General features: G+C 59.9%; 85 protein-coding genes and 2 pseudogenes (1 of these 87 running past the window's edge). 36 read left to right on the forward strand and 51 right to left on the reverse strand.

Features of this window, described 5'->3' with window-relative positions; genetic code table 11:
* Nucleotides 1–1,060 carry the 3' portion of an ABC transporter ATP-binding protein gene (locus RID42_16630; GenBank protein ID MEQ8249308.1) on the forward strand. It extends 824 nt beyond the left edge of the window, so 1,060 of the gene's 1,884 nt are visible here — the last part of the coding sequence; its start codon lies beyond the left edge, outside the window; its stop codon occupies nt 1,058–1,060.
* A gap of 18 nt (nt 1,061–1,078) precedes the next feature.
* On the opposite strand, the gene RID42_16635 is transcribed toward RID42_16630, so the two are convergent.
* Genes RID42_16635 through RID42_16685 form a run of 11 tightly spaced genes read right to left on the reverse strand, consistent with a single transcriptional unit; the run spans nt 1,079 to nt 14,262 of the window.
* A complete protein-coding gene (locus tag RID42_16635; GenBank protein ID MEQ8249309.1) occupies nt 1,079–2,080 on the reverse strand; it encodes a 4Fe-4S dicluster domain-containing protein in 1,002 nt (333 codons plus the stop codon).
* Nucleotides 2,081–2,085: 5 nt separating this feature from the next.
* Nucleotides 2,086–3,654, reverse strand: coding sequence for an FAD-binding oxidoreductase (locus tag RID42_16640; protein ID MEQ8249310.1), 1,569 nt, complete (start codon nt 3,652–3,654; stop codon nt 2,086–2,088).
* A 4-nt stretch (nt 3,655–3,658) separates the two neighbouring features.
* Nucleotides 3,659–5,344, reverse strand: coding sequence for an alpha/beta fold hydrolase (locus RID42_16645; protein MEQ8249311.1), 1,686 nt, complete (start codon nt 5,342–5,344; stop codon nt 3,659–3,661).
* On the reverse strand, nt 5,341–6,906 hold the full coding sequence (locus RID42_16650) for an AMP-binding protein (GenBank protein MEQ8249312.1): 1,566 nt from the start codon (nt 6,904–6,906) through the stop codon (nt 5,341–5,343). The genes RID42_16645 and RID42_16650 overlap by 4 nt, the downstream gene beginning before the upstream one ends.
* 7 nt (nt 6,907–6,913) lie before the next feature.
* A complete protein-coding gene (locus RID42_16655; protein MEQ8249313.1) occupies nt 6,914–7,765 on the reverse strand; it encodes a cupin domain-containing protein in 852 nt (283 codons plus the stop codon).
* Nucleotides 7,765–8,700 carry an amidohydrolase family protein gene (locus RID42_16660; protein ID MEQ8249314.1) on the reverse strand — a complete coding sequence of 312 codons (936 nt, stop codon included), beginning with the start codon at nt 8,698–8,700 and terminating at the stop codon, nt 7,765–7,767. Before RID42_16660 ends, RID42_16655 begins: the two co-directional genes overlap by 1 nt.
* Nucleotides 8,697–9,719, reverse strand: coding sequence for an ABC transporter ATP-binding protein (locus RID42_16665; GenBank protein MEQ8249315.1), 1,023 nt, complete (start codon nt 9,717–9,719; stop codon nt 8,697–8,699). Before RID42_16665 ends, RID42_16660 begins: the two co-directional genes overlap by 4 nt.
* Nucleotides 9,720–9,732: 13 nt before the next feature.
* Nucleotides 9,733–10,737 (reverse strand): ABC transporter ATP-binding protein, encoded by a 1,005-nt coding sequence (locus tag RID42_16670; GenBank protein MEQ8249316.1) that lies wholly within the window; start codon nt 10,735–10,737, stop codon nt 9,733–9,735.
* Nucleotides 10,734–11,624 (reverse strand): ABC transporter permease, encoded by an 891-nt coding sequence (locus RID42_16675; GenBank protein ID MEQ8249317.1) that lies wholly within the window; start codon nt 11,622–11,624, stop codon nt 10,734–10,736. Before RID42_16675 ends, RID42_16670 begins: the two co-directional genes overlap by 4 nt.
* A complete protein-coding gene (locus tag RID42_16680) occupies nt 11,621–12,637 on the reverse strand; it encodes an ABC transporter permease (GenBank protein ID MEQ8249318.1) in 1,017 nt (338 codons plus the stop codon). The genes RID42_16675 and RID42_16680 overlap by 4 nt, the downstream gene beginning before the upstream one ends.
* Nucleotides 12,638–12,669: 32 nt before the next feature.
* Complete coding sequence (locus RID42_16685; GenBank protein ID MEQ8249319.1) at nt 12,670–14,262, reverse strand: ABC transporter substrate-binding protein; 1,593 nt, start codon at nt 14,260–14,262, stop codon at nt 12,670–12,672.
* A gap of 121 nt (nt 14,263–14,383) precedes the next feature.
* Here RID42_16685 and RID42_16690 point away from each other — a divergent pair, with 121 nt between their 5' ends.
* Nucleotides 14,384–15,313, forward strand: coding sequence for a LysR substrate-binding domain-containing protein (locus tag RID42_16690; GenBank protein MEQ8249320.1), 930 nt, complete (start codon nt 14,384–14,386; stop codon nt 15,311–15,313).
* Here the strand turns inward: RID42_16690 and RID42_16695 are convergent.
* The 12 genes from RID42_16695 to RID42_16750 all read right to left on the reverse strand — a co-directional run bounded on the left by RID42_16695 (nt 15,310) and on the right by RID42_16750 (nt 30,182).
* Complete coding sequence (locus tag RID42_16695) at nt 15,310–16,785, reverse strand: AMP-binding protein (protein MEQ8249321.1); 1,476 nt, start codon at nt 16,783–16,785, stop codon at nt 15,310–15,312. The two genes, RID42_16690 and RID42_16695, sit on opposite strands and share 4 nt — an antisense overlap.
* A gap of 2 nt (nt 16,786–16,787) precedes the next feature.
* Nucleotides 16,788–17,648, reverse strand: a complete 861-nt coding sequence (locus RID42_16700) for an amidohydrolase family protein (protein MEQ8249322.1) — start codon at nt 17,646–17,648, stop codon at nt 16,788–16,790.
* Nucleotides 17,649–17,668: 20 nt separating this feature from the next.
* Entirely contained in the window at nt 17,669–18,811 is a 1,143-nt protein-coding gene (locus RID42_16705) for an acyl-CoA dehydrogenase family protein (protein ID MEQ8249323.1), read from the reverse strand.
* A gap of 11 nt (nt 18,812–18,822) precedes the next feature.
* Nucleotides 18,823–21,135: a TRAP transporter fused permease subunit gene (locus RID42_16710; GenBank protein MEQ8249324.1), complete on the reverse strand. Its 2,313-nt coding sequence runs from the start codon at nt 21,133–21,135 to the stop codon at nt 18,823–18,825.
* Nucleotides 21,136–21,223: 88 nt separating this feature from the next.
* Complete coding sequence (locus RID42_16715) at nt 21,224–22,186, reverse strand: TAXI family TRAP transporter solute-binding subunit (GenBank protein ID MEQ8249325.1); 963 nt, start codon at nt 22,184–22,186, stop codon at nt 21,224–21,226.
* A gap of 201 nt (nt 22,187–22,387) precedes the next feature.
* Nucleotides 22,388–22,840, reverse strand: a complete 453-nt coding sequence (locus tag RID42_16720; protein MEQ8249326.1) for a hypothetical protein — start codon at nt 22,838–22,840, stop codon at nt 22,388–22,390.
* 127 nt (nt 22,841–22,967) lie between these two features.
* The gene (locus RID42_16725; GenBank protein MEQ8249327.1) at nt 22,968–24,359 is read right to left on the reverse strand and encodes an L-serine ammonia-lyase; all 1,392 of its coding nucleotides are present in this window, start codon (nt 24,357–24,359) and stop codon (nt 22,968–22,970) included.
* Nucleotide 24,360: 1 nt separating this feature from the next.
* Nucleotides 24,361–24,930: a sarcosine oxidase subunit gamma family protein gene (locus RID42_16730; protein ID MEQ8249328.1), complete on the reverse strand. Its 570-nt coding sequence runs from the start codon at nt 24,928–24,930 to the stop codon at nt 24,361–24,363.
* Entirely contained in the window at nt 24,923–27,889 is a 2,967-nt protein-coding gene (locus tag RID42_16735; GenBank protein MEQ8249329.1) for a sarcosine oxidase subunit alpha family protein, read from the reverse strand. The genes RID42_16730 and RID42_16735 overlap by 8 nt, the downstream gene beginning before the upstream one ends.
* Before the next feature lie 38 nt (nt 27,890–27,927).
* Complete coding sequence (locus tag RID42_16740) at nt 27,928–28,203, reverse strand: sarcosine oxidase subunit delta (protein MEQ8249330.1); 276 nt, start codon at nt 28,201–28,203, stop codon at nt 27,928–27,930.
* An 8-nt stretch (nt 28,204–28,211) separates the two neighbouring features.
* Nucleotides 28,212–29,462: a sarcosine oxidase subunit beta family protein gene (locus tag RID42_16745; GenBank protein ID MEQ8249331.1), complete on the reverse strand. Its 1,251-nt coding sequence runs from the start codon at nt 29,460–29,462 to the stop codon at nt 28,212–28,214.
* 15 nt (nt 29,463–29,477) lie between these two features.
* Complete coding sequence (locus RID42_16750) at nt 29,478–30,182, reverse strand: isochorismatase family protein (protein ID MEQ8249332.1); 705 nt, start codon at nt 30,180–30,182, stop codon at nt 29,478–29,480.
* A 113-nt stretch (nt 30,183–30,295) separates the two neighbouring features.
* On the opposite strand from RID42_16750, the gene RID42_16755 reads away from it, so the two are divergent.
* Nucleotides 30,296–31,183 (forward strand): LysR substrate-binding domain-containing protein, encoded by an 888-nt coding sequence (locus RID42_16755; protein MEQ8249333.1) that lies wholly within the window; start codon nt 30,296–30,298, stop codon nt 31,181–31,183.
* 23 nt (nt 31,184–31,206) lie between these two features.
* Here RID42_16755 and RID42_16760 read toward each other — a convergent pair whose 3' ends face one another.
* From RID42_16760 to yghU, 3 genes are all read right to left on the reverse strand, one after another.
* Complete coding sequence (locus RID42_16760) at nt 31,207–32,295, reverse strand: TauD/TfdA family dioxygenase (GenBank protein MEQ8249334.1); 1,089 nt, start codon at nt 32,293–32,295, stop codon at nt 31,207–31,209.
* A 38-nt stretch (nt 32,296–32,333) separates the two neighbouring features.
* Nucleotides 32,334–33,773 carry an FAD-dependent oxidoreductase gene (locus RID42_16765; protein ID MEQ8249335.1) on the reverse strand — a complete coding sequence of 480 codons (1,440 nt, stop codon included), beginning with the start codon at nt 33,771–33,773 and terminating at the stop codon, nt 32,334–32,336.
* A 132-nt stretch (nt 33,774–33,905) separates the two neighbouring features.
* Nucleotides 33,906–34,781 (reverse strand): glutathione-dependent disulfide-bond oxidoreductase, encoded by an 876-nt coding sequence (gene yghU / locus RID42_16770; protein MEQ8249336.1) that lies wholly within the window; start codon nt 34,779–34,781, stop codon nt 33,906–33,908.
* A gap of 194 nt (nt 34,782–34,975) precedes the next feature.
* Here yghU and RID42_16775 point away from each other — a divergent pair, with 194 nt between their 5' ends.
* Nucleotides 34,976–35,986 (forward strand): LLM class flavin-dependent oxidoreductase, encoded by a 1,011-nt coding sequence (locus RID42_16775; GenBank protein MEQ8249337.1) that lies wholly within the window; start codon nt 34,976–34,978, stop codon nt 35,984–35,986.
* Nucleotides 35,987–36,013: 27 nt separating this feature from the next.
* Here RID42_16775 and RID42_16780 read toward each other — a convergent pair whose 3' ends face one another.
* Nucleotides 36,014–36,751: an arylmalonate decarboxylase gene (locus RID42_16780; protein ID MEQ8249338.1), complete on the reverse strand. Its 738-nt coding sequence runs from the start codon at nt 36,749–36,751 to the stop codon at nt 36,014–36,016.
* A gap of 209 nt (nt 36,752–36,960) precedes the next feature.
* Between RID42_16780 and RID42_16785 the strand changes: the two genes are divergently transcribed.
* Entirely contained in the window at nt 36,961–37,908 is a 948-nt protein-coding gene (locus RID42_16785; protein MEQ8249339.1) for a hypothetical protein, read from the forward strand.
* A gap of 96 nt (nt 37,909–38,004) precedes the next feature.
* Here RID42_16785 and RID42_16790 read toward each other — a convergent pair whose 3' ends face one another.
* The 3 genes from RID42_16790 to RID42_16800 are packed head-to-tail and all read right to left on the reverse strand — an operon-like array spanning nt 38,005 to nt 41,751.
* Nucleotides 38,005–39,522 (reverse strand): ABC transporter substrate-binding protein, encoded by a 1,518-nt coding sequence (locus RID42_16790; protein MEQ8249340.1) that lies wholly within the window; start codon nt 39,520–39,522, stop codon nt 38,005–38,007.
* A 26-nt stretch (nt 39,523–39,548) separates the two neighbouring features.
* Nucleotides 39,549–40,976: an FAD-dependent oxidoreductase gene (locus RID42_16795; protein MEQ8249341.1), complete on the reverse strand. Its 1,428-nt coding sequence runs from the start codon at nt 40,974–40,976 to the stop codon at nt 39,549–39,551.
* A 4-nt stretch (nt 40,977–40,980) separates the two neighbouring features.
* A complete protein-coding gene (locus tag RID42_16800; GenBank protein MEQ8249342.1) occupies nt 40,981–41,751 on the reverse strand; it encodes a GntR family transcriptional regulator in 771 nt (256 codons plus the stop codon).
* Between the two features lie 127 nt (nt 41,752–41,878).
* On the opposite strand from RID42_16800, the gene RID42_16805 reads away from it, so the two are divergent.
* The 4 genes from RID42_16805 (at nt 41,879) to RID42_16820 (ending at nt 46,849) form a co-directional block, all read left to right on the forward strand.
* Complete coding sequence (locus tag RID42_16805; GenBank protein MEQ8249343.1) at nt 41,879–43,426, forward strand: ABC transporter substrate-binding protein; 1,548 nt, start codon at nt 41,879–41,881, stop codon at nt 43,424–43,426.
* Between the two features lie 74 nt (nt 43,427–43,500).
* Complete coding sequence (locus RID42_16810) at nt 43,501–44,169, forward strand: hypothetical protein (protein MEQ8249344.1); 669 nt, start codon at nt 43,501–43,503, stop codon at nt 44,167–44,169.
* Between the two features lie 8 nt (nt 44,170–44,177).
* Nucleotides 44,178–45,587: an FAD-dependent oxidoreductase gene (locus RID42_16815; GenBank protein MEQ8249345.1), complete on the forward strand. Its 1,410-nt coding sequence runs from the start codon at nt 44,178–44,180 to the stop codon at nt 45,585–45,587.
* A 194-nt stretch (nt 45,588–45,781) separates the two neighbouring features.
* Nucleotides 45,782–46,849 (forward strand): radical SAM protein, encoded by a 1,068-nt coding sequence (locus RID42_16820; GenBank protein MEQ8249346.1) that lies wholly within the window; start codon nt 45,782–45,784, stop codon nt 46,847–46,849.
* Nucleotides 46,850–46,865: 16 nt separating this feature from the next.
* Here RID42_16820 and hemN read toward each other — a convergent pair whose 3' ends face one another.
* On the reverse strand, nt 46,866–48,215 hold the full coding sequence (gene hemN, locus RID42_16825; GenBank protein MEQ8249347.1) for an oxygen-independent coproporphyrinogen III oxidase: 1,350 nt from the start codon (nt 48,213–48,215) through the stop codon (nt 46,866–46,868).
* A 278-nt stretch (nt 48,216–48,493) separates the two neighbouring features.
* Between hemN and RID42_16830 the strand changes: the two genes are divergently transcribed.
* Entirely contained in the window at nt 48,494–50,143 is a 1,650-nt protein-coding gene (locus RID42_16830) for a thiamine pyrophosphate-binding protein (protein ID MEQ8249348.1), read from the forward strand.
* A 185-nt stretch (nt 50,144–50,328) separates the two neighbouring features.
* On the opposite strand, the gene RID42_16835 is transcribed toward RID42_16830, so the two are convergent.
* From RID42_16835 to RID42_16845, 3 genes are all read right to left on the reverse strand, one after another.
* Nucleotides 50,329–52,500 (reverse strand): DEAD/DEAH box helicase, encoded by a 2,172-nt coding sequence (locus RID42_16835; protein ID MEQ8249349.1) that lies wholly within the window; start codon nt 52,498–52,500, stop codon nt 50,329–50,331.
* A 417-nt stretch (nt 52,501–52,917) separates the two neighbouring features.
* Nucleotides 52,918–53,721 (reverse strand): SDR family NAD(P)-dependent oxidoreductase, encoded by an 804-nt coding sequence (locus RID42_16840; GenBank protein ID MEQ8249350.1) that lies wholly within the window; start codon nt 53,719–53,721, stop codon nt 52,918–52,920.
* A 188-nt stretch (nt 53,722–53,909) separates the two neighbouring features.
* Entirely contained in the window at nt 53,910–54,557 is a 648-nt protein-coding gene (locus RID42_16845; GenBank protein ID MEQ8249351.1) for a flavin reductase family protein, read from the reverse strand.
* 78 nt (nt 54,558–54,635) lie between these two features.
* On the opposite strand from RID42_16845, the gene dctP reads away from it, so the two are divergent.
* From dctP to RID42_16860, 3 genes are read left to right on the forward strand one after another with little or no spacing between them, the layout of a single operon-like run.
* On the forward strand, nt 54,636–55,631 hold the full coding sequence (gene dctP / locus RID42_16850; GenBank protein MEQ8249352.1) for a TRAP transporter substrate-binding protein DctP: 996 nt from the start codon (nt 54,636–54,638) through the stop codon (nt 55,629–55,631).
* A gap of 5 nt (nt 55,632–55,636) precedes the next feature.
* Complete coding sequence (locus RID42_16855; GenBank protein ID MEQ8249353.1) at nt 55,637–56,146, forward strand: TRAP transporter small permease subunit; 510 nt, start codon at nt 55,637–55,639, stop codon at nt 56,144–56,146.
* Nucleotides 56,146–57,459, forward strand: coding sequence for a TRAP transporter large permease (locus tag RID42_16860; protein ID MEQ8249354.1), 1,314 nt, complete (start codon nt 56,146–56,148; stop codon nt 57,457–57,459). The genes RID42_16855 and RID42_16860 overlap by 1 nt, the downstream gene beginning before the upstream one ends.
* Nucleotides 57,460–57,577: 118 nt before the next feature.
* Here RID42_16860 and RID42_16865 read toward each other — a convergent pair whose 3' ends face one another.
* Nucleotides 57,578–58,750 carry an NAD(P)/FAD-dependent oxidoreductase gene (locus tag RID42_16865; protein ID MEQ8249355.1) on the reverse strand — a complete coding sequence of 391 codons (1,173 nt, stop codon included), beginning with the start codon at nt 58,748–58,750 and terminating at the stop codon, nt 57,578–57,580.
* Nucleotides 58,751–59,259: 509 nt separating this feature from the next.
* On the opposite strand from RID42_16865, the gene RID42_16870 reads away from it, so the two are divergent.
* Together RID42_16870 and RID42_16875 are read left to right on the forward strand one after the other, a co-directional pair.
* Complete coding sequence (locus tag RID42_16870) at nt 59,260–60,459, forward strand: aromatic ring-hydroxylating dioxygenase subunit alpha (GenBank protein ID MEQ8249356.1); 1,200 nt, start codon at nt 59,260–59,262, stop codon at nt 60,457–60,459.
* A complete protein-coding gene (locus RID42_16875; protein ID MEQ8249357.1) occupies nt 60,456–60,914 on the forward strand; it encodes a nuclear transport factor 2 family protein in 459 nt (152 codons plus the stop codon). Before RID42_16870 ends, RID42_16875 begins: the two co-directional genes overlap by 4 nt.
* Before the next feature lie 118 nt (nt 60,915–61,032).
* On the opposite strand, the gene RID42_16880 is transcribed toward RID42_16875, so the two are convergent.
* Nucleotides 61,033–63,015 (reverse strand): FAD-dependent oxidoreductase, encoded by a 1,983-nt coding sequence (locus RID42_16880; GenBank protein ID MEQ8249358.1) that lies wholly within the window; start codon nt 63,013–63,015, stop codon nt 61,033–61,035.
* Nucleotides 63,016–63,249: 234 nt separating this feature from the next.
* Between RID42_16880 and RID42_16885 the strand changes: the two genes are divergently transcribed.
* Nucleotides 63,250–63,876 carry a TetR/AcrR family transcriptional regulator gene (locus tag RID42_16885; GenBank protein MEQ8249359.1) on the forward strand — a complete coding sequence of 209 codons (627 nt, stop codon included), beginning with the start codon at nt 63,250–63,252 and terminating at the stop codon, nt 63,874–63,876.
* On the opposite strand, the gene RID42_16890 is transcribed toward RID42_16885, so the two are convergent.
* A complete protein-coding gene (locus tag RID42_16890; protein MEQ8249360.1) occupies nt 63,873–64,646 on the reverse strand; it encodes an SDR family oxidoreductase in 774 nt (257 codons plus the stop codon). The two genes, RID42_16885 and RID42_16890, sit on opposite strands and share 4 nt — an antisense overlap.
* A gap of 101 nt (nt 64,647–64,747) precedes the next feature.
* On the opposite strand from RID42_16890, the gene RID42_16895 reads away from it, so the two are divergent.
* Nucleotides 64,748–65,854 carry a class I SAM-dependent methyltransferase gene (locus RID42_16895; protein ID MEQ8249361.1) on the forward strand — a complete coding sequence of 369 codons (1,107 nt, stop codon included), beginning with the start codon at nt 64,748–64,750 and terminating at the stop codon, nt 65,852–65,854.
* 26 nt (nt 65,855–65,880) lie between these two features.
* On the opposite strand, the gene RID42_16900 is transcribed toward RID42_16895, so the two are convergent.
* The 4 genes from RID42_16900 to RID42_16915 form a co-directional block, all read right to left on the reverse strand.
* Nucleotides 65,881–67,017, reverse strand: coding sequence for an aromatic ring-hydroxylating dioxygenase subunit alpha (locus RID42_16900; protein MEQ8249362.1), 1,137 nt, complete (start codon nt 67,015–67,017; stop codon nt 65,881–65,883).
* 74 nt (nt 67,018–67,091) lie between these two features.
* Nucleotides 67,092–68,087, reverse strand: coding sequence for a DMT family transporter (locus RID42_16905; protein MEQ8249363.1), 996 nt, complete (start codon nt 68,085–68,087; stop codon nt 67,092–67,094).
* A gap of 109 nt (nt 68,088–68,196) precedes the next feature.
* Entirely contained in the window at nt 68,197–69,786 is a 1,590-nt protein-coding gene (locus RID42_16910) for an ABC transporter substrate-binding protein (GenBank protein MEQ8249364.1), read from the reverse strand.
* Nucleotides 69,787–70,038: 252 nt separating this feature from the next.
* Nucleotides 70,039–71,034, reverse strand: a complete 996-nt coding sequence (locus RID42_16915; protein ID MEQ8249365.1) for an ABC transporter ATP-binding protein — start codon at nt 71,032–71,034, stop codon at nt 70,039–70,041.
* A 98-nt stretch (nt 71,035–71,132) separates the two neighbouring features.
* Between RID42_16915 and RID42_16920 the strand changes: the two genes are divergently transcribed.
* From RID42_16920 to RID42_16930, 3 genes are read left to right on the forward strand one after another with little or no spacing between them, the layout of a single operon-like run.
* Nucleotides 71,133–72,146 carry an ABC transporter permease gene (locus RID42_16920; protein ID MEQ8249366.1) on the forward strand — a complete coding sequence of 338 codons (1,014 nt, stop codon included), beginning with the start codon at nt 71,133–71,135 and terminating at the stop codon, nt 72,144–72,146.
* A complete protein-coding gene (locus RID42_16925) occupies nt 72,146–73,039 on the forward strand; it encodes an ABC transporter permease (protein MEQ8249367.1) in 894 nt (297 codons plus the stop codon). Before RID42_16920 ends, RID42_16925 begins: the two co-directional genes overlap by 1 nt.
* Nucleotides 73,036–74,019 carry an ABC transporter ATP-binding protein gene (locus tag RID42_16930; protein ID MEQ8249368.1) on the forward strand — a complete coding sequence of 328 codons (984 nt, stop codon included), beginning with the start codon at nt 73,036–73,038 and terminating at the stop codon, nt 74,017–74,019. Before RID42_16925 ends, RID42_16930 begins: the two co-directional genes overlap by 4 nt.
* A 91-nt stretch (nt 74,020–74,110) precedes the next feature.
* Here the strand turns inward: RID42_16930 and RID42_16935 are convergent, their stop codons facing one another.
* Nucleotides 74,111–74,719, reverse strand: coding sequence for an isochorismatase family cysteine hydrolase (locus RID42_16935; protein MEQ8249369.1), 609 nt, complete (start codon nt 74,717–74,719; stop codon nt 74,111–74,113).
* 275 nt (nt 74,720–74,994) lie between these two features.
* Between RID42_16935 and RID42_16940 the strand changes: the two genes are divergently transcribed.
* The 3 genes from RID42_16940 to RID42_16950 all read left to right on the forward strand — a co-directional run bounded on the left by RID42_16940 (nt 74,995) and on the right by RID42_16950 (nt 78,764).
* Nucleotides 74,995–76,533 (forward strand): long-chain fatty acid--CoA ligase, encoded by a 1,539-nt coding sequence (locus RID42_16940; GenBank protein ID MEQ8249370.1) that lies wholly within the window; start codon nt 74,995–74,997, stop codon nt 76,531–76,533.
* Between the two features lie 255 nt (nt 76,534–76,788).
* Nucleotides 76,789–77,070: a chorismate mutase gene (locus RID42_16945; GenBank protein ID MEQ8249371.1), complete on the forward strand. Its 282-nt coding sequence runs from the start codon at nt 76,789–76,791 to the stop codon at nt 77,068–77,070.
* Nucleotides 77,071–77,156: 86 nt separating this feature from the next.
* Nucleotides 77,157–78,764, forward strand: a complete 1,608-nt coding sequence (locus RID42_16950; GenBank protein ID MEQ8249372.1) for a GMC family oxidoreductase N-terminal domain-containing protein — start codon at nt 77,157–77,159, stop codon at nt 78,762–78,764.
* Nucleotides 78,765–78,866: 102 nt separating this feature from the next.
* Here RID42_16950 and RID42_16955 read toward each other — a convergent pair whose 3' ends face one another.
* Complete coding sequence (locus RID42_16955) at nt 78,867–79,190, reverse strand: cytochrome c (GenBank protein ID MEQ8249373.1); 324 nt, start codon at nt 79,188–79,190, stop codon at nt 78,867–78,869.
* A gap of 652 nt (nt 79,191–79,842) precedes the next feature.
* On the opposite strand from RID42_16955, the gene RID42_16960 reads away from it, so the two are divergent.
* From RID42_16960 to RID42_17000, 9 genes and pseudogenes are all read left to right on the forward strand, one after another.
* Nucleotides 79,843–80,145, forward strand: a complete 303-nt coding sequence (locus tag RID42_16960; protein MEQ8249374.1) for a GTP cyclohydrolase I — start codon at nt 79,843–79,845, stop codon at nt 80,143–80,145.
* A 402-nt stretch (nt 80,146–80,547) separates the two neighbouring features.
* Nucleotides 80,548–80,991: a DUF393 domain-containing protein gene (locus tag RID42_16965; protein ID MEQ8249375.1), complete on the forward strand. Its 444-nt coding sequence runs from the start codon at nt 80,548–80,550 to the stop codon at nt 80,989–80,991.
* A gap of 37 nt (nt 80,992–81,028) precedes the next feature.
* Entirely contained in the window at nt 81,029–82,204 is a 1,176-nt protein-coding gene (locus RID42_16970; GenBank protein ID MEQ8249376.1) for an acyl-CoA dehydrogenase family protein, read from the forward strand.
* A 180-nt stretch (nt 82,205–82,384) separates the two neighbouring features.
* Nucleotides 82,385–82,687, forward strand: coding sequence for a hypothetical protein (locus tag RID42_16975; protein MEQ8249377.1), 303 nt, complete (start codon nt 82,385–82,387; stop codon nt 82,685–82,687).
* Nucleotides 82,688–82,892: 205 nt separating this feature from the next.
* Entirely contained in the window at nt 82,893–83,597 is a 705-nt protein-coding gene (locus RID42_16980; GenBank protein ID MEQ8249378.1) for an SDR family oxidoreductase, read from the forward strand.
* Nucleotides 83,598–84,069: 472 nt separating this feature from the next.
* Nucleotides 84,070–84,567 (forward strand): DUF427 domain-containing protein, encoded by a 498-nt coding sequence (locus RID42_16985; protein ID MEQ8249379.1) that lies wholly within the window; start codon nt 84,070–84,072, stop codon nt 84,565–84,567.
* A gap of 95 nt (nt 84,568–84,662) precedes the next feature.
* Nucleotides 84,663–85,631, forward strand: a complete 969-nt coding sequence (locus tag RID42_16990; protein MEQ8249380.1) for an FAD-dependent oxidoreductase — start codon at nt 84,663–84,665, stop codon at nt 85,629–85,631.
* Nucleotides 85,632–85,767: 136 nt separating this feature from the next.
* Nucleotides 85,768–86,111 (forward strand): annotated as a pseudogene (locus RID42_16995) (transposase).
* Between the two features lie 21 nt (nt 86,112–86,132).
* Nucleotides 86,133–86,605 (forward strand): annotated as a pseudogene (locus tag RID42_17000) (DDE-type integrase/transposase/recombinase).
* A gap of 112 nt (nt 86,606–86,717) precedes the next feature.
* Here the strand turns inward: RID42_17000 and RID42_17005 are convergent.
* Nucleotides 86,718–87,833 (reverse strand): bestrophin family ion channel, encoded by a 1,116-nt coding sequence (locus tag RID42_17005; protein MEQ8249381.1) that lies wholly within the window; start codon nt 87,831–87,833, stop codon nt 86,718–86,720.
* Between the two features lie 1,146 nt (nt 87,834–88,979).
* On the opposite strand from RID42_17005, the gene fliG reads away from it, so the two are divergent.
* The gene (gene fliG, locus RID42_17010; protein ID MEQ8249382.1) at nt 88,980–89,969 is read left to right on the forward strand and encodes a flagellar motor switch protein FliG; all 990 of its coding nucleotides are present in this window, start codon (nt 88,980–88,982) and stop codon (nt 89,967–89,969) included.
* 40 nt (nt 89,970–90,009) lie between these two features.
* On the opposite strand, the gene RID42_17015 is transcribed toward fliG, so the two are convergent.
* Complete coding sequence (locus tag RID42_17015) at nt 90,010–90,387, reverse strand: response regulator (protein MEQ8249383.1); 378 nt, start codon at nt 90,385–90,387, stop codon at nt 90,010–90,012.
* On the reverse strand, nt 90,384–92,399 hold the full coding sequence (locus RID42_17020) for an ATP-binding protein (protein ID MEQ8249384.1): 2,016 nt from the start codon (nt 92,397–92,399) through the stop codon (nt 90,384–90,386). Before RID42_17020 ends, RID42_17015 begins: the two co-directional genes overlap by 4 nt.
* A 733-nt stretch (nt 92,400–93,132) precedes the next feature.
* On the opposite strand from RID42_17020, the gene RID42_17025 reads away from it, so the two are divergent.
* Entirely contained in the window at nt 93,133–93,531 is a 399-nt protein-coding gene (locus RID42_17025; protein MEQ8249385.1) for a response regulator, read from the forward strand.
* A 359-nt stretch (nt 93,532–93,890) separates the two neighbouring features.
* On the opposite strand, the gene RID42_17030 is transcribed toward RID42_17025, so the two are convergent.
* From RID42_17030 to RID42_17040, 3 genes are all read right to left on the reverse strand, one after another.
* A complete protein-coding gene (locus tag RID42_17030; protein ID MEQ8249386.1) occupies nt 93,891–94,772 on the reverse strand; it encodes a flagellar motor protein MotB in 882 nt (293 codons plus the stop codon).
* Nucleotides 94,773–94,825: 53 nt separating this feature from the next.
* Nucleotides 94,826–95,674: a MotA/TolQ/ExbB proton channel family protein gene (locus tag RID42_17035; protein MEQ8249387.1), complete on the reverse strand. Its 849-nt coding sequence runs from the start codon at nt 95,672–95,674 to the stop codon at nt 94,826–94,828.
* A gap of 97 nt (nt 95,675–95,771) precedes the next feature.
* Nucleotides 95,772–96,143 carry a response regulator gene (locus tag RID42_17040; GenBank protein MEQ8249388.1) on the reverse strand — a complete coding sequence of 124 codons (372 nt, stop codon included), beginning with the start codon at nt 96,141–96,143 and terminating at the stop codon, nt 95,772–95,774.
* A gap of 546 nt (nt 96,144–96,689) precedes the next feature.
* On the opposite strand from RID42_17040, the gene RID42_17045 reads away from it, so the two are divergent.
* Both RID42_17045 and RID42_17050 read left to right on the forward strand, forming a co-directional pair.
* A complete protein-coding gene (locus tag RID42_17045; GenBank protein ID MEQ8249389.1) occupies nt 96,690–97,358 on the forward strand; it encodes a transglutaminase-like cysteine peptidase in 669 nt (222 codons plus the stop codon).
* A 389-nt stretch (nt 97,359–97,747) separates the two neighbouring features.
* Nucleotides 97,748–98,569 (forward strand): response regulator, encoded by an 822-nt coding sequence (locus RID42_17050; protein MEQ8249390.1) that lies wholly within the window; start codon nt 97,748–97,750, stop codon nt 98,567–98,569.
* Between the two features lie 321 nt (nt 98,570–98,890).
* On the opposite strand, the gene RID42_17055 is transcribed toward RID42_17050, so the two are convergent.
* Together RID42_17055 and RID42_17060 are read right to left on the reverse strand one after the other, a co-directional pair.
* Nucleotides 98,891–99,658, reverse strand: a complete 768-nt coding sequence (locus RID42_17055; GenBank protein ID MEQ8249391.1) for an OmpA family protein — start codon at nt 99,656–99,658, stop codon at nt 98,891–98,893.
* Nucleotides 99,651–100,451, reverse strand: a complete 801-nt coding sequence (locus RID42_17060) for a MotA/TolQ/ExbB proton channel family protein (GenBank protein MEQ8249392.1) — start codon at nt 100,449–100,451, stop codon at nt 99,651–99,653. The genes RID42_17055 and RID42_17060 overlap by 8 nt, the downstream gene beginning before the upstream one ends.
* Between the last annotated feature and the right edge of the window lie 1,193 nt (nt 100,452–101,644).

Here is a 101,644-nt window from a genome sequence, read left to right on the forward strand (position 1 = left end):
GACGATGGTGCCGATCGTCGACACGCTGACCGGTGTCGCGCTTGCCATTGTTATCGTTCTGGGTGGCACCATGGTGCTGCGCAGCGAGTTGGAAATCGGCGTGATCGTCGCGTTCGTGTTCTACGTCCAGCGATTCTTCGATCCAATCCGCTCGCTCACCATGCAATACAGCGTGATGCAACGCGCCATGGCGTCGGGTCAGCGCATCTTCGAGGTCTTGGACGTACCCTTGGCGATTTCCGACAAACCCGACGCGGTGTCTCCCGAAACGGTCGAGGGCGCCGTTGAATTTCGCAACGTAACCTTTGGCTACGACCGCAACCGCCCGGTACTGCACGACCTTAGTTTTGCCGTGAAGCCCGGCGAAACGGTCGCACTTGTCGGGCCGACGGGATCGGGGAAGACCAGCATCACCGCCCTGCTCCACCGGTTCTACGAGGTCTGGGAGGGATCGATCCTGATCGACGGGGTCGATGTTCGGGACTATGCCAAGGACGCGCTATCGCGGCACGTCAGCATGGTGCTCCAAGACCCGTTTCTGTTTACCGGGACGATTTTCGAGAACATCCGCTACAACAAGACCGACGCCACCCTGGCCGATGTGGAGAAGGCTGCGCGGATCGTCGGTGCGCACGACTTTATTGCCCGGCTGCCGGACGGTTACGACACGATGCTGGTCGAACTTGGGCGCAACCTGTCGCTCGGGCAGCGTCAACTTCTGAGTTTCGCCCGCGCATTGGTTGCCGATACCCGCATCCTTATTCTCGACGAGGCGACAGCCAGCATCGACAGCTATACCGAGCGCCAGATCCAAAAGGCGCTCGCGCGCTTGCTGGAGGGACGGACCGGCATCGTGATCGCCCACCGGCTGGCGACGATCCGGGGCGCGGACCGCATCATCGTGTTGCAAGACGGGCGGATCGTTGAGACCGGCCCGCACGATGCGTTGATCGCGCGCCAAGGGCTCTATGCCAACCTCTATGCGCTGAATTACGCCTCGTTCGACGATATGCCGAAAGCCTTGGCAGATAGCGCGGACAATCGCCCCGCCTCGACTTAACCGGCGCGCCGTCCGCCCTTAGGTGCTGTGCCGTTCGCGGCGACGGGTCAACTTAGCGGCGAGGCTAGGTGCGACGCCGGGTCGACTCCAGGGGCACACCGCGATGCAGATGCCGCAGCCGGTGGTGTCGTTGAAATACGGGACGCAACTGTCGAAATCGACGTACCACTTGGTCGTGCCGCGCACCATGTGCTTAACCGGGGTGAGCGCCTTCGGCGGGCAAGCTTTTTCGCACACCCGGCAGTTGGTACAGAAAACGTTGGCGCCGAAGTCCTGCGGCGGATCGGCCGTCAAAGGCACGTCGGTGAGGACGTATGCCAAGCGAAAGCTGGAGCCTAGTTCCCTATTGATGATCGATCCGTGCTTGCCGAGTTCGCCGAATCCGCAGGCCAACGCAGGGGGGATCATCAGAATCGGCCCGGCCTCGGGCCCGCCGTGGGGGAAGCCGTCCCAGCCTTGGGTGCGCAACCAACTGGCCAGCCGCTTGGCGACCTGGGTCCCGCGCCCGTACTGGCGCACCACTTCGGCGATCGCGCGTGGGTGGGGCGCGGTGCTGAGCTCGTCGTAGTCCATCGCGACACCCAACATCACCGCCCAGCGCTGTTCGATCTCGAACCCTTCGAAGACCCATTCGGGCCGCATCGGGGCGATACCGACGAGTTCGGCGCCAAGGTCGCGGGCGGTTGCCTTGATCGCGGCGGACCAGTCCGCCGGCGTCCGCTGCGCCTTCTCCGGTGCCAGCGGTGCAAGCGGTTCGGCCATGATTGGAATCCGGTCGTGGCGCGCCTTGCCGATCACCGGGTGCGAGGGCAGGCCGCGAAACCATGTCTGGAGGGCGGCGAAGCGGGTGCGTTCGGGGTCGTGGTGGTAGATCGGCTCGGGGCGACGGATCGCCGTTTCATCCAGACCGTTGACCGCGTTGCCCGAGACATCGGGCCATAGGTCGCGCTGAACCTGGGGGGTGACGTAGGGTTCGGCCGGCGGTTGCCAGAGATCGTCCGATTCCGGCGGCTGGGCCAAGGCCCCTACCGCCAGCCGAGGTTGCCGGGATTGAGGCGGCGATCCGGATCGAGAAGGTCTTTGATCGAGGTCAGCACGGCATAGGTTTCAGGTTCCAACGCGTCGGGCAGATTGTAGAATTTGCCGACTTGCGCGGTGACGGCGCCGAGACCGAAGAACAGGTCGCGCAGCTCTTCACGGACGCGCATAACCACGGCCCGGGTTTCGGGGTTGGCAGCAATTCCTTCGAACTTCGCGTAGCGCTTCCGATCGAGGTAGCGCATGTGGAAATCGCCGACCTCATCCTTCCAGTAGAACATCGGTTCCAGAAGCCAGAACTGCCCGTTGATAGAGGACAGGTAGGAATATTGGATGTCGTGGTCCGCCAATAGTTTGTCGCGCTCGGCGAAAAATCCATCGACCGCTTTGACGACGCCGAGGGCCTTCGACATCGGGAAGACGCCGTGCACCGGCACCCAGCGCTCGCCCTGCAGGCCAAGGAAGCCGCGGATGGAAAACGGCTTGGCGCGCATCGCGATCGGGATACTCGGTTCGATGTCGCGCCCGCCGTGGCTGGCGCAGGCTTGGCGGGCCGCTTCCATCGCGACGTCTGCCGCGCGTTGATCGAACCCTTCGACGGTGAGGTGGAGCGACCATTTGACGTCGTCATAGGCGTCGCGGCCGGCGGCAACGATGCGGGCGGCATCCTTCAGGCCGCGCACCAGCGAGCCCGAACCGCGCGCGATGTCGCGCAGGGTCTCCGCCCCCTCGCGCAGGCCAACCTTGGTCGCCGTCCGGTTTTTGAGCGGGTCCATCCCGAAGCTCTTGGCCGCCACTCCAAGGCGCGACACGTCGGTCATCGCCGTCGCCATATCGGCCAAGGTTTCGAACGCGAACGAACCAAAGGCGACGCCGGCGGGAATACGTTCGATGCGTAGTGTCAGGCGCGTCTTGACGCCGAAGGTGCCGGTATCGCCCAGGAAAAGGCCCGTCAGGTCGGGACCGTAGTAACGGTAGAACGGCGACGCCGCGCGGGTAATCGCGGAGGACCCGGTATGGACGATGCGACCGTCGGCAAGCACCACTTCAAGCCCAAGGATCGTATCCATGCTGCCCGGAATATTCTGCGAGGCCGCACCGCCGACGGTCGAATAGACGCCCGAGATCGGCCCGGTCAGAACGGTCCGTAGGCCACGCGGGCGCAACTCATCCATGACCTGTTGCCAGGTGACCGCCGGACCTAACGTGATGTAGCGGTCTTCCTCATTGACCTCGTGGATCGCGTTGAGGCGGGTTAAGTCGAGAATCATGGTGCCGGATTTTTCCGGTACGTAGCCCTTGGTGTAGGAAAGGCCGCCGCCGCGCGGGGCGACGGCAAGACCGAGTTCCGCAGCAGCGATCAGCAGCGCCGAAACATCGGCCGCCGATCCGGGGCGCGCGACAATGTCGGCGACCGGCGCGTCCCACTGTACGATGTCCTGGGAGAAGAACGCCCTCTCCGCTGCATCGGTCACGACATTGGCATCTCCAACAATCGGTGCAATCCGGGCCGCGAGGGCGGCGGGATCGATAACGGAGGAACTGCCGGCCGTCATCTGCTCACCCCAGCGATTTCAAGAAGGTGTCGATCGCAGTCGCGGTCGTGGTGGGCGACGGCGTTGCCCCAAGATCGTCGATTGGTCGACCGAGGAGACGTTCGGTTGCCGCGCGGCAGGGCGCGAAATTGTCCGCTTCGGCCACGCCGATCCACGTCGGCAGACGCACCTCCGCCAGACGCTCCCGGGCGGGATAGTCGAATGCCGCATCCCATGCCGGTTTGAACGACGTCGGATGTTTGATCATCTCGACGACCTGGCGATGGGTTTCGTCCGGCGCGATGCCCGGCTCGATAAAGCGACTGGCCGCCAAGGTTTTTTCGAACCAGGGGTAGTAGATCTGCTTATCCCTGGTCTGGTGCCAGATCGAGGTGAGGTGATGACCGTCCCACACCGGGTCCGTGGGCAGGGCCCAGTTCGCTCCGAAGCGCACGCGGTCGGCATGCGAGAACACCATCGGACCTTCCAGCATGAGGCTGGCAACCGTGGAGGGATGGTCGAGGGCGAGGGCCAGCGCTACCGAGGCGCCAGCATTATGGCCGTAGATGTGCGCCGGTGGGCATTTGAGTTGGGCCAAGGTCTGCGCAACAGCCGCGGCATAGGCGGCGATGCTGTGATCGGTTGTCGGATCGGAATCGCCGTGACCCGGCAGATCGATGGCAATGGCCCGCCGGGTCTTGCCAATCTCCAGGAGCAACGGTTCGAGGAGTTTTCCCGATCCCGGGAAGCGGTGCAGCAGAACCACCGGAGCGCCGGATTGGGTACCCGCCGTGCGCACGGCGATCTGACGGCTCCCAACGGCGACGTACCGAATGGTGGCCCGCCCCGGTAGGTCGGCGACGTCAGGCGCGGGCGGCGGTTCGCCTTTGGCCGGATACTGGCGAAAAATTTCGAGTTCTTGCATCGCCGCGTCGCGCTTGTCGCGCTCGAACTCTTTGACCCAGGACTTCGCCGGCATGCGCTTGAGCGCTGAAAAGACCGAATCACCGGGCCGCCCGCCGAAACACACCGGCACCGGCCCCTTGAGGATCGCTTCGACCGCCGCGATGCCCTCGTGCAGGAATGCCGCAGCATAGGGATTTTTGTAGGTGTTGCCGGCGACGAGGATTTCACGCGTCCCACGCTGTAAGAAATCCAGGTCGGGAACGTCTTGGTCGGCGCGGTTGGCGCCTTCGTGTTTATTCCATGGCCAGAAGACATGCTGCTCGCGGTAGCGGAACCACCACCACAGCAAATGGGACCCCGCCCAATCGGGCACGATATCGGCGAGATAGTTCTTCAAATAATCGTCACGGACCGCCGCGCTGAACAAGGGAAAGCCGTCGGTGACAACCGTCGCGGTCCGATCCGGGAAGCGACGCGCAAATTCTACGGCGATCGACGCACCGGTGTGGCGACCGTAAAGCGCGCAATGTTTGACGCCGAGTACGTCGAGCGTTTCTGCCAGCGCGTCGGCGAGGTCCTCGATCAGTTCCTGACGGCCGAGGTCGAGACGATCGGAAAACCCTTGGCCCGGCGTGTCGATGGCGATGACCGTGAAGTCCTTGGCGAAGATCGGGAAGTGCACCGCTTCGAAAACTTCGCTCGAAACCGGCGACGCGTGAAGCAACACAAGTGCCGGCCCCTTACCGGCCCGCCGGTAGTGGACCCGGCGCTTGCCCACCGTGACGTAGTGGCGGGTGACCATCATGTGTCGAACTCCCCCTTGTTCAACGAATCGCGCAGGTCGCGGTGTAGGATTTTACCGGTCGCGTTCTTGGGTAGCGCATCGACGAAGTGGAACTCCTTGGGCAGCTTGTAGCGGGCCAACACGTGGGCGCAACGCTCTTTGAGCTCGTCCGCAGTGGCCGACTGGCCGGGCCGAAGAACCACGAAAGCGGTGACCGATTCGCCCCAATAGTCGTCTTTCTTGCCGACTACCGCCGCCTCGCCGACGGCGGGGTGATGGTGGAGCACTTCTTCGATTTCGCGCGGGAAGATATTCTGGCCGCCTGATATAATGACGTTCTTCTTGCGGTCCACGAGATAAAGGAAGCCCTCGTCGTCCGTCTTGCCGAGATCGCCCACGGTGCACCAACCGTCGACTAGGGATTCGGCAGTCGCTTCGGGTTTGTTCCAATAGCCGTTGAACAGCCATGCGTTCTTGATCCAGACCTCGCCAACTTCGCCCGGCGCAAGGACGTCGCCCTGTTCGTTGCGGATTTCGAGCCACACGCTGGGACCGGGTTGGCCCACGCAACTGATCTTGCGCAACTGGTCTTCGGGCCGCAGGAAGGTGCAACCGCCGCATTCGGTCGAACCGTAGGTTTCGAACAGAATGCCCTCGCCGAAAAAGTCGACGATCTTTTCCTTGGTGGCCTGCGGCAGCGGCGCGGCGTTGGAATGGATCACGTCGAGCGAGCTTTTGTCGAAGCGATCGAGTTTTTCGCGACCGAGGTTGAACATGGCGTGGAAATGAGTCGGCACCATGAACATGCTGGTAATCCGGCGTTCTTCGAGCGCCCGCAGCATCAGTTCAGGTTCAAACCTGGGCAAAATATGCGTGGTGCCGCCAAAAAACGGTCCCGCTAGGGCATTGATGAAACCGGCGCCATTGTGGAACGGCGACGTCGCCAACGGCCGAGCTTCGGGCGTATAGCACCCGTAATTCGCCGCCATGGTGAACAGCATGTGGTTCACCCGCGAGCGGTGCGACAGGAGGACGCCCTTGGGGTTCCCTGTCGTGCCCGACGTATAGGGGATCGAAAACACATCCCACTCTTCCAAGGCCACCGAGGACTGCGAGCTGGAGGCAGCGGCAAGCAGTTTTTCGTAGTCGCTGTTGTCGTTACCCGGATCGATCACGACGATCCGTTCGACGCTTTGGAGGTCGGCAGCGAAGGCGGCATCTTGGTAGTCGACATGGACGAACAGAATGCGCGCGCCGGCGTCGTTGCAGATGTATGACGCTTCGTGGGCGGTTGACTTGGCGTTGATCATCGCCGGGGCCACGCCGATTTCCGACATGCCGCAGGTGACCTCGACGAACTCAATACAGTTGGCGCACATCAGGCCTACACGGTCGCCCGGTTTCAGGCCAAGGCCGAGACCGGCGTTGGAGACGCGGTTGATGCGACCGATCAATTGCGCGTGGGTGAGTTCCCTGCCCGCTTCGGTCAACGCCAGTTTATTGGGCGTCCGTCGGGCGCTCGTGCGCAAGCCCTCGGTGATCGTGACAGCCCGGTAGGAGGAAGGTCTTTCTGCAATCGACATAGTGAACCTAGTAGCGCGCGGGTGGCGGCAGCGGCTTGGACCCGGCCTCCGCCAGTTCGGGTGGTAGGACGGGGTTGTGCTCGGGTTCGTAGCTGTGCGGCACCGGGGGATCGAGTTCGGTGGTTAGCGGACCGCCAACGCTGCGCAGCAGGATCAAGGCCCCCGACGGACTGCCATAGGGCCCGTGGGTCACCATCGGGGGACGCCAACAGTAGGCGCCAGCCTGCATGAACCCTCCCTTGCCGGCGAGCGACCCACCGAGAATGTAGAACTCTTGCCCAACCGGGTGCCGCTCGGGCGAGGACTCCGGTTTGAACGGGACGACGCCGGTCAAATAGCTGATTTCGCCGGTGTCCGGATCGGTGAACAGCGACAACAAACGGGAACTTGTCGAGATGTCGCGCAACCCCATCGCATCGAGGTCCGCATTGCCCCAGTCGCCCTTTGCCGCCGATACGTACTCGACCAACCGGTCGGCGCGGAAAGCCGGCCCTGGCGCCGTGGCGGCCACGGCGTCAACCGGACCGTCGAGGAACGTGAGAACAACCGCGCCGCCCTTCGAGGACGCGGTCTTGCGCAGGTGGCCTGCCGGCAGGTGAGCATAAGTGTCGCGTGTGTAGTCGGTGCCGTTGATCGAAAGCGCGCCTTCGAGAACATAGAACTCTTCGTCGGTCGAGAGGTACTCGCCGTCGCGCCGTGTCCATCCGGCCGGATAGCGCACGACGCAGGTCGCCGCACCGGTCGTGTCGTCGATGCTGAGGGTCTTGCACTCGACGTCGGCCCGACCGGTGCCGGCAGGCAAGCCCTTGGCCCACTTCAACGCCTGGGATTGGATGAACTCGATGTGTGGCCGTCCCATTATTTGGCTCCCTTTTTTGCGGCGGGCGCGGTGAGCGCACTGCCCCAATGCGCCGGCGTCTTCTTAAGGCCGCCCTTGGGCAACTTGAAGATGCGGAGCGCGTTGTCGCGCATGATCTGCGCCTTCGAGGCGGGCTTGAAGTTGAGTTCCTCGACCTCGCGAACGGCGCGCTCCGGATCGATCACCATCCAGTCGGTCCCGAACATGAACTTATGCGACCCATAACTATTGGCATAATGCACCATTTGCGGCGGCCAATAGCGGGGCGCGTAGGCATCGCCACCGATATAGATGTTCTCGTGCTTCCAAGCCATCGAGATCATCTCGTCGGTCCACGGCACCCCAAGGTGGATACCGAGTAACTTGAGTTCGGGATAAAGAATGGCGATCCGATCGAGCGTGATGGGCTGCGCCATGCTGGGCAGACGACGGTCACGTTGGTAAATCAGGTTGTGACCGACCTGCATCATGATGGGGATGTCCAGTTCGATGCACTTGGCGTAGATCGGAAAGACATAGGGATCGTCCGGCGCCATGTTGAACCAGTGGGGATAGAAGTGGGCGCCGACAAAGCCGTACTTCTCCACCGCCTCTTCGAGATCGCGGAGTTGCTGCATTCCGCGCATCGGATCGACCCCGGCCAAGCCGGAGAAGCGGTCGGGATATTTGCGGCAAATGTCGTAGACGTATTTGTACGCGATCTCCTTCGAGCCTCGAACGTTCATGTCCCCTGCCCGCACGGCAATGAGCAACGAGCGTTCGATACCGGCGCGGTCCATCTTTTTTAGATAGTCGGCGATGCTGACCCCGCGCCGCGCCCCCTTGGGTTGGCGTACCTGGTCCTTGAAGGTGTCGTCGCTGGGCGACGAGCCTTTCTTGATCAAATCCGGTGTCGCCACGTTGACGACGATATCGATGGCCCCTTTGACGCTCATGTCGCTCTCCTCACGAACTGATCCTGGAACTTCTTATGGGTATCGGTATCGGTACGGGCCGAAGCCGATCGAATATCGTTGGTGCCGTCATCGACGCGCACACAGGCAGCATGATGATCCGCGCCGACGGTGACGGCAGCGGGCCGCGCCCGCGTACACTCGTCCCGGACCAGCGGACAGCGGGGGGCGAACGGACACCCCGGCGGCAAGTTGACCGGACCCGGCACCTCGCCTTGGAGGATTTGTCGGTCGAGCACGACATCGGGGTCGGGCGGCAGGTCGGCCGATAGAAGCGCCTGGGAGTAAGGATGCGCAGGTCTATCGAAGACGGAATCGGCGGGCCCGTCCTCGGCGACGAAGCCGAGGTATAGAACCAAAATGCGGTGGCTGACGAGTTGCACCGTTTCAAGATCGTGGGAGATGAATAGCATCGCCACGCCGGTCTCGCGCTGCAACTCGCCCAACAGTTCCAGAATGCCCGCCCGCACCGACAGATCGAGTGAACTTGTCGGTTCGTCGAGCACAATCACTTTAGGATCGGTCGCCAAGGCACGGGCAATACACACCCGCTGGAGTTGACCGCCCGAAAGTTCATTGGGAAACCGCGTCAACAGGTCGGCGTTGAGATGGACGCGGGCGGCAAGTGCGGTGACCTTCGCGCGCCGCGCGGCAGCATCCAAGCCGCTGTGCAACTTGACCATTTCGCCGATCAGGTTGCCGACACGCATGCGAGGGTTAAGCGCGCTGTAGGGGTCTTGGAAGACGATCTGGATTTCCTTGCGCAGCGGCCGCATCTCGCGCTCGTTGATCGTCGAAATGTCGCGCCCGCCGAAGTGGATCGTCCCCGACGTCGGACGCAGCAGGCGAACGACATTGCGACCGATGGTCGACTTGCCCGACCCACTCTCGCCGACGAGCCCGACGGTTTGGCCCGGCACCAGATCGAACGAGACACCGTTGACGGCATGGATGATTTCGCCCGGCCGATTGCCGGGGAAATGCTTGACCAAGTTCCGCACCTTTAGAATCGGCTCAACCATGGTGTGTGGCCGCCGATCCAGCGCCGATTTCATCGGCAAAATGGCACATCGCTTCGTGCCGCTCGCCGACAGGCCGTAACGAGGGTGCTACAGCGCAGGCGTCTGCCGCCCGCGAACACCTATCCCGGTAATGGCAGCCGGTCGGTAGCGCGTAGAGATTGGGCGGCGGCCCGCCGATTTGGGCGTAGCCCTTTTCCGCGATCCGCTTCGGCGTCGACGAAATGAGTGCCTGGGTATAGGGATGGCGCGGATCGTTGAAGACTGCGCGCACCGGACCGCTCTCCACGATCGAGCCCGCAAACATCACGCACATTCGGGTGCAATAGTGGGCGACGACACCGAGGTCGTGGGTGATGACCATAGCCGCCATGTCGCGATCGACGACAAGGCCGCGCAGGAGATCGAGAATTTGCGCCTGCACCGTGACGTCGAGCCCGGTGGTGGGTTCGTCGGCGATGAGCATCCGCGGACCGTTGATCAAAGCGAGAGCAATGAGAATGCGCTGTGCCATCCCACCAGAGAGTTCGTGCGGCCAGGCGCGCATCCGCCGTTCCGCGTCGGGGATCCCGACGGTCGCCAACATCTCGGCGCCGGCGCGCCAGGCGTCGTCCTTGGAGATTGCCCGGTGTTCCTGCTGGGCGCGCACCAGTTGCTTGCCGACCCGGGACAACGGATCGAGCGATGTCAACGGCGATTGCACGATCATGGTGAGCTGGGTGCCGCGTATCCGATTGAGATCTTCGACTGGGAGGCCGACCAGTTCCTTGCCATCGAACCGAACGGACCCTTCAACGATGCGGGCCGGCGGTTGCAACAAACCCATGATCGACATCGCGGTAAGCGATTTGCCGGCGCCGGTCTCGCCGACGATTCCGACGACCTCGCCCTTGTCGACGTCGAAGGAGACGCCGTTCAGACCTTTGGCGACCCGGCGGCGATTGTTGAGATCGTGCGAAATGAAATGGGTGTGGAGGTTGCGCACCTCAAGGAGGCTCATTTCCCGGTCGCTTTCCGCCGCGGATCGAGCAGATCCTGGAGCCCGTCGCCGAGAAGGTTGAAGCCTAGAACGACCCCAACGAGCGCGGCGCCGGGGAACAGCGCCACCCACCACTCGCCGCTGATGATGAATTCCGCGCCCTGCCGGATCATGGCACCCCACTCAGGCGTTGGCGCCTGGATACCGACGCCGATAAAGGCCAGAGTTGCGCTGATCCGAACCGCCCACGCCATACGTACCGCTATCATCGCGGTCGATCCGCGGATCGCATTGGGCATGAGGTGGACGAAAAGTATCCGCCACGTTGGGTTACCGGCCGCCACTGCCGATTCGACAAAGCCACTGGATCGCAGCGCAAGAACCTCGGAGCGAACCAGCCGCGCAAAAATCGGTGCGTCGAGAAAGCCGATCACCAGGACCACGTTGACCAGGGACTGCCCGGTCGCTGCAACGACCGCGAGCGCCAGAACGATCGACGGGAACGAGCGCAAGACGTCCATAATGCGCAGCACGATTTCGTCGATAACGCCGCCCTTGTAGCCTGCAATCAGGCCGAGCGGCACGCCGACCACGAGCATGATTGCCGCCGAAGGGATCGCGATCCCGAAGGCATACCGGGCGCCGTGCAGGACCCGGCTGAAAACGTCCATGCCGTTACCGTCGGTGCCGAAGAGATATGTTGTATCCGGCGGCAGCAGAACGTCCCGCGAGAACAATTCAATCGGACCGAATGGCGCGATGACGTCGGCCAGGGCGGCGATTACCGCGAACACGGCAACGATGGCAAAGCCGATAGCGAAGGTCGGGCTGCGCCGAGCGACGCCCAGCACTCGGCCATGCCACGTGAAACCCGGCAACGCGGTGCCCTCGGCGGTCGAGTCCGTCACGCGCGTAGGGTGGCGCGCGGTTCGAGCACCAGCACCAGCAAGTCGATGACGATAAAGACCGAGACGGAGAACACCGCCAGAACCAAGACGTAACCTTGTACGGCGGCAAAGTCGCCCAGCAGGATCGCATTGAGGCCCCACTGGCCCAATCCGCCCCAAGCGAAAATGAGTTCCAACAGAGAAACCGCCGCGAGCAGGCCGGTGATTTCGGTGCCGATGAACGTCAAGATTGGCGTGATCGCGTTGCGCAGCGCGATGCGCCGTACCGTTCGCGGCCGCAGACCCTGGGCGCGGGCGTAGCGGACGTAATCGCTCGCCAAAACCTCAAGAGAAATTGCCCGGGTGTGTTTGATGATGGGCGCGGCGACGATGATGGAGAAAAGGATGACGGGGAGTGTGAGCTGGCTTAACGCCGACCGCGCGGTCTCCCAATTGCCGGCGATGACACTGTCGACAAAGTAGCTGCCTGTGACGTTGGGTGGCGGAAAGGAGGCAATGTCCAGCCTGCCCATCGGCGGCGGCGAAACGCCCAGGAGAAAGAAAAACACAAAGATCGCCATGAGGGCGATCCAGTATGTCGGCACCGAAAAGCCGAACAGGGAGACGAAACGACTGATCTGATCGAACAGTTTGTTGGGCCGCTGCGCCGAGCGCAGGCCAACGGGAACGCCGACGAGAGCGCCGAGTAGAACGGAGAATATTAGAAGTTCGAGGCTGGCTGGCAGACGGTTCTTGATTTCGTCGGCAACCCGTTCGGTCGACTGCCAGGAGTCGCCAAGGTCGCCTTGCAAGAGCTTGCCTAAATAGAGCCCGTACTGGACGAAAAAGGGCTTATCGAGGCCAAGTTCCTGTTCGATCGCCGCGAAGGTCGCTTCGTCGGCCATCGGGCCACCGAGCATGGCAACGGGGCTTTGTTCCCCGATTCTTACCAGCATAAAGGTCAGGAAGGTGATGCCCAATAAAATGGGCACCACCAACACAAACCGCCGCAACAAGAATTGGCGGATCGCCATCCTGAACCGTTAGACCCTTATGCTCTGGAGGACTAGCCCTCGCAGCGCAGGTGCTTCCACACCACGCGGTCGTGCTGGTACCACAGCCAACCGGTGATGCAAGGAACCGTCACAGCGTAGGTCTTGGGAAAATCCGAGATGATGAAGGTTGCATCATCCGCGTGGATCTTCTGGGCTTCCTTCGCCATGGCAATCGCCTTCGTCTGATCCTGTTCGCCGATCATCGCATCGACCAACGCATCGAACTTGGGATTGTTGTAGTCGTTGACGTCCGACGACCCTTGGCTGTGCGCCGACAGGAAGAACGCGTAGCCCGGATCGAGGACGAACGCGTTCGCAAGATGCGGGAAGAACGGAATGTCACGCTTGCCGATAGCGCGGCGAGAGTTCATTTCGGTCTTCGGAATCCGCTTCAGGTTGACGGTGATCCCAGCCTTGGCCAACGCATCCTTGGTCTGGATCGCGAGGGGCTCTTCCCACCACCAGTTGTCGGTGTACTCAAGCTGGATTTCGAGACCGTTGCCGTGACCTGCCTCGGACAGGAGCGCGCGCGCTTTGCCCAAATCGGTCTTGTAGGTCTGCGCCGGCGTATAGAAAGCGCCGAACGCCGGAGCAAGGATCGAGTCCGAGCGTTCGCCTAGGCCGCGGAATACCGCTTCGCTGACGGCGTCGTAGTCGAACGCGTAGTTGATCGCCTGGCGCACCCGAATGTCGTCGAAGGGTTTGAAGTTCGGGTTCATCCGCAAGGTCGCGGCGCCCGTACCGGGGACGCTGTCGACTTTCACTTTGGGATCTTTAGCAAGGTCGACCAATTGCTGAATCGGCATTTGGTCGGCCCAGTGAATCTGGCCGCTTTTGACCAGCGCCGCACGGCTCGCGGGCGACGGAATTTCGCGGTAGATCACCCGGGTGAAGAACGGCTTTTCGTCGAAGTAATTCTCGTTGAGGGTGAACACGGCGCCTTCGCCGGGGCGCACCGAATCAACCTTGTAGGGGCCGAAGCCGGCGGTGTTCTTTTCCTGCCACTTGACCGCCCACTGATCGTCCGCCGTGGCGTTTTCCTTGAGGACCTTAGAGTCGGCCAGCGCCGGGAACACCGTTGTCAGGATACGCGGAAAGATGTTGTTCGCAGTACCCAGCGTGAATTTGACCTCTGAGTCCGAGATCGCTTCGACCGCTTCGATGCGGCCCACGCGGATCATGAAGTTGCCAACTCGCTTGCGATCCCTGGCCATAGCCCAGGAGAAAGCCACGTCGTGGGCGCTGAGTTCGTTGCCGGCCGGGCTCTTGACGCCCGGGCGGATCTTGAAGGTCACGACCTTGCCACCCTCGCTGAGGGTCCAGCTTTCGGCCATGTGCGGTTCCACCGTGGCCGCGTCGATCACCGTCCGGCCGGTCGCATCGGTCATGACGCCATGCTTGGTCAGGCCTTCGTAAACGTTGACCGCAGACTCGAGCGTACCGGTCAGCCATTGGTCGGTGTCAAACCCGGCCGGGGTGCCGACCGCACCGAAGATGAATGTCTTGTCTTGGGCCTGGCTGGGCGCCGCCGCCAAGCCGATGGCCCCGCCAAACGCCAAAGCCACCATGGCATGACGCGTGAACGTTGCTTTCGTGGTTTTCATAGATTCCTCCCTTGAGCCGGCTCCCAGCCGGTTTCGCGGGGATCAAACAGGTTCACCCACCGATTGACAACGAAGTAATCGTCGCGGCACAGTTTAGAAATATTGATGCATGGAGGGTCCCTTGCCCCGCGAATTACCGCCCCTAAATGCCGTCCGCGCGTTCGAAGCCGCCGGGCGGAATCTAAGCATTTCCAAGGCTGCGCGGGAACTCGGGGTGTCTTCCGGCGCGGTCAGCCACCAGGTGCGCTTACTTGAGGAATATTTCGGTCTGCCGCTGTTTCTTCGGGAGACCCGGAGAGTATCGCTCACCTCAGCCGGACAAGCATGCCTGCCAGCCCTAACCGCCGGTTTGGACCGCATCGAAGAAGCGGTCCACCGCATGAACCAAGCGCAAAAACCGGGGCGGGTCAGCGTCAGCGTCGAGATTTCCTTTGCCGAACGCTGGCTGGTGCCGCGGCTCGCGCGATTCCGTGCGACCTATCCCGAGGTCGTCGTGGAACTAATGGGCCGGCCCCTCGATCTCGAGGCCGCGGTCTACAAGTCCAATTTCGCCATTGCCTATGGGTCACGACGTTTCCAGGGGCTTATCGTCGAACGCATGATGAGCGAATACGTCTATCCGGTGTGCAGCCCGACGTTCGCGTCGGCGTACGGCCTGGAGCGTCCCTCCGATCTGCGCCGCGGCGCGCCCCTGCTGCACGACGACACCATGGCGCGCAATGCGTGGTACCCGGACTGGTCGACCTGGCTCAGCGGCCAAGGTCAGCACGATGTCGATACTGCTGCGGGCAATCGGTTCACGGCGTCGAGCATGGCCCTCCAGGCGGCCTGCGAAGGCGACGGGATTGCGCTGGGCCGCGGCGCTCTGGTTGCCAGCGATCTGCGGTCGGGCCGCCTAATTGCGCCATTCGGAATCGCCCATGCGCCGTCGTTCGACTATTTCGTGGTTGGGCTGCCCGCCGCATTGGAACAACCCCAGGTCGCCGTGTTCCGGGATTGGCTGCTGGACGAAGGGGCCAAGGAAGGCGCCGCGCTGCGCCCGACCGGTTAGCCTTGCGCGGGTAGCCGTTCGACGAGGTCGTTCTTGAGGACCTTGCCCTGGGCACTCTTGGGTAGATCGTCGATGAAGAACACCGCCTTGGGCACCTTGTAGGGTGCCAACGCGCTGCGGCAATAGGCGATGAGGTCGGCGTCGCCGATCTCACCCTTGGCGACCACAAAGGCCGCGACCTCTTCCCCAAGTTCGCGCGAGGGCCAGGCGACGACGGCGGCGTCGTGCACCGACTCGTGCTTGCATAACAGATCTTCGATCTCGGCCGGGTAGATGTTGATCCCGCCGCGAATGATCATGTCCTTCACGCGACCGACAACATAGAGGTAGCCTTGGTCGTCCACCTTGCCGAGATCGCCGGTGTAGTACCAACCGTCGATGAAGGATTTCTTGGTTTCTTCTTCGTTGCGGTAGAAGCCGTCGGGTAGCCACGGCGCCCGCTGGCGAATGCGACCGACCGTTTCAGTGGCGACCGGTTGGTCGTTCTCGTCGACAACTTGAAATTCGTTGCGGTAGGCCGCGCGTCCCACGGATGCCGCCTTCTCGGCCGGATCCCCCGGTGCCAGGACCGCCACACCGCCGCCTTCGGTGGAACTGAACAGATTGACGAAATGGGGACAAAGCTCACGCTTAATCGCCTCGCGTTCGTCGCCGTGGAGGATCGAGCCGCTCGAGATCAGGATGCGCAGGTTAGGAAATAGCAGGCCGGGTCCGCGCTCGATCGCCAGCATCCGACGAAACAACGTCGGGACCAGGAATAGCGAAGTAACGCCCAACCGGTTCACCGCATCAGCCAGTTCCTCGGCCTTGTAGGGCGGCGGATGCATGACCACGGTAGCACCGAAGTAAAGATTGGAGATCGTGAAGCCGCGGCCGCCGCCGAAATAGAGCGGCGTCGCCAAAATATTTCGGTCGTGCTCGTTGAACCCAAGGTCGACCGTTTGCGAGAAGAAACGCAAGACCATCTGCCGGTGCGTCACCAGCGGCCCCTTGGGAATTCCCGTCGTCCCCGACGAGAGCGACAGCCAAAGCGGATCGTCGATATTATTGGGGAACGACCCGTCGATCCCCTGCGCCGCCACCGCCGCGTGCCACGCGTCGTCAACACACAACGTGCGGATACCCTCCAGCGGCGCGTCGGAAATCGCCGCGACCGCCCCGAAAAATGTCGCGATCCGCTGCTTTTCTTCGGGCGTCCAGCGAACATCCATGGGAAGCAAGACCGCTCCCATCCGGAACAGACCGAACATCGCCACGAGATGAGCCACCGTGTCGGGCATCGACAGGCCAACGATATCGCCGGGTTTGACCCCCTGGGCCGATAGATGATTGGCGGTTTGCCGCATCAGGCGGTCCATCGCCGCATAGGTCGTGATGGTCCCGTCGCGTTCGATTAAGGCCGGATGGTGGGGTCGGCGTACCGCGTTGTGGCTGATTGCGTCGGCGATATGAAGGAAGGAATCCCGGGCCATGGTTAGAGCTTGTACAGGCGACGGGTGTTGTCGCGCAAAAAGAGTTTCAGCGAGTCTTCGCGCAGGCCGAGGTCTTCGATCTCTTTGCGCGTCCGCTCGAAATCGAGGACCGGAAAGTCGGTCCCGAAGAGGACTTTGTGCTTGCCGTAAGTGTTGATGTAATGGACGAACTGCGGCGGCCAGTATTTCGGGCCGTGGGCGTCCGAGCCGATGTAGACGTTCTCGTGCTTCCACGCCATCGCAATCATTTCGTCGGTCCACGGAATACCGACATGAATGCCGACGAGCTTGAGTTCGGGGAAGTCGCATGCAACATCGTCGAGCGTGATCGGCCGACCGACGCTGCGGAGGCGACGATCCGGCGTGTAGACGAGGGATTGCCCGACTTGCATCTGAATCGGGACATCGAGTTCGACGCACTTGGCATAGAACGGATAAACCCGCGCGTGGTTCGGCGGCATGTCGAACCAGTGGGGATAGAAATGCGCGCCAACAAAACCTAGATCGTTGATACCGCGTTCGAGTTCCTTGACACCGGTCATGCCTTGGGTCGGGTCGATCCCGGCCAGGCCCCGGAAGCGATCCGGGTGCGCCTTAACCGCATCGGCGACAACTTCGTAGGGAATGAAGGAGCTGGAGGGCAATCCCATCTGGCCGCTTTTGTTGGCGATCAAAAAGGACATTTCGATCCCGGCGGCATCCATCCGACGCAGCATTTCCTCGTGCGGAATACCGGTGTAGGTCCCCGACTCCACACCGATCTTGCCCACGAAAAAATCCCTGCTGGTCTTGGGCCGGTGGGCCATGGCTTCGTCCGTCCAAATATTGACGACGGCATCGATGGCCTTGAGGTCATAGCTCATGACGGTTCCTTCCTTGGCTTCTAGAGTCCGACTTCACGGGCGATAATGTCGCGCTGGATTTCGTTGGCGCCCTCGCCGAACGTGTAGAGCCGCGAATCGCGCCACATCCGCTGCATATCGCTTTCGATGGCATAACCCGTGCTAGCGAGAAGTTGCATGCCGTGATGGGTCACGTACTGCAAACATTCGGAGGCAACCATCTTGGCCTGGGCGGCTTCTTTGCGGCAGCGCGCGTCCTGGTCGATGAGCCATGCGAGGTGATAGAGAATGAAACGCGCCTGATCGACCCGCGTTTGCATGTCGGCGATGCGATGGGCGACGCTTTGGAACTTGCCGAGGGGGCGCCCGAACTGGACCCGTTCCTTCACATGGGCGACGGCGATATCGACGGCGCGTTGCGACTGACCGATTGCGTTTGCGGCCTGACCGGATCGGCTGAATTGCAAGGTTGACATCAAGTGTTTGAAGCCATCGCCCTCGTCGCCCAGGAGGCCGTCGTCCGCGACGAACACGTCCTCAAAAGCGATGTCCCACGAGGTCAGGCAGTTGTTGCCGATCTTTTCGAGGCGGGTCATGTGGATGCCCTTGGCACCGCGCGGCACCAGTAGCATCGAAATGCCGCGATTACCTTCGGAGCCCGCGGTCGTGCGGCAGGCCGTGACGATGTAATCTGCCTCGTTAGCGCCGCTGATCCACGTCTTGCGCCCGTTGACGATCCACCCGCCATCGCCGCGTCGGGCACGGGTGATGAGCGCGCCGGCATCCGTACCGGCACCGGGTTCGGTTAGACCGAGGGAAAAGCGCAGCTCGCCTGCGATAATTTTGGGGAGGAGAGCGGCGCGCTGCGCCTCAGACCCGTAGGTGTAAATGGACATGCCGCCGAACCCCAGGGTGGTGCCATACAGCGAGGCCGCCATGCCAGCGTGGTAGCCGAGGCGTTCATGGGCAACGGCGACAGTCTGCCAGGCCCCGTCGAGGCCGCCATACTTTTCGGGAAACGGAATCGCGAGCAACCCGAGGTCGGCGTAATGCTTCAGCAAGAAATCGGGGGGCTCGTGGGCTCGGTCCCGACGGCGGACCTCTTCGGGGGGCAGGTGCTGCGCCAGCATCCGATCGACCGATTCGAGCAGGGCGCGTTGTTCGTCGTTTAGGCCGAAGTCCATCGCCCTGCTCCCTAAGCTGCGCGCGCAGGCGTCGGACCGTTCTCCGACCGCGCGCAGGTCCGCCAAGTCCCGACGATCCCGACGACACCGCCCACCGAGAGCGCCGCCATAATGGCCAGCCACACCAGGGGGTCTGTGGCGTGTAGAACGACTTGTCCCATGGCCTCGAACACACCCGCCACGGCGATGACGACGGCCCAACCGATGTAGAGGCCGCGCGACGTTACTTCTTTGGGGCCGCCGCTGCCTTCTTTGTCCGACATCAGGGCGCGGGTGAGATCGTTGATGTCCTTAGGCGCATCCGCGATAGCCTCCTCGCCTTCTTTTTCGAGGCGTCGTTGCACCATGCGTTGGGCGTAGCGCCCGGCGGCCGTAGTCCGTTCGCCGGTAGCGCGTTCTTCCTGTCGGAGACGGCGATTTTCGTCGCTGATCCCGGTGGCGGGACGGCGGCTCCACCAGAAATTCAGGCCGCACCCTGCCGCGAAGAGGGCAATGCCCGCCATGTCGGTGCCGAACTCGGGGACGATCAAGAAACCGGTCGACGCCAGAAAGATCGCGCGTTGCCACAGGGGGACAAAGCCAAAGAAATACCCCGTGAAGGTGATTGCCAACGCGGTAAGGCCGAGAAAGGCGGTGCCGCTCACGGCAATTACTTCCCACCACTCCCCTTCCAACAGAAGGGCAGGTCCGTAGATGAAGAGGATCGGCAACAGGAACGATGCCGCGCCCAAGCGGGTCGCCTGAACGGCGGTCGCCATCGGTCCGGCCCCGGCGAGGGGTGCTGCGGCAAATGCCGTGAGCGCGATGGGGGGCGTGATGTTCGAAATAATGCCGTAATAGAAGGCAAAGAAGTGTGCGGCGATATCGGGGATACCGGCACGGGTGAGAATCGGGATCACCGTGGCGACCAACGTGATGTAGACCGCGGCAGCCGTCATCCCCATTCCCATGATCAGCGCCATCAACGCGGCGATGACGAGCAGAATCCATATTTGACCGCCCGAAAACTCGACCGCGGCTTGGCTAATCTGGAAACTGAGACCGGTCGCGAAGATCGCCCCGATGATGATCCCCGCGGCAGCAGCGGTTGCCGACAAACCGACCGTGGCCCGCGCGGTTTGTTCGATCGCGTCGGCTAGGCGCAGCGGCGTCATCCGATTGGTTCGTTGCAGGAGCGCCAGCCCGAACGTCGTCAGAATAATGACGATCGCGACGAAGACGATCGAGTAGCCCAGCATCAACGTCACGATGATTAGAACGAGAGGTAGCGCGAGGTATCCTTGCTTGCGGATAATCGGCCAGGGGCTGGGCAGATCGACCTTGTTCATCGTCGCCAGGCGCAGTTTCTTCGCTTCGAGGTGCACCGTGACGAAGATGACGGTGTAGTAGAGGATGGCCGGGATCGCCGCCGCCATGATGATTTCGAGATAAGGGCGGTCCAGGAACTCGGCCATGATGAAGGCGACCGCGCCCATAACCGGGGGCATGATGATGCCACCGTTCGACGCCGCCGCCTCGACCCCGCCGGCGAAGGCGCGGCGATAGCCGAGATGGCGCATCAGCGGGATGGTAAAGGCACCGGTCGTCATCACGTTGCCGATGGAGCTGCCGGAGAGGCTGCCCATCAGGGCCGACGAAACGACCGCCGCCTTCGCCGGACCACCAGTACGGTGGCCGAACAGGGCGAAGGCCAAGCGGGTGAAGAAGGTGCCGCCGCCGGTGATGTTTAAAAGCGTGCCGAACAGGATGAACAGCACGACGAACTGCGCCATGACCGCCACCGGAATGCCGAAGATCCCGTCGCTGCCGAGCAGCAGCGTTTCGGTCAGACGATTCCAGGAGGCCGGCGGCCCGTAAAACATCCCGGGAAACTTGTCCGCGAACCGTGCGTGGATCAAGAAAATCACACAGATCGCCACCAGCACGGGGCCGACGGCACGGCGCGCCGCTTCGAGAACCAGGACGGTGAGCAGCGCTGCGGTAAAGTATTCCTGGGGCCGTAGCGCGAAGCGCCGGAAGTCCCAAGTATCGAGTTCAACGACGAAATAGGCGACGATCCAAAACGCGCCCAGGATCAGCAGCAAATCGACGACCCGCGCCACCAGCCGAATCGGCCCCTGGCTGTAACGCAGCAGGGGAAAATAGAGAAAGACCAACGCCAGCGCGGTGCCGACGTGGAAAGCGCGGAACAGGATCGACTCCGGCGGTCCGTAGAACCCGGCATAGACGTGAATAAGGACGTAAAAGGTGCCGAGAAAAGCGATCGTCCACCCGCGCCAATGGCGCATGAAGGTGGCTTCGCCGTAAGCGATTTCGCGGATCATTGCCGGACGATCTCAGCAGGGGAGACCCCGGAGCCGATGGCTCCGGGGTCGCAACCCTAGTTCAAAGAACGGTGTAAGCGCCGCGCGCCTACATCATTCCTTTTTCGCGGTAGTACTTCTTGGCGCCTTCGCAGACCGGCACCGCGTTGTTCGAGAGCGGATCGTTGACGCCGATCTCCTCGGACCCACCGAACAGGCCATGGAACTCCTTAGCTTGCTCGTTCATGATCTTGGTCACTTTGTAGGTCAGATCGTCGGGCAGCTTGGAGGTGGTCACCAACTGATTGACGTACCAAGGAACCTGAACGTCCTTGTCCTGGCCCTTGTAGGTGCCCGCCGGGACCACGCCACGGAAAATGCCGGGGCGGATTTCGCTGAGCTTACTCAGTGCTGCGTCGTCCCAGTTGACGAGGTGGAAGCCCGGCGAATTCTCGAGCTGCAGCATCAAGCTGTAGGGGATGCCGCCCGAGAAGAACGACAGGTCGAGGCGACGGTCTTGAAAGGCCTGGACGGTATCGCCGTAACCGAAGGACTCGAGAATCGTTCCGTCTTTTTCGATCTGCTCGATATCGATGCCGTGCGCTTCGAGCGACGGTGAAATGAGATTGTAGAAAAAGCCGGTCTTCGATCCCGTCCACATCCGGTATTTGCCGTTGGCGAGTTCGCGTAGATCCTTGATCCCATCGGTCTTCGCGACCGCATAGAGGCCTGACCCATAGAGCGTCATGATGTGGCAGACGTCGGGGGTCTTGATCGGCACTGTCGATAGGCCGTCGGCAATGCGTTTGACGTCGTAGGTGTAACCGATCTTGTAGTGAACATCGCCGTTCTGCATATCGATCTGCGCCTTGACCGAATCGCCCGACACCGCAGCCGCTTTGTACTCCGGAATGTTCTTGTTGATGAGCTCCGTAAGTTTGGCGGCAAAGAGCGGGTAGGTGCCCGCCAAGCCGCCGTTGACGCGGAGCAATTCTTGCGCCTGGGCGCCACCGGCAAGCGACATCGCCAGCACGGTAGCTCCAACGAAACCAAGTAGTTTTGTCTTTTTCATCGTAAATTCCTCCCTTTAGGAGGGCGAAGCCTAATTCGATTGCTTGGGAATTGGAATAGCCGTCCGAACTCGGCCACGCACGCCACGCGGCTGCGACGCACTAGCGACATCGGGAGGACAGCCGCAGGCGTCGGTCGTGTAAAGGCCCGGCGAAGAGCGCTGGAGATCACCGCGACCCTGTCGGTCGTTGCCCGGTACGCTTTATCGCAGGAAGAGGCGGATCGCCACGAACGGGGCCGAAAAGAGAATGAGGTGCACAACAAAACCGGTGACCGCGACTTGCCCATTGAGCATTGCCCACAGCGTCAACCCCGCGACCACCGAGATCGTTCCAAAGATCGTGACGAGATTGACTGTCGGCGCGGCCCGCTCCCATTGGGTCGGTCTCGGCACGCTGCCGAGGAACGCCTCGAAGTCCGCTTCGTTGCCGGCCGCAAAGCGGCGGCGGCCGGCGTTTTTCTGCGGATACGTCGCCACCAGTCCGTCTTCATAAAGTAAGAGCGATGGCGGCGCGGCGCGGCGGCGCTTGCGCGACGGGTGATGAAGCGACAGCGCGGTCGCTACCTTCGAATAGCGGCGCTGCACGGCGTAGCCTGCCGCTTGAAGCTGATCAAGGCGGCGTAAGGCTGTCGCATTCGGTTGGCTCGACGTCAAACAGGCGGCCTTTTGTTACGTCGTCGGTTTTTGGCGCAGCGCAGTATTGCCCACGGCGGGGGCCAACGCCACCTGCCCCACCTCAGGCTGGAAGCGGCCCTCACCTCGCCGCCCCGTCAACCCGCGCTCAGCACGCGACGACGTTGACGGCGAGTCCGCCCTGGCTGGTTTCCTTGTACTTGGATTGCATATCGATTCCGGTTTGGCGCATCGTTTCGATCACCGTGTCGAGACTGACGACATGAAACCCATCGCCGTTCAGGGCCAACGACGCCGCATTGATCGCTTTGATTGCGCCCATCGCGTTGCGCTCGATGCAGGGAATCTGGACGAGACCACCTACCGGATCGCAGGTCATGCCAAGGTGATGTTCCATCGCAATCTCAGCGGCGTTCTCAACCTGTTGGGGCGTCCCACCGAGCGCCGCGGTCAGACCGGCGGCGGCCATCGAACTGGCGACACCAACCTCGCCCTGACACCCCATCTCGGCACCGGAAATGGAGGCATTGCGTTTGAACAACATCCCGATAGCGGCGGCCGTCAGGAGGTACGGTCGATGCGGGTCGGGATCGACACCGCCGCCAGTTTCTTCGAGGTAGCGCAGCACCGCGGGAACGATCCCGGCAGCGCCGTTCGTCGGGGCGGTCACGATGCGACCGCCAGCGGCGTTCTCCTCGTTTACCGCAATTGCATAGGCGCTCACGATTTCCATGTATTCGTGGGGCCGGCGTGAATTCAGCCCCTTCTTACCATCGGCCCTTGCCATCAAGGATGCCGCCCGCCGGCGTACCTTGAGCGGACCTGGCAAGAGGCCCCCGGCGGTTAGCCCGCGATCGATGGACGCCATCATGGTTGCACGAAGATCATCGAGGCGGCGTTCGAGTGTAGTCGGTGCGGTGGCGATTCGCTCGTTCGCCGCTACGACTTCGGCCACCGACAGCGTGGCCTTGGCGCAGTAGGTGAGCAAGTCGACCGCCGAATGGAAAGGATAGGGATACCTATCGGCGGACTTCCGCTCTAGCCGATCCGCGTTTTGGCCAGCCGATACGACCTGCCCGCCGCCGATGGAGAAATAGGTTTTTTCGGCGAGGATGCGGTCGCGGCTGCGGGCGGTGAAGCGAAGTCCGTTCGGGTGATCTTCCAGAAAGGTCTCACGCTGGTACTTTATGTCCGTCACGACATCGAACGCGACGGGGTGTCGGCCAAGAAGGTCGATACGAGACTGTTCGAGCAATCGCTCGAACGCGGTTGCGCCAACCGCCGGGTCCATCGTTTCGGGGAGCGATCCCATCAAGCCCCACGCAACCGCGCGATCGGTGCCGTGGCCCTGGCCGGTCAACGCTAACGAGCCATAGAGATCGACGGTGACGCGGTCGACCGAGGCGAGAAGGCCGCAGGCGGCGACGCTCTCCAGGAAAAGTCGCGCCGCGCGCATCGGCCCTACGGTGTGGGAGCTGGAAGGCCCCAAGCCGACCCTAAAGACGTCGAAGACGCTGCAAACGGCCGATTCGTCGCTCACGTCACAGGAACGCGGCGGAGTCGACGATCACGTCGGCGAGATACCGCGCGAACGAGGTCCGCACAAAAACACGGTACATTGGTCCGTCGCCAACCGGATGGACCAGCACCTGCGCCTTTGCCAGCATGGTTTGGGCGCAGCGATCCGGGACAAGGTCGGCGAGATCGAGGCTCCACAGCGACGAGAACAACGCCGGCGCGTTAGAGCCGCCGATTTCGAGGACGATCCGGTTGGACGACACATCCACCACGGAGGCCGGTTTCCCGGCGAGTCGGGCGGCTAAGGCGTGAGCGCCCTCGGTAAGGCCTGAGAAATCCGCCAACAACCATTCGTCCGGGCCAAGGCCGTAGGTCCACACCGACCCGTTGTGGGTCACGGCGTTGGTCCGGGGCGCCAAATCCGTACCATCGAAAACGGCGGCAACGGCGGCACCGACATCGTTCGCTGATCCGCGCAGATTGATCTGCGCGGCGACCGGCATGGCGCGGACATTCAACGCGTTGGCGGCAAGGCCGGCGAAGACGGACTCATATCCTTCCAAGGGACCTCGGCGCGCCACGGCACTACCCATCGCGTTTGCTCCCCTCGGGATCGTAGAAAACGGTCGAGACGATTTGCGCCGCAATCGCACGACCGTCCGCCACCGCATAGACGGTCTCGCCCGCACGCTCCAATCCACCGCGCACGAGCGCAAGTGCGATCGAACGCCCGAGGGCCGCGCTGTAGTAGCTCGACGTGACATGACCGTCCATCGGCACCGGCGACGTTTGGGGAAGTCGGACCGCGCCGACCGCATCCATGGGTACGATTTGGGCACCTTCGGGCAAGACTATCGTAGGGTCCTGTGTTTGTAAGCCGACGAGTTGTTTGCGATCGCGCCGCGCGGTGTCGGGTCGGGCGAGCGAGCGCTTGCCGAGGAAGTCCTTCTTGGTCGAGACCGCCCACGCCATCCCGAGATCGTACGGCGTCACGGTGCCGTCGGTGTCTTGACCGATGATCGGATACCCTTTTTCGGCGCGCAGAACATGCATCGCCTCGGTGCCGTAGGGCGTGATGTCGAACGCCGCCCCGGCTTGCATCACCTGCTCCCAAACATGGTGGGCGTCGTGCCACGGGATGTTGATTTCGAACGACAACTCGCCAGTAAAGCTGATTCGGAAAACGCGCGCCTCGACGCCGGCCACAACACCTTCACGGATGGACATGAAGGGGAAGCTGTCGTTGTCCAAAGGCATCTCTGGGGCGACGCGCTCAAGGACATCGCGGGCGCGCGGTCCGGTAACGACAATCGTCGACCAGTGATCGGTGACAGACGTGCAGTGGACGCGAAGATCGGGCCATTCGGTCTGCAGCCACTCCTCCAACCAGTCAAGCACGCTGGCAGCGTTACCGGTCGTTGTCGTCATTAGATACCGGTCTTCGGCGAGCCGTGTTGTCGTGCCGTCGTCGAACACCATGCCATCCTCTCGGCACATCAGCCCGTAGCGACTCCGCCCGACCCCGAGCTTGGTCCAGGCGCTGGTGTAGACGCGGTTCAGGAACGCGGCAGCATCGGCGCCGACGATTTCGATCTTGCCCAATGTCGACGCATCGAGAATGCCCACGCCGTTGCGGACCGCGAGGCATTCGCGCGCCACTGCCTGATCGAGCGATTCGGTGCCGCGCGGGTAGTACCAGGGCCGCTTCCACTGGCCGACGTTTTCGAATGCCGCACCGGCCGCGACGTGCCAATCGTGGAGAGCGGTGATGCGAACTGGATCGAGCAAGGCACCTTTGTCCCGCCCGGCCAGCGCGCCGAAGGTGACGGGGAGAAATGGCGGTCGAAAGGTCGTGGGTGCGAGCCGCGCGAGATCGAGGCCGGTGCGCTCGGCGATGTTGCCCAGCGCGTTGATGTTGCCGGTCTTGCCCTGGTCGGTGCCGAAACCGGTCAGGGTGTAGCGCTTGACATGCTCGGGATGGGTGAAGCCTTCGCGCATGGCCAGGGCGACGTCTGCCAGCGTCGAGTCGTTTTGAAAATCGATGAAGCATTTGCCTTCGGCCTTCGCCGACACCGGAACCCGCCACAGGGCCAGCGGCGCGCCACGCTGCGGTGCTTGGGGCAGGTCGATGCGCGGACCCGCTGGCGCGCCCTTGCCCAGAGCCGCGGCGGCGTTCGATCCGGCACCATAGCCCTCGGCAATGGCGGCAGGGATATCGGTCTCGCCGCACAGCGCCCCCGCACACCACGGATCGTGGGGCCGGCGCGAAGGCACGAACGCCGCTTTGGCGGGTTCGTAGGCGAGTTTTCCGCCCTGCTGGGCGAACAAATGGACTGCCGGCGACCAACCGCCGGAGGTCAGCAGCGTATCGCAAGGAATGATTTCGATTTGGCCGCCGTTCAACGACCGCACTTTCACTGCCCGCACCCCTTGGCGGCCCTTCACATCGATCACCCCGTGGCCGGGCAGAACACGAATGCCTTCCTTCATCGCCTGGGCCACCAACCCGCCGATCAGGTTGGGCCGCACATCGACGATTGCCGCGACGGTCGCGCCGGCGCGCTTGAGCGCGATCGCGGTTGCATAGGTTTCGTCGTTGTTGGTGAAGGCGACGGCATGCTGGCCCACGAGGACGCCGAAGCGATCTAGATAGGTCCGCGCCGCACCGGCAAGATGGATCCCGGGGCGGTCGTTGTTGGGAAACACAAGGGGTCGTTCGATGGCGCCGGTCGCCAGGACGATCTGCTTAGCGCGGATCAACCAGAGGCGCTGGCGGGCACCCGTTCGCTCTCCGGGCGGCATATGGTCGGCAACGCGCTCAAGCGCCGCTGTGTATTTGCCGTCGTAGGTGCCGAAGACTGTCGTTCGGGTCAGGACCGTGGCTTTCTCGTTGACCAAGGCGATCGACGCATCGATCCAGCCCTGGGCCGCCGGTAGGCCGTGGCCCAATGCTAGGCCCGGCAGATCTTCGGCCAGGACGACGCGCGCGCCGCTTTCGCAGGCCGCGCGGGCCGCGGCTAGGCCGGCAACGCCGCCGCCAACCACCAACACGTCGCAGTGGATGTGGCGTTGGTCGTAATCGTCGGCATCGGCGGTTTCCGGTGCACGGCCAAACCCGGCCATCCGCCGCAGCATCGGTTCGTAGACGCGGTCCCAGAGCGTGCGGGAGCCGAGAAAGGTCTTGTAGTAGAAGCCCGCCGACATGAAGCGTGACATCAAACCGAACCCGGCGAAGGCATCGTACGATACCGAGGGCCAACGGTTGACGCTGGCGGCGGTTAGGCCGGGGTAGATTTCAACGCGTGTGGCGAGGGCGTTGGGTTCGGCATGGGCGCCGCCCGCGAGCTGGACGAGCGCGTTCGGCTCTTCGTACCCCGCCGCAAGGATGCCCCGGGGGCGATGGTATTTGAGGCTGCGGCCCACCACACGGACGCCGTTGGCCAGCAACGCCGACGCCAGGGTATCGCCAGCCAAGCCTGTATAGTGCCGACCGTCGAACGAAAACGATATCGTGCGTGACGGATCGACCGAATCGCCACCTGCGACGCGCAAGGATGTGGGGGCGCGACTTGTGCCGAGGGCAGGTCCGTTCACCGATCGTCTCCGGACGGAGCCACCGGATAGACCCGACGAATCTCGTGGGTCACGGTGTGGCGCTCCACGTTGAACCAGCGGCGGCACCCGGCAGCGTGCACCCAACGCTCGGCAAACCAGCCCTTGGTGTTCTTGCGCATGAAGAGGTAGTCCGCCCACTCGGCGTCGGTCAGCGCATCGGGTTGTTCGGGCCGGGCGATATGTGCTTCGCCGCCGGCGTGAAACTCGGTTTCGGCGCGCGGTCCGCAATGGGGACAATCGATCAGCAGCATAGCAGCCCCTAGTGCGCGACCGCGGCGGCGCCGTGTTCGTCGACCAGCGCGCCTGTGGTGAAGCGGTTCAGGTTGAAAGGCGCCGCGAGCGGGTGCGGTTCGTCGTTGGCAATGGTGTGCGCGAAGACCTGCCCCGAGCCCGGCGTCGCCTTGAACCCGCCGGTACCCCAGCCGCCGTTGAAGTAGATACCGTCGATCGGCGTTTTGCCGATGATTGGCGAGGCATCGGGACTGACGTCCACGATACCGCCCCAGTTGCGCATCATCTTGAGCCGCGAGAACATGGGAAAAAGCGCGATCAATGCACCCATCTGACTGGAAATGACCGGCAGACTGCCGCGCTGGGCGTAGGAATTGAACGCGTCGATGCCGGCGCCAATCACCAGTTCGCCTTTGTCGGATTGGCTGACATAGACGTGGACGGCATTCGACATGACGACGCAGTCGAGGACCGGTTTGATCGGCTCCGATACCAATGCTTGCAGCGGGTGGCTTTCCAACGGCAGGCGGAACCCGGCCTTTTCGGCCAGAACGGATCCATGCCCGGCGACAACGATCGCGACTTTGGGCGCCTTGATCGCGCCGCGGGTGGTTTGCACGCCGGTCACGCGCCCGCTGGCGATGTCGAACCCCGTCACCTCGCAGTTCTCGACGATGTCGATGCCAAGGGCATCGGCGGCACGGGCGAATCCCCACGCAACGGCATCGTGGCGCGCCGTCCCGGCACGGCGCTGCAACGTTGCGCCCAGGACGGGGTAGCGAAGCGACGCGGCGACGTTGAGAATGGGGCAGAAGGCTTTGACGGCGTCGCGGTCGAGCCACTCGGCATCGACGCCGTTGAGTTGATTGGCATAAACCCGGCGGCGGCTGTCACGCACTTCCTGGAGCGAATGCGCCAAGTTAAGGACGCCGCGCTGGCTAAGCATGACGTTATAGTTGAGATCTTTGGACAGGCCCTCCCACAGCTTCAGCGCATGCTCGTAAAGTGCGGCGCTTTCGTCCCACAGGTAGTTGGAGCGCACGATCGTGGTGTTGCGCGCAACGTTGCCGCCGCCAAGCCAGCCCTTTTCCAACACCGCGACATTGGTGAGCCCGTGGTTGCGGGCGAGGTAATAGGCCGTCGCCAACCCATGCCCGCCGCCGCCGACAATAACGACATCGTAGGCGGCCTTGGGCGTTGCTGGACGCCACTGGCGGGGCCAGTTGCGGTTTCCACCGAGGCCCTTGGTGAGAAGCGAAAGCGCCGAGAATCGTTGCACGGTCGGTTTCCGACTCTAGTTCGCGTTGCCCGGGGTTCGGTTCAAATAGTCGACACAGGTGTCAACGGATTCGACGTCGGCGAACTTCGAATCGATATCGTAGAGGTTCCACGCCACTGCGCCGGGCACGCGGTCGCCGATGCATTCGCGCACGGCGATGGTACGAAACCCGTCCGCCAGTCCGTCGCATATGGTAGTGCGCACACAGGCCGTCGCGGTGACTCCGGTCACGATGATCGTGTCGACGCCACAGCTTCGAAGGTAGCCGGCAAGCGGTGTGCCGTGGAACGAGCTCGCGCGTTTCTTCATCATGACGTACTCACCATCGACCGGGGCAATACGCGAATCGATCTGCCACAGCGCCTCGTCTGCGAGGTCGACGGCCTCCATCGGAATCTTGCAATGCCAAAGACCCATATCCGTGTGGGGATTGTTGCGGTCGGGAATCTGGTAGGCGGTCGTCACATGAACAACAACATGTCCGTTGGCGCGGAAGGCCTCCAACAAACGCTGCATTCCAGGAATGATTTCGTTGTCCATTTTATCCTGGTCGCAGGTAAAGGGATTGCCCGGCCGGGTCCAAGCATTCGCAAGATCGACGCTGATCAGCGCTGGCTTCTTGCCGAAACCGATGCGGCGGCGGAACCCCCGCTCCTCGTAGATTTTGGTGCTGGCATCAAACGCTTCTTGCAAAGCGGCTTCGAGGCTTTCGAGGGACATGGTCGGTTCTCCGGTGGTCTTTGGGAAGCGCAAGCCACACGATAGACCGTGTCGGCCAACCACGAGAAATATTAATTTTACATATATTAATACGTTTGAGATATGAATTGACGATGGCGTCGAGAATCGAAATGCGTCACGTCGAAGCCTTCTTGGCGCTGGCCCGGACCCTTCATTTCAGCCGTGCCGCGAACGCGCTGCATGTCAGCCAGCCGTCCTTGAGCCGGACCATCACGGCGCTCGAAAGCGAGATCGGCGCACCGCTCTTCGTTCGAACGACTCGGCACGTCGCCCTGACCGATGTCGGGCGCGCGTTTCTCGGTTCGGCGCCCCAGATCCTCGATGCTCGGCAACGCAGCGTCGACGGCGCCCGCCGTGCCGCCGCGGGCGAAACCGGCCGCCTCACCGTCGGCTACATGGATTTCGCGATCAACGGACCGCTCCCGGCGCTCCTCCAGCGATTCCGCGCCATCGCACCGGGCATTGCGGTCGATCTTTCCTACATCCCCACGATCAAACAACGCGAAGCCGTGTTGACCGGCGAGATCGACATCGGGTTCATGATCGGACCGCTGATTGCGGAGGGGATCACAACCGCCCCCATCGACACCGCCGGGGTGGTTGCCCTACTCCCCCGGGGTCACCGTCTATCGCGTCACCGCACGGTATCCATCGAGTCGTTGGCCGGCGAACCTTGGGTACTCGGCGCGCCCGAACCGTGGCAGGCGTTCCGGACGATGGTGTTCGACCTCTGCGCGCGGAAAGGTTACGTGCCAGATGTCGTGCAAGAAGCGACCAACAGCGACGGCATCTTCGGCTTGGTCGCTGCAGGTGTCGGCGTTTCGCTCTACAGCGACAGCGCCACGAACCTGCGCCGGAAAGGTGTCGTTATTAAACCCCTGCAGGGCCGCTACAGCGTGGAAACCGTCGCTGCCTGGCAAAGCGCCAACCCCAATCCGGCACTGGCCCGCTTCGTCTCCGCGACCCTACCGCCGACCTAACGGCGGAGCGGAACGACCTTGGGTCAACCGGGCTCCAGATTAACGTTGAGCCGCTGGCCCGGCACGACGATCCCGCCGCGGTCCCCAATGGCAATACTTTCTTGCCGGTCGAGGTAGGCCGGCGGCAGCTCCCGCCCGGTGTCCGTGCATAGCCACAAGCGCAGCAGGTGGCGGCGGCGGTCCGGCTGCCCGGGCCAATCCTTGAACGCCGTGCGATCGTGCAGAACCTGGTAGTTCTGCAGGAATTGGATGTCGCCCGGCTCGAAATCCATGTTGAGGTGGATGTCGGGGTCTTCGCAAAGCTCTTGGAAGAGATTGAGCGCGGCGACTTGCTTGTCTGTCAGTCGCGGCACGCCGGGCAGCCGCTGGCCTGAATCGATGTAAGGCCGGGTGAAATGAACGGTCAGGAGACCCTGGTACCAACTAAAGATCGGCAGGCGGTACCACGGATCCTTGCCCTCGGGCACCTCGCCGCGCCGATCCACATAGAATGGGAAGAACAGTTCGCGGGCGAGTTCGGGCTGACGGACCAGCATTTCGTTGTAGACGGTCACAGAACTCAGAATGCTGCTGGCACCGCCCGACATCGATTTTTGCAGGCACAGCAACCCGACGAGGTCGGTCGAGTCGGCATGATAGTTTTGCCGCGCCGAGGTCTGATAAATCCGCGCCGTCGGATCGTCGACCGAGCGGGACAGGTCGATCACGTGCCCAAGCAGATCGCCGCGCGCATTTTGCGACCGGGGCCCGCCGAGATGCGTTCCGATGCCCCAATAGGCGCGGGCAGCATGCTCGATATTGCCGTAATCGACAGGCAATCCGCGCATCAACACAAAGCCGCGACCGTCCAACAGTTCGGTTAGCACTTCTTTCAGGCGCGGGCCCAACCTCGGGAGCGGAAACCGAGCCTGGTCGATGTCTTTGATCGGGATCGACATCGTTGCCTGAACGGCGGCCTCGATCTCGTCGAGGTCGTCAGGCGAAAACCGAAAGACCCAGGCGTCGCTTTTCTTGAGGTCTCGACCGTACCAAGCCGAAGGTCCGGCGATCGGACCCGGCGGCATCGGGATGTTGTCACTGTCGTCACGCGCGGCTGCGTGTTTTGGGTTCATGCCCCCTCCTCTTAACTTTCTCCCCTCCGAGGGAGCCCCTACTCTGCCGCTTCGCGCGCGCCACTCCATGTCAGTAGCCGTTGTCCGAGCAGCCGTCCGAAGGTAAGCGCCGGCAGCAACGACATGCCGCTGAGGTAGGTTTTCCCCGAGAGGCGCGCCTTGCCCAGGACCTCGCCAGCGGCAAAGAGGTTGGGGATCGGTTTATTCGCCGCATCGACGACGCGAAGATCGGCGTCGAGATCGAGACCGCCGGGGCTGAGGACGGTGAAACCGACGGCGCGAATGGCGAAATACGGCCCGGTGTCGATCGGACGGGGCATGGATTCGCGCCCGAACCGCTCGTCCTTGCCGGACTCGACGGCCACGTTGTACTGGGCCACCGAGGCTTCGAGGTTGGCGGCATCGACCCCGCATTTCTTAGCGAGTTCGGCCACCGTGTCCGCCTTGAAGTACGATGGGTGTTTATCGAACAGCTTCACCGCATGTTCGCGTTCGATTTCGCTATGGAAATGCGGCGCGTTTTGCCGAATGCCTTCGTCGAAAACGATGAACATTTCCATGCCGTCCTGGGCGAGCAAGGCGTGTTCGCGGTGATCGACGCTGGGGTGGTCTTCGCGGACGAAGCGCTTGCCGGCCCGGTTGACGAAAATCTCCCAGGGTGGACGGAACTGCGGGCTGAGCTTGAGTCCGCCCCGCGCCGAGAGCGGGTCTTTCGGATCCTGCATCACCGCCGCGAACGAGCACAGGAACTGGTCGCCGCCGTCGACCTTGGCGCCGATCTCGCGTGCCGCAAGAATTCCTTCGCCGCGCGAATACGGGTTGCAGTAGGACCGCAACGGATAGGCGGGCGTCAGTTCAGCCCAGAGTTCCGGGTTGGCGGCGTAACCCCCCGTGGTCAGGACGACGTTTTGTCCGTGAATCTCGACCTTTTCGCCGTCGCGCGCTTCGGCCTCGATGCCGACGACCGCGCCGTTTTCCACCAAAAGGCGGCTCATTTTCGTTTGCAGAACCAGCGTGACAGTACCGCGCGCGATTTCCCGGTCGAGGAGCGGTTCCATGACCGCCAGAACCGAAAGGCCGCCATTCTCGCCCCAAGCGTAACGGCGGACGCGGTGGGGTTCGTGGCCCCAGCCGGCGATCGGCGTGTGGGGGACAACCTCAAGGCCGTTATCGGTCAACCAGTCGAAGCTGTCGGCGGCGTTATCGATAGCCAGACGCCCGAGAATGGGATGCACCGTGCCGCCTGAAATGCGGTGGCAATCGGCGTAATGCCAATCCGGATGATCGTCGATCCCCAGCTTCTTTTGCAGCTTGGTCCCGGCGGCGGTCATTTGGCCGGTCGACCAATGGAGGGTGCCGCCGATCTTGTCGTCGGCCTCGACCAACAGGACCCGCGCGCCACGCTGACCGGCAAAGATCGCGGTCGGAATGCCGGCCGTACCGGCGCCCACAACTATGACGTCCCATTCATCGTGCATCGTACTTGCCTCCCCTATCGTGTTCGTTGATTTGCGCCCTTCGCCGCGGGCGCACCCTACCCCAGAGGCAAGATGCTATCGCGCTCGCGCCGCGGAGAATACGCAAAAATCCCGCCGCGCGCGCCCGGTGGACTAGCCGGCGGCTTCGATCTTGTCTTGCGTCTTCGTCGCAAAATCCCCGGCATCGTGCCGTTCGCGGAGTTGGTCCTCAAGCGGCCCAAAGGATCGGTTGACTTTACGTCCGCGAATGACCGCATCGCGGGCGGCGATCTCCCGGGCCCATCGGCCCAGGTTTTTGTAAGAGTCGGCGCCGAGGAACTCGCCGGCGTTGTAGGCTTGGTTCAGGACTACACCGCCGTACCATGGCCAAATTGCGATATCCGCGATCGTGTAGTCGTCGCCGCACATGAATTGTTTGTCGACCAGGTGCCGGTCGAGGACATCGAGCTGGCGCTTGACCTCCATCGCATAGCGGTTGATGCAGTATTCGATCTTGAACGGCGCGTAAGTATAGAAGTGACCGAAGCCGCCGCCGAGATAGGGCGCGCTGCCCATCTGCCAGAACAGCCACGACAGGCACTCTGCGCGTTTGGCTGGATCCTTGGGCATGAAGGCGCCGAACTTTTCCGCTAGGTACAGCAGAATTGCGCCCGATTCGAAGACGCGGGTGCCGGGTTCGGTGCTGCGATCCATTAGAGCGGGGATCTTGGAGTTGGGATTGACGGCAACGAAGCCACTGCCGAACTGATTGCCATCGTCGATGGTGATCAACCACGCGTCGTACTCGGCGCCGGAAATGCCGAGGGCGAGCAGCTCTTCAAGCAGGACCGTGACCTTGACGCCGTTCGGCGTCGCCAACGAGTAGAGCTGGAGCGGGTGTTTGCCGACCGGCAGTTCCTTCTCATGGGTCGCGCCGGCGATGGGGCGGTTGATACTGGCGAATTTCCCGCCACTCTCCTTGTCCCAAGTCCAAACTTTGGGCGGTACGTATTCGGCCGTTTCGGTCATGCGGTGATACTCCCTTCGGGGTCTGGAGGACTGGGCAAACGCTTACTCTACCATCTAGCATGGCCCGACCAGCGCCGCACCTGATGCCGCCCGGGCCGGCTCCCCGTCGCGCTGTCGGTGTGGCGGGCACGTCATGTTAGGGTGCGGCGCCCGCAAAATGGGCAACGCACCGGTACCGTTCCAGGAGGACTCCCATGACCGCCCTGTCGATCCTCGACCTCGTCCGCGTGACTGAAGGCACCGACGCGCGGGGCGCCCTCGACAATGCCCGCGACCTTGCGGCCCATGCCGAGGACTGGGGTTATGCGCGGCTGTGGGTCGCGGAGCACCACAACATGGCGGGGATCGCCAGCGCCGCGACCGCGGTCGTCATCGGCCACATCGCGGCCGGCACCAAGACGATCCGGGTCGGCGCGGGCGGGATCATGCTGCCGAATCATTCGCCGTTGGTCATTGCCGAGCAATTCGGCACATTGGCCCGTCTCTTCCCAGGCCGTATCGACTTGGGACTCGGCCGCGCGCCCGGCACAGATCAGCTCACCCTGCAGGCGCTTCGGCGATCGCCCCAGGCCGCCGAAACCTTCCCGCGCGATGTCCTGGAATTGCAGCACTACTTTGCGCCGGTACAACCGGATCAGCGCATCCAAGCGGTTCCCGCGGCGGGCACCAACGTCCCGCTTTGGATTCTCGGCTCAAGTACGTTCGGCGCTATGCTAGCTGCGGAGTTCGGCCTTCCCTACGCGTTTGCATCGCATTTCGCGCCCGATCTCCTCATGACCGCGCTCGAAATCTACCGCACCCGCTTCAAACCCTCGGCGCAGTTGGCCGAACCCTATGCCGTGGTCGGTGTGAACATCATCGCTGCCGACAGCGATGCCGAGGCGCGACGCTTAGCAACGACCCAACAGATGTCCTTCACCAACATGGTGCGCGGCACCCGTGGACTGAGCAAGCCGCCGATTGACGACATCGAAACCTATTGGTCGCCGATGGAACGCGCCCACGCGATGCAAATGCTGGCCCGGTCGATTGTCGGCGCCCAAGATACGGTGCAGGCGGGCCTCGCTGCATTGATTGCCGAGACCGGCGCGGACGAGTTGATGATCGTGTCGGACATCTACGATCACACAGCACGTCTGCGATCCTTCGAACTGATCGCCGCCGCGGGGCGGGCGAGCGAACGGCTAGATAGCGCCGTTGCGTAGGATCGGTTGTTCGAACGGCGCGCCAGCCTACATTGTTTCCAGTAGACGACCCTGGCCGCGCACCCGATCCATGATCCCGTTCGAACGTAATGCGTGCCAATAGGTCGCCGCGTTGGCGGAAATGACGGGCTTGCCGAGCCAACGTTCGCCTTCGGCGGCGACGCGCGCCATGGGGAGATTGCTGCCGACCTGGATGATCGCGTCGACGTCCGGCGCGTCGAGGGCGACGACGGCCTCGCGCAGGCGCCGTTCGGAGACTTGGCTGATGTTGACGGCGCTGGTTGCCCCCATGCCGACGACGCCGGCAACCTCGTAGCCGTTGGCCCGGTAGAACGCCGTGATGTCCCGATCCGGCGTAAACGGCGCGACGACCGCAATGCGCTTGATCCCGCCGTAGGCCGCAAAAGCCGCAAGCATCGCATCGGAGGCAACCGTCATTTCAAGTCCGGTCTTTTGCCGGATCACGCTTTTGAGGTTCTCGCCCGCGTTCTCGCCCTCCCAGAAGGCATCGGGGGCGACACCCATGATGAAATGATCGACCTCGCAAGTCATCAGGGTGACCGCGGCCTCGTCGACCGTAGAAGAAATACGGACGATCTTTTCGAAATCTTCGTCGCTGTCGAAGCCCAAATTCTCCATCGGAATCCGCCCGATCTGGTTGGTCACGCCAGCCGGCCGCATCGCCTCCATTTCCGGCTGCACCGTTGTGTTCGTCGACGGGATGATGATCCCGAATTTCATCCGGTAACCGAGCGTGTCCTTCATGATCTTCCGCCTGTCGTTTCACCGAAGATTGAAAACATAGGCCTATGGGGCACCAAGCTTGCGGCGAAGTATGACCGCACCGCGCCCCGGTTGCACGGATGCGCCACGGCGCGTGAAACGGAAATTTCTCCACGCCTTCACCCGGATGTCATCGAGCGCGCCTAGGTTACCTGGCGCTTTGCGTCATACACCTAAAGGTTGGACACACCATGCTCAAGGCACTATCTGCCGCCGCTTTGCTCGCCGCCGTCACCACGGCAGCTTACGCCGAACCCTTTCGAATCGTCGCGCTGGGCGATGTCCCTTACGGGCAACCAGAGAAAGTCTACGCCCCATTCGAGACGTTGATCGACACCGTCAACGCCCGCGCGCCCGCCCTCGTCATCCATGTCGGCGACACCAAGTCGGGAAGCACACCTTGCTCCGACAAGATGCTGGACGACCAACTTGGGTACCTCAATCGGTTCACAGCACCGGTTCTCTATACTCCGGGCGACAATGAATGGACCGATTGCCACCGGAAGAATGCCGGCGGCTTCGATCCGATCGAGCGTCTCGGCTATATCCGGCAAAACTATTTTGCCAACCCCGACCGGAGTTTCGGCGTCGCTAAAGCAGCGGTAACCAGTCAGGCAGCCGCAGGCTATCCTGAGAACGTCCGCATGATGATGAACGAGGTCATGTTTGTGACGACCCATGTCATCGGCTCGAATAACAATTTCGAAATCCGCGATATTGCTGCGGTTCAGGAGTTCATGGCCCGCGACGCGAACAACCTCGCCTGGCTTACCGAGAGCTTCGCGACCGCGTCGCGTATCGATGCAAAGGCATTGGTTCTCGCCGTTCACGCCGACATGTTCCAAGATGGATTTAGTCCGCCCTGGGCGCCCGAGACATGGATGGGTCATTCGGGGTTCGCCAAATTCGGACCCGCGCTAATCAAAGAAGCGGCGGCATTCGCCAAACCGGTTCTATTGATCTACGGCGACTCGCATATCTTCCGTCAAATGCGGCCGTTCCCGAAGGGGGCGCCGAATGTGATGGCCCTCGAAGCCCCCGGGGCAACGGACATGCATGCGGTTGAAGTGACGATCGATCCGGCGACGTCGGGCGTGTTCGCTGTTGCGCTGGTTAGAAACCCGGCTTTAGCGGAGTAGTTCGGAGAGCCCTGCGCCAAACCGGCGCGGGGCTCAACCGAATCATGCTTAAACATGGCCGCCATGGCATGACGGCGGCCCTACTTCTAGATCAGCCTAGCGCAGGCTGATCTGATCGTAGTTGAACGAATTGCCGAGGTTGATCAGACCGTCGACCCGCTTGTTAACGCCAACGATGTCGATCTGCTCGATCAAGAAGAGATTCGCGGCCTTCTCGTGCTGAACCTTGAGTAATTCTCCCAGCGCCTTCCGGCGTTCGTCCACGTCGAAGATGGTGTCCGAGCGTTCCAACAGAGCGACGACCGATTCGTCGCAATAGTAGGGATTGGGTTTCTTGCACGACCCGAAGGTGAGGAACCGGGAGGCATCGTTCAACGGCGCGGAGTTTTGCCCTGCTCCGAACACGGCACCTTCCCAGCCGCCGGTGATGAACTTCTTGATCCAGTCAGACGACGGTATCGGCCGTAACTCCATGGTGACCCCGACCTTCGCGAGGTCCTGCGCCACCTGTTGGTACATTTCGGAGTCCGCGGCGAAGGATCCGACGACGACTTCGGCGATCACGCTTAACCCACCGCCGTGTCCGGCCTCGGCCAGCAATGCCCGAGCCTTGGCGGGATCGTGGGGATAGGGTTGAAGCGCCGTGTTGTAGCCGAAGGTGTTGGGCGTCGCGCCCTGGCTTGCCGGTTTAACACGCCCGTCGAACAGGTTCGCCGCGATCGCCGACTTGTCGACGGCGTAGTTGAACGCTTGGCGCACCCTGACGTCAGTAAAGGGCGAGGTGTCCACAACATTGACGAAGGCCATTGTCGCCGCAACGGTCGAGGGCGAGACGTCGATGCGGTGCCCAGCCGATTCGACGGTTCCGATATTGTCAGTCGAAAGTCCTACGGCGATGTCGGCCTGATCGGAAATCAACGCTTGGACGCGCGCGGGACGCTCGCCCAAAGGCAAGACCTCTAGCCCCGTGACCTTCGCTTTGCGCCAGGAGTCCGGACGGGCGTCGAAGACGACTTTTTCCGGAGTCCAAGTCTTGACCTTAAAGGCACCGCTTCCGGCGGGCGCGTTCGCATATCCGTCGGGGCCCATGTCGGCCCATGCCTTGGGGGCAACGATCAGGACCGCCGAGATTCGGCTCGGCAAGATCGCATCGGGCTTCGCCGTTTTGATTTCGACGACCGACGCGTCGATCGCCTGCGCCGAAACGACGCCGGCCAGTTGCCTGCCCACCGAGGTGGACTTCCCGGTCTCACCCTTGAGCCACCCGATCGCCGCGGCAACCGCGGCGGCGTCCAGCGTCTCGCCGTTGTCGAAGCGGATGCCATCGCGAATGGTAAAGCGCCACGTCGTCGCATCGACGGATGTCCATGAGGCCGCGGCCTGCGGCTGGACGTTGCCCGACGGGTCGACCGCGGTCATCGCATCGAATAGCGCCGTCCAGGTATGCCAGCTCGGAAAGATACCCGCCGCATACGGATTTCCCTTAGTCGGCGGCAGCGCGGTGGCGGCGACCCGCAGCGTTTGCGCGCCGGCGTCCGTTGGAACGAGAGCTAATCCACTCCCAACCGATAGGGTAGTCATTGCGACAGCCGTCGCGAATGCACGTAGTTTCATGTCTTTCTCCCTGCGAGGCGTTTGCCTCAGTTTGCGGTTGCCGTTTCGGTCTCCCAGTGCAGTATTTTTTGCCCCAGCATTCTTCCGTAGGTCAGGGCCGGCATCAGCCCCATCCCGCCGACGAAAGCGTCGCCGGAATGCAGGCCCATTCCCAAAATCTCCCCTGCCGCCGAGAGATTCGCGATTGGCGCGCCGTCGGCGCGCAGGACTTGGAAACGTTCGTTTACCGCGATCCCCTGCACCGCGGTCGACGTCGCGCCGTGGTGGCGGATCGCATAGTAGGGCGGCGTGGCGACCGGGCGGGGCAAGTGGCGCCGGCCGAGGGGATCGCTGCCGCTGGAGACGGCGCGGTTGTATTCCTCGACGCTCCTGCGCAAACCGTCCGGATCGATCCCGGCCTGTGCAGCCAGGGCATCGAGCGTCTCGGCCCGGCAATAGGCCGGATGGTTGCCGAGCCAGCGTTCGACCTGGTCGGGTGGCATTGCATCGAAGAGCGGCGGGGCCTGCTCCTTGATGGCTTGGTCGTAGATCGTCCAGAAGGTTAGATCGGGAACGCTTAGAAGCGCGCGCTCGCGGGCAAGCGGTTCGCTCGCGTCCTCGGCAACGAACCGGCGCCCCTGTCGGTCGACATAAATTTCCCACGGCGGCCGCCGCCCGCTGAGGTCGGTAAACCGGGCCGACCGCGCGGGATTGGCGGGGTCGGTCACACCGGCAAGCCGAGGCACAAAGTGCTCTTGATGCTGAAGCAAGCCACCAGCGCCGACCGCAAAGCGAATCCCAGCGCCCCGGCACCAGGGCCAGCCCCAAGTAAAGAGCGGGTAACCGGTGATTTCCTCAAAGAGATCGAAGGCGCCGCTTAGGCCGCCGGTGGTCAGCAACACGTTGTCGCCTACATACTCCTGTCGGTGGCCGCTGGCGTCCTCGGCTCGCACGCCGCGCACCCCGCCCCTGTCATCGAACATCAGATCGGTGACCTCAGTCGAGGTCTTCACCGTGACACCCCCTGCCGTGACGGCGTCTTCGAAAGCGGGACGAACGGCGTTCAAAATTGCGACACCGGCCTCAGCTGCCCAGTAAGTCCGCGGCACCGAGTAGGGCGTTTGGCCGAACAGAACCGGATGTTCCGGCAGCGGCGTCCATCCGAGATCGAGGAGCCAATGGAGCGTGTCGGCGGCGTTGTCCGCGATCAACCGCGCGAAGCGTGGGTCGGTCTGACCGTTTGAAATGCGCACGATGTCGTCGTAGTGCAGGTCTGGACTGTCTTGAATGCCCTTCGCATCTTGTAGCCGGGTCCCGGCCGCGCTGATTTGGCCCGCCGCATAATGAAGCGTGCCGCCGATCTCGGGGGCGTGTTCGATCGCCAGGACTTTGGCACCCCGCTGTGCGGCGAAGATCGCCGCCGGCATCCCCGCCGTGCCGACGCCACATACGATGATGTCCCACCTCGCGGTCATCGACTCAGCGCTTACGCAACGTCATACGATAGGAAAAGCGATCCCACGGGTAGATCGCCTCGAAATATTCGATTGCCCGATCCTTGTCGTCGAAGATCGTGCCGAGCCGTTTCAAAGCCGGCGCGCCTTCGGGGGCTTCAAGCGCGGCGGCAACGCCGGCAGGGAGCGGGCAAGCGCCAATGGTTTGCTCCACGCGGTCGATGCGGACGCGGCCGTCGCGCAAGATCAAGACAAACCGCGGTGTGGTTTCAAGGTCCTTGCGATCGAACATGCGGCCGATGTCTTCGGGCACAAAGGTCGTCACCTGGGCGATGAGGCTGCCCTGGCGGCGACCGATGGCGACGGTCTTTTGTACCTGCGCGCCCGCGTCGATCCCCAATGTCTGCGCGACTTCCTTGGTCGCAGGAATGAACCGACAGTCTTGGAGGTCTATTTCGAGATTGAGGGCTTCCAAAAGCGCCCGTTCGGACAACCCATCCAAAGTGTCGCCGAAATCGACGATTTGCGGCGCCGCAACCACTCGCGTGCGCTTGCCCCGGCCGCGGTCGATCAAGCCGTCGGTCGCCAGACTGTCGAACGCCCGCTTGCAGGTGAAGGTCGACACCTTGAGCGACGCGGCTAACTCCTTTTCGCTGGGCAAATCGTCGCCCAGGCCAAACGTGCCGTCGACAATGCGGGCCAGCAACGCGCCGTGAATTTGCTGATAGAGCGGCCGCGGATCGGCGCGGTTCAACGTCAGGGGAGACAACTGAGCGGAATTCTTGGAACCAACCATCGATAACTTTGCCTAGGGGAATTTACCGATCTCAGCGACCGATCGCGCAGCAGCGCCCGTTTGCAAACATAGCATATTTGGAAATATGCTACATTTGAAACATACAATATTTCAGGGAGGACGACAGATGCGGCGAGCACAGGTCACCGGGCTTCTTTTTGCGGCACTGGGAGTTGGGGCGGTTTTCGGATCGGCCAACGTAGCCGTTGCCCAAATGCAGGATGAAACGCTGCGGGTCGTTACGCGCGGCCTGAACGAGAGCCGCGGTCGGCCCGACCAAGGCGTTCAGTCGCCGGCGAGTTTTTGGAACTGGCCGATCTACGACTCATTGACGATGGTGGATCTGGAGGGCGAAGCGCAACCGCTCCTGGCCACGTCGTGGCGCAACATCGACACCGAGACGTGGCATTTTTCGTTGCGTCCCAACGTCACTTTCCAAAACCAAGAACCGTTCAACGCCGATTCCGTGATCAGTAACATCGAGTACACGATCAACGGCGAGGGTAAAGGGACGACCTCGGGCCGGAACATGACGACCCAGGCGCGCATTGCGTCGATTCGCAAGATCGACGACTTGACCGTCGAGATCAAAACCAAAGGACCCAACCCGATCTTGCCCAAGGCCATTTCCGGCAACTTTATCCCGGCCCCCAAGGCCTATGCCGACCAGGGGAACGCCGGATTTGCTAACAATCCGATCGGAACGGGTTCCTACCGACTGGTCAACTGGAATGCCGAGGGATCGACGCTCGAAGCGTTCGCAGAATCGTGGCGCCCGGCAAAAATCAAACATCTCGCATTGGCGTCCGTCCCCGAACGCACAACGCGGGTCCAGGCGATCATTTCCGACCAAGCCGATATCGCTATCGGTCTGTCGATCGACAATATCGATTCGATCGAAGGCGCCGGGCACACGATCGGCGCATTTCCTCGTCCGTCCGTCATGGCATGGCAGTTCATGTCGACGTTACCGGACTCGCCGTTCCGCGATCCTCGGGTTCGGATGGCGGCGAACATCGCGATCGATCGCGACGTTCTGAACACTGAATTGCTGCGCGGTTTGAGCCGGCCGGCGAGCCAATGCGCAGCCCACTTCGCGTTTGGCTATAACCCCAACATCCAGCCCTATCCGTTCGATCCCGATCGGGCTAAAAAACTACTCGCCGAGGCCGGGTATCCAAACGGATTCGAAGTCACCGCCGAAGTCGTGCCGGGTGCGCAAACCGGCGACAACGAGATCTATCAAGCCGTGGCCCAGCAACTCAGCTCGGTCGGCATCCGGGTCAAACTGGAGGGCATCTCGTTCGGTGTGTTCCTGAAGAAGTGGTTCCCGGGCGCCGACGCGACGCGGCTCGGATTCGAGGGCATGTTCCAAAACTACTGCAACGACAACAACGTCGACGGTCTGGACGCTTTTTCGAATTCGTCGTGCCGCAAGAACCCGCCCTATTACTGCGACCAAGACGAAATGAAACTGATCGAGGCCGCGGCCGGTGAATTCGACGAGGCCAAGCGCCGCAAAGCGATCCAAGATCTCCTTGCACTGAACCACGAGAACGCCGGCGGCCTCTATATGGTCGAGGTCATCGACGTCACCGGCGTCCACAAACGCGTCAAGGGATTCAAGAATGTGATCCAGCGTTTGAACTATCACGAAGTTACCATCGAGCAATAGCGCGCTCTTTGGATGCGGCGGCCGCGGGCGTCCAAGGCGCTCGCGGCCTTTCTTTATTTCCGAGGTGAGACACCATGCATACGATCAATCGCGACTTCCCCCGTCCCGCCCCCGCCTTAATCGAGAAGGCACTAGACACCTTTGCCTGCATCGCCGGCCAAGCGGCTGGCCGCCACTGCGTGATGGATTCAGGCATCCGACCGCTGCGGCGCGACTGGAAGATCGTCGGCCCCGCACTCACGGTAGCCTCGGCCGATCCGGTCGATACGTTGGTGAGCCGTGTCGCCACGCAGTACGCCAAACCCGGTGACGTAATCGTCGTCGATTCCGCCGGCCGCATGGACGCCGCCACCTGGGGCGCGACGATGGCCTGGGCGGCCAAAGAATCCGGTGTTGCGGGGGTTATCGTCGACGGCGCTGTGTTGACCACCGAACTTCTGATCGACCGCGAAGGTCTGCCGATCTTTGCGCGCGGCTCCACGACGGGGCATGTCGGCGGCGACGGCCCAGGATCGATGAACGTCCCTATCGTGTGCGGCGGCATCATTGTCCGGCCCGGCGACATCGTCCTTGCCGACGAAGATGGTGTGGTGGTTCTGCCGGCAGAGCACGCGGACGCTCTCCTCGACAAAGCCGGACAAGGCCGCAGCAAACCGTTCCCGCCCGCGGGCCGCAAAGTTCCCTATGGCGAACGGGGCTTTGAAGAGAAGCTGCGGAGCTTTGACGGGATCGATTGGCGGTAGTTCCGGCCGTGACACCCGATGTGATCGTCTGCGGCGCAGGGTCGTCGGGCATGATGACCGCCATTTTCGCCGCCCGCGCCGGCTCCCGCGTTCACCTGATCGAACATGCGCCTGAGGTTGGCGGCTCGCTCCATGTCGCCGGGGGCCACATGAGTGCGGCCGGCACGCGCCTTCAGTCGGCCAAGGGAATCGGGGACTCGCCGGATCGGCACTACGAGGACGTCTTGCGCATTAGCAAGGGCAAGGCCGATCCGAACAAGGCCCGGATCGCCGTCGACAACGCCGCGGCGACGCTCCATTGGCTGCTCGACCACGGCCTCGACGTGCTCCCCGAACACCCCGTTCTGGTACACGGTCACGAACCCTACACAGTGCCGCGGACCTATTGGGGCTCCGAGAAAGCGGTCTCCGTTCTGAACGTCGTGCGGCGCGAATTGCAAATGGAAATCGACGGCGGGCGGGTCGAGCTGAGCCTCGAAACCGAACTGATCGGTCTCGCCCAGGGTAACGAAGAATCCGTGGTTGGCGTGGTCGTCCGCGACAAAGCGGGCGCCGAGCGCACGCTGACCGCGCCCGCGATCGTTCTGGCGTGCGGCGGCTATGCCGCCAATGAAACGCTTTTCCCCGAACTGACCGGCGGATATCCGCTCTTCAGCCAAGCCTATCCCTATTCGCGCGGGACCGGCATCGTTTTGGTACGCGAACTGGGCGGCATCGTCAGCGGCGGCGAACATTTCCTACCCACCTTTGGCCGCGTCGCCGACCCGCAGGACCCGAGCCGTATCGTCAATATCACCCACACCGTGCCGCAACATCGCCAGCCCTGGGAAATTTACGTCAATATGAACGGCGACCGCTTCGTTGCCGAGGACGAACCCAGCGCCGACACCCGCGAACGCGTCCTCGTACGTCAACCCGGGCTCACATTCTGGGCGATCTTTGATCAAGCGATCCGGGACGCTGCGCCGCCATTCTTCCATGACATCGCCGAGGACGCTGTCGGGCGGCTGTGGAATGCCCACCCTTCCTACGTTCGAGACACCACGCTCGCCAATCTGGCCGCGCGAATGGATGTCAACGCGAAGAGGTTTCTGGCAGCGGTCGATGGGTACAACAAAGCGCAGCAGTCCGGCCAAGATCCCCTCGGCCGCCGGCATATGCCGCGCCCCATTGCGCGCGCGCCCTTCTACGCCGTGAAGCACCATGGCATATCCGTAGTGAGTTTCGCCGGCGTCTCAGTGGACGACCGGTTTCGCGTCAGGTTGCAGGACGGACGACACCTCCCGAACCTCTACGCCGTGGGCGAAATGCTCGGTTTTGCGACCCTGAACGGCAACGCTTATGTGAGCGGCATGGGTGTCACCCCCGCCCTCACCTTCGGCCGCCTGCTCGGCGAGGCACTGGGCGGGGCGGCCTAGCAACCGTTCTAGGCGCGCGCGGCCCATGCCACAGGTTTGCCGACTAGACCCGATCGCCATACGCGCGGCCTGCCAGCTCGGTGCCGAAGGCATCCACCTTAGAAACCGGGCGATGCGCGTCGAGGAATCGGTTCAACTTCACATTTGATTAACCCTCGTGATCCCAAAATAGAGAGCAAATGGGACCACGCGCGATGCACCGGAACGTCTACTCGTCACTGAAGTTCTTCCACCACCCCGATAGGATGGAGGCGCTAGCCGCAGGCCGTCATCTCGGGCCGCTACATGTTCGGATCAAGCCCACGAACGTCTGCAATCACGACTGCTATTTTTGCGCCTATCGTAGCGACGGCCTGAGCCTTGGTTCGACGATGCAGGTGCGCGACCGGATTCCCCAGGCGAAGATGAAAGAGATCGTCGAGGATCTCATTGCCATCGGGACCAAGGCCGTGACGTTTTCGGGTGGCGGAGAACCGTTACTTTATCCCCATCTTGCCGAATCCGCCGAACGCCTTGCCGGCGCCGGAATTGGAATAGGCGTGCTGACAAACGGCAGCCAACTCCGCGGTCGTCTCGCCCAAACCCTTGCGCGCACCGCTTCGTGGGTGCGGGTTTCGATCGATGGGTGGGATAGCGCCAGCTATGCCCGCAACAGAAACGTTCCGCTGCATTCTTTCGAACGCGTCCTTGAGAACATGGCGGCTTTTTCGAAGATGGACGGCGATTGTACGCTCGGAGCCAGCGTTATCGTCGATAGCGGGAACGCTGAACACCTTTTTGATCTGGCGCAGCGTTTGAAATCCGCCGGCGCCGAGCACGTGAAATTGTCGCCGTGTATCGTCAGCGAGAGCGCCGCGGGCAACGCCGCGCACCATCGACAGTTCGCTAATGTCGTGCGTAGCGAAATCGCCCGTTGCCAGACGCTCGCGGCGTCTGATTTCGCGGTCGTCGACCACTACCACTTCGAGCCCGACCCCGCGGACGAGATGCGGCATCCGCACTGCCCGATGACACGCCTGTTGACGGTGATCGGTGCCGATTGTTCCGTCTACACCTGCCAGGATAAGGCGTATACCGATGCCGGCCGCATTGGCACGATCCAGGATCGCCGTTTTTCGGATCTATGGTTGGATGACTCAACCGTTTCCTGGCTAGACAACTTCGACGCGCGCACGTGCACCCATCACTGCGTTGCCGCCACAAAAAACCGGTTGCTCAACGACTTTATCGATGTGGATCGCAGCCACGTCGCCTTCGTCTAGGAGCGCACCGGGTTCGTCATACGGCGATGGCGTGTCGTGCCGTGTTCTTGGCCAAGTAGTGGTCAAAGGTAGCGGCGACAACGCGAATAAACGGTCGGCCCAACGCCGTCATCGTAACCCGTTGTCCGTCTACTCGAACGATACGGTCTTCGACCAACGGCTCCAAACGAACAAGGTCGTCATCGAAGACATCCGAGGCCGCGGCGTGCGCGCGGCGGACCGCTTCTAAATCCACCGTCAGGTCGCACATCAGGCGGGAAATGACATCGCGGCGCAATCGGTCCTCGTTGCTGAGCGATATCCCCTTGCCGATCGGGAGCGTATTCTCGGCAATCGCCGCGGCGTAGGCATGCAGCGGCACCTGATTCTGGACATAGCCTTGGCGCAGCGCGCCGATCGCGGAGGCGCCAAACCCGATCAACGCTTCGGAAACGTCGGTCGTATAGCCCTGGAAATTGCGCCGCAACCTGCCCTTTCCCAGGGCGGACACCAAGCTGTCCCCGCTTTGGGCGAAATGATCGAGACCGATACGGCGATAGCCTGCGTGTTCCAGGGCGCTCGCCGCCGCAGCCGCCTGCTCGAAACGCCTCTTCGCGTCAGGCAACGCCGCCTGATCGATCAACGATTGATGCCGCTTCATCCACGGGACATGGGCGTAGCCGAACAAGGCAATGCGTGACGGCGCAAGAGAAAGGGTTTTCGCGACCGTCTCCAAAACGCACTCGACGGTTTGGTGAGGAAGGCCGTACATGAGATCGATATTGATCGCCTCAATCCCCGCCGCCCGCAGCCAATCGATAACGCGCGCCGTTGTTTCGAGAGTTTGCACGCGTCCAATGGCGCACTGGACCTCCGGATCGAAGTCCTGAACGCCGACACTGACCCGCGTGACACCCGTGGCACCCAAGGCGCGGATGTATTCCTCGCTGGCCGTTCGCGGGTCGAGTTCGACCGCGATCTCCGGCGACTCCGCGAATTCAAAGCGGTCGCCGAGATAGTCCCGAAGCCGTCGCCAATCGTCGGCCGCGATCATGGTTGGACTGCCACCACCCCAATGAACGAACCCTACGGAACTGCGGTGCGGTAGCGCGGTGCAAACAAGATCAATCTCGGCGCGCAGTGTCGCCAGGTAATCGGCAATCGGCTCGTAACGGCGGACGATCTTCGTGTGGCATCCGCAGAAGGAACACATCGCGGCGCAAAACGGGATGTGAAAGTACAAAGAGAGCGGCGCTTTTCCGTCCAGCTCTGACAGCCACATACGGTAGTCCTCGGGCCCCACCGACGTGCCAAAATGAGGAGCCGTCGGATAGCTGGTGTAGCGCGGCACGTTGCCGCTATAGCGTTCGAGGAGCCGGTCGGTCATCCGTTTATTAAGCACTGCAATACGGCGGCCCCACCTTGATTTGGAGCAAAGATTCGACCCCGCATACCTGAAATCGGCCCAATATCGCCCGAACAAGCAACGAAGAAGCAACGAAGAAGCAACGCGGATCGCCGACGACATAGCGGAGCAACCCTTCCCGACGGTTACTTTTCGCCGCCGGAAATTAGTCGCCGGCGAGGGCCGGTCGACAAAACCGATCGCACCGTGTTGCGCCCGTCGGCGGTTTTCGCCTAACTAGGATCGATAAGTGAGATGCAATGACAAATGAGCGGGGCGTATCGATGAAGCTTCACGCTGCTTTAGCCAAATCCCTTTTTGACAATGGCGTCGGCACGATGTTTGGGTTGATCGGCGACGGCAACCTGTTCGTTGTCCAAAGCTACGTCGACGACCTCGGCGGGACGTTTGTCTCGGCAGCGAACGAGGCTGGGGCCACGGTAATGGCAATCGGCTATTCGGTGGTCTCGGGTGAGATCGGCGTCGTCACCGTCACGCACGGGCCGGGCGTCGCCAACACCCTCACCGGGCTTATCGAGGGGGTGAGGGCCCAGGTTCCGATGCTGCTGGTCTGCGGCGATACCGCGATAGCCGACAAACACGGCCTGCAAAACGTCTCCCAGCGCGAGCTCATCGTGGCGACCGGCGCGGGCTTCGAACAAGTGCGCGCACCGCAAACGGTGTTTGAAGACCTGAGAACGGCGTTTCGGCGGGCCCGGGCCGAGCGGCGCCCCATTGCCCTGAACGTCCCGGCAGACTTCATGTGGCTCGATGTGGACTACGAAGAGATCGATACCCGCGCGTTCGACAACCGGGCGGTCGTCCCTGAAAGCCACGACCTGGACGATGCGATCGGTATTCTGGCGGCGGCCAAGATGCCCGTGATTCTTGCCGGCCGAGGCGCGATCGAGACACGCCAGAAAGACGCGTTGATCAAGCTCGCCGACCGCACAGACGCATTGTTGGCCACGACGCTCAAGGCAAAAGGGCTGTTTCGTGGGCACGACTTCGATCTCGGGGTATTCGGTACGCTCAGCACACCCATCGCCACCGACCTCATCATGCGAAGCGATTGTGTCGTCGCCTTCGGCGCCAGTCTGAACCAATACACCACCGCGACCGGATCGCTTTTGAAGGACAAACGGGTAATTCAGTGCAATCTCAATCGGGAGGATATCGGCAGATTCTCCCAACCGACCGCGGGCGTCGTCGGCGACCCCGGCCTGACCGCAGATCTTTTCGTGCGCTGGCTCGACGAGGCGGAAATCCCTGGGTCTGGATTCCGGTCGAAGGAAATCTCGGACCAGATTCAAGATTATTCGTTGGCGCGAGATCTCACCGACAAAGCCACGGCGACCACCGTCGACATTACAAAGTCGCTGCTGCGCCTGAACGACGCGGTACCGAAAAATAGACTCTATGCCACCGATGTCGGCCGGTACGTCATGCAGGCCTGGAAGGTTTTCGACGTCCCCGACCCACGCTCTCTCCTCTTCACGGTTCACTTCGGTTCGATCGGCCTGGGCATGCCCTATGCCATCGGCGCCTCGTTTGCTGCACCCGGCCGCCCCGCTCTCCTGGTAACGGGGGATGGCGGGTTCATGTTAGGCGGCCTCACAGAGTTCAACACGGCGGTCCGGCATAACGTCGACTTAATCGTCGTTGTGTGCAACGACGGCAGCTACGGTGCCGAACACATCCAGTTTCGCAACAGAAACCTAAGCCCCGACATTTCCTGCTTCGATTGGCCAGAGTTCGCGCCGCTTGCCGACGCGCTAGGCGGCCAGGGACTTTCGGTCCGCAACCAAGGCGAACTCGAAGCCGCCTGTGCGGCAATTGAGAAGCGGACCCGCCCGCTCCTCATCGATCTCAAATTGGACCCGGATCACGTACCGTCAATGCGCCACTAGAGGGAGATCTGCCTAACGATCCCTGAATAGCCTCCAGATTCATAGGCGCCTTCTTCCCTAAATTTGCGGATGGGATGCTGTGGCGCGTCGAGTTCGATCGGCAGAAGGAAACAAGAACAGGGGGCTAGAAACTAGGGGCTATTCATGCCCGCAGCATGACTTGAACGCTCGGCGCCTAGGTACATTCATACTTTTGGACCGTGTTTCGTCGGCCCTTTGAGGGTCAACGTGGCGCGTTTCGCCTTCTTTTTCGCTTTCTTTCCGTCGGTCTTTGCCTGCCCCTTTTCCCAGAGCTTATCGCCGGGAGCCTTATCATCCTCGGTCTTTACCCAGCGCTTTTTGCCTTGAGCCTTTGTTCCGTTCCTGTCCCTCGGCTTTTTGCCATAGGAGTTCCTTTCCTCGGAGCCCCTCCCCCCAACCGGCGTACCTCCGGGTTTTTCATCCCGGCGCGTTACCTTCCTGGGCGCGTTGCTTTTGCGTTTTTCGTCGCGAGGTTTCCGGTCCGCATCAATGTCTGCGCGCTTTTTCTCTTTGGCTTTGTCCGGCCTGGGCTTGTCGGCCCAGTTTTTGTGTTTGCGCCCATCCTTTTGCGGCTCATTGGCTGGCATCCCTATGCTCGCCGGCACGCTGTCGGTTCGCGGCTCGTTGACGCGCTTCGGCGCCGCCCTCGCATGCCCGCCCGGTCCTTCTTGCAGCGCGGCGTTGGTATTTTTCTTGCCGTAGGGTGTTTCGCTCCGTTGGCGGACGCCATCGGGCATCGCGTCTAAGCGGGCAACGGTAATGGTCTTCTCTAAGGTCAAAGAGGGGCCGACGCCCTGCATGAAGCGGTCGACGCAGCCCGCAGCCAATTCCACAAAAGTATCGGCTTGATTGATCTTGATGGCGCCAATATCGCGCTTGGTAATATTGCCAAAGCGGCACAGCATTGGGAGCAACCAGCGCGGCTCCGCGTTCTGCCGGTGACCGATGGACAAGGTAAACCAAACGCTATCGTTGAAATCATCGCGTCGATTGCCCTTTTCTTCGTCCGGCGCGGCATCCAGTATTTCCTCGGGTGCCGAGCGGTCGGCTCTAAAACGGCGCACCAGGGCAGCGGCCACCTGTTGCGGGCCGTGGCGTTCCAATAGTTGTCGCGCGAGAACCAGCTCGTCCTCGTGTATCGGCTCGCTCAGATCCGAATCGTCGAGAATTCGTTCGTCATCGCGCTGCATGATATCCAGGACCGTCGGCGGGCGGGCCCAAGTGGCCTTGACATTGGCATTCAGCAACAACCGCTCGGTGCGCTTGCGCCACTCGTGCGGCACGACCAAAACGCAAGTGCCCTTGCGTCCCGCGCGTCCCGTCCGCCCACTTCTATGCAGCAGACCCTCGCGATTGCGGGGTAGGTCCGCGTGAATCACCAAGTCTAAATTCGGTAGATCGATACCTCGCGCCGCCACGTCCGTCGCAATGCAGACCCGGGCGCGGCCATTGCGCATGGCTTGCAGGGCCGTGGTGCGTTCGTGCTGGCTCAACTCGCCGGACAGCGCCACGACTGAAAACCCACGATTGTTGAAGCGGGCGGTCATGTGGTTGACGGCGGCACGGGTGCCGCAAAAGACCAGAGCGTTCTGCGCCTCGAAATAGCGCAACACGTTGATGATGGCGTTTTCCCGCTCGTTGGAGGCAACCATCAGCGCGCGATATTCGATATCCGCATGCTGGCTTTGTTCGGCCTTCGTTGTGAGGCGTATCGCGTCGCGCTGAAACCGCTTGGCGAGGGTGGCGATGGTGCGCGGTACGGTCGCAGAAAACATCAACGTGCGCCGCTGCTCGGGCGCGGCGCCCAGGATGAATTCCAAATCGTCGCGAAACCCGAGGTCCAGCATTTCGTCAGCTTCGTCCAGCACCACCGCGCGCAAGCCGGTCATGTCCAGCGAGTGTCGTTCAATATGGTCGCGCAGACGGCCAGGCGTGCCGACAACGATCTGCGCACCCTGTTGTAGGGCCCGTCGTTCGGTGCGCATGTCCATGCCGCCGACGCAGGACGCGATCGAGGCACCGGTCTTTTGGTACAGCCATTCCAACTCGCGCGTTACCTGTAGGGCAAGTTCCCGCGTGGGGGCAACGACCAAGGCGAAGGGTGGCTTGGCCGGCATTTCGGCGCGGGGAAAACATTCCGCGCCATCCAGGAGGGCCGGCGCCAGGGCCAGGCCAAATGCCACGGTCTTGCCGGAGCCGGTTTGGGCGGATACCAAGAGATCTGCGGCGGCCACCTCGGGCGCCAGAACCGCCTCCTGCACCGACGTCAGAGCGCTATAGCCGCGTTCACTCATCGCCTCGGCCAGCGTTAGTACGACACCTTGAAATTCGGTCATATTCTCAGATTCCGGAATGCGCATGCCGCCAACGGGTTGTTGCGCGGTTCGACTGTGTAAATACATTTTGGGCGCAGGTATATCTCGGCGCTCGGGATCGTTGAGGCCGCACCGGGGAACACCAGAGTCCGGGGAACCAGGCTATTAGCTGTTTTAGACCATTTCGAACAACAATAACCCCACCGGAGAATCCTCCGACGAGCGATTGTAGCCGGTCAGATGGTTTGGTACGCCCGTAGCGGCCATTGCGTTCGTTGATTTGCTCTAGATATTGCCGGGATATACGCCGGGCCGCCTTAACAAGACCGAGGTCTTTGGATCGCCGTCCATACTCTCAAGCGCAGATACCACAACCAGGGCCTTGAACGAGTATGGCAGCTGGTTCGACCGAAACGCCGGAGGCGAAGCGACCTCCGGCTACTGTCCCGGCACTTTCATTTTTGCCATCCGCTCGATCAGCAAGTCTGGGGCTTCCCGTTTGAGCCTGAGGTTGTCCATGGCCTGACCGACACCGATGTCGATCTCGTATTTACCCGCGGCGAGGCCATCGACGATGATCTTGCCGCCTTCAATGGCGCTCATGCCGTCGTTCGGGCCCCAATCCTCCTTGCCCCATGTGCCGCCGTTGCCCGTTAAGGCATGAAGAGAAACTTCACTCCTGATCCCTGCAATCACCAAAAGGCAAACGCGGATGTTGTAGGGCGTCAACTCAAGGCGCATCGTATCGAAATAGCCGTGTAAGGCATGCTTGGCGGCGCAGTAGGCACTGCGTAACTGAATGCCGTATTTTCCCGCCACGGACGACGTGACGACGAGCTGTCCGCTCTTCCGCGCGATCATTTCGGGCAGCACCAGTTTGGTCAGTGCAATGGGCGCGAAGTAGTCCACCTCCATGATGCGGCGATCTACGTCCATATCTGTGTCTTTGCCGAGCGATCGCTGCGAAATACCGGCATTGTTGACAAGGATGTCGACTCTGCCAGCGATGTCGTGGACCCGCCGGTACGCGGCCTCGCGGGCGTCCGCGTCGACGACATCGAATGGCAGCACATGAACCGCTCCCGGCCCCTCGCTGCATTCGGCCTTCACGCGTTCGAGCTCGGCTTCACGCCGCGCCGACAAAATTAATTCAGCGCCCTCCCTATGAAACACCTGCGCCAAACCCTCGCCGATACCCGACGAGGCGCCGGTAATCCAAACGACTTGATCTTTGAAACGCATAGGTGTCTCCAATTCTGCTCTTAGGCCCAATGCGGTTTGAGTGCACTTAGTTGGCCCCAATCATATTGGCAATTCTTGCTAACTGAGATCGTCGCCATAGCCAATGCCGTTACGCTCGAACTCGCCAGCACCCACCAAAACTGCATTGCCGTTCGATTCTTGGGCAAACAGTGTAGCGAACACACACGTCAGGGGGCGTTCTTCGGCTTGGTGAGGACTTCCATTTCTTTGAGGATCATTTCGAATGTCGCGCCCACCCGGACATAGTCCATATAGCCAAGGCGACCGATCGGTTCCGTGCGGTCTACGCTGACACGTCCATCCCGAATGCAATCGTCCGCAATGTGCACCCCGATCACCTCTCCGAAAATGGCGTGGAGAGGATAAGCAGGGTCATAGCTGGGTAGCTCAACGGTTTGCAGGTGACGGCATTCAAGATTGATGGGCGATTCGGCGACGCGCGGCGGCCGCACTAGCCGGGATGGTATGGGCGTGACTTGCGCCTGCTCGAACTCGTTGATCCCGCGAGGAAAGCTAGTGCCCGATGTATTGACCGCCTTCCGAAGCGGCCACGTTGCCATGTTGATAACAAACTCACCCGTTTCGTGGATGTTGACGACGGTATCCTTTTGACCACCCTCTGAATGAGGACCGTTCGGGCAAAGCACAACGGTCGGTGGCGTGTATCCAACCCCGTTAAAGAAACTGAACGGGGCGAGGTTCACTTCGCCAAGGCTATTCACTGTCGATGTCCAACCGATCGGCCGCGGAACGATGCAGGCCGAGAAAGGATTGAACGGCAGTCCGTGGTCATTTCTTCTGGGCTCGTAGAACACACTTACCTCTTCTTGTTGCACCGATTACAATCGCGCATTGCTGGAATTCAATACCAGTGCAGTAGGGAGGATAACGACATGATACTTCGCGGTAAGGCACTAGCCCTTTTTTCGCTTCTATCTTTTGCCATCCTGTTGCCGATGCATGCCATTGCGCAGGAGGTGACGCTGAAAGTAGTTACCGGCACCCCGAAGAACTTGATATGGAATGAGCCGCTTTGGACGTTTATCGACAGGGTCAATGAACGCGGCAAAGGTGTCGTGCAACTACAATATATTGGTGGGCCAGAGGTAACACCTGTGGCTGAACAGTTTCGCGCTGTCAGTACCGGGATCATTGATCTCCACTACGGACCCAATCAATACCTTCAGGGCCAAATTCCTGAATCGCAGGCCTTTAATGCGAGCAATCAGTCAGCCATGGCGCTGCGCGAGGCCGGCGCGTTGGCTGCCATCGATGATATCTATAGCAAGAAAGGAAACATGCACTTTCTCGGCTATTTCGGCAGCGGCTACCAGTTCCTGATCTACCTGAAGAACGAGCCTAAGCGCACTGCATCTGGCGGTGTGGACTTGAACGGGTTGAAACTACGGGGGACGGGAACGTACAAAGACTTCTTTGACAGTCTTGGCGCCGTGACCCGAAGTGTCGAGGTCGCAGAGGTCTACACCTCCCTGGAGCGGGGTGTGGTCGATGGAATCGGCTGGGTAACGCTAGCTCTTACAGGTTTGTCGCTGGACGACTTTCTGAAGTACCGCGTATACCCGAGTTACTGGCAGGGCGACCTCGGGATGACCATCAATCTCGACCGCTGGAATTCGTTAAGCGAAGAGGCGCGAAAGATCATCACCGAAGAAGCGATCAAGTCCGAAGCCGGTGCCCACGCTTTCTTTGTCGATGAAGCCGCCAAGGAAACCGTCAAGCTACGCGAGTCGGGGATGAAAGATATTGTCCTCGAAGGCTCGGCCGCTGCAACTTATCTGGCAAGTGCCTATGATTCGCGGTGGCGCGAGATCGCCGAAAAGGTCGGTGCCGACGAGGCCGGTAAACTGAGAACGATGTTTCTGAAATAACCGTTGTGCTTCGCCTCGTCGCGGCGTTCTACAGCAAACTGATTGCGGCGCTGGCCATGGTGGCCGGCGTCGCGATTGCTGTCATCTGCGTCGCGATCATCATCGATGTCGGGATGGCTTCGTCGGGCCTCCGGCCGCCGATTTGGGTCGGTGCCGGCACCGAATATGCGCTCCTGTACCTGACCTTGCTCTCTTCACCCTGGCTTTTACGTCAAAAAGGTCACGTCACGATTGCGGGGTTCAGGAACCTGCTTAGACCGGCGCATCGCATCGTCCTGGAGAAGTTCATATATCTCCTCGCGCTGATCGTGATGCTTGTCTTGACCTACTTCGGCCTCGTGCTGACATGGGAAACAATCAGAAGCGGCAACCTTGATATTCGATCCTTTGAATTCCCGAGGTGGTTAGTCTACCTGCCAATGCCGATCGGCTTCGGCCTCCTCGCGATCGAGTTTTCGCGCCTCCTTTTCGGCCACGATTCGCTTTATGACGACCAGCCGGTAGAGGGACTTTGATGGCTTGGTATTGGGCTGGGTCGATTCTACTTGCACTTGCAATTGTGCCGCTGGCGCTCGGAGTTCCGGTGTTTGTCGCATTCCTGTTCGCAAATGCGATAGGCGTCTTCATTTTCATGAACGGTACCCAGGGATTGATCCAGCTCGTCTCCAATGGGACGGTTTCGATCAGCTCCTTTCTGCTTGTTCCTGTACCGCTCTTCATCCTGATGGGCGAAATATTCTTCCACGCAGGGCTAGCTGTACGGGTATTCGATGCGCTCGACGCTGTGTTCGGTGGCATCAAGGGGCGCCTCTCCTATCTTTGCGTTACCAGCGGGACGGTATTCGCCACTCTAACCGGCACAAGCATGGCAAGTGCTGCAATGATGGGATCGATGCTGGTCCCGGAAATGAATCGGCGGGGCTACAAGAGCAAGATGTCTATCGGTCCGATCCTGGGATCAGGCGGTCTCGCGATGATTATCCCGCCGTCGGCGCTGGCTGTACTGCTTGGGAGTTTGGCGCGGATCGATATCGGCGCCTTGTTGCTTGCTGGAATCATGCCCGGGCTAGTCCTCGCCCTTCTCTATATTGCACTCATCTATTTACAGGTTCGGTTGGATCCAGAAGCGGCGCCCAGCTACCGCACCGAACCTGTACCTATGAAGACAAAACTGCGCTTGTTGGCCACCAACGTACTGCCAATGGGACTGGTCATCGTCGCGGTTATCGGCACCATCATTGCCGGCATCGCAACGCCTTCCGAGTCGGCGGCATTCGGCGTATTTGGCGTCCTTATCCTAACCCTGCTCTTTCGCAAGTTGTCGTGGGAGGTCTTGCGCAAGTCTCTGACAGGAACGGTGAAGGTCACCGTGATGGTATTCATGATCATCATCGGATCCTCCACCTTCAGCCAGATTCTCGCATTCTCTGGCGCCAGCTCCGGCCTCGTTGCGTGGGCAACACAGATCGAGGTCGCCCCGGTCACGATGCTACTGCTGATGTTCCTGGTACTGCTCTTTCTCGGCATGTTCTTGGATCAGGTATCTCAGATGATGCTGACGCTGCCTGTCTTCATGCCACTTGCCATTGCGTTGGGCTTCGATCCGATTTGGTTCGGTGTCGTCATGCTGTTGGCCATGGAAATCAGTCTGACAACTCCACCTTTTGGGCTGCTCTTGTTTGTGATGTTGGGTGTGGCACCAAAAGGCACAACTCTTTCCGAAGTCGCGATAGCGGGCGCTCCATACATCGCTTGCAGCCTGATCCTGCTCGGCCTCTTGATCGCTTTCCCTGGGATCGCAATCGGCCTTCCAGAACTCGTACGGTAGTAACCGACCGCACGTGGAGTCCCTCCGACGCGAAATGAAGAGGCATCTTGGCGGGTACGCCTTGAGGCCTTGCAGCGGAGCAGCGTGTGATTGGGCTCGCTGACCCCGCCAGGACACCTTAGACCGACTGACCGCAGGCATGGCCCGAGGCCCAAGCCCACTGGAAGTTGAAGCCACCCAAGTGGCCCGTCACATCGACGACCTCGCCGATGAAATAGAGCCCGGGGACGGACCGAGCTTCCATGGTTTTCGACGACAGGTCCTTGGTATCCACGCCGCCGACGGTAACCTCCGCGGTGCGATTGCCCTCGGACCCGATGGGCGTGACCCGCCAGGCGTTAACATTTACGGCCATGCGCCCCAAGGTCTTGTCGGAAATATCGGCCAGACGCCCATCGCCCTCAGCCATCGCGACGATCCTTTGGGCCAGGCGCCGCGGAAGACATTGCGCGAGCGCGGTCCCAAGCTCTTTCTTGGGCTGACTCTTCTTGAGCGCCTTCAAATAGGCAAACGCGTCGGTGCCCGGCAGAAGATCGATGGTGAGGGGTTCGCCCGCTTGCCAGTAGGAAGATATCTGCAAGATCGCCGGCCCGCTAAGCCCGCGGTGGGTGAACAACAGGGCTTCCGTAAAGCTAATCTTGCCCAGCGTGACCGTCGCCTCCAAGGATACGCCCGCTAACCCGTGGAGGTCTGCCAGGGTACCAGCATCGAGGGTCAACGGCACGAGACCGGGGCGCGGTTCGATCACCCCGAGGCCGAACTGCCGGGCGACGTCGTAACCGAAGCCGCTCGATCCCATTTTTGGAATCGACGGCCCACCGGTCGCGATGACAAGGGACGCAGCCGCGAAAGATCCTTGATTCGTTGCGACAGTGAAGCCGCGGTCATCTTTCGTAATGCGGGTTACGACGGTCGACGTCTGCAACGAAATCCCACGCGCCTCCTCGATCAACATATCGGTGATCTGCTGCGCCGACCCGTCGCAGAACAATTGACCATGATTGCGCTCGTGGTAGGCAATGCCGTGCTTTTCGATGAGGGCGACGAAGTCGGCTGAGGTGTAGCGGTTCAGGGCCGAGACGCAAAAGCGCGGATTGTCCGACAGGAAGTTTGCCGGCGAGACGTGGACGTTGGTGAAATTGGCCCGGCCGCCGCCGGAGATGCGGATCTTTTGTCCCGGCTTTTCGGCCCGCTCCAGAACGAGAACGCGACGTCCGCGCTTATTCGATTCGACCGCGCACATCAGGCCGGCGGCCCCTGCGCCAATAATGATGAGATCGAAGTCCGGCATCGGCAACGTATAGCCGATGGGATACCGTCAGAATACCGGCTGAACTTCCTCGGCCACGCAACGTCAAGACGACGGCGTGATATTTGCTGTTGCTGGCCCCCGAAGCGGCGGCACGCCTGAAGAACACATGGCACAAAATATCGGCACGGTAGTGTGTGGTTTTGGAGCGCGCTCCTGCAGCCCGACCGTCTGAAACAAAAGGGATTGGAGGTGAAAAGGGAACCCGCCGCCAAACCCTCTCAGTTTCGGGCAAGTTGCTCGCTGCTAGGCTCCCCGCACAAACATCTGGTTTCGATACGACGAATTGGAGGAAGCTGGCGGAACCCGCCAGTGCGTTTCTCTGAGTTAGTCAACATGGGCGCTCGGAGGCCCCCGAGGGGGCGCCAGGCTTGCTTCCTAGGTCCATACCTACCAGCGGACTAATCCAAAACCCTACCGTAGTCAGGGATTCCGTGTACTCGCTCCAATCCGGATTCTATTGTTGGGTATGCAGACTTCACGGAGGCCCCATGCCATCGCGCAACGCTAAAGACTGGGAAACCGCACCAGCGCTGCCACCCACCCACTACACCCAGGGCGACATCTACCGCGACGAAGCAATCTTCGAGGAAGAGCAAGCACGTATCTTCGAAAAGGTCTGGCGTCTCGCATGTCACGAGAGCGAGGTGGCGCAACCAGGTGATTTTCGGACGCTCGACTTCGCGGGCAAACCGCTGGTCGTGGTCCGAGGCCTGGACAACGTTGTCCGAACGTTTCTGAACATTTGCTCGCACCGCGGGGCACGGATCGTCCACGAACCCGCGGGCAACATGAAGAGCATGAGTTGTTTCTTCCACCTGTGGCGCTACGACCTCACCGGTGCTTGCACCGCCATCCCGCGACCCGATGCCTATGAGCTCCATGGATTAAACAAAGACCAATTGGGCCTTCGTGAAGTAAAGACAGAAGTTCGGAACAGGCTCGTTTGGGTCAATTTGGATGACGGCAGTGTTTCTCTCGCCGAGTATGTCGGCAATGCACTTGAAGCCTTTGAACAAGTTCTCGACGAGAACGATCTTGAAGTCTTCACCTACCAGCACGCGACAATCGACGCGAACTGGAAGGAATGGCAGGAGACCAATCTTGACCTCTATCACGAGTACATGCACGTGGCGCTGCGTAAAACACAGATCGATCCCAGCGCCATGAACAAGCGCGAGCTTCGCGTGTACCCGAATGGTCATATTCGTGGAGGTGGCGACGGTTACAAAGCTAACTATGACAGCTACGACGGGTGGGCAGAACGCGAGGACTCGAAGGCGCTACGTGGCCTGACGGCGAGCGACTTTCGCTTCACTCACATTTTCCCCTGTTCGTCGATGAATGCCCGCGGCACGGTGCTACGCATCTCCACGTTCACACCACTCAATGCCCATCAGACTCGCATTGAGTGGCGCGGCATGTCGCCAAAGTCGGATTCGCCCGAAGATTGGGAAATGCGAACTGAACATTACAACCAATACTGGGGTCCATTTGGCCGCAACGTACCGGAAGACTTGGTCGCCGCGGAACTCTGCGAATGGAACTTCGGTCCCGGCGCGGCGCGCTATCAGATCATGGCGCGCGAAGAAGGCATGCGTGGCCAAGATGACGGATTCCTACGCGCCTTCTACCAGCAATGGAGCGCGATGATGGGCCGACCGGCGAATCAGCCGTCGCAAGGCCAATGAACGTCTCGCGTGACGATGCGGCCAATCTCGTCAGTCGTGCATGCGCCTGTCTCGACGCGGAGGATTGGTCCGGCTTTCTCGACCTTTGCGATCCAGGATTTTGCTATCGAATAACGGTTCGCAGTCCCGAAATCAGGCGTGAAATGGTTTGGTTCAAGGAGAATTATGCCGGGCTCGAAGCGATGTTCCGGGTCACCCCGGAACATTTGCGCCGGATCGGCACCCTGTTTCGGCACACCGCCATCGGTAGCGTCGAGGCCACAGGGAATGGCGTCGCGATCGTCCGCAGCACATTCCTGTGCATTCATACCGACATGTCAGGGCGTTCAAGAATGATGGCTGCAGGCCGCTACATCGACGAAGTCCGGAACACGGCGCAAGGCCTGCGGTTATTGAATCGCGAAACGCGACTGGAGACACGCGACCTAGGCGTCGGGTCACACGTTCCTATCTGACACAACGTCGGGTCATCACCCGATGTTCACGCCGTAGATGTGACTAGAAGGAGCGGCGTCGATTGTTGGACATTGTCGCTATGAACGAGCCCAACGACTGCTGACTCGACTTCCTCGGCTAAAGGATTTGCCTTGCTGAACGGGCGGCGTCAGCTGTCGCCGCCCAGATACCGCGTGGCGCCAAACAATCACCGATAGCGGTGACGCCATCGGGGATCGAACCTGCTATCTGCCCCAACGACAAAATAATGTCATCGAATGGACCGATCTTTTCACCTGCGGTCGTCACCACCATTTTTCCGTCTATTTCCGCCACGGTTGTCGCGTGCCTGATTTCGACACCAAGGGCAGCAATACGCATCGAAACGTCGGGCAACTCACGCGTCATTGCTAGCGCCGCCGCGCCCCACTTCTCTTCGGTTGTCGTCACCGAAATTTTTTTAATGTCCCTTTGGGCTGCGAGGGTCTCGACGAGCGAGATCGCTGGCCACCCTCCTTCCTCATCGATCACCAATATTCTTCCAGACACACTTCGTTCGCCGGTAAGTATCTCACGTCCGTGCGGCAATCCGTTGCTCCCTGGAATTCCTTCGCGGAGCCACGGACGCAGGCGCCATACCTGCGTATGTCCGGGGGAGGCGCCAACAGCCCAGAAAACGGTATCGGCTTGGGGCAGGCTGTCCTCAGAGACAAAGGTTTCGAGTTTGATTTCTACTCCCAGTCTCTTGAGCTCACTCTCCCACCAGTCTAGTGCAGGCTGCATTTCCTGACGATACGGCGCCTCGGCGGCGATCCGCATTTCACCGCCGAGCTGACTGGTTGCCTCATACAGCGTGACGCGGTGCTTTGCCTCGGCGGCAACGCGCGCAGCTTCCAGCCCGGCCGGACCCGCGCCAACGACGGCGATCGACCGGGACTTGGTCGCCGGCGTGGGCGGCGGCAACTCTCGCTCGCGCCCTGCCGTTGGGTTCAAGACGCAGGTACCGGGATGACCGGCGTAAACGAGCGCCGCACACGCTTGATTGCAGGACATGCAGGGCCTGATCGAAGAGCGACGGCCCGCTTCGGCTTTGTTCGCCCATTCCGGCTCGGCGATCCAGGTCCGGGCCATCGCCACTACGTCCGCACAACCATCGCGGATCAACTCCTCTGCCTCCTCGGGCGTCCGAATACGCCCGGCGATGATCACGGGAACCGAAAGCTCTTGCTTGAAGCGCCGCCCCTCTTCGCTCAGCTGCATTCGCTTCCAAGACATTGGCGGGATGGTTTCCGCCGGCGCCCAACGAGATCCACTCAGGACACTCACCCAATCGACAAGGCCGTCGTCCGCCAGTGCCTTCATCGCCGCTACGGATTCGTCGAGATCGTAGTCGACCGGAGCACCTGGAATGTGATGAGAACTGGATGTCCTTACGCCCACAGCCATCTCTCCACCCGCCGCTTCCCTTACTTCCGAGAGAATTTCTTGAACGAGACGAATTCGGTTTTGACGCGAACCACCATACTCGTCGGTGCGATGGTTCATTGCCGGCGACAGAAAAGACCCAAGCAGGTAGCTCGTGGCGGTTTGAACCTCCACCGCATCGAGGCCCGCCGAGCGACAACGCCGCGCCGCCATCCCGTAGGCTTTTACCAATTCCTTTATTTCGCGATTGTTTAGCTCTCTCGGCACTTCACGATTGAGGTTTGGGATCGGTGTTGGCGCAACGGCCGCCTGTTTTGCACCCTCGGCAAATGAAACGACATGCCCGCCGTGCCAGAGCACGAGCGAGATCTTGCCGCCGACGCCATGAACGGCATCGGCAAGCTTTGCCAAAGACGGTACGACTTCGTCGGAAAAGAGATTGATACGCAGAATACTGTTCGTCGACGATTCGTGTACCGGCGCGGACTCGGTGCCAACCAGTGCCGCGCCGCCTCGTGCCCGCGCCAAGACGTAGTCGTGCAGGCGTTCCGATACACCGCTACGGCCCTCGCTATATCCCATGCCGTGGGCGCTCATCGTCGCTCGGTGGCGCAGGCGAAGAGGGCCCATATCGATTGGCGAGAACAGGTGCGGGTATCGGCGTTGGCCGGTCATGTCCTCTCTCTCGGTCTCCATCTCGCGCCCTTTCAGGTCATTGGTCGCCGCAAGTATTATTTATCAGATGAACGATAATGGCCACGAACGCGGCGCGAATTGGCGGCATTCTATGCTTGCTCTATGGTCCGTGGCGGTGCCGGTTGAGAAGGACGGCGACGTTGATCGTCGATAGTGAATGTGGCCGCGAAATCAAATTCAACCAGGACGGTAAAACGACAACGTAAGCGTCTTGCCCCGGAGGAGCGCGAGGCGATGATCGTTCAAGAAGCGATCAAATATTTTGGCGAATTTGGATTCAGCGCGCCAACAAGGGATCTCGCTCGACGTTTGGGAATCACCCAGCCTCTGCTCTACCGATATTTCCCTACCAAGGAAAAACTCATCGAGCGTCTGTTTGAGGAACTCGTATCGGAGCAATGGAACCCGGAATGGGACCGGCACCTAGTGAATCGCGAAACACCGATCGCCGAACGACTCACGACGTTCTATCTGTCCTATACGGCGTCGCTATTTTCCTATGAGCGCATGCGCGCCTTCATCTTTATGTGGCTGTCGACAAAAGGATTACGCCAACAATTCGAGGGCTCACCGAGCAGCCGACTGTTCCGACAAATCGCCGAAGAGTTGCGTGTGGCGTTCGAACTACCCGGCCCCGCCTCAGTACCAGTAACCAAAATGGAAGAAGAACTGGTTTGGGGGCTGCAAGGTAGCGTCATGTACTTGGGCATCCGCGAGTTCGTCTACGGATTGGCGCCCCGTGTGGGGCGAAAGCGACTTATTCGGGCCGAGGTCGACGTATTTCTGGGAGGCGTCGAGCCTGAACTGCGCAAGGCGATTGCCGAAGCAGCGAGCAAAAAGAGGAAAAGAGCGGGCCTTTAGAGCGATCCCTCAGAATGCCCACCGTCGACGACAGTTACTGTCCCTGTCATGTAACTTGATGCATCGGAAACGAGCAACAGAACGACCCCGTTGAGTTCATTGTGCCTGCCGACCCGGCCCATTGGGATACGTTCTAGTAGCGCCTTCCGGCGATCCGGATCCTGGATTCGGTAGCGTCCGCCCAGTTCGGTGTCGAAAAATCCTGGCGCAATCGCATTGATCCGGACTTTCGTGCGAGCCAGTTCAATCGCCATGTTCTTGGTGATGCCGATAACGCCGGCCTTCGAAGCAACGTACGGCGTCACGTTCGCGTAGGTACGAATTCCGGCAATCGAAGCAATATTGACAATAGAACACACACGGTCTCGCTCAACCGCCCGGCGCGCTGCTTCTTGGGAAGCGATCCAGACCGAATCAAGATTAGTCTTCAGCACCGAAGACCAATCGTCGAGAGACATATCGAGGACCGGTCCTGGAATTGAAGCCCCTGCATTGTTGATAAGGGCATCCACGGGTCCGAACTCGACCTCGGAACGGGTCAGCGCATCGAGAATGCTGTCCTGTGACGTCACGTCGCACGGTACGGAAAAGGCCTCGCCACCGGCAGCACGCAAATCTGTCGCGAGTTGATCGATCAGTTCGACCCGCCGAGCGCTGAAAGATACTCGTGCCCCAAGTCCAGCAAGCAGAGTTGAAAAATGTTGGCCCAACCCGCTGGAAGCACCCGTTACGTGGATGTGTTTCTTCGAAACGTCGAAAATGCTTGTCATCGGCGGCATGGAAACCCGTGTTGCCATTTGTTGATTGGTCGGGCTTAGTTTATCTTTTGATCAATAGATCACACCCCAACCGCGGTCAACGGAGTTTGCAGATGCAGCAAGGATTTCACTCTGTTCTTCCCCTCCCGAATCATGATGAGGCTGCGCGACAGGACTTCAGCGTCACCTTTCGGAAACAGGTGATTGAGATGACCACCCAGGGCGGCGAAAAGGTCTACAACAAACGTGCTGCACCATCGTACGCCCGCTCTCACGGCAAAGCACCGAGGAACCGACATGAGGCCCGCCGCGCGCTTGAAGCAGACCCCTATTGGCAAGCCGCAAGCGCGTTAAAAGTCACCCAACAGGAACTCCTCTGGGATTGCGTCGGAGAGAGCATCGAACGCCAGCACGCCCGAATGGTTGAGACGTCGAACAAGCTTGCAAAGAAGCACCGCTATGGGACCTTGCGACTGAACCCAAAGGTTAAGGTTCCTCGCTACCTAAATGCGGTGGACATACACATCATGCCTGGCAACTACGATACAGAACTATGCCCGGATGACGTTTTCCCTGGCGCGCTTTACGATCGCGGTGTTTACCTGCGCGTTATGGGGCGACGAGGCGACTACAACGAAGGGTTTGGAGCCGACATCTCCAGGTATGTTCTGTCGCGCTTTCCGGGTTTTGATCCAAAGCGGATTCTCGACCAAGGATGTGCGGTCGGGGGTTCAACCCTGGGCCTTGCAGAGCACTTTCCAAGGGCAGAAGTTCACGCCATTGACGTCGCCGCGCCGATGTTGCGCTATGCGCATGCGCGCGCGGAATCATTGGCTCGGCGGGTTCACTTTTCCCAACAAAATGCGGAAGAGATGAACTTTCCCGACAACCACTTCGACTTTGTCTACTCGTTTGCATTGCTGCATGAGACGTCGACGAAGGCCTGCCGGAACGTGGTCCGTGAAGCACACCGCGTGTTGGCGCCAGGCGGCGTACTCCTCTACCTGGATCTACCTCAATGGAACAAGATATCTCTGTTCAAGGCCGCTGAGGCCGATTGGGACACGATGAACAATGCCGAACCCTTCATCGGTAAGCTCGGCGATTTGGACCGACGCGCATTGATGATCGAAGCCGGCTTCGAAGAGGACAAAGTGATCCACGAGTTCGTCGAAGGTATGCCTTTCCCTCTGTTCGGCGCCGTCAAGAAGGGAACCTAACGTTGCGCTAGATGGCAAGAAGGCCGTCAGGAAAAGGTACGTTCCACGTTGTAGCGCATCTGATGGTGAACAGCCTCTTCCAACCATGACATCCGGCCCGGGATGAAATTCTTCGATGCGACCGCCTGCTGCAATAGCGGTGCAACCGAGGCGTCTTCGTCGACAACCGTTGCCAAATAGTCCGAGTAAACCCGCGATTTCTTCATGAAGTCTGGCTGACCGAAGTGCTCCTCGGCAAACAAATGATAAAGTTCGACCCGCGTCCGATCGACGGCCTCCGGCCATACGGTGTAGACGTGGATTTCGTCAATCCGCCCAATCACCGTCATATTCGGCGCCATAAAGCCGAACACCGACAATCCCGGCGGATAGTTCGACAGCCACGGCATCGGGCCTAGCGGCGTACCGCCGTCCGGCGTCTGCGACGCGGCATCGTAAGTCGCCGAGATACCGCCGCGCGCGCGCAGCTCGAACTTATAGGTCTCGACCGGAATACGCGGACCGAACGACTTCGCGTGTAGCGCGCGGAAATGATAGGGATCGCAAAGGTTCTCGGTGACCAGCTTCCAGTTGCAATCCCAGATCGTCACCGATTTTGAGGCCATGCGGCACCTTCCCTGCTGCAAAAAGCCAACGTCGCTTTCCAGCGGCGCCACGAATTCTTCGAGCGGCAAGGGCGCGGGGTTGAAGCTGACGAACACCCAGCCGGCCCAGGTTCCTATTCGTAGCCGATTCAAATGAACAGATGCCTTGTCGAACCCCGCCGTTTTCTCCATCAGCGGCGCACCGACAAGCGCCCCCCTTAGGTCATAGGCCCAGCCGTGATAGGGACAGGTCAGTCGGCGCGCGTTGCCGCATCCGTCGGAAGCGAGTTGTACACCTCGGTGACGGCAAAGATTGGAGAAGGCATTCAGGTTGCCGTCCTCGTCCCGCGTAACCAGGACTGGCTCGCCCACAACCTTGATTGCCAGGTAGTCGCCCGATCTCGCGACTTCTTCCTCGCGCCCTACGCAGAGCCAATCGGCATGAAAGATGCGGTCCACTTCTCGGTTCAATACTGCTTTGGACGTGTATACCGCGCCGGGCAGGTGCTCTGCGTGAGCGATATCCTTGCCCGCGACTTCCAGCACTTTGGCCGCAATTTCCGAAACTGCATCCACCATTATTTCCCCCCGGACAGGACCTGCAATGATGATCAAGGATAACCTCGTTAACCGCCGGTTGTCCTCCGTTGCCGCTATGGCTTAATCCCCACAGGTGAGCGCGTAGCTCCTTGTTCCCTCCGGACACTATTGTAGCTCCCTAGGAAAATAACCAACGTCCCGACCAGAACCCAGATGTCGATGTGTTCGCCGTAGGTAAGGAAGCCGACAATTGCGATAAGGGGAACGCGAAGAAAATCCATCGGGACCACGACCGTTGCATCCGCCAACGACAATGCCCGCGTCAGGCACAGGTGAGCGGACAACGACGCGGCACCCATGAGGACGATCCATGCCCAAGCAGCGGCTCCAACGGGCTGCCATGACGCCATGGCAGGCCCAACGGCCAACAGCCCTTGAACCAACGACATCCACACAACGACCTGCAAGACGCTGTCGCTGCGTGTGAGTCCCTTGGTTGCGACCATCGAACAGGAAAAACTAAGGGCGGCGCCTAGCACCACAAGCGACTCCCACTCGAAACCCGCTAGCCCCGGCCGCAGAATCACCAATGTGCCAACCACCCCAAAAAATATGGCGAGGGCACGTGTGGCGGTCATCCTTTCGCCAAGAAAAAGCATTGCGAGAAGCGCGACCCAAACCGGTGCCGTGAATTCGAGAGCGAAAACATTGGCCAGCGGGAGATTCGCAATCCCGAAATACCATGCGTAGCTACCAATAAAGCTGAACGTGTTCCGAAAGAAATGCAGAAACGGGTGCCGCGTCGCGAAGGACGGCCCCTTGGCGACCGCGATAACGGGCAGCAAAAATGCCAACGCTATTAACGATCGAAGGAAGATCATCTGAAACAGATCCAGCTTGGCGTGAACCGTAAGTTCCCGCGTTGCGACCGCAAGCAAGGAAAAGGACACCAGAGTCCCGGCCATCCAGGCCGCTGCCAGCAGCGGCCGCCCCTCCTTCATTGGCACCGGCGTTTGCATTGCTACCGGTCGTTTTTTGCGCGGCACACCAAGATCGGTGCCGCGGGGTTGTCGCTCAAGCACATAAACGACCCGGTGGACGTCAGGCATCGTTGGCCGCCGGTGGAGCGCGCCAAACCGGCAAAGGAACCGCCGGCGCACAAAAAAATGGGGGAGGCACTGCCTCCCCCATCGTCGCTGCTAGGCATTTACTGAAACGCTAACTCTTCTCGCACTTGAGGGTGCGGTAGTAGAGGTACGGGATCGGCTTCCAGACCCACCCGGTGATGCAAGGCGCCATGACGGCGTAAACGCCCGGGTAGAAGGTGTCGATCTGCAAGACATCGTCAGCCAGAATCCGCTGAGCCTCTTGAGTCAATTGCACCCGTTTGTCGAGATCCAGTTCTGCGGTGATGTCCTCAATCAATTTGTCCATTGCCGGATTGATATAACCCGAGACATTGCTGGACCCGCCCGTGTGTGCGGTCAGGAAGAGCTGGTATCCAGGATCCAGCACAAACGGCGTTGTCTGGCTGGTGTGAAATGCGAGGGTCCGCTGGCCCGGTCCCGCACGCTTGCGAAGTTCAGTACTCGGAATACGCTTGGGCGTCACGGTGATACCGGCGTTCTTCATCGATTCTTGAATCTGGATGGCCATCCCTTCTTCCCACCAATATAGATCGGTGTACTCAAGCGTCACTTCGACGCCATTGGGATAACCCGCCTCGGCCAAGAGTTTCTTTGCCTCGTCATAATCGGTGACGTGCGGCGTCGTCTCAATATACCCCGGCATTTGGGTTGCCAGGAACGACAGCGAGGGCGTACCAAGACCAAGAAATACCGTCTTGTTGATCGCCTCATAGTTGGCCGCCAATTTCATGGCGCGACGGACACGAATGTCGTCGAAGGGCTTAAAGGCCGCATTCATCGACAATGCAGCAGAACCGGTGCCGATGACGCGCTCCACCTTAACGTTCGGATCCTTGATCAGATCGGGGATGGCCTGGATCGGCACCTGCTCGGCCCATTGAGCCGCCCCACTCTTTACGAGCGCGGCCCGGTTCGCGGCGGAAGGAACGTCGCGATAGATCACTCGATCGAAGTACGGGCGATCGCCGAAATAGTTCGGGTTGCGGACCAAAACCGCTCCTTCGCCCGGGCGGACGGACTCAACGTGATAGGCACCGTAGCCCGCGGTGTTGTTGGCAATCCACTTGATGCCGAACGGATCGTCCGCGGTCGCGTTCTCCTTGACCGTTTTCGAGTCATAGATCGCTGGAACGTAGATCTGCATGCCCCCAAACAGGATGGCGTTCGGTCCTTTCAGGCGATACCGAACTTCCTTGTCCGAAACCTTCTCGACGCTTTCGATCGAGGAAACGTTGCGGATGAAGACGCCGGTTCGCTTCTGGGTCAGGGATTTCTCATGACCGAAGACCACGTCGTCGGCGCTTAACTCGTTACCGAAGAAGCTCTTCGCGCTACGAAGCTTGACGGTAACGGTCTTGCCACCGTCGGTGATCGTCCAACTCTCCGCGAGATGCGGAAGCAAATTGGAGGCATCGACCTCCATCCGCCCGTCCGGACCCTGCTTGAGGCCGTAGTCGGTCAGGCCTTCGTATACATTGATGTTGTTTTCCACCATGCCCGGCACGAAGACATCGCCGTCAAAACCCTTGGGGGTCGTGACCGCCGCTATGACGAGCGTTTCGGCTGCGCGCACCGGTTGATACGCCATTGTCGCCACGGTCGCGACGGACAGCGCAATGCCCCCGCGAAGTAGCCGGCGCAACATTCTTCCTCTGATCATCCTGGGCCTCCCTGCCGCATTCAGTTTTGTTTGGCGCGAACATCGCGCCGTTTATCGGGTCGAGGTCGCTCTCTGCCCGGCACATCCGCGACAAATAGCTAACCACAGCGCACTATTTGATGTTGATCGAACGATCAATGTCAACAAATCGTGCGATCAACGATGTCCCAAGACGAGAAGGACCGCACATAAGCCCGGTTGACTTCCGTATACCCCTAGCAGAGAGGCGTCCCATCGAAGCGCCAAGTCGAGCTAGTGCGAGACTCGCGGTGCCGCACTCTCGCCGATCGCGTTCGATCCATCCGAAATTCGCAGGCAACTCGCCAAATGCGTTTTTCCGGCGACGGGGACCATCGGCGGCGGCGTCGTAGCACATTCCGGCAGCGCCACCGGGCACCGACTCGCAAAGGAGCACCCAGTGACCCTCTTGAGCGGCGATGGAACCTCGCCGGGCAGGAATATGCGCGCGCGCCGCTCGTTCCTATCGACCGGAAGATGCGCGGAAAGCAGCGACTGGGTATAGGGATGGGCCGGCGAACCGAATACATCGTCCACGCTTCCCTGTTCGACGATCCCGCCAAGGTAAAGCACGATGATTCTGTCGCTAATCAGACGGACGGTGTCGAGATCGTGTGAGATAAAGACAAAGGCTGCACCGGTCTCGTCTTGAAGCGTGCCTAGCAAATTGAGGATTTCGGCCCGGACGGACAAATCGAGCGAGCTCGTGGGCTCGTCGAGAATGATGACTTTGGGCTCGGTCGCAATAGCCCTGGCGATACAGACCCGCTGCAACTGACCGCCCGAGAGCTCGTGGGGGAAGCGACCGAGCGCCGCCGCATTGAGCTGGACGCGATCGGCGAGCCGCGCAGCCTCTTCTCGGACACCCTTCATACCGCTCAAAATGAGCGGCTCGGCGATCAATGCACCGACGCGCATGCGTGGGTTTAGTGCGCCCCACGGATTTTGGAATACGAACTGCAGATCCCGCCTTAGCGGGCGGCACTCCCGCCGACTGAGTGTGCCGATTTCGGACCCTTTGAAGGCAATCGACCCACCTGTTGGGCTGAGCAATCGAACGACAAGGCGCCCAATGGTCGACTTCCCGGACCCACTCTCGCCGACAAGACCGACGGTCTCGCCCGGACGAAGGTCGAAGGAAACACCGTCCACCGCGTAGACGGTCGTTCTGCCCCGTTTGAAGTACTTGCGCAGATCCCTAACCTGCAGGATCGGACTGGGCTGCTCCAATTTTTTCGCCTCAACTCACTTTCGCGGCCAGGATAGCGCGACTAACATGGCGCGCCCTACGACATTAGTCGAGTCTGCGAGATCATCGGGAAATACGTGTGCTGATCATTGAGTACCTGGCTCGCCGTCTGGCCTTCGTCATCCCCCTCGTGGTTGGGATCGTTCTCATCACCTTCCTAATTGTGCGCCTCGGCGGACAGGATGCTGTCGGTCTGCTCGCAGGGCCGATGGCGGACGAAGCGCAGGTAAAGCTGATCACTGCCGAACTCGGCCTCGACAAACCGCTATTCGAGCAGTTCGCGATTTATGTCACCAATGTGCTGCAGGGCGACCTCGGCGTTTCCTGGCAGTCCGGTCAGCCGGTACTCGACGAGATTCTGATTCGCGTCGCCGCCTCCCTCGAACTACTGCTCGTTTCGATAGTTCTCGGGACATTATTGGGTGTACCTATCGGTGTGCGTGCGGCGCTACGACCTCGCGGGGCCTTCGACCAAATCAGCCGCGCGGTTTCGCTTGTCAGCTATTCTGTGCCGACCTACTGGATGGCGCTCATGGCGCTCGCCATTTTCTTCCTGGCTCTGGGTTGGGCGCCGGCGCCAATGGGACGGCTCGACCTAGCGGTTTTTCCGCCTCCCTTCGTGACCGGGAGCTACCTCATCGATGCGCTTCTGATTGGCGATTTCGATGCTGTTGGTTCGGCTCTCTCGCACTTGGTGCTACCCGTATCGGTCTTTACCACCATTGTCGCCGCACCGATCATGAAACAGACGCGCGCGATTTGCCTTGAAGTCCTTTCGAGTGACTACATCCGTCTCGCTCGCCTCTACGGCTACGGTCGTAACAAGGTATGGCGTATGACGCTTCGGAACGCGACGGTGCCGATTGTGACCTATATCGGCTCCGAACTTGCAACGCTGCTCGCAGCGGTCGCACTGGTCGAGCTTGTTTTCTCGTGGGGTGGCCTCGGGCAGTGGGGCCTTAACGCCATTCTGTTCGGAGACTTTGCCGCCGTTCAAGGGTACGTGTTGGTCCTCGCGCTTTTCGCCAGCACCGTCTATATCATTGTCGACCTCATCGTCCTGATCGCCGAACCGCGCGCGGTGACCCGCTGATGACAACAATCACCGCAACGCCGGAAATTCGCCGTACCTATCTACAGCGCGCACGCGCGCGAATATTCGGCATTTCGTATCACAGTCCGGCGACGACGGTTGGGGCAATAATTGTCCTCTTCTTTGCCGTCCTCGCCATCTTTGCGCCGCTAATCGCGCCCTACCCGCCGACACAGAGCTTTGCCGACCACGTTCTTCAAGCGCCAAGCGCGCAGTTCCTGTTTGGCACAGACGGCAACGGGATGGATGTTTTTTCCCGCGTCATCTACGGCAGCCGCTACGGGTTTGGCATCGCAATTCCGGCCTTACTATTGATGCTGGCAATCGGCGTTCCGGCCGGTTTGGTGGCTGGCTACATGGGCGGGATCGTCGACGATATTCTCCTGCGCTCTTTCGACGTCTTTCGCGCATTCCCGACGATCGTTCTGGCACTTGCCGTAGTCGCGGCGACCGGCCAATCGTTGATTATCGTGATCATGGTGATCGGTTTTCTCGAAGCGCCCATATTTGCGCGCATCGTCCGAGCCGAGGTTCTCGCGATACGATCTAGCGAGCTTGTCGAATCCGCCGTCGTCGTCGGCAATCCGACGTGGCGTATTCTGACGCGGCACATCCTGCCCAACTCGATCACAGGCGCCACGGCACAATCGGCGATCCGGATGGCTTGGGCCATCCGCGTCAGCACAACGCTCGCGTTTATCGGGGTCGGGATTCAGGCGCCAGCGCCGGAATGGGGTGTCATGATTCGTCAGGGAGCGGAGTTCATCAATTCGGGAGAATGGTGGATTGCGACCTTCCCAGGGCTCGCGCTGGTGGGCCTTGTGTTGGGCCTCAATCTTCTGGGAGACGGTGCGCAGCAACTGCTCGACCCCAAGGCGCAGGACACCCGATGAGCTTGCTTGAGCTCAAGGATCTCCACACGCATTTCATCAAAAGAGACCTCGACAACCAAACGCGGGTTGCCAAGGCGCTGAACGGCGTGTCGTTCTCGCTTGAAAAAGGCGAGGTGCTCGGGCTGGTCGGTGAAACCGGCGCGGGCAAGTCGCTGACGGCACTGTCGATCATGGGCGGCTTGCCGCCCAGCGCCCAGATCACGCAGGGCTCTATTCGGTTCAAGGACCGCGAGCTTGTTGGTTTGCCGCCTGAGAAGCTCGACGAGATTCGGGGACGGGACATTTCGATCATCGTGCAGTCGCCCCTCACCTCGCTCGACCCCTTGGCGCGCATTGGCGAGCAACTCATTCGGGTCCAGCTCCTCCACCGCCGGATCGGCCGCGAGGAAGCGCGACAAAATGCGCTAAAAATGCTCAAGGCGGTCCAGATTCCCGACCCCGAAGGCCGCATGAAAGCTTGGCCGCACGAAATGTCGGGTGGGATGGCCCAGCGCGTTCTCATGGCCATGGCCCTTGTCAACGAACCGGATTTGCTCATTGCCGACGAGCCGACCACCGGCCTCGACGTCACGGTTCAAGCGCAGGTGCTCGATCTACTTCTCGACCTGATGCGCTCGCGTAACATGGCGACCATCATCATCACCCATGACTTGGGCGTCGTCGCCAACTACAGCAGCCGCGTCGCCGTCATGTTCTCAGGCGCCGTCGTCGAACACGGCAACGTAGAGGACGTCATCGACAACCCGATGCACCCTTACACGCGCGAACTCATCGACTCCATCCCAGACAGAATTGCACAACGCGGTTACAAGAAGGTCGGCGGCGCACCCGACCTTTACGATTTGCCCAAGGGCTGTCTGTTCCGCTACCGCTGCCCGTTTGCCGACGATGCCTGTGGAAGCGCCCCACCAACGGTAGCTATTTCCGAAACTCACGCCGCAGCTTGTCACCACCTTGAGGCCGTGAATGCCTCGACATAGGGGCTGCGCCGCCCGCCGGTAGGTTGCATTCCGCAAATATCAGGCCTGCAAGGGCAACATCGGTCTCTCTAGAATGCCTGAGGCGGCACCCCTAGGCCGCTGCCCATGCTTTCCTCGCATCGTCCACCGTGACAATGCGGGCGAACAAAAAACCAAGCGTCTGGAGCGCCACGGCATAGCGGTTGGAATCATACTCTGCCGTCGCGTCACTCACGACAAAGGTCTCGTAGTCGCGCTGCGACGCATCGCGCGCAGTGGTCTCGACACAGATATTGGTGGTGATACCGCAGATCACCAGCGACCTAATTCGGAGGTTGCGCAAGATGCCCTCTAGCGGCGTGTTGATGAAGGCGCTCGGGCGGTTCTTGTCGATAACGATGTCGCCGAGCTGAGGGGCTAGGCGCTCGATAATCTCCACATCCCACGTCCCAGCCTTAAGACTGTTGGTGGTAATCGTGTTAGGCGTGAAATGCCGCACCGCGACACCTGCATCCTTGTAATCCGGTCTGTAAACGAAACGGGTATAAACAACCTGGACGCCGGCGGCGCGGGCGAGACCAATCAATTCTGCGCAAGGATCGACCGATGGCAGTAATGGAGTGGTGTCGAAGCCACGCGCGACCATCGATCCCTTCTCGTCGAGGAAAGCATTTTGCATGTCGACCACGACCAGTGCCGTGTCCTTTACGTGAAGTTTCATTTCTCTAGCGCCCTCGACCTTGTTTCCGCACCTTCGCGACGAAATTTCCCTCTGCTCTTACCCTGTCCGCGCTCAGACAAATAGTCGACAAAAGACTGTCCTCCGGGAAGGGCGCGCGGATAGGGTGTCCTTGACGAGCAGCCCCAAAACCAGACGCAAATACAGCTGCAATACCTCGGATTGTCTGCCGCTGATTCCCAGGGCGGACTGTTAACTGTTTCAACTAATATATGCGACGAATTCGAGCCAGTTCTTTATGCCAGAGAGGCCGAGTTATGAGTCAAACCGTCTTCGATTGGATCGCCTTTAACGCCCGGCGCCGACCGACTCACATCGCTCTGGGGGACCTAGCCAGCGACCGCCGCTTCACCTATGCCGAGATGAACTTACGTGTCGAACGTGCCGCCCGGTTCCTGAGCGATCGGGGAATTCGCAAAGGTAGCCGTGTCGGTGTCTTGGCTCGGAACTCCACGGACATGATTGAACTGCTTTTCGCCAGCAAGAGAATCGGCGCCATCATGGTGCCGATGAACTGGCGTTTGGCAACGTCAGAATTGCAGCACGTCGTGAACGATTCGGCGCCCGCGATCCTGTTCTCTGGTACCGAATTCATCGATGCCGCGCGTCAGATCATCGATCCGTCTTTGATCGTCACGCTGACTGGCGACGGTTCGCTCGAATCTGGTTATGAAAAGGGATTACACCGCGCCGACCTGGATTCGACCCAGATCTGGCCAACCCTGACCAACGACGACCCCTGGTTGTTGATCTATACGTCGGGAACCACCGGTCGCTCGAAGGGAGCGATCCTCACGCATGGCACCGTCTTCTACAACATGATCAGCCTGAACATGTTCAGCCGCTTGACCTGCGATTCGATCACGCTCACCTTCAACCCATTGTTCCACACGGGCGGTCTCAGCGCCTACTCGATCCCGGCGCTTCATACCGGGGCGACGGTCTACGTGATGCGTCAGTTCGACGCCGGTCAGGTCAATGCGTTGCTCAGCGAGCCCACGCTCGGGATCACGCATATCAACAGCGCACCGACAATGTTCCTCTTGATGAGTCAGCATCCATCATTTGCGGCGGCAGATTATTCGCGCCTGGTATGCGCCACGATTGGTGGCGAAGCTGTGCCGACAACCCTCGTCGACCGCTACCGACGGGAAAAGAACTTGTCTCTGCAGACCCTTTACGGACTGACGGAAGGGGGCCCGGTTTTGACGGCAGTGGATATCGATTCTGTCGGTGCCTATCCGGGATCCGTCGGCACCAGCCTGCTCTATACAGAAATGCGTCTGGTCGGTACTGACGGTACGGACGTAGCGACGGGAGAAGTAGGTGAAATATGGGCTCGCGGGCCCAACGTTTCACCGGGCTATTGGCACAATCCTGAAAAAACTAAAGAAGCTTTTGAAGGTGACTGGCTCAAGACCGGTGATGCAGGGCGACGCGACGCCAGCGGACACTACTACCTCGCTGATCGCTGGAAAGACATGTACATCTCCGGCGCTGAGAATGTTTACCCGGCTGAAATCGAGAACGTCCTCTATCAGCTGGACGGCATCGCCGAGGCAGCGGTGATCGGCGTTCCCGACGAGCGCTGGGGGGAAACCGGCCGCGCGGTCGTCGTCCTCAAATCTGGTGCTGATCTCGACGAGACCGCAATAATCGCCCACTGCAGGACACACTTGGCCAAGTTCAAGGTGCCCACATCGGTCGTCTTTACTAACGAGTTGCCGCGCAGCGGTGGCGGGAAGGTCGTCAAACCAGACCTGCGAACGCGTTTCGGGAAACCGACAACGACCTAGTTGGTGGTCCCGTTGAGGTCCGCCGACTCCAAAGAAAGGCGGGGAAGGTCTTGATCGTGCCGAGCGGAAAGGCGTGGTCGGCCGAAGAGGCAAGGGAAGATGTCGATAGAGCCGGTGAGCGCCATTGCGGCGAAGGCCGGTGCCTCGAGAGGCTTACTCATGGGTATTGATGGGCGACGTGGCATCTATAGGATCGTGGTGAGGCGGCGTTGCACAGTGGCGGCGCTAGACAGGGTTTTCGGTTGAGGAGGTTGGATGATGGAAGAGCTCGCGCCTTTCCGACGGCGTATCGACGAGTTGGACGATAAGATCGTTCGGCTTCTGGCCGAGCGCTTCGCGGTGGTTCGCCAGGTTGCCGAAGTGAAGCGATCCGGAAGGATCCCATCTGTGCTCCCAGAGCGGATCGAGGAAGTGAAGGCGCGCGCGGCCCAGAATGCGGCGCCGCTCGGCCTCGACCCTTCGTTCACACGTCGACTCTATGGACTCATCATCGATGAAGCATGCCGGCTTGAGGACGATTTGATCGACGCACGTTGAGGCCTATCACACGTCAATCGGCTACAGCTATGGCGCGCCGATACAGTGCGTTTACGGGCGCCCGAACCGAGAAGAGATTCCCACCGATGCCGCGCCATCATGGTTTTGACTACATCGTGGTCGGTGCCGGCTCGGCCGGATGCATTCTCGCAAACAGATTGTCGCGGAACCATCGTGTATTGCTGTTGGAGGCGGGCGGGCGCGACTGGAACCCGATGATCCGAGTTCCTTTGATGACTCGGCTGCTCTACGAGATGCCTTCCTTGAACTGGGGTTATGACACCGAGCCGCAAGTTGGGCTCGGCGGACGAACCGTACATTGGCCGCGCGGCAAGGTTCTCGGTGGCTCATCCTCAATCAACGGGATGGCGTACGTCCGAGGGCACTTCAGCGACTATGACGGATGGGCCGCGAGCGGACTTGAAGGTTGGTCATACGACCATGTATTGCCTTACTTCAGGCGATTAGAGGATCATCAGGACAAGACGAACGACCTGCGTGGCAAACGCGGCCCGTTAAAGCTCACGACACCCCCTACGACGGGGCCACTCCCGGAGGCATTTTTCGCTGCGTGTGCACAAGCCGGGGTGCCGAAGAGCGAGGACTTCAACGGCGGAGACCAGGAAGGGTATGGCCGCCATGACTTTGCGATCTACCATGGCCGGCGACAAAACACCGCGACGGCCTACCTCAAGCCGATTGGGGACCGGAAATCCCTAACCGTTTGGACAGGAACCCAGGTGACGCGGATCCATTTGCGGTCGGGTCGTGCCACCGGCGCTACCTGTGTGCGTCCGGGTGGGGGGGAAGAGCAAGTCGCCGTGGACGGCGAGGTGATCCTCGCAGGTGGTGCGGTCAATAGCCCCCACCTTATGATGCTGTCAGGCATCGGGCCCGCCGACCATTTGCGGGAAGTAGGGATTTCACCGACCCACGACTTGCCGGGCGTTGGGCAGAACCTTCATGACCATGTCGGTGTGTACGGCGTCTTCGACGCCTCCAATGCCGAGGTCACCTTCAACCGATACTTGCGCCCCGATCGAGCGCTCGCTGCCATTGGACTGGGGTGGGCGTTTGGTGTCGGACCGGCTGCAATGATGCCGACGCAGGCAGGTGCATTCGTGCGCAGCGACGCAGCCCTAAGCCGACCCGACATCCAGCTCAGTCTCATGCCTATACTGCCGACAAAACGGCTTCTGCAGTGGGGCGCATGGCGGGACGGCGCATTCGTAATCCATGCCTATCAGCTTCGGCCCGAGAGCCGCGGCACGATCTCGTTGCGATCAGCCGACCCCAACCGCAAGCCGCGCATCGACCCTGGCTACTTAACTGCTTCTGGGGACGTGAGCGCATTGCGCGATTGTCTCGGAGCGATACGGGATATTGCGCAACAAGACGCCATGCGCCCATGGATTAGCCGGGAGCGGTCGCCCGGACCGGCAATGGCTCGCGGCCCGGCGACGGAAGCCTGGATTCGAGACAACGCCTCGACCTGCTTCCATCCGGTCGGAACGTGCGCTATGGGAACCGATCCAGCGGCCGGCGCTGTAACGGACGCCACCTTACGCGTACACGGAATCGACGGTCTCCGCGTCGCCGACGCATCCGCGATCCCTGCCATCACAGGCGGGAACACCGCCGCGCCGGTCATGATGATTGCCGAGAAGGCGGCCCAGGCCATCGTAGGCTTTTAGCTACCCGACGCGTCGTGTCGGGCAGCGCGCCAGCAAACGAAGGGCAACGGACGACTTTGCGCTTGCGGGTGATTGGCGTAGGTATCCACCTGTCAAGGTTTGCTACTCAAGGGTCTTGAGAAACGCGATGAGGCTTTCGACCTCATCCGGCTCAAAGCGGAATTGCGGCATGTCCGAGTGGCCCGTCACAATACCCTCGGCGAGGGCTTCTTCGAGGCTTTCAACCGGGTAGCGTTTGTGGAGATCGCGAAACGGCGGCGCGATTGATAGCGGGCTCTGTCCGTCCGTATCGACTGCGTGACATCGAGCGCAGTGCATCTTGGCAATGGCGAGGCCGGCCGCTGCATCGCGCAGCGTCTGCGCCGTTCCGGGATCGACAACCAAAACACACAAAACGGTTACCACGCCAGCAAGAATTGTCTTCATAGTCTCCCCAACGAACCTAGGAACGACTCCGCTTCACCAGAACCGCACCGACACTGGAAACACATTGATACCACACTCGAACGACAGAACTTCGGCCCACATGTCGGCACAGGGTGCGTGGTTTTCAACAGCGCGCATGTAGCGCCCGCCCGTCAGGTCGTTGGAATAGAAGGAATTGGCGGTGCTGACAGGCTAACGCTAACTTGTCTCTGGATTGTAGCCTAGGTTGTGCCCGGTCCAGAGGAGATTATCCCGCCAATCTCGTCCAAGCGTCACAGGTTCCCGCCGGATGCGATCAGACATGCGGTCTGGCTGCATTTCCGCTTCACCCTGAGTATTTGGGACGTCTAGGAACGTAGGGCGAAGCGCGGTATCGAGGTGAGCCTCGAGGCCGCTCGTTGCTAGGTCAACAAGTTCGGACCGACGATTGCCGCCAACCTTCGCCGGCGCTGCGAAGCACCGACCGGCCGATGGCATTTAAGTCGTTCAAGGCGACAATATTCCTGCTGTTTCTCTTGTCAGCACCCTATCGGGAGCGTTGTCCGTGTTTACGCCACTTTTCCTTAGATGAATCACCGAGAGATTCTTTTTCTAAACGTGATCCAAGGCGGAACAGGTGGCGTATACCATCACAACTCAAGGAGAATGTTTCATGACACCCGCAAACTTGGCACTGGTCGAAAACTTCCACAACGAGCGACTGGCAGCTACTGAGAGACGGCCCAGGCGCGGGGAAGCCGAACGAAAACTGACAAGCCAGGTCGTCCGCACCATCAACGACATCAACGACGTGTTGCAGTCATTGGGTGTCGTCGTTGAGGCCGCCCACCATTGGATGACTACCCACGGCGAAAACAAGCCAGGTGTAACAATGGTAACCAACACTCTACTCGGCTGTTTCCGAAACGATTCGACCACAAGACAGGAGTTTCTGTCGCTGGTGCGGCAGGGTTAAGCCGGTGGCCAACAAGAGCGCCAGATCAGAGCCTACAAGCGAGTGCGAAGAGATCTTTGTTTTCGACGCCATCGAGTTGGACCCTGAAAAGTGCGGCTTCTCCGCCCCTGCTTCGGCAGCATCTAAGCCCCGGCTGCTCGTCGTCCGCCGCGATGCCGAGCGCTGGAAGAAACTCCTATACGGAGGTTGACCCAACGTTGCAGAGACGAGGTAACCACTTGGACAGGTGCGAAACTGTTCCCAAACAACTTACTCCGGAGCCGTGGTACGCAATCAGCCAACCTCGCCTCGAGCTAGCCGTCACTAATGGCGGCTTCGCAGCCTCCCCTCGGCCAATGACGGATCCGCCCCCTCCTCCGCCTGTAGTGCCGGTTCCGTCGGCTGAGAAAATTGAGGAACTCCTTGAAAGACCATAGCAAATCGTCTCAGGCATACCCGTCACCGATCCAGGTTCTTTTTGACGGTAGTTGCAGCTATTGCGCACGCGAGATCGCCTACTACAAGCGTGCCACTAGATCCGGCGCGGTAGAGTGGACTGACATCTCACTGGGCGACAATGACCCAGTTGCCGGTATTACAAGAGGCAAGGCCCTCTCCCGCTTTCATGTGATTGATGAACTGGGCGTGATATTCACGGGAGGCCGCGCCTTTGCTGTGATCTGGCGCCAAGTGCCGCACCTCAGACTGCTAGCCCACATTTTTTCTGTGGCCCCCTTTAGCTGGGTTCTTACCGCCAGCTACGAGGTCTTCCTTCTATGCCATCGCATCGCGCGACGCCGCACGACCAACGAACCTCAGCACATTACGGATGCAGTCAGTCACAGCACCGATCCGAGCTTGAGATAAAGACGTTTATAGAACCGGTAATCCGAAAGGGTATTAGATGAGTGCCGTAGAGCAATTCGAAGAAGGTCTGACCCAGGAAGAAGAAGCCCAGATCTTCGACACCATCGACAAGTGGCTGGAGCGTGACGTTCGCCCAGTCGTCAAGAAGTTCGACCATGCCGACGAGTATCCGCACGAGATCGTTGAGCAGATGAAGGAGATGGGCCTCTTTGGCGCCATCATCGATCAGAAGTACGGCGGGCTCGGAATGTCGGCATCGACCTACGCCAAGGTGGTCATCAAAATCACTGAGGCCTGGATGGCGTTGACCGGCATCTTCAACTCGCATCTCATCATGGCGACGCTCGTGCAGCGTTTCGGCACCGAGGAGCAAAAGCAGCGCTTCCTGCCGCGGTTTGCAACCGGCGAACTGCGCGGCGGCCTCGGCCTCACCGAGCCGAATGCCGGCACGGACTTGCAGGGCATCCGAACGCGTGCCGACAGGGACGGCGACGACTACGTCATCAACGGCACCAAGACCTGGATCACCAACGGGATCGAAGGCACATGCTACGCCCTGCTCACCAAAACGGATACCCAGGTCAAGCCCGCGCACAAGGGAATGAGCTTCTTCATCGTCGAGAAGGGCGATGGCTTCACTGTCTCCAAGCGCCTCGAAAAACTGGGTTACAAGTCGATTGATTCGGCCGAACTCCTGTTCGACAACTACAAGGTGTCGGCCAACAATCTCGTTGGCGGCGTCGAGGGACAGGGTTTCTATCAGGCCGCCGGCGGCCTAGAAATCGGCCGCATCAATGTTGCGGCGCGTGGCGTCGGTCTTGCGAACGCGGCACTGAGGGACGCGACTCGCTATTCCCAGCAGCGCGAAACCTTTGGCAAGCCAATCTGCAAGCACCAGGCGATCCAGCTCAAGCTGGGCGAGATGGCGACCAAAGTCGAGGCGGCGCGCCTGCTCGTAGAGAGCGCCGCACAGGCCTACGACCGCGGCGAACGGTGCGACATGGAGGCCGGTATGGCGAAGTACTATGCCTCGGAGACCGCCGTCGAGGTTTCGCTTGAGGCGATGCGTATCCATGGTGGCTACGGTTATTCGAAGGAGTTCGATGTCGAGCGCTACTATCGAGATGCGCCGCTGATGACCATTGGCGAAGGCACAAACGAGATGCAGCGCATCATCATCGCCAAGCAACTGATCTCGCGGAACCCCGCGTAGCTAACCACCCTTCGGCAGTCCGAAAGACGCTCGGCGCAAATCTCCCGTCACCTACTCGCATGTACGATGGTGGCGGCGCCTTGGATCACCTAGTGGGGATCGACGCCGCACTGATCCAATACCCTCCTTGCCGCGTATCCCATGTTAGCTGCGCGAAACGTATAACTTGAGGATTGAAGAATGAACGTCTTGCAGAACACTTACCGCGTCGTCATGGATTCGGATAGAAACCCGTTGCGCCGCCTTCCTAAGGCACAGCGGTTTCAGATTATGGCGATGCTTTCCGTCATGTGGTCGATCATCTTTTCGGTCGGCATCGGAACGTGGGCATGGTTCGGCGAGCTTATGGCCTTTCATCTCTTGGTGCTTGTCGGTGTCGCCACTACCGCTTGGACGTTCGGCAGCGCCCACCAGCTCTCTCCACGTGACCTGTATCGACGTGCCGACGGGACAGCAGCGCATGACGACCTGTGGGGCGGTTAGTCGCAAAGTCGATGGTCACCCATGATAACGAGCGGGCGACTTATGCCCGGTTCTACGCGACGCACGTTCCGTGCGACTATTGTGGAGAACTAACCCGCGGGCGACTTCACGCAGGCGAAAAGGTCGTCCGCTGCGGTGGGTGCGGACGCGTCATCGCTACCGCCCACCACGCCGCATTCGAGGCGCGCGTAGACAGAACGTCGTGATGCCAGCCGAAGAACAACCTGCCGCGCGGGCGTTGGTATTCGGCGCCTCAGGCGCGATCGGCGGCGCACTCGCCGACGCCCTTGCAGAGCGACGCGATATTGCCGATGTCGTGCGCCTGTCGCGTCGCGATGACGCCCTTGATCTAACAGACGAAGCCGCCTTGCGCGCCGTCGCGGCTCGGCTTTCCGATGATGGCGACCCGTTCCGAATCATGATCGATGCTACCGGTTTCCTTCATGACGGCGACAACACGCCGGAAAAGGCGTTGCGCCAGATCACATCTGCCCACATGGCGAAGTCATTCGCGATCAACACAATCGGGCCCGCATTGCTGCTTAAGAACTTCGTGCCACTGTTGCCGCGAACCGGTCGTGCGGTGTTCGCGACATTGTCGGCTAAAGTCGGAAGCATCGGCGACAACAAGCTGGGTGGTTGGTTCAGCTATCGTGCGTCCAAGGCGGCGCTCAATCAGATTGTGCGGACCGCCGCAATTGAACTCAAACGGCGATCACCCGAGGCCATTTGCGTCTCGCTACATCCTGGCACGGTGGCTAGTCCCCTATCAGCGCCATTCGCCAAGGCTAATCTAGACGTGAGCCCCCCAACCAAAGCAGCGGCGCAACTTCTGGCGGTGATCGACGGCCTCACCCCACGCGACAGTGGTCAGTTCTTGGACTATCGCGGAGCGCGACTGCCATGGTGATGGTGCCCCGCGTGCCTCGCTCCGCTGCCGTGCTCGGCACGCTAGGCTTGACCCCATTCGTGGGCCTAGCCACCGGTGCAGCGGTGAGCGATGATTCCTTGCAGGCGGCCATGACTACGGCGCTAGTTGCTTACGGTGCCGTAATTCTATCGTTCCTGGGCGGCATTCAGTGGGGGTTGGCCCTGCAACATGGTGGCGATGGCACCCCTAGAGCCGGCCTGTTATGCCTTAGCGTGGTGCCGTCGCTAGCGGGCTGGGCCGCGCTGTTGCTGACGTCACCTTCCATAGGCGCTGGTCTGTTGGCCGGCTGTTTCGCCGCAGTGTTTGCGATAGACGCTTGGCTCAGCATGCGTGGCGCTACCCCCTCATGGTACCCGCGCCTGCGAGCGCCCCTGACGATCATTGCCGCCACTTCTTTGATCGTCGCCAGCCTAGCCGACGTACCATGAACCTGCCGAGCTGAGAGACTGCAGTGTCGTCTCCTATACGGATCAAATCAAAACTCGACCAAGAATCAGTTTGGGACTACCCGCGACCGCCGCGGCTCGAACCGGTACTCGAAACGCTCAAGGTCATGTTCGCGGGCACTGTGGTCGCTCAAACGCGGTCCGGCTATCGCGTGTTAGAGACCAGTCACCCGCCGGTCTATTATATACCGCGCGGCGATGTGGTCGGCGAGTTCATCGTGAAGGCGCCAGGATCGACTTACTGCGAGTTCAAGGGACGCGCCGAATACTGGTCGCTTCAAGTTAGTGGTCTGCTGTCCAAACGAGCAGCCTGGAGCTACCCCGCTCCAACTCCAGCATTCCGTCTCATCGCCAACCATCTGGCGTTCTACGCGTCAAGAGTTGCCGCCTGCTGGGTCGGTGATGAAAGGGTCAAGCCTCAGCATGGCGACTTCTACGGTGGCTGGATAACCGAACGCATCCTTGGCCCGTTTAAAGGTGGACCCGGAACGAGGGGTTGGTAGCAGAGTATGGGAGGCGGCAATCTAGCCCCAAGCAACAGCAGGGACATTCCAGTCGACGAGATGGACCTCGCGAACCAGCATGCTGTGTGTTTTTCATGAGCGGCACACTCGTTGTCGGCGCGGGCATGGCAGGGCTTACCTGTGCGCGGGCGCTTCATCATGCAGGCGAGACCGTATTCGTCCTCGACAAAGGGCGTGGAGTTGGCGGACGAATGGCGACGCGACGTGCGGCAACGCCAGTTGGTGAAATCGGCTTCGACCATGGCGCACAATACGTCTCCGCTTGCTCGCCTGATTTTGCCACGCTGCTTGAGCAACAACACGATGCAGCGGCCATCTGGGACGACGCCTCCCTCGATAGGCATTATGTTGGCTTGCCTGGTATGTCGGGCCTGCCGCGCGCCTTGGCTTCCGGGCTTGACCTGCGCCTGGCCACCGAGGTCACAGAAATCCGCCGGACGGACACCGGCTGGACAGTGATTGCAGGCGAGGAGTGTTTCGTGGCTGATCGTGTGGTCGTCGCCGTACCTGCGCCACAGGTACCCCCGCTTCTCGGGGACGATCACCGGTTTTTGGCCGCATTGGATGCGGTCGAAATGGCACCGTGCCTGGCGCTAATGGCGGCGTTTCCCGCTGATTCTGCCGCACCCTTTGTCTCTCAGCACACGCCGGAGGCCACCTTGGGTTTCGTGGCGCGCAACAGCAGCAAGCCGGGGCGTACGGATATGGTGACCACCTGGGTTGCGCAGGCTGGCCCTGTGTTCTCTGCCACGCACCTCGAAGAGAGCACAAATGAGATATCCCGCCGACTTCTGACCCTGCTGTGCGAGAGGATTGGTGTCGACCCGTCGGCCGCACTCTACGTGGACGCACATCGCTGGCGCTATGCCCGAGTGACGGCGGCTCTCGGAAAGCCCTTCATGCGGGATGAAAGTGGCACGCTGTATCTTGGCGGTGATTGGTGCCTCGGTGCGCGGGTAGAGGCTGCCTGGATCAGTGGCACCGAAATCGCGCGCGACATACTCGCTCAGGCGGGCCTGGTCAGACCTACCACTGGCCAGTGACCTGCATCCCAGAAATTGGTCCGGGGCGATAGGGAGAGTCCGACTAATCTGACCTTGTAGGAGTGACGTGCCCCCTAAAAACTATTCCAGGATGATTGAGAGAGTCCGGCTAATCTGACCTTGTAAGGAGGAAGAGATTAGCCGGAAACGTTACACACCAGAAGAGATCATCGCGATGCTGCGGGACGCCGAGGTGCGGCTGTCGCAGGGCGAGAAGATTGGCTTGATCTGTAAAGGTCTCGCGATCTCGGAACAGAGCTACTACCGCTGGCGCCGGGAGTACGGGGGCCTGAAGGTCGACCAGGCCGAGCGTCTGAAGGACCTGGAGAAGGAGAATCCGCGCCTGCGCAAGGCGGTCTCCGACCTGACGGTGGACAAGATGATCCTGAACGAGGCGCTCTCGGGAAACTACTAAGCCCAGCACGCCGCCGGGCGGCAGTGCGCCATATCCGGGGCGTTCTCGATCTTCGGCGGCGACGAGATCCACCCACCGGCCGACGGCATCTGGACGAGATTGTGGTGAAGATCGCCGGACGTCGCATGTATCTCTGGCGCGCGGTCGACGACGAGGGCGAAGTGCTGGATGTCCTGGTACAGAAACGCCGCAACAAGGCCGCAGCCTTGAAGCCGCTGCGCAGACTTCTGAAAAACCAGAGCGTTCACTCCGAAACAATCACCACGGACGGGCTGGCGTCGTATGGCGCGGTGGTCTCGGACTTGAACCTGACGAACCGCCATTGGCCAGGTGGCATTCGTGAGATAACCGCGCTGAAAACTCCCACCTGGTGATCCGGCGCCGGGAGCGGAAGCAGCAGAAGTTCAAATCGCAGGGCTCAGCCCAACGATTCCTTGCCGCTCATGCTGCCTTCTACAACACCTTCAATATCCAGACCCACCTGATCTCCCGACGAACTCTTCGGAGCATGAGAGCCCAAGCTGATCGGGCGTGGGAGGTTTCTACCATCGCTGCTTGAATCAGCAAAACTGCGGGCGCCTCTTTGCGCTAAGCCAAGTTAACTTGTCAGCACCCCTCAAGCAGCTAAGCAGCGAAGAGAAAGCGCAGTGGTATTGTTTCCCTGGGAGTCTCTAGTCAAGCCTGCCGCCCACTGGGCCCAATGGCTCGAGAGAGCACGGTTCGCCGATCTGCTGAAGTAAGTTGATTTCAATTGTCCTGCAGAGACTGGACATCGGTGTGTCGTTGAACGAACCGTCAAAAGGATTGTCAAGATTTCGTCCCACTTCTTCAATGGTCAGAAATATTGTCGCGACTATTGTGACAAGGACAATGTTGGAGATCGCGAAGGCATTCAATTCGCTCAGAATTACGACGATCGCCAAGCAATATGCCAACATCTTGGTGTAAAACGCGTAGCCCCAAGCGAGGACCGTGCTCTTAAGACCTTCGGCCTGACCTTGACGACTTGATATGTCCGAAATCAGCTCCAGTATCTTGACGACGACAAGCTGATCTCTTTCCTTAAAATACTCGGACACGCTCTCCGTCTGGACCGTCAGAATCTGGAGCGCCTTGTTTGAAGCGTCTTGCACCCAATGCATTTCGTCCGGGGAGAATAGGGCCCTTCCGTTGACTGTTCTTTTCCAAAGTTGCCCATCCCAGTCGCTTCCCTCCTGGCGTCGCAACTGCAGGCGTAAAGCGTTGACGTAGCCGATCTGTCGATAAACGAACCGCCGTTTAAACTCGCGATCATCGGCCGAATTTGCAGAGAACAGACGCATCATCGAGATGACGTAGAGAGCGAGATTGCGGTTCGCGGGAACAAGGCCACCCCATATTTGACGCCCTTGGGACCATCGCCCATACCCTACGTTGATCCTGAACGCTAAGAATATAGACGCTGACCCAATAAGAACTCCTGTCGTAGTTGCCGGAAACAGAAGATCCCGGTAGCCAGAGTCTGCAACAAATGCCGCCGCTACCGAAGCGCCGCCTAATAGCACCAGTTTCCGGGTCACGACTGCCAGCAGTCTGTGAACATTCGTGCGACTGCGAACTAACACTAGCCCTTGTCTTTCAGGTGCAGACGATCGCTCGAAAGTGCTCGCGGCAAAGACTGCCGAAGCGTGCGCCCGAGGCTTGAATCTCCCTCTACAGTCAGGGTTCCAAAGCTGCTTGTCGCGGTGGCGTGTGCATGAGAACGAAGAAGCTCCCTCACCCCCTGCACACTGACTATGAAACGCCACGGTCTACTAGGTGGGAAAACCTTGAAGTCGGGATCGAGCACTTCACCAGTTTGGATGTTTATGTAGTCGGCAGGGCCGACCCGCGTGTGCTCCATTAATTGGCGACCCCTCTCGCGACCCTCGGCATTTAGTGAGTATCAAATGAGCAAGCGAAATTTTGCAGATAGAAGCGGTAACTCTACAGTCGCCAAAATTGCTGCCGACGGAAGGGTCAATGCCTTCGAGTACGCCAATCGGTCGGTCTGCTGATCAAAGTTGCGCCGTAGAATCATGGGGCCCTTTGTTCTTTACCTTCTGTTTCTTTCTTCCGCTCTCATTTTTGGCGCGTTCTTACACTAGTCGCGAATATGGTTTTTTCAGCGTCTGCGCCACCGAGAAGAAACAGAGGTCCGGAGTCTCCGGTCAACGGGGCAGCTAGAGTAAAGACCATTCCACTTAGCAACCTAGGACGGTCACCACGCGTCTGATTGTAGGTTCGCCCCAGGCCCTTGAAGTGATCCAGTTTCATCGACCTGCTTGCCAATGAGAGACATCAGTTGGTCGGATCCTTGTCTATTCAATGCAAAGGTCTTGACGAACTCTTCCAGCGCAAGTGTCTTTTCTGACACGACTGAGCGCCCCGCAAGACGAGTTTCCGTTCGGTAGCTGACATGCGGGATACCGGCCCGACTAATAACACTTGTCACCTTTGTGACTATATGGCGCCACTCAGTGTCAGCCCGCTCAAACACTGCGGAACCCTCTCTCATATCGCCTCCCGTATGCCGACTATCAGACCGTCCAGAAAAGCCTGATCGCCGCTCGTCTAGCTGTCCTCCTTAGCCGTAAAGGGTCACACCAAGGAGAAGCAGTTTCATCGAAGCCAAAATGGACAGATAGGTCTCAATTTATCCAGAAGTGGCAGCATTTTGATCCGAATTGGATGCAATGCCTCGGGGGCGAGGACAAGCCGCGCACTATTTTCTGAGAACCGTTTCGGGCCTTGCCGCGAAGCCAATAAACCGCCCATGCCCCAGAACAGAAGAGAACATGGCTGAAAGGGAAGCCGACCTCGGAATGCCAGTGCTGCAGGGCACGACCGCTGAACAATCGCGGGCGAATAAGCATGCAAAGGATCAAGCCGCAGCTCGGCAATACCTGCGTTCGATGGTTGGTCCGGACAAAGCAGCCGTCATCATGATTGCGGTCGGCGAGGACCGAGCGGGAAAACTATTCTCGAGAATGGATGACGAAGAGATCAAAGAAATCTCGAAATCGATGTCTCGCTTGGGTAGTATTGGCGCCGTTGTCGTCGAGGAGTTGCTACAGGAATTCGCCGGCGCCTTCGCGGGCGGCGGCGCGCTAGTCGGCAGCTATGCAGGCACCGAGCGCCTTCTTTCCAAGTTTATCGATCCGAACCGGCTCGGCGATATCATGGAGGATATCCGGGGCCCTGCGGGCCGGACCATCTGGGAGAAACTCGCCAACGTGAGCGAACAAACGCTAGCGACCTATCTAAAGAACGAGTATCCGCAGACCATTGCCTTAGTCATGAGCAAAATCCGTCCGGAACATGCTGCGAAGGTCTTGGGCGAACTGCCCGAGGAGCTCTCAGCCGAAGTGGTCATTCGCATGCTGACAGTAGATGCGATCAAAAAGGACGTATTGGTTCAAGTCGAAGAGACTCTTCGGACAGAATTCATGCAGACGCTTGGGCGGACAAGCAAACGCGACAGTCACGAAATGATGGCCGAAATATTCAACAGCTTTGACCGGTCTAAAGAGAGCTTCTTTATGGGCGCCTTGGACCAACAGCGTCCAGATAGCGCGCAAAAGATCAGATCGCTGATGTTTACGTTTGAAGACTTGGCCCGGCTCGATCCTGCTGGCGTGCAGATCGTGCTTCGTACGGTAGATAAGGACATCTTGGCGAAGGCCCTCAAAGGCGCTTCCGATTCGCTGAAAAACCTATTCTTGAGCAACATGTCCGAACGGGCGGGAAAGATTCTGCGCGAAGATATGGAGGCGATGGGCCCTATGCGCCGGCGGGACGTCGAGGACGCACAAGACCGAATAGTCCTCTTGACCAAAGAGTTAGCCGACAAGGGCGACGTGACAATCAGCGACCCTGACGGCGATGAAGAGCTTGTTTTTTGAGCTTCGCCAACACCTTGGACAGCGCTAAGGTGGGCGAACTTTAGGAGCGGAGCGCCGTCTGGACAATGCCCGCTATTTCTTCAATGTCCAACGGCTTCGGAAACATTGCGATGTCCAACTGCAGGTCATCGAGCTGTGCAGAAATCGCGTCGTCGAGATAACCACTCACAAGGAATATCTTCTTGCCGTCGAGCAAGCCCTGGTCCCTTGCGGCGCGCAGCAGCTCGACGCCGTTTCCCCGCGGCATACGAAAGTCGGTTATGACCGCTCCGATGCTCTTTTCTTGCTTAAGCATAGTGATAGCCACGCTCGCGTTACTTGCAACAAGGCAATTTAGGTCGAAGTCGCCAAGGCCTTCGGCCATTTCTAATAGAGCTTCGGACTCGTCGTCTACAATAAGAACGCGTGTTGCACTCACGATTCTTTACTCCCTCCCGAATCTTGCCCTGAAGGCAGCAACTCCAGGGTGAACTGGGCGCCGACCTCTGTGTTGGTTACATCGATGGTGCCACCTATCGATGCGATTATCTGACGAGAAAGAGCCAAGCCCAGGCCGGTTCCGGATTCCTTGGTTGTAAAAAAAGGCTCGAAAATTCGATTGATCTTGTCACTTGGGATGCCCCCTGCGTTGTCGCGGATGACGACCAGGATCTTGGTTCCTACCATCTGTGCTGACAGCCAAATTGTCGGGTTCTGCGGCTTAGATTGCACCAGGGCATCGTGTGCATTGGTGAGCAAGTTGACGATCACCTGGTCCAATAGCGTCTCCGAACCCACAGCGATTAGTCCGGGCTCAATCGTGCGCTCAATAGCGATGTCTTCGAGCGCATATTGCCCCTGAACCAGGTCAATCGTGTTTTCGATAGTCTCCGAGAGAAGGAAGCTCTCGCCCCCAGAGTTCGACGCGGCGGCCTTGGAAAGTCGCCTAAGGTTCTGGACGAACGACGATGCGCGTTTTACCTGCTGACCTATTCTCTCAGTTTTCTCCAACGCGGCGTCATCCCCGCCAATAAGTCGGAGGCGGCGCGCAAGGTTGGAATTCGCCATCATGATGACGTTCAGCGGTTGATTTATTTCATGGGCGAAACCGGCGGCTAAGGTCCCTAAGCTGGCCAGCTTGCTTTCGAAAGCGGACTTTTCGAGACGCTGCCGTTCCTCAGTGACGTCGACGCCGGTCACTGTGTAGGCCCCTCGCGCCTCATCCGTACAGTTAACGTCCCAGGTAATTAGCTGCTCTTGATCGCCAATGACCTCCGATTGTGTGAATCGCCAGTGCCCCGGACCGTCAATATTGTCACGAACCAGGCCTGATAAGATTCTCGATTTGGTCACTTCGACTTGGAAATCTTCTGTAAATCGTCGGTTCATTAGCATGACATCTCCGCCAACGATCCGAATGAGGTATACGCGCATCTCGTCCGTCATCTGAACGAGCGCTCTACCTTCCAGAACAGCAGCATTGAACGCATCATCCAACAATTTCCTGGCTTTCCTCACCTCCTGGATTGAGATTTCGGCATCAACCGTCAAGAATGGCCCCGAAGCTTGGCGCGAAATCGAATGCGTCTGCGGCTGAGTTATCTCTTCCGCAACGAAGCGTGTTTGGTCGCTCAGCCTACGACCGATGATCGAAAGAATAGCAACGGCAACAACAAAAATTGCAAATAGCGCTATCGTTAAGCGCAGTTGAAATTGCCAAATTCGAGAGAGCAAGTCGGAGGACGGCACCAGCACGGCGACACGCCCTGCAAGCTCTTCATTTGGCGCGCCGACCACCCAATCCAATCCAAGCTCCATTCCCCGCATGATGCCAAAGGCATCTAGATCTCGCATCCGGACGAGGGCAAACGACGTTGCCGTGCCAGGGTAAATGACAGTTCCCTTTTGCAGGACCCCGTCCGCTTCGTCCGCGGACAAAACCATCACCCGAACGTCATCGACGATCGGCACGCTGATCGCAATCGCCCACTCGCCCAGATAGAAGATTTGGATAGATTCCCCTGCGACAAATGAATTGCGCACTCCCACGTTGACATCGGCGACAAGTCGATCCCCATCCAGACCATCAATACTGACGGCCAGCCACTGCCCGTCATTGCTGCGCCGAAAGAGGCCTCTTACGTCCTTCACGATAATTTCTTGCCCCCCCTGAGCCGTAAGCTCGATCGCATGAATTCCTGCCTTAATTTGGGAAACCAACGATCTTTCCGCGTGGGCGGCAATGCCGTTCAAACGCAATTTTTGTGCCTGGTGCAGATTCGTCAAAAGGTATTCGCTAAGGAACGCCACAGTGAGGTAGGCGCCAACTCCAACGACGAGCCCCCCCGTGTAGAGCACGAGATGACTGGCGCCCAATTTACGCGGGCGCCATCTCCGGAAACGAGGGGAATACGCGAGACCGAGAACGAGCAGCCCTTCCGCAATGAGCATATTTGCAACGCCGTTGACCGCTTGCTTGAATCCAATCGCAGCGGAAGTACCTAACCCTAGGTCAAGTTGCGTCGTGTAAAGTGCGGTGACGAGGGGAATGCCTATTGCTGCCCAGTAAGCGATAATCGCAATAGGCCGCCAGGAAACCCTATGCGCTCGCGATGCGTAACGCGCTCGCACCGCGACGACAGATAGGACGAACACAAACTCCAGGCCCGTTGTGATAGCACCAAATGGATGCCCCCAAAGGTAGATGGTCGACAGCGCCCCTGCCGCGGCAGACGCTATTCCCACCCATGGGCCGTATAGACGGAGAAACAACCAGGCTAGGATCGAGCCCGTCAAGAAGTGGACATTCCCCCCCATATCGATGGGGAAAGCCTGTGCGAAGATTGTTGCCCCAACGCATCCTATGGCGATGGCTGCCCGACTAAGGGATACGCGGACGGGCGATAGGACTAGCGATTTCACGAATAGAGACCAATCAAACTCTGGGGCGAGTCGGATACGACGCGTCTACCTCTGCGCACTCAACCGGATTCGCATCCAAAATGGATCGAATATTGGCTGCGCTATCAGACACAGATAAGCCTAAATGACCAACTGAAGTGGCACTTGGGATGGTCCAACTTGACCTGACTCTCTTATGCCCAGCATTTGCAGAAATAGAGACCGAGTCTACTGAGCTGCCAAGACGCTTTCAGTGCGGCCAGATGAGGAGTCCCGACAGACAATGAACATTCCGATGCAGGTGCTCATCGTGGAAGACGACGATTCGTGGGCACAAGAGCTTGGTCAGCGGCTAGATGAAGAGGGCATGACTACCCATTGGGCAAGAACCCTAGCGGAAGCCGAACGGTATTGCAGGTCTATTCGGCCGGATTTTGTGCTCCTCGATATCGCGCTGGGCAGGGAAAATGGGCTTGATTTGATCAATCGTGTTAGGGACGCGGGCATCGCCAGCATCTCCTTTATTGTCGTTACCGGCAGATCGGAATGGGAGTTGGCTTCGATAGCAACCGACAGGGGTGTGGACGGCTACCTATTCAAGCCGATTGACCCCGATGACTTGATCGACAAGCTCCAGTCAAAGTTGAGCTTCTTCATTGCCCGCTCCCCCGCCCAGATTTGACCATAGGCTCAGCCTTGCCTGGCACGGCAATAACGGCTGAGCGGAAAAATTGCGTCCTTGGCAACCCAAAATTTTTCTAGGCGCCAAGAAATCGCGCGATCAGATCGAGAGCCGACGTTTTTGCGCGCATAGCGGTATCGGCGCATAGCGGTATCTTAAGGGTCCAAAGGGCTGCCCCTGCATAAAGCATCCCCTTGGACCCAGCGATCACAGGGCATGGTTCGAAACCTGCGCCGCGGCGCCAACATAAATTCCGGCAGATGTCCTCGCGACAGCTATTGTATCATCTATGGACATATCCGGTTGCTTCGACGCTCGTTCACCGCGGTTGCAGCCAGGGAACCGGCACCGACCGGCGATCATCGAGCCGACGTTCCGTCTTCGTCCGGATCGTCTAGATAACGGAGAAGAATAGCGATCCGGCGGTTTCGCGGATCGTAGATGTCTTCCGGCCAACGAGGAATGGTGTCGGCAAGTCCCTCAATCCTCGCGAACCGTTCGGGCCGAATCCCATTCGCCTCGAGAAACAACCGAGTGCTCTCGGCGCGCTCGGCCGATAGGGCCCAGTTATTGCGATCCGGCCGGCTACTATCGAACAACCGGGCGTCAGTGTGCCCGCGCACGACGACAGAGTTTGGTAAATTCTTAATCACTGCTGCAATACCTGCAAGTAACTGTTTCGCATTGTCGTCTAGAATGGACGTGCCCAGCGCGAACATTGGTGAGTTCTCGCGATCGACGATCTGAATACGCAAGCCTTGCTCTTCTCTCACGAACTCAATCTGTCCGAGGATTTCGTTCAAGCCGCCGTTCTCAAGCAACTTGCTCAAGACCTGCCGGCGTAACTCGACTAGGCTCTCAGCGTTATCGGACAGCCTGAATATCGACCGCTCGGTTTCGACCTGCACAATTGCCGGCTCCCCGACAAAAGAAGTGGAAACTTCTTGCTTTCCTTTGTTCACGGTATTCGCCGAGTCGGGAAGCTTTTCGGTATCCAGGATGGACCGCCCCCCCAGAACGCTTGTCGATCCCGCGTCTAGCGGTATGGCACTTTTGTCCGGCGTGAAATACTCGGCAATCCCTGAAAGGGTTTCTTCGTCCGATGCTGCAAGCAACCACATCAGTAGAAAAAACGCCATCATCGCCGTCATCAGATCGGCCAATGCGATCTTCCAGGCGCCCGCGCTCGGTTCCGCTTCCGGCGGCTTAACTTTCCTGATGATAATCGATGGTTCAGCCATTTGCGCCTTCGGTGGCGATGAAATTCCAGACGATCCGTCGAGTAACAGAGTCTCTACTTTAGCAATCCGTCGAAGACATCTTCGAAGCTTGGCTGCAGGGATGGCTCAATTGACGCTCTTGCGGCCTCAATAATGAGCGGCTGAGAATGTCCGGCGATTGTGCCAACTATGATCTGCTGGACCACATGGAACAGTTCCATTTCTTGATTCACGATTCGCTTGAGGCGGATAGACAGTGGCTCGACAAGGCCGTAGGCCAGAAACACGCCTAGAAATGTGCCCACGAGCGCACTCGCGATAAGAGCGCCCAACACGCTCGGCGGCGAGTCGATGGACGCCATCGTCTTAACAATACCGAGAATGCACGCGACGATACCCAGGGCTGGCAACCCGGCAGCGAGCTTCTCCAAAGCGATAACGGGTCTAAGGCGTTCTTTATGAACCGCCCCTATGGCGGTCTCCATAACGCTCTCTACATCGTGCCACTTGGCGTTATTCGATGAGACGATCAATAGCCGTAGCGTGTTGGTAATCAGACCGAGCAGTTGCGGGTCGCGGAGTACGCCAGGGTAAGCAACAAACACCTCCGACGACATCGGGTTTTCGATGTCGTTTTCAAGCGCTCGGGCCCCCTTCTTTTGCAAGGTTTTCATCAATCCGGCGACGAGAAAAATTGTCTCTAGATAATCGCCGCGATCTACGGACGACCCTGTGACGACTCGCCTAAACCCCGAGGCAAGCCCCTTAAGGGTGCGCACGTCATTGCCAATAATGGTGGCACCGAGGCCGGCTCCAAGGATAATGCCTAGTTCAATTGGGGCGGCCTTCAGAATCACCTCCATGCTTCCGCCATGGAGCACATAGAGGCCGAATACAAAGCCCATCAGGACGACGAGGCCCAATCCAACGAGCATTTAACACGACCAAGTAATGAGGAGCATCGACGACTCCGCAGTTGCGGGAAAGCGGGAAGCTACTGCAGACAACGCGCGCAGTGGTCTAGCGAAGACTCGAACCCAGTTTTTCTTTCAAGGCGTCTGGAGAGACAGGCTTGAACATCAGGTCCTCGATACCTTGGCGACGGAGGCGGACAACATCTGCAAGGTCGGCGTTCCCGGTGATGACAATAACCTGAATAGCGAACATGCCGACCTCGTGCATTCGGTCCACGAGGTCTAGTCCATTCTCGTGAACCAATGAGACGTCCAACAAGAGGTAGTCCGGCGTATGCTTTCGACAGATTTCGAAGGCATCTTTAACGTTATGGGCGACATGAACCGCAAAGCCTTCGTCCGCTAGGCAAATTGCTAGCTCGTCCGACCATGCTCTATCGTCGTCGACAACGAGCGCCTGAAGCAACGTGTCAAACAACGATTAGTCCTTTCTGAACGTGACCGTCGGATGTTGCGATAGCGCGTTGAGGCTGGCCGGCGGTTTCTCCAAATGGCATTCCGTTGTGCCCGACCGCACACACCAAGCGGTCCCGTTCACCTTAATCAAACGAGAGACTCCCGGCCCTGTCTTCGGCTGGACATAGCCGCTTAGGCGAAACGCTGAGGTCGTGGATTCAGCCGCGAAGGCGTCGGCCGCCGCCGATTGCTGATAGAGCAACGCCAGGCAAGAAAACCAAAAAATACGCTTCGCGAACATTGCGACTGTCTCGCAAACGACAGCCGTGCGCGCACCAAACGAAGAACCCGATTTGAATAGGTGTGGCCTTCGGCATCAAGGTTCGGCGCGGGGGTTTTCACAGATAATACTGCCTTAGCAGGGTCCTTCGGGGGCAAAGCCACGCTTTGTTGCCTCGGCCAACGCGAATACCTTTCATCCAATGTGGGTGAAATGCGAGTGGCTCGCGCACTCCGAACGTATCACCGTATTCTGGTTATAGGCGATATGCTGAAAGTCGGGTAACGCATGATTTCTTGGCGTCTGTGTTGCGTTTTCCTGGTGCTTATTGCCTTTTCGGCGGTGGGTAATCCGGGCTTTGCCGAAATCATTCCAGGTGACGGCGAAATCTTTCCGAATATGGTACCGGAACCGGAAATAGCCCCTCAGATACAGCTGGACCCCAAAAAGGAAGCCGTAGCAAAGCGAATCGGCTCGCGGTTGGCGCGCGCTATTGGGCAAGTCCCAAGTGCGTCGGGGGGCCATAGCCATGCGTCAAACGATGCAACCGTGGGCCTTGTCGAGGCTGTTAGCCTTTACGTCAACGAATTTTCCTACATTCCGGACTACGATACCTACGGCGAAGCAGACCATTGGGCAACTATCGACGAGTTCCTCGAAGCCGGCGGCGGCGACTCAGAGGACTTCGCTCTTGCGAAGTACGTATTGCTTCTCCGGCTCGGACTAAACCCGCAGAAGCTATTTATCGTTGCGCGTCACGATACGACATTCGAGAGCATTTGCCATATGTACTTGATGGTTGAAGTTCATGGCAGATATTTTGCCTTTGGACACCGAAGCGAGGACGCAGTACTTGTCGACGACAAATTCATGGCAGCAATACTCTTCGTCGCTTCTTCGGAAATGGTTGATGTGAGAAACATGACAGCTCTCCAGGGGGTCGCCTTTAGCTGGTAAGAAATCTCCCGCGACGGCCAACAAGATTCGAAGTCACCGGGGAAACACGGACGGAACCTCCTCCTCGGTGTAGCCCCTGCGGTGTGCCCCATGAGCCGCAGGGGCCCCAATCCAAAAACCAGGGTGTTCGCGCGAGATCGCGCTGATAAACCCCGTGGGGCGCGACCAACCAAGTTATTCCAAACGTTCGAGGAAGGTCGGGCCCGACTCGCGACCGCGACACTGCCATTTTGAACCTTTGGCGTTCCCCGGGTCAGGCGCTTTCCGGTGCTTCGAGACGATGATAGCGCTGGCCTCCCCACTACGTAGCGACAATCGACTTGCCTTCTTCCACCCCGACGCCTAAGTCGTTGGGTGCCCATCTGTGTCGTCGAGCTGGCAGTCAAACAATGAACACAACCATAGCAATCTACAGTGTTCTTCTGATTGACGACGATGCTGCTTGGCTCGAAGAAGCTAAAGAAATATTTGAAGACACGGACCTTGCTGTACTCGTTGCCTCCAATCAACGGATGGCGGCAGAGGTGGCGCGCGCCGCAACTCCCGCGATTGCAGCGATTGCTGTAGACTATCACCTTGGCCCCAATGGGGACGGGGTCAGCCTGATCGAGAACCTTCGGGCCTTGGGATTGATCGGCGAAGAGGTTCCGTTTTTCCTGGTTACCGGGCACGAGGCCTTCGACATCGCGAAGCGCGGCTTAGACCTTGGAGCCTTAGCATTGCTGCAAAAACCTATTCAACCAGAAGTCCTTCTTGAAACGACGTTTGCCGCTGTCGAGAAATTCAAGGTCGCCGAGGCCATCGATCGAATCTACCAGGCGGAGGGAAACAGAAAGTTGCGCCGTCCGTCTCGCTTGACCGCCAACGACTTCAGCAGAGAAGCAACGGTTCTCGAGTTTCTACAAAAACTTGAATCTGGCCGAGAGAGTGTATTTGGAGGACTAGTCGATTCCAGCTCGTGGCGCATCATCCTCGAAGTATTGTCCAGCGAATCGTCAAAGTACCCACCGACCATCACAAGCGTATGTGCCGGCACGAATCTTCCCTACGCCACTGCACACAGAAAAATTCATGAGATGATTGAGGCTGGAATTCTCGCCAAGAGCGCTGACGCAGTCGATCAACGTCGAGTCCTGATTGCGTTAACTGCAACGGGACGCAGAAAGGTGTTCAATTTCGTCGATTTTGTGAGCGAATGGTTGCGGCGATAAATGGTCGGGGGCGTCGGAGACGAACTAGCGAACTCCGTTTGCCCTCCCCACTCTTTCCATCGTCGCGCAAGACGATCGGGGCGGAATCAGCCGCAGATGTTATGGGGAGACTGCAAAAACGCCGACCCCGCCCCTGTCCCAGAAACCGGTCAACCCAGGGCAGGGAGGATTTTCGGTCTGGAAGCGTCAAGATAACCTCTGCGACTGTCCGGTCACGATTCTTTCTGTCCAAACCGAATAGGTTTTCCAATTGATTCCGAAACCTTCGCCGCGCTCCCCGATGTGTTTGCGAGACGATACCAAGCAAGAATGCGCTCAAACTCATCGACTAGATAGAGCGATCCGTATTTCGACGCGCCTGTTTAGCGCCTTGTCTTGCGGCAAATTCTCATCGATCAACGGTTTCGTCTCGGCGTGACCGATCGCGGTCAGTCGATTTGGATCGACCAATCCGGTGCCAACAAGATAGTGAAGGACGCTGATCGCTCGAGCGGACGACAATTCCCAATTAGATCCAAATTTATCAGTCGAAATCGGATCGCTGTCGGTGTGTCCAGAAATGACTATGGGGCCGGAGTCGAAGGCGGCAGTTCGGGCGATTGCGTTCAGGGCCGGTAGCATCTGTGGACTAAGCTGCGCGCTACCAGGGGAAAACGAATAGTCTGACGGCAGTCGAACGAGGATATTGTCGTCTTCGAGTTGGAGAGCAATCCGCCCCGAAATACTTTCACGTCGAAGGCTTCGCTTTAGGTGGAATAGTAGTTTCTGCTCCTGACTAACCAACGCTGCCCGGCCAAAAGAAAAGACCGATTGTGAATTCGAATCCTCGCTCTCTTTGACGTCATTTGGGTCGTCAGAATTCGCCGTCAGCTCACTTTCAGCCTCAGCCAAGTCATCTAGATTCGCGAACTTGGGGGTGTCCTTGTTGAAGGCTTGCGCTATAGGCCCGGCGTTCCTCTTGAACGACTCGGCATCGATCTCGGAGAAGGAATTGATCAGGACGAATAGAGCGAAGAGAAGCGACATGAGGTCGCCAAAAGTCACCAGCCAATTGTCTGACCTCGGAAGATCGTCCGAGCGTTCATCCATTGGCGACTTTTCTCCGATCGCGCGATTCTTGCCGACGATCGGTACGTGTTTCGGATGGAAGGTAAGGTGCCAATACGTCTCGCAGCGTGGTCGGATTTTGCAACTGCTGAATCTGTATCACGCTCTCGAGAACGAGCTCTCTAAGGTTCTGGTTGTAACCCACTTTACGCTTGAGTTTCTCTGAGATCGGAAAGGCAATAAGCTGTGAAATCAAGACTCCGTAGAGCGTGGTGAGCATCGCTACTGCCATCGCCGGACCAATTGTCGCGGGATCCGACATGTTGCTCAGCATTTGCACAAGTCCGACAAGCGTTCCGAACATACCGAAAGCCGGCGCGCTTTCGCCGATTGCATGAAAGACGAGCGCGCCGTCTTTCTCTCGGCGAATTTCTTGCGCCATGTGCTCGGTCAAGACCTTCCTAATGAACTCCTCGTCCTTACCGTCGGCACATAGCTGCAGTCCCTTCCTCAAGAAGAGATTGCCGACCTTTGCATTCTGCAAAGAAATCAAGCCATTTTTGCGGGCATGCTTAACGATCTTGGCGGCAAGATCGACGATATCCGACGCCTGCTCGCGTTCGTTCGAGAAGGCAGCCTTAAACCCCACAGGCATGGATACGAACACACCCGTAATAGGAAACTTGATCATTGTCGCTGCGAACGTCCCTCCAATGACTATGAGGAACCCGGGCCAGTTGAGAAAGATCGAAAAGTCCGAGCCGCTTGCGATCGCGATAGCAACGACCGAGATACCGACAACGAGTCCGGCCAAGGTAGCAAGATCTATCTGCATAGCTGGCTTGTCCCAGAGACACGCCCCCAACACACAGCACACCGAATATCGTTGCGATTCAGGGTAGGTGGGGGCCAGTCCGGAGATCGGGCCATAGCAAGAGGCACGACTCAAAACGATTCGCATCCGAATCGGTTCTAATGAATCAAGGCGGATCGGCGCCCCCCCCCCACAAAGGCAGATTAGCCGAATGTATTGAGGTTGGAAAAAGCCCAGAGACAAACTGTTGTGCGATGCATCACGGTTGGCGCGCACCTTCGGGCGCTCCCTTTGGCCAGCGGAATTCTAGGGGTAGATACCTGACCGATTCAGATCGATTAGGTCTAGATAGCCGTCAAATTTGGACATATGGGTTTGTCCGCAGCTCATCCCTGCATCACGGGAGAGGGCGAGATGAACCTTCCCGGTCAATCTCTCCTCTCCTCTCCCCTCCCCTCCCCTCCCCTCCCCTCCTCTTTTCCCCCAAGACCTTTTCCGGTTGAGGGTGCGAGTTAAGCAATGTTGATGATACGCAATCCCTGCTCGTTTTCCTTTTTGCATTTACTTACGACTCTGGTGGTTTCCCTCTTTTCGAACTCTGCTCTCTCTGCCGGGATCGGCACGGTCGAAGAGGTCCGCCTCTACGCATACGGAACTCCCGATGGCCAGGCGAAACGGGCCCTATTTTCTCGCGACCAAGTCACGGAAAACGAAATTGTCGAGACTGTCAGCGACGGCGCCCTAACTCTCGTGCTGAGGGATGGAACCCATTTTCGGTTAGGCGGCGCCAGTAAAGTCACGCTCGATGTGTTCGTATATGACCCGGACACTTCAATTGGAAAAATGAGCTTGAATCTCTCCAAAGGTGTCTTTCGCTTCGTAAGCGGAAGCATGCGAAAGGAGGGAGTCAGGCTTGTAACGCCGACCGCGACAATCGGGATTCGAGGGACCGACTTCACCGTAACCGTGGGCGCCGATAACTCAACAACCGTGCAGGTTGACGAGGGAGAGATCGAAGTAACTGCCGTAAACGAAAGCGCTCCTGCTGTTGTCGGTCGCGGCGGAACCGCAACGGTCGGCCCCGAAGGTAACGGTGTATCTCGCGGCGGCGGCGGCAGTGGAAGCCGAGGCGGCGGGCAAGACGGTGGCGGTCGCGGCGGCGGCGGCGGCGGCGGCGGCGGCGGCGGCGGCGGCGGCGGCGGCGGCGGCGGCGG

It is taken from the genome of Alphaproteobacteria bacterium (genome assembly GCA_040216735.1).
In the GTDB taxonomy this organism is placed as follows: domain Bacteria; phylum Pseudomonadota; class Alphaproteobacteria; order SHVP01; family SHVP01; genus CALJDF01.

Excerpts from the sequence above, each read along its gene's own strand:
- RID42_16640 (MEQ8249310.1), bottom strand. The coding sequence starts at position 3,654 with ATGACGGCCGGCAGTTCCTCCGTTATCGATCCCGCCGCCCTCGCGGCC.
- RID42_16645 (MEQ8249311.1), bottom strand. The coding sequence starts at position 5,344 with ATGATGGTCACCCGCCACTACGTCACGGTGGGCAAGCGCCGGGTCCAC.
- RID42_16650 (MEQ8249312.1), bottom strand. The coding sequence starts at position 6,906 with ATGTCGATTGCAGAAAGACCTTCCTCCTACCGGGCTGTCACGATCACC.
- RID42_16655 (MEQ8249313.1), bottom strand. The coding sequence starts at position 7,765 with ATGGGACGGCCACACATCGAGTTCATCCAATCCCAGGCGTTGAAGTGG.
- RID42_16660 (MEQ8249314.1), bottom strand. The coding sequence starts at position 8,700 with ATGAGCGTCAAAGGGGCCATCGATATCGTCGTCAACGTGGCGACACCG.
- RID42_16670 (MEQ8249316.1), bottom strand. The coding sequence starts at position 10,737 with ATGAGCCTCCTTGAGGTGCGCAACCTCCACACCCATTTCATTTCGCAC.
- RID42_16680 (MEQ8249318.1), bottom strand. The coding sequence starts at position 12,637 with ATGGCGATCCGCCAATTCTTGTTGCGGCGGTTTGTGTTGGTGGTGCCC.
- RID42_16685 (MEQ8249319.1), bottom strand. The coding sequence starts at position 14,262 with ATGAAAACCACGAAAGCAACGTTCACGCGTCATGCCATGGTGGCTTTG.
- RID42_16695 (MEQ8249321.1), bottom strand. The coding sequence starts at position 16,785 with ATGGCCCGGGATTCCTTCCTTCATATCGCCGACGCAATCAGCCACAAC.
- RID42_16700 (MEQ8249322.1), bottom strand. The coding sequence starts at position 17,648 with ATGAGCTATGACCTCAAGGCCATCGATGCCGTCGTCAATATTTGGACG.
- RID42_16705 (MEQ8249323.1), bottom strand. The coding sequence starts at position 18,811 with ATGGACTTCGGCCTAAACGACGAACAACGCGCCCTGCTCGAATCGGTC.
- RID42_16710 (MEQ8249324.1), bottom strand. The coding sequence starts at position 21,135 with ATGATCCGCGAAATCGCTTACGGCGAAGCCACCTTCATGCGCCATTGG.
- RID42_16715 (MEQ8249325.1), bottom strand. The coding sequence starts at position 22,186 with ATGAAAAAGACAAAACTACTTGGTTTCGTTGGAGCTACCGTGCTGGCG.
- RID42_16730 (MEQ8249328.1), bottom strand. The coding sequence starts at position 24,930 with ATGGGTAGTGCCGTGGCGCGCCGAGGTCCCTTGGAAGGATATGAGTCC.
- RID42_16740 (MEQ8249330.1), bottom strand. The coding sequence starts at position 28,203 with ATGCTGCTGATCGATTGTCCCCATTGCGGACCGCGCGCCGAAACCGAG.
- RID42_16750 (MEQ8249332.1), bottom strand. The coding sequence starts at position 30,182 with ATGTCCCTCGAAAGCCTCGAAGCCGCTTTGCAAGAAGCGTTTGATGCC.
- RID42_16755 (MEQ8249333.1), top strand. The coding sequence starts at position 30,296 with ATGGCGTCGAGAATCGAAATGCGTCACGTCGAAGCCTTCTTGGCGCTG.
- RID42_16760 (MEQ8249334.1), bottom strand. The coding sequence starts at position 32,295 with ATGAACCCAAAACACGCAGCCGCGCGTGACGACAGTGACAACATCCCG.
- RID42_16765 (MEQ8249335.1), bottom strand. The coding sequence starts at position 33,773 with ATGCACGATGAATGGGACGTCATAGTTGTGGGCGCCGGTACGGCCGGC.
- yghU (MEQ8249336.1), bottom strand. The coding sequence starts at position 34,781 with ATGACCGAAACGGCCGAATACGTACCGCCCAAAGTTTGGACTTGGGAC.
- RID42_16775 (MEQ8249337.1), top strand. The coding sequence starts at position 34,976 with ATGACCGCCCTGTCGATCCTCGACCTCGTCCGCGTGACTGAAGGCACC.
- RID42_16780 (MEQ8249338.1), bottom strand. The coding sequence starts at position 36,751 with ATGAAGGACACGCTCGGTTACCGGATGAAATTCGGGATCATCATCCCG.
- RID42_16785 (MEQ8249339.1), top strand. The coding sequence starts at position 36,961 with ATGCTCAAGGCACTATCTGCCGCCGCTTTGCTCGCCGCCGTCACCACG.
- RID42_16790 (MEQ8249340.1), bottom strand. The coding sequence starts at position 39,522 with ATGAAACTACGTGCATTCGCGACGGCTGTCGCAATGACTACCCTATCG.
- RID42_16795 (MEQ8249341.1), bottom strand. The coding sequence starts at position 40,976 with ATGACCGCGAGGTGGGACATCATCGTATGTGGCGTCGGCACGGCGGGG.
- RID42_16800 (MEQ8249342.1), bottom strand. The coding sequence starts at position 41,751 with ATGGTTGGTTCCAAGAATTCCGCTCAGTTGTCTCCCCTGACGTTGAAC.
- RID42_16805 (MEQ8249343.1), top strand. The coding sequence starts at position 41,879 with ATGCGGCGAGCACAGGTCACCGGGCTTCTTTTTGCGGCACTGGGAGTT.
- RID42_16810 (MEQ8249344.1), top strand. The coding sequence starts at position 43,501 with ATGCATACGATCAATCGCGACTTCCCCCGTCCCGCCCCCGCCTTAATC.
- RID42_16820 (MEQ8249346.1), top strand. The coding sequence starts at position 45,782 with ATGCACCGGAACGTCTACTCGTCACTGAAGTTCTTCCACCACCCCGAT.
- hemN (MEQ8249347.1), bottom strand. The coding sequence starts at position 48,215 with ATGACCGACCGGCTCCTCGAACGCTATAGCGGCAACGTGCCGCGCTAC.
- RID42_16830 (MEQ8249348.1), top strand. The coding sequence starts at position 48,494 with ATGACAAATGAGCGGGGCGTATCGATGAAGCTTCACGCTGCTTTAGCC.
- RID42_16835 (MEQ8249349.1), bottom strand. The coding sequence starts at position 52,500 with ATGACCGAATTTCAAGGTGTCGTACTAACGCTGGCCGAGGCGATGAGT.
- RID42_16840 (MEQ8249350.1), bottom strand. The coding sequence starts at position 53,721 with ATGCGTTTCAAAGATCAAGTCGTTTGGATTACCGGCGCCTCGTCGGGT.
- dctP (MEQ8249352.1), top strand. The coding sequence starts at position 54,636 with ATGATACTTCGCGGTAAGGCACTAGCCCTTTTTTCGCTTCTATCTTTT.
- RID42_16860 (MEQ8249354.1), top strand. The coding sequence starts at position 56,146 with ATGGCTTGGTATTGGGCTGGGTCGATTCTACTTGCACTTGCAATTGTG.
- RID42_16865 (MEQ8249355.1), bottom strand. The coding sequence starts at position 58,750 with ATGCCGGACTTCGATCTCATCATTATTGGCGCAGGGGCCGCCGGCCTG.
- RID42_16870 (MEQ8249356.1), top strand. The coding sequence starts at position 59,260 with ATGCCATCGCGCAACGCTAAAGACTGGGAAACCGCACCAGCGCTGCCA.
- RID42_16875 (MEQ8249357.1), top strand. The coding sequence starts at position 60,456 with ATGAACGTCTCGCGTGACGATGCGGCCAATCTCGTCAGTCGTGCATGC.
- RID42_16880 (MEQ8249358.1), bottom strand. The coding sequence starts at position 63,015 with ATGGAGACCGAGAGAGAGGACATGACCGGCCAACGCCGATACCCGCAC.
- RID42_16885 (MEQ8249359.1), top strand. The coding sequence starts at position 63,250 with ATGATCGTTCAAGAAGCGATCAAATATTTTGGCGAATTTGGATTCAGC.
- RID42_16890 (MEQ8249360.1), bottom strand. The coding sequence starts at position 64,646 with ATGACAAGCATTTTCGACGTTTCGAAGAAACACATCCACGTAACGGGT.
- RID42_16895 (MEQ8249361.1), top strand. The coding sequence starts at position 64,748 with ATGCAGCAAGGATTTCACTCTGTTCTTCCCCTCCCGAATCATGATGAG.
- RID42_16900 (MEQ8249362.1), bottom strand. The coding sequence starts at position 67,017 with ATGGTGGATGCAGTTTCGGAAATTGCGGCCAAAGTGCTGGAAGTCGCG.
- RID42_16905 (MEQ8249363.1), bottom strand. The coding sequence starts at position 68,087 with ATGCCTGACGTCCACCGGGTCGTTTATGTGCTTGAGCGACAACCCCGC.
- RID42_16910 (MEQ8249364.1), bottom strand. The coding sequence starts at position 69,786 with ATGATCAGAGGAAGAATGTTGCGCCGGCTACTTCGCGGGGGCATTGCG.
- RID42_16925 (MEQ8249367.1), top strand. The coding sequence starts at position 72,146 with ATGACAACAATCACCGCAACGCCGGAAATTCGCCGTACCTATCTACAG.
- RID42_16930 (MEQ8249368.1), top strand. The coding sequence starts at position 73,036 with ATGAGCTTGCTTGAGCTCAAGGATCTCCACACGCATTTCATCAAAAGA.
- RID42_16935 (MEQ8249369.1), bottom strand. The coding sequence starts at position 74,719 with ATGAAACTTCACGTAAAGGACACGGCACTGGTCGTGGTCGACATGCAA.
- RID42_16940 (MEQ8249370.1), top strand. The coding sequence starts at position 74,995 with ATGAGTCAAACCGTCTTCGATTGGATCGCCTTTAACGCCCGGCGCCGA.
- RID42_16945 (MEQ8249371.1), top strand. The coding sequence starts at position 76,789 with ATGATGGAAGAGCTCGCGCCTTTCCGACGGCGTATCGACGAGTTGGAC.
- RID42_16950 (MEQ8249372.1), top strand. The coding sequence starts at position 77,157 with ATGCCGCGCCATCATGGTTTTGACTACATCGTGGTCGGTGCCGGCTCG.
- RID42_16955 (MEQ8249373.1), bottom strand. The coding sequence starts at position 79,190 with ATGAAGACAATTCTTGCTGGCGTGGTAACCGTTTTGTGTGTTTTGGTT.
- RID42_16960 (MEQ8249374.1), top strand. The coding sequence starts at position 79,843 with ATGACACCCGCAAACTTGGCACTGGTCGAAAACTTCCACAACGAGCGA.
- RID42_16970 (MEQ8249376.1), top strand. The coding sequence starts at position 81,029 with ATGAGTGCCGTAGAGCAATTCGAAGAAGGTCTGACCCAGGAAGAAGAA.
- RID42_16975 (MEQ8249377.1), top strand. The coding sequence starts at position 82,385 with ATGAACGTCTTGCAGAACACTTACCGCGTCGTCATGGATTCGGATAGA.
- RID42_16980 (MEQ8249378.1), top strand. The coding sequence starts at position 82,893 with ATGCCAGCCGAAGAACAACCTGCCGCGCGGGCGTTGGTATTCGGCGCC.
- RID42_16990 (MEQ8249380.1), top strand. The coding sequence starts at position 84,663 with ATGAGCGGCACACTCGTTGTCGGCGCGGGCATGGCAGGGCTTACCTGT.
- fliG (MEQ8249382.1), top strand. The coding sequence starts at position 88,980 with ATGGTTGGTCCGGACAAAGCAGCCGTCATCATGATTGCGGTCGGCGAG.
- RID42_17020 (MEQ8249384.1), bottom strand. The coding sequence starts at position 92,399 with ATGCTCATTGCGGAAGGGCTGCTCGTTCTCGGTCTCGCGTATTCCCCT.
- RID42_17025 (MEQ8249385.1), top strand. The coding sequence starts at position 93,133 with ATGAACATTCCGATGCAGGTGCTCATCGTGGAAGACGACGATTCGTGG.
- RID42_17030 (MEQ8249386.1), bottom strand. The coding sequence starts at position 94,772 with ATGGCTGAACCATCGATTATCATCAGGAAAGTTAAGCCGCCGGAAGCG.
- RID42_17045 (MEQ8249389.1), top strand. The coding sequence starts at position 96,690 with ATGATTTCTTGGCGTCTGTGTTGCGTTTTCCTGGTGCTTATTGCCTTT.
- RID42_17050 (MEQ8249390.1), top strand. The coding sequence starts at position 97,748 with ATGAACACAACCATAGCAATCTACAGTGTTCTTCTGATTGACGACGAT.
- RID42_17055 (MEQ8249391.1), bottom strand. The coding sequence starts at position 99,658 with ATGGATGAACGCTCGGACGATCTTCCGAGGTCAGACAATTGGCTGGTG.
- RID42_17060 (MEQ8249392.1), bottom strand. The coding sequence starts at position 100,451 with ATGCAGATAGATCTTGCTACCTTGGCCGGACTCGTTGTCGGTATCTCG.